This window comes from Actinophytocola sp. NPDC049390, from assembly GCF_044466355.1.
In the GTDB taxonomy this organism is placed as follows: Bacteria; Actinomycetota; Actinomycetes; order Mycobacteriales; family Pseudonocardiaceae; genus Actinophytocola.
In genome coordinates this window covers 576879-692221 of the sequence record NZ_JBITMQ010000002.1, presented here as the reverse complement: position 1 = coordinate 692221, position 115343 = coordinate 576879, and the positions used below count along the sequence as shown (strand labels likewise).

Genomic DNA, 115343 nt, shown 5'->3' with positions numbered 1-115343 from the left:
GATTTCGAGCTGGTGGACGGCGAGCCGCGGTTCGACCTGGCGTTCGCGGTCCGGGTCGGCGCGTTCGACGGCCGTCACCCACGGGAAGGAGTCCGCGCGCGGGAACGGATCCGGGCGGCCCTGGTACCGGGCGGGCGACTGTTCATCGACGGTGGCGCACCGCTGCTCGACGTCGACCTGACCTGAGCCCGACTCCCAAGACCAACGGAGGCGGTCCCGAGACCACATCGAGAGGCCCCTCCCGAGATCAGCCCGTCCGGCGAGGACCCCCGGAGGGAACAAGGGCGCATGTTCCCGACAGGCCTCACACGCGCCGCTGCGGAACACCCGGCAGGACGGCGTCCATCAGATCGCGGAGGTCGGTTTTCGCGCGGCGCCAGCGTTTTCCGGCGTTCTCCGGAGCCTCGTCGGACAGTCCCATGAGGAGGATGCCACGGATCGCGTCCATGGCCGTGTAGAGCACATGACGGAAGCGGGGGTTGCCCGCGTACTCACCGAACGCGGCCTCCGTGAACTCGATCAGCGACGCGCGAGCCGCGGGCTCGACCTTCGTCATCTGGTCCCGCAGCTCCGGATCGGTGCGGGCGGCGATCCACATCTCCATCGTGGCGTACTGGATCGGCCCCTGGTGCACCTCCCACATCAGGTCCAGCGCCGCGTCGAGCGGATCGGGAGCGGTGCGGACGGCGTCGATCTTCTCGAACGCGAGGTCCGCCCGTTTGGCCGCGAGGTGCCGCACAGCGGCGGCGACGAGATCCGCGCGGGTGGGGAAGTGGTGTACCTGCGCTCCGCGCGTCACACCGGCCAGCTCGGTGACTCTCGTGGTGGTCGTGCCCGCGTAGCCGTACTTGACCAGGCTCTCGACGGTCGCGTCGAGTAGCCTGCGCCGCATCGCCGCGCTGCGTTCCTGTTGGGTTCGTCCTGTTTTCGACTTCCGCACTGGCACCACGTCAGTCTATTGAGCGGATCTCACGTTCCGGCGTACTCGCGGACGGGCCAGCGCGCCGGACAACCCGAGCGCGCCGGCGGTCGCGAGAGCCGCCAGTCCGAGGCCGGAAAGCGCCATGGCCAGGGGCGGAGCGGCGAGCGGAGAGGTGTGCGTCGCCGACTCGACGATGACCACGATGCTCAGCAACGAGTACCCGGCGACACCGAGCCGGACGATGTTCAGTTGGTGATTCTCACTCCAACGAGTGAACGTCAGAAGCCAGGCGAGCGCGGGGATGACGAGAATCGCGTGCATCGTCACCGCGTGGGCGGGCTTCAGAAAGCCCGCGGTCGTGTACGCCGCCGACGGGTCCGGTCCGCGCGCGGTGGTCGAACCGGTCGCGATCATCGCCGCCCCGACCGCCAGCGCGACGAGCAACGTCGCGAACCCGAACCGCACGGCGAGGCGCATCGCGGGCGAGCCGATCCGCGCGGACCGGAACGCGGTGAGCGTCATGGCGATCGTCGTGATCACGATCGCGAACCCGCCCGCGGCGAGCGTCGTCGACACCACGGTGTCGACGGGGGTTTCGAAGTTGAAGTGCGACGGCACACCGCGCCACGCCTGCAGCGACACGAGCGCCGTCTCCACCACGCACGTCACCGTGAACGCGCCCAGCAACACCGTCCGGGTGCGGGCGGCCATCGGGACGAAGTGGGTGACCCACGTGACCGTGGCGAGCGTCAGTCCGAAGGAGAGCCCGAACGTCGTCGGCTTGCGCAGCGACAGCGGCCCGGTCCAGGTGCCACCCGACACGACCAGCACCACGAGGTGCGCGAGTCCGCTGAGGAACAGCAACCCGCCGACGGTGTAGGCGATCCGCTCGACGCGGCTCCCGTCGGTCCAGCTGCTCTGCAAGGAGCCCGCGAGACGGCTGATCGTGGTCATGGGACGAGTCTCCGCGCCACCGCGCCCGGTGTCGTCGGCTCCCGGACGGCTTTCCGCCTACGACAGGGGGAGTACTACGCGTACTTCTTCGCGCGGTGGCGGCGGACGGCGTCGCGGTTGGCGCAGCCGGGGGAGCAGTAGCGCTGGCGGCCGCCCCGGCTGAAGTCGGCGAACGGGGCGCGGCACTCCTCCAGCGCGCACCGGCGCAGCCGGGTCATGCCGCGGCCGGTGAGGTGCAGTGCGGTGCCGACGCTGATCAACGCGCGCAGCACCCCGGCGAGCGGGAGGTCGGCGTCGCGGTAGTGGATGTGCCAGCCGTCGCCGGCGTGGTCGGTCAGCCTCGGGTACGCCGAGGACTGTGCGAGCAGCACGTTGAGCCGCTCGGCCCGCTGCCCGGTCGTCGTCGCGTCGACCACCCCGAGCCAGCGGGCGAGGAACCGTTCGAGCTCGTGCAGGTCGTCGTCGACGGGCTTGGCGTCGACGACCACACCGGCCGCCGCGCACCGTCTGCCCAGCTCGGCGGCCGACCGCGGTGGCGCGAGGACCAGGTCGATCGCGAAGCGGACCGGATCCTCGCCGTAAGGGTTCAGATGCATAGGACCATTACAGCAGACTGGCGGCCATGACTCCATCGCACCGGTTCGAGACCACGTCCAGCCACGTCACGAGCCAGGGCTGGGTGATCTACCAGCGCTGTCCGTGCGGTGAGACGCGAGTCCTCCTCAACTCCGAGCCGGTCGGAATGATCCGCACGCCGGCGAGGTTGGGATGACCATCACGTGCCTGACTGTCAGGGGTGGCGGCTAGCTTGGGGGCTGAGTCGCCTGTGGAAGGGGAGCTTGTGGAGGGTTTCGTACCGAACGAGACGGCGATCCGGCGGGCGCTGCGCCGCGCACGGGACGGTGCCGCGCTCGACGCGACCGAGGCCGAGACCCTCCTGCACGCCAGGGGCGAGCAGCTCGAGGCGCTCTTCGACGCGGCGTCCAGGGTCCGCGACCAGGGCCTCGCCGCGGTCGGCCGGGAGCGCACGATCACCTACTCCCGCAGCGTGTTCGTGCCGCTGACCAGGCTGTGCGCCGACCGCTGCCACTACTGCACGTTCGCGACCGTGCCCGGCAGGCTGCCCGCCGCGTTCCTGTCCGAGGACGAGGTGCTCGACCTCGTCCGCAAGGGCGCCGCCGCCGGGTGCCGCGAGGTGCTGATCACGCTCGGCGACAAGCCGGAGGCCCGCTGGGAGGCGGCACGAACCTGGCTCGAGGAGGCCGGGTACCCGGACACGCTGTCCTACGTCCGCGCGATCTCCATCAAGATCCTGGAGGAGACCGGGGTGCTGCCGCACCTCAACCCGGGCGTGCTGACCTGGCAGGACTTCCAGCGGCTCAAGCCGGTGTCGGCGTCGATGGGCATGATGCTGGAGACCACCGCGACCCGCCTGTGGTCCGAGCCGGGCGGCCCGCACTACGGCTCGCCCGACAAGGAACCCGCCGTGCGGCTGCGGGTGCTGGAGGACGCGGGCCGCTCCGCCGTCCCGTTCACCACCGGGCTCCTGCTGGGCATCGGCGAGACCCTCGCCGAGCGCGTCGACACGCTGTTCGCCATCCGCAAGGTGGCACGGCAGTACGGCGGCATCCAGGAGGTGATCGTCCAGAACTTCCGTGCCAAGCCGGACACCGCCATGCGTGGGATGCCCGACGTGGAGGCGGCCGAGCTGGCCGCGACCGTGGCGGTCGCGCGGCTCGTGCTCGGGCCGAAGACGCGCATCCAGGCGCCGCCGAACCTGATCGCCGGCGAGTTCGAACTGCTGCTGCGGGCGGGCATCGACGACTGGGGCGGCGTGTCCCCGCTGACCATCGACCACGTCAACCCCGAACGGCCGTGGCCGCAGCTGGCGGAGCTGGAGAAGCACACGCGTGCCGCCGGGTTCGAGCTGGCCGAGCGGCTGCCGATCTACCCGGAGTACGTGACGCGCGGCGAGCCGTGGCTCGACCCGCGCGTGGCGCCGCACGTGGCCGCGCTCGCCGACGAACAGGGCCTCGCCGACCCGGCCGCGAAGATCGTGGGCAGGCCGTGGCAGGAGCCGGAGGTCGCGCTCGTCTCGTCCGGGCGCACCGACCTGCACGCCTCGATCGACACCGAGGGCCGCACCACCGACCGCCGCGACGACTTCGACTCCGTCTACGGCGACTGGGACGAGCTGCGGCAACAGGTGACCGCCATGCCGGGGGCGCGGGCACGGGGCGAGTTCTCGACCGCGCTGCGGCACGCCGAGGCCGACCCGGCGGGACTGTCCGACGAGGACGCGCTCACGTTGCTGTCCGCGCAACCCGGCCACGAGATCGAGGCGCTCGCCGCGCTGGCCGACGACCTCCGCCGCGACACCGTCGGCGACGACGTGACCTACGTCGTCACCAGGAACATCAACTTCACGAACGTCTGCTACACCGGCTGCCGGTTCTGCGCGTTCGCCCAGCGCCGCACCGACAGCGACGCCTACACGCTGTCGCTGGAACAGGTCGGGCAGCGCGCCGAGCAGGCGTGGGCCGTCGGCGCGACCGAGGTGTGCATGCAGGGCGGCATCCACCCCGACCTGCCCGGCACCGCGTACTTCGACATCGCGGCCGAGGTGAAGAAACGCGCGCCGGGCCTGCACGTCCACGCGTTCTCGCCGATGGAGGTCGTGAACGGCGCGTCCCGGACCGACATGTCCATCCGGGACTGGCTGACGGCCGCGCGTGAGGCCGGTGTGGACTCGCTGCCCGGCACGGCCGCGGAGATCCTCGACGACGACGTGCGGTGGGTGCTCACGAAGGGCAAGCTGCCCACCGCCTCGTGGGTCGAGGTCGTGACCACCGCGCACGAGCTGGGCATCAACACGACGTCGACGATGATGTACGGGCACGTCGACAACCCGGCGCACTGGGTCGCGCACATCAAGCTGATCCGGGACCTCCAGGAACGCACGGGCGGGTTCACCGAGTTCGTGCTGCTGCCGTTCGTCCACACGAACGCGCCGCTGTACCTGGCGGGCATCGCGCGCCCGGGCCCCACGCACCTGGAGAACCGCGCCGTGCACGCGCTCGCCAGGCTGTTGCTGCACGGGCGGATCGACAACATCCAGACGTCGTGGGTGAAACTCGGCGACGAGGGTGTCGTGGACGTGCTGCGCGGTGGCGTGAACGACCTCGGCGGCACGCTGATGGAGGAGACCATCAGCCGCATGGCCGGGTCGGAGAACGGCAGCTACAAGACGATCGCCGGGCTGGAGGCGCTGGCCGCGGCGGCGGGCCGCCCGGCACGCCAGCGGACGACGACGTACGGCGAGGTGCCCGCGGAGCGGCTGCGCACCGCGCGCGAGCACGACGGCGTGTGGCGGCCGAACCTGCTGCCGCTCGTCAGCGGCTGAGCCGGAGGTCTGAGAAACTGGGACATGGCTGACGTACCGCGTCCCGGATCGGCGGGTCTGCTGGGCTTCCTGTGGTTCGGCGCGCTCGCGCTCGGCCCGCTCGGCGGCCTGGGTGTGGTCGTGCTGGCGATGGTCCTCGCGATGCGCGGGTCCTGGTTCACGGCCGGGGTGGCCCTCGTCGGCGGCGTGGTGCTGGCGGGGTTGCTGCACGTCGCCGGGCTCGTCGCGATGTTCCTGGCAGGCAAGGGCAAACGGCCGGGACTGCCCGTCGTCATCGCCGCGCTCTGCGGTTGCGCCGGCGTGGTCGCGGCCGCGGGTGGCATCGCGTGGGCGGTGGTGGTGGCGATCAGCGGCGCCGAGTGGACGGCGGTGCACGTCGCCCTCGGAGGTCTCGCGATCGGCGCCGTGCTCGTCGCGGTGGGTTCCGGAACGGCGCACCGGAAACGGGCCGTGCCCGCCTGACTCGGCACACAGAAGGACCCCTTCGGAACGTTCGGGATGTTCCGCAGGGGTCCTTCAGTGCGCGCCGCGTGCTGGTCAGCCGCAGTGGTGCGCGGCGGACGTGCTGGACGCGAGCACCACGTCCACGCCGCCGAGCGCGGTCAGGTGCACCGCGTTGACGGTCAGCCCGTCCTCGGTCGTCACCTGCTCGTTGACCACCAGCTTCGCGCCCGCGACGCCGAGGTCGACCGTCGAGTTGGGCGCGTCGCCGACGTCGACCGGCCTGCCCGCGACGGTCAGCTCCAGGTCCACCGTGCCGGTCGAGCCGTCGCAGTCACTGGCCGACGTGGACGTCAGCCCCGACAGCGTCAGCACGGGCAGCCCCGGCAACCCGATGCGCACGTCCCCGACCGTCGACGTCGCGGTCACCCCGAACGGGTCGGCCGTGGCGGAGACGTCCGCGCACAGCGCCGCGGCCGACAGCACCACCGCGTTCACGTTCTGCACGCACACCGGTTCGCCCGCCCGTTCACCCGCCGCACGCACCGCACCGGTGTCCGGTGTGGCGGCCACCGGCAGCGGCACCCCCAGCACGTTGAGGCTCGCGGCGAGACCGTACGCACGGCCCGTGACGTACCGCAGCAGCAGTTCCTCGGTGATCTCCGACTCGAGGTACTCGCCTTCCTTCCCGGCGTACGACACGGTCAGCGGCACGGTCGCGTCGTCGGTCAGCGGCTGCGCGACCTCGTCGACCGTGCAGCTCGCGACCCCGTCGTCGTTCGTGGTGCCCGCGCAGGTCTGCGCACCCGCACCCGAACCGACCGCGAACTCCACCTCCTGGTCGGCCACCGGCTCGTCGTCGGTCGTGGTCAGCGTCGCCGACAACTCCGCCGCCGACCCGTTGCCGACCGACTCCGGCCCGGTGTACGCGAGCGCGGTCTCCTCCGGCTCGGGTTCCGGGTCGGGGCCAGGCCCACCGCCACAGTTGTTGCTGGTCAGGTAGATCTCCTGGTCGCTGGTCGCCGGGTCGTACTCGACGCCGTCGAAGACCTGGACCACCCGCTCGGAGTCGACCATGCCCCACTCGGCGTACCCGTCGCCGTTCTCGTCGTACCCCTGCTCGAAGTGCAGGTGCGGCACGCCGTTCGAGGTCTCGCCGGTGTGCCCGATGTGGCCGATCAGCTCACCCTGCGCCACCTGGTCGCCCACCTCGACGACCCGGTCGGCGAGGTGGATCGACGTGGTGAACCACCCGTTGCCGTGGTCGATCTGGATGATGTTGCCCGCGCCCGGCGGGTCGTCGTAGGACAGCGTCACGGTCCCGGCCGCGGCCGCCACGGCCGGGTTGCCCTCGGTCGCGTCGAACGGGTTGCGGAACATGTCCAGCGCGGGCGCGTGGTCGGACAGCGAGCCGTAACCCATGTACATCTTGTCCCCGCAGGGGAACGGCAGCTGGAACGCCGGACGTTCCGGCAGAGCCGCCGCCGTGCCCGCCGGTACGGCGGCGAACGCCACCGCCGCCACGCCGAGCACTCCCAGTGCAGAACGGATTCCCATCGAGTCTTCCTCCCCGAATAGCTCGATCGTTCGGGGCGGCACGCTAGGGACCGGTACTTCGCTGCCACTTTCACGCCGGTTTCATGCCTGGGCCGGGCCCGCCCGCCGCCACCGGGCGGGGCTGATGCCGTGGACCTTGCCGAAGGTGCGGGCGAAGTAGCCCGCGTCCGGGAAGCCCACCCGCCTGCCCACCTCGCCGACCGGCAGGTCGGTGGCCGCGAGCAGCCGTCTGGCCTGCACCATGCGCCGCTCGGTGATCCACTCCTGGACCGTGCGCCCGGTGCGCTTGCGGACCGTGGTGGTCAGGTGGCCGGGGGAGATGTTGACCGCGGTCGCCACGTCCCGCAGCGACAGCGGCTCGGGGTAGCGCTCCTCGATGACCGCGAACACCTCGGCGAGCAGCGGTTCGGAGTTCTCCCGCAGGTCGCCCACCACGTCCGCGGCCAGCCGGGAGACGGCGACGAGCAACAGCACCAGGTGGGCGAGCGCGGCCTCCCGGTACCCGTCCTCGCGCCGCGTGAGCTCGTCGTCCAGCGCCAGCACCCGCGCGAGCCACGTCGGCCGGTCCGCCGCGGGCACCCGCAGCCGGAGCGCGCCGATCGCCCCGCCCCGCACGAACGGGAACAGCAACGGGTGGGTGCGCCACGCGAGGTGGGCGCCGGGGACGTCCGGGCCGAGGGCGTCGGCGGTGAAGAACACGCCCCAGCCGTCGGCGTCGGCGAGATCCGCGGCGTGGACGTGGCCCATCACGTCACCGGGCGCGACCACGAACAGGTCACCGGCCGCGACCGGCCAGGCGCGCCTGCCGGTGCGCAGGGTGCCGCCGGAGGTGGGGAAGTACACGAGGCCGGGGAAGTCGTGCGCGTGCTCCTCGAACGGGCCCTGGGACTGCCAGTCGTGGGTCAGGCGCCACGCCATCACCGGCGGCTCGCCGGGGGCGGGCCGCATGGAGTAGGTCGCCGGCCGGTCCCGGTCCGGTGCGGCTCGCACGGTCCTCACCGTCAGATCGTCCCACTCGTGCCACGGATAGGCACACCCGCACAGCGTCCAGCCCACCCAGAATGGCGTCATGACCGAAAGAACGTCTCATTCACACGACGAGCGGGACTACCTCCCGGGTATGGGCAAGCACTGGCTGCTCCCGCTCTACGACGTGGTGCACCACGTGTTCGGGCTGCAACCCGTCCACGAGGAGATGATCAGGCTCGCCGGGCTGCGGGCGGGGCTGCGTGTCCTCGACGTCGGCTGCGGAACCGGGAACCTGCTGCGGACCACCGGCCGCACGCACCCGGAGGTCGAACTGGCCGGGCTGGACCCGGACCCGAAGGCGCTCGGTCGCGCCCGCCGCAAGGCCGCGCGCGCCGGGGTGGCGGTGCGGCTGGAGCGCGGGTTCGCGCAGGCACCGCCCTATCCGGACGGTTCGTTCGACCGCGTCTTCTCCAGCCTCATGCTCCACCACCTGGACACCGCGGTGAAGGACGAGCTGCTCGCCGAGGTGCGCCGGGTGCTGCGTCCCGACGGCGTGCTGGTCCTGGCGGACGCGGTGGTCGGCGAGCGCGGGCACGGCCACGGCATGGGGCGCCGGATGAACGAACGCATGCGGGACAACGTCGGCGACGCCGTGTCCCGCCGGATCGCGGCGGCGGGCTTCACCGTCGAGCCCACCCGCACGATGGCACTGCGGGTCGGCGGCGACGTCGGCATCGAGGTGGCGCGGCCGAACCGGTAGTCCTGCCCGATCGGTCCGCACCGGCCGCCTCTTTGGCCGCGTCTTGTCCAGGGCGGTGGCCCCCCGCCGTGCCTTATACCTGCCATGTACCGACATCGCGTGGGAACGAGGTGGAGTCATGGGGCAGAACGACGAGGGTGTGGCTTCCGGCGACGCGAGCATGATGGAAGCGAGCCTCATCGACATCCCCGGGGTCGGTCCCGCGCTGGACGAGGTGGGACGGCGGGTCGGCAAGTGGGTCGGCGACGAGATCTTCGGTGAGGAGGACCCGCCCGCCGGCTCGGGTTCCGGCGCGGGCAGCGGCTCCGGCGGCGCCGGTGGTGCGGGCGGGGCGGGCGGTGCCGGTGGCGCCGGTGGCGCGGGCGGCACCGGTCAGGGTGGCGACGGCGGCTCCGGGCACGGTGGGGCAGGCGGCTCCGCGCAGGGCGGTGCGGGCGGGTCGACAGGGCCCGTCGTCGTCAACGTCAACATCACCAACACCAACGAGGCGCAGGGCGGCCACAGCACCAACTCCAACACCGCGCACGGCGGTGGGGGCGGCAACGCCGGCGCGTCGGGCGGCAGCGCGACCGGCGGGAACGCCAACGCGGGTGCCGCCGCGGCGGCCGCGTCCGGCGGTGGTGGCAGCGGCGGTGGCAGGCGGTCGTCCGGCAGCGGGCGGTGCGACGACTACCTGCGGTTGGGCAGCCGCGGCCGGGAAGTGTCGGAGTGGCAGGAGAAGCTCAACGACGTGATGGGCGCGGGCCTCGACGTCGACGGCCACTTCGGGCAGGCGACCCACCGCGCGACGGTGGACTTCCAACGCGCCGAGGGCCTGCAGCCCGACGGCATCGTCGGCCCGCAGACCGCCGGTGCCATGCAGCGCCACTACCAGCCGGCCGACCAGCAGGGCCCGTACCACCCGTCGACGCACGGCGCCTACGACCCGGACCAGCACGGCGCGTACCACCCGGCGAGCCACGGCGACTACCACCCGGAGGTGCACGGCCAGTACCACCCGAACGTGCACGGGCAGTACCACCCGGACGCGCACGGCCAGTTCCACCCGGGCATGCACGGCCAGTTCCACCCGGAGTGGCACGGTGACTTCCACCCGCAGGTGCACGGCGAGTTCCACCCGCAGTGGCACGGCGACTACCACCCGGGCATCCACGGCCAGTTCCACCCCGGCGTGCACGGGCAGTACCAGCCGGACGTCCACGGCCAGTTCCACCCGGGCATGCACGGCCAGTTCCACCCGGAGTGGCACGGCGAGTTCCACCCGGGGCTGCACGGCGGGTTCCACCCGGACGTCCACGGCCAGTACCACCCGGACGTCCACGGCGAGTTCGACCCGGACGTGCACGGGCAGTACCACCCCGAGATCCACGGCCCCTTCGACCCGCGCCTGCACGGCGAGTTCGACGAGGACAGGCACGGTCGGTACCACCCGGAACTGCACGGTGAGATCGAAGGCCAGGCGAGCTACAACTGAACGGTGCCCGTCAGCGGTAGGCCGCCGCCTGCAGTGAGTACAGCTCGGCGTAGAGCCCACCGCGAGCCATCAGCTCCTCGTGCGTGCCGTCCTCGGTCACCCGGCCCTGTTCCAGAACGATGATGCGGTCGACGTGCCGCACGTTGGCCAGGCGGTGGGTGACGAGCACCGTCGTGCGTTCACCGCCCGCGTCGCGGCCTGCCTTGCGCAACGCGCTGAACACCTTCGCCTCGGCCCGGGCGTCGAGCGCGGCGGTCGGTTCGTCGGCCACGAGCACCGGTGCGTCGCGGTAGGCGCCGCGGGACACGGACAGCCGCTGCCACTGCCCGCCGGACAGGTCCTTGCCCTCCTCGTACAACCGCGACAGGATCGTGTTCTCCTTGCGCGGCAGGGTTTCGATCACCTCGTCGGCGCCGGACGTCGCCGCGTGCTCGGTCCACAGCGTGCCGTCGCGGCCGTCGCGGTCCAGACGCCCGACCCGGATGTTGTCGGCGGCGGTGACCGGCCAGCGCAGCGGTTCCTGGGTGACGACGGAGACCTGCGTGTGCACGGTGTGCGGGTGTGCGGTGGCGATGTCGACGCCGTCCCACCGCACCTGGCCCTCGGTCGGCCGGTACAGGCCGGTGATCAGCTTGCCCAGCGTCGACTTGCCCGACCCGTTCTCCCCGACGAGTGCCACGACCTCGCCCCGCCGCAGCGTCAGCGACACGTCGGCCACGGCGGGCGTGTCCTGGCCGGGGTAGGTGAACGTGACGTCCCGCAGCTCGATCGTGGCCGGGTTCACCGGGGCGTCGGTGACGGGCGCAGGCCCGCCGCGGGTCTTCGCGTCGGACAACAGCGTGCGGAACAGGTCGATGTGGAAGCTGTGCTCGTACAAGCGGTTGACCTGGTACATCGTGTTCCGCAGGGCGGTGGACCCCGTGCGCATGGCGACCACCGCGGCACCGGCGAGGGCGAGCGGCATCGACTCGGTGTAGAGCAGCCAGCCGAGCACCACGTAGGACAGTGCGGTGCCCGCCCCGGCCGCCGCCCGGCCGGAGAGCTGGATCCACGTCTGCCGTCGCTCCACCTGGATCGCCGCCTCCGCCAGGATGTTCGCGACCCTGCGGTTCTCCGCGAGCAGCGTCGGCTGCGCGGTGAACGCGCGCACCTCGAGCGCCGCGTCGCGGTCGGTGATCAGGTCCCCGATCACCCACCGCTGCCGGTCCCGGGTGACCATCTTCAGGAACGACTCGTAGTTCAGCTTCGCGGCACGCATCGCGGCCCACGCGTCGACGCCCGCCGTCACGAGCAGCGCGGGCAGCAGCCAGCCGCTGAAGATCGCCACCGTGGCCATGGCCGCGACCATCGACACCGCCGACGACAGGAGGTCGGCGACCCCCTGTGTCGAACTGCGGATGGCCTGTGCGCCCCGCTCGCCGCCCTGCCGCACCAGCTCCCGGAAGTCGGCGTCGTCGAACGCGGCGGCCTCGACCCCGAGCACGGCCCGGTACATCCGGTCGCGGGCCGCCAACTCGACGTACGGGGTCAGCATGCCCTGCACCAGGGCGACCGCCGCGTTCAGCAGCGCGCCGACCGAGAACGCCCCGGCCACGAGCGCGATCGACGGCAGCGACGCGACCACCCGCTCGGGCGTCGGGCCCCGTTCGAGCAGCTGGACGAGCACGTCCGCCGTGGCGAGCAGGCCGAATGCCGTGACGCAGCCGGACAGCACGTGCAGCACCGCGGCGAGGACCGTCAGCCCGCGGGAGGCCTGCCAGGAGTACCCGGCCACCGTGGCCACCGCCGCGGGCACCGAGCGGACCGTCTGCCACCAGCTCGCGTTGGCGGTCGCCCGGTCCGACGCCGCCCACTTCGGCGCCGCGAGGCCGTCCACGCCGATCAGGGGCCGGTCGGTCACCACGTTGTCGCTCATGGTGCGCATGGTCGCGCACGGCACCGACAATTTTCTGGATCCGTGCCACAGCGCCCGCTCGCTCCCTGCCCTCGGGCGTCCGGGCTGGTAGAAGTTACCCATACGTGACGACGCATGGGAAAGGGCGGCACATGGCTCAGGAGGTACGGGGCGTCATCGCCCGGTCGAAGGGTGCTCCGGTGGAGATCGCGACGGTCGTCGTGCCGGACCCGGGGCCGGGGGAGGCGGTGGTGAAGGTCCAGGCCTGCGGGGTCTGCCACACCGACCTGCACTACCGCGAGGGTGGCATCAACGACGAGTTCCCGTTCCTGCTCGGGCACGAGGCCGCCGGCGTCGTCGAGTCGGTCGGGGACGGGGTGACCGACCTCGAGCCCGGTGACTTCGTGATCCTCAACTGGCGTGCCGTGTGCGGCACCTGCCGTGCCTGCCTGCGTGGGCGGCCGTGGTACTGCTTCGCCACGTTCAACGCCGCGCAGCCGATGACGCTCACCGACGGGACCGCGCTGTCGCCCGCGCTGGGCATCGGCGCGTTCGCCGAGAAAACTCTCGTCCACAGTGGACAATGTACGAAGGTGGACCCGACCGCGTCGCCCGCCGCGGTGGGCCTCCTCGGCTGCGGGGTCATGGCGGGCATCGGCGCCGCCGTGAACACCGGCGGGGTGACCCGCGGGGACAGCGTCGCTGTCATCGGCTGCGGCGGCGTCGGCAACGCGGCCATCGCGGGCGCGAAGCTCGCCGGTGCCACGAAGATCATCGCCGTCGACCTCGACGACCGGAAACTGGCCTGGGCCAAGGGTTTCGGCGCCACGCACACCGTCAACGCGGGCCAGGGCGACGTGGTCGAGGCGGTGCGGGAGCTGACCGGCGGGTTCGGCGCGGACGTGGTGATCGAGGCGGTCGGGCGGCCGGAGACGTGGCGGCAGGCGTTCTACGCCCGCGACCTCGCCGGGACCGTGGTGCTCGTCGGCGTGCCCACCCCGGACATGCGCCTCGAGATGCCGATGATCGACTTCTTCTCCCGGGGCGGTTCGCTCAAGTCCAGCTGGTACGGCGACTGCCTGCCGTCCAGGGACTTCCCGTACCTCGTCGACCTGTACCAGCAGGGGCGGCTGGACCTGGACGCGTTCGTCACCGAGAAGATCGCGCTGGACCAGGTGGAGGACGCGTTCACCAAGATGCACCACGGCGACGTGCTGCGGTCCGTGGTGGTGTTCTGACATGCGGGTGCAGAAGGTCGTCACGTCCGGCACGTTTCACCTCGACGGCGGCGAGTGGGAGGTCGACAACAACGTCTGGCTCCTCGGCGACGACGAGCAGGTGCTGGTGATCGACGCCGCCCACGACGCCGCCGCGATCGCCGAGGCCGTCGGTGGCCGGGAGGTGCTCGCGATCGCGTGCACCCACGCGCACGACGACCACGTCAACGCCGCGCCAGAGCTGGCCGAGCTGACGGGCGCGCCGGTGCTGCTGCACCCGGCCGACGACGTGCTGTGGCGCCTCGCCCACGATGAGGATCGCCCGGCGGACACGTTGTCGGACGGGGACGTCCTGCGGGTCGGCGGCGCCGAGATCCGCGTGCTCCACACCCCCGGCCACGCGCCGGGCGCGGTGTGCTTCCACGTCCCCGACCTCGGTGTCGTCTTCACCGGCGACACCCTGTTCCAGGGCGGTCCCGGTGCAACCGGCCGGTCCTATTCGGACTTCCCGACGATCGTCGACTCGATCCGCGGGAAACTCCTGACCCTGCCGGCGGACACCGTCGTCCACACCGGCCACGGCGACGACACGACGATCGGCGCGGAGGCCCCGCACCTGGAGGAGTGGCTCGCCCGCGGTCACTGACCCGGAAATGGCTCGCGGGCGGGGCGGTGCTCTGGCACTGTCCCGCCCGTGGACTACCTGGCCATCAACAAGGCGAACTGGGACGAACGCGCACCGGCGCACGCCGCGTCGGCCATGTACGGGCTCGACCGGTTCGCCGACCCCGCCCACCTGAGCGACATCGTCCGGTTCGACCTGCCCCTGCTCGGGGACGTCACCGGTCTGCGCGGCGTGCACCTGCAGTGCCACATCGGCACCGACACCGTCTCGCTCGCCCGCCTCGGCGCCCGCATGACCGGCCTCGACCTGTCCCCGGCCTCGCTGAAGGAGGCGCGGCGGCTGGCGGAGGCGGCGGGCGCGGACGTCGACTTCCACGAGGCCGACGTCCACGACGCGGTCGACGTCCTCGGTGCGGGCCGGTTCGACCTCGTCTACACCGGCATCGGCGCGCTCTGCTGGTTGCCGGACGTCGCGCGGTGGGCGCGGGTCGTGGCCGGGCTGTTGCGGCCCGGCGGACGGTTGTTCGTCCGGGAGGGCCACCCGATGCTGATGACCCTCGGCGACGACCTGCGGCCGCACTACCCGTACTTCGAGACCGACGAGCCGATCGTCGAGGAGGACGCCGGGACCTACACCGGCGACGGCACGGAGTTCGCCAGCCGGACCACGCACTGCTGGGACCACGGTCTCGGCGAGACGATCACCGGGTTGCTCGCCGCCGGGATGCGCCTGACCGGGCTCGTCGAGCACGACAGCGTGCCGTGGAACGCGCTGCCGGGCCACATGACCGCCGACGACCAGGGCGAATGGCGGCTGACCGACCGGCCGGGCGCGCTGGCGGCGACGTTCACCCTCCAGGCCGTGAAGGAAGGGTAGCCACCGGCCCGACCCGTTCCGTAGGATTGTCGACAATCCGCGGGAAGGTGTGCTGATGGCTGAGTTGTCCCCCATCCTCAAGCAGGCGACGCCCGTGCTCGCCGAGCGCGGCGAGGGCGTGTACCTCTACGGCGAGGACGGGCGCCGGTATCTGGACTTCACCGCCGGTATCGGCGTGACCAGCACCGGGCACTGCCATCCGCGCGTCGTCGAGGCCGTGCGGGAGCAGGCCGGGAAGCTGATCCACGGCCAGTACACGACGGTGATGCACCGGCCGCTGCTGACGCTGTCGGAACGGCTCTCCGAGGTGCTGCCCACCGGGCTGGACTCGCTGTTCTTCGTGAACTCGGGCAGTGAGGCGGTCGAGTCGGCGCTGCGGCTGTCCCGGCACGCCACCGGGCGGCCGAACGTCGTGGTGTTCCACGGCTCGTTCCACGGCCGCACGATCGGCGCCGCCTCCATGACCACCTCGGCGACCAAGTTCCGGGCCGGGTTCGCGCCGCTCATGGGCGGCGTCGTGGTCTCGCCGTTCCCGACCGCCTACCGGTACGGCTGGAGCGAGGAGGAGGCCACGCGGTTCGCGCTGCGCGAGCTGGACTACACGCTGCAGACGCTGACCTCGCCCGCCGAGACCGCCGCGTTCTTCGTCGAGCCGGTGCTCGGCGAGGGCGGGTACGTGCCCGCGAACAGCGCGTTCCTGCGCGGCCTGCGCGAACGGGCCGACAAGCACGGCATCCTGCTGGTGGTCGACGAGGTCCAGACCGGGTTCGGGCGCACCGGCCGGTTCTGGGGCCACGACCACTTCGACGTCCGGCCCGACGTCCTGATCACCGCCAAGGGGCTGGCCAGCGGGTTCCCGCTGTCGGCGATCGCCGCGTCCAAGGACCTCATGGCCAAGGCGTGGCCGGGGTCGCAGGGCGGCACGTACGGCGGGAACGCCATCGCCTGCGCCGCCGCGATCGCCACGCTCGACGTCGTGCTGTCCGAGGGGCTCGTCGAGAACGCCGCCACCCAGGGCGCGCGGCTGCGGGAGGGGCTCGCGAAGGTCGCGGCGGACGTGCCCGCCATCGGCGACGTGCGTGGGCTGGGCCTGATGCTGGGCAACGAGTTCGTGGACCGGGGCGGGGAGCCCGACCCGGCGGCCGCCGCGCGGGTGCAGCAGGCGGCCGCCGCGTCCGGGTTGTTGCTGCTGACCTGCGGCGCGGCGGGCAACGTCGTGCGGATGATCCCGCCGCTCGTGGTGTCCGCCGACCAGATCGACGAGGGGCTCGCCCTGTGGCGGGAGGCTGTCGCGGCGGTCTGAGATCCTCTGCTGGTGATCACCGAGGACCTGGCGCCCACGGGCGTGCTGCGTGCGTCGATCAACCTGGGCAACCCCGTGCTCGCGCAGGGCACGCTCGACGCACCCAGTGGCGTGACCGTCGACATCGCCCGCGAGCTGGGCAGGCGGCTCGGCGTGCCCGTGGAGCTGGTGACCTTCGACGCGGCCCGCCGGTCGTTCGAGGCGGTGACGAGCGGGCGCGCCGACATCTGCTTCCTCGCGATCGAGCCGAAACGTGCCGAGGAGGTGGCGTTCACCGCGCCGTACGTGCTGATCGAGGGCGTGTACGCGGTGCGGGCGGCCTCGTCGATCACCGCACCGGACGAGGTGGACCGGCCGGGTGTGCGGGTCGGGGTGAACGAGGGGTCGGCCTACGACCTCTACCTCACCCGCACGCTCCGGCACGCCACCCCCGTGCGCGGCGAGGACGGGACCACGGTCTTCCGCGAGCAGGGCCTCGAGGTGGCGGCGGGCGTCCGGCAGCCCATGACCGCCTACGTCGCGGAGCATCCGGACCTGCGGCTGCTGGAGCCGCGGTTCATGGAGATCCGCCAGGCGCTCGGCACCACGAGGTCACGCGAGCCGGAGACGGTCGCCTTCCTGTCCGAGCTGATCGAGGAGCTGAAGGCGAGCGGGTTCGTCGCCGACGCGCTGCGGCGTGCCGGTCAGGACGACGGGCTGGTCGCGTCCGCGTAGTGCTTGACCATCTCGGCGATCCGCTCCTCCGGCCAGGCGCGGCGCACGTCACCCTGGGTGGCGGCGAAGAACAGCTCCAGCCGCAGGTGCCAGGCGGCCATCGCGTGCGGCACGACGTCGGCGAGACGCTCGGGCACGGTCTGCGTCAGCTCAACCCGCACGCCGAGCTTCGGGTCGGAGAACAGCTCCCACCGGACCGTGCCCGCGGGTTCGCCGTCGTGCAGCCACTCGTATGCCAGCACCGCCGGCGCCTCGGCCCTGGTCACGCGCCCGGGCGGCACGGTCTCGTTCGTGGCGCGCACCGGCGGCGTCGCACCGACCTGGGCGCCCTCGGTCAGCACCGCCCACACGTCCGCGGGCGGCTTCCACACCAGGTCGCGGACGAACCGGATCTCCCAGCCGTTGGCGGTGCGGGTGGCCGCGCCCTCGTCGAGGCCGAACTTCGCCAGGTAGTGCTCCGCGCGGGAGAGCCAGTCGGCGTCCTCGGGGACGGCGGCGCCGCCGAGCCGCGCGACCAGGGCGTCGAGACAGGCGTCCCAGCCCGCGGCCGTGCGCCCGGCGGCCAGGAACCCGGTCGCGCCGCCGCCGATCGTCTGGGTGAACACCAGCAGGCAGCCGTCGCCGTCCGGGATCAGCTCGACGCGGATGACGTCGGTGTTCCAGCGGAACATGAACACCTTCGGCTCGTCGACCTCCAGCACCTCGCCGTCCCACTCGCCGTCGACCGGTGCCTCGTCGGCGAAGGTGAACCGCATCGGCGCGCCGGGGCGCAGCTCGGCCTCGACCGCCGCCGGGAACCAGTGCACCAGCTCGGCCGGGTCGGTGACCGCGCGCCAGACCTTGGCGGGGGAGTGTCGCAACCGCCGCTCGAACCGCAGCGTGGGTTCCCCGTTGACCGTGTGCAGCGTCGCCTCGCTCATGACCCCTCCATCGTGTCCAGGTGACGTTCGAGGGCGTCCAGGCTGTCCGTCCACATGCGACGGTACGGTGCGAGCCACGCGTCGATCTCCGCGAGCGGCGCCGGGCGCAGCCGGTACCACCGGCGTTGCGCGTCCTGGCGGGCCTCGACCAGGCCCGCGCTCCTGAGCACCTTCAGGTGCTTCGACACCGTGGGCTGCGCCAGATCCAGGCGCTCGACCAGGTCGCCGACGAGCCGTTCGCCGTCACGCAGGAGGTCGAGGATCTCCCGGCGGCGCGGCTCGGCCAGCACCTCGAACGTTGATGCCATACGAGGAATATAGCCCTATGGGCATATAGCGTGTCAAGCGCCGAGGACCGCCAGCAGTCGTGCCACCTCGGCCGCCACCGCGTCCCGGCCCGCGCCGAGGTACTTCCGCGTGTCCACGACGGCCGGGTTCGCCTCCAGGTAGGCGCGGACCGCCGCCGTGAACGCCTTGTTCAGCTGCGTCGCGATATTGATCTTCGTCATGCCCGCCCGGACCGCGCGCCGCAGGTCGTCGTCGGGCACGCCGGACGAGCCGTGCAGCACCAGCGGCACCGGCACGGTCGCGCGCAGCCGCTCGATCAGTCCGACGTCGACGGTCGCGTCGCGGGTGAGCATCGCGTGCGACGTGCCGACCGCCACGGCCAGCGCGTCGACACCGGTGGCCGCGACGTACGCGGCCGCCTCGTCCGGGTCCGTCCGCGCGCCCGGCGCGTGCACGCCGTCCTTGCCGCCGACCTCGCCCAGCTCCGCCTCGACGTACACGCCGTGCTCGTGGCAGTGCCGCACGACGTCCGTCGTCGCCGCCACGTTGTCCACATAGGACATCACGGACGCGTCGTACATGACCGAGCCGAACCCGAGCCGCACCGCCTCGTGGACGAGCGCGACGTCGGTGGCGTGGTCGAGGTGCACGGCCACCGGCGCGGTGGACGAACCGGCCACGGCGAGCGTGGCCCGCGCGATCGGTTCGAGCGCGCCGTGGTACCGCACGGCGTTCTCGCTGATCTGCAGCACGACCGGCGCACCGGCCTTCTCCGCGCCAGCCACGAGTGCCTCGGCGTGCTCGACCTGGATCACGTTGAACGCGCCGACACCACGGCCGTCCGCGCGTGCGGCGGAGATGATGTCAGCGGTCGGCGCGAGCATCCAGTGCCTCCACGGTGATGGCCGGCCGCAGCCGGGTGTAGGTGTCGGGGTCGATGTCGCCCGCGAGCGGGCAGGGGACCGCGGCCGCGGAGATCGCGACCGCCTCCGCGAGCCGGTCGGGCCACTCGAGTGCGCGTCCGGCGGCGAGCGCGGCGACGCACGCGTCACCCGCCCCGGTCGGGTTGCCGCGCAACTCCTCCGGCACCCGCACCCGCCAGGAACCCTCGTGCGACACGGCGATCATGCCGTCCGGCCCGAGTGAGGCGACGACCGCGTGCGCGCCCCGGTGAAGCAGCGCGCGGGCACCCGCGACGGGGTCGTCGAGCCCGGTCGCCTCGATCAGCTCGTGGGCGTTCGGCTTCACCACCGACGGCCGCGCGGCGACGCCCGCGAGCAGCGGCGGCCCGGACGTGTCGAGGATGACCGGTGTCGGGGTGGCGCGGATCAGCTGCGCGTACGCGTCGTCGGGCAGGCCGGGCGGCAGGCTGCCGGACAGCACGACGACCGAGGCGCGCGCCGCGAGCGCGTGGTAGCCGCCGACGAAGTCCGCCCAGTCCGAAATGGACACCCGGGGGCCCGGTTCGTTCACCGCGGTCGCGGCCCCGTCCGACACGATCGTGACCGTGCGCCGCGACGGGCCCGCCATGTCGAACAGCGCCTCGCGCAGCCCGGAGACGAGCACGTCGGCGCGGATCGCGTTGCCGGTCTCACCGCCGACGAGCCCGGTGACCATGGTCTCGTGGCCGAGCGCGTGCAGGACACGCGCGACGTTGACGCCCTTGCCGCCCGCGCGCATGTCGGTCGCGGTGGGCCGGTGCGAGTGCCCGAGCCGCAGCGACGGCACCTGGTAGGTGACGTCGAGCGCGGCGTTCAGCGTGACCGTCAGGATGTGTTGATGGTTCGCTCCGCGAGCTCCGCTCAGCACGCCGCGGCCCGCCACGCGAGGATGCCCGCGCCGATGCAGCCCGCGTTGTCGCCGAGCTTCGCGCGCACGAGCGTCGGCCGTCGCTGGAACGCGAGGCGGCCTTCGAGCGCCTCCCGCAGCGGCGTCATCAACGTGTCGCCGGACTCGGACAGCCCGCCGCCGATCGCGATGGTCTCCGGCGCCAGCAACGTGATCGCGGTCGTGAGCGCCGTCGCGAGACCGTCGACCGCCCGCGCCCAGACGGCGAGCGCGTCCGGCTCACCGGCGACGACGGCGGCGGCCACGTCCGCGGCCCGGTCGACCGTCCTCCCGCTGCGCTCGCTGTAGTTGCGGGCGATGAACGCGGCCGACGCCACGGTCTCCAGGCAGCCGCGGGTGCCGCACCCGCACACCTTCCCGTCCGGGTCGACGACGATGTGCCCGATCTCGCCCGCGTACCCGTCGGCGTCCAGCCGGTGCCCGTCGACGAGCACCGCGGCGGCGATGCCGGTGCCGATCGGCATGAACATCGCGTTCCGCGCCCCGGTCGCGGCGCCGACGGTGAACTCGGCGAGCCCACCGGTCCGCACGTCGTGCCCGAGCGCGACGGGGATGCCCGCCGCGTCGGTGAGCCGGTCCCGCAGCGGCAGGTCGCGCCAGCCGAGGTTGACCGCGGCCCGCGCGATGCCGAGCCGCTCGTCGATGATCCCCGGCGCGGCGACCCCGACGCCGACGACGGTCGCGTCCCCGGCCTTGCCCCGGAGCTCGTCGATCAGCTCCACGATCTGGGCGACGTCAACGGAGCCGTCCACGCGGCGGGTCGGGGTGCGCAGCGTGTGCACCACGTGCAGGTCCTCGGCCACGAGGGCCGACTTGATCGACGTGCCTCCGATGTCGATGGCCGCGACGAGCCGGTCCATGCCACCGCCTTCCCAGGTCGTTGAGGGGATACCGACCCGAGTCTAGATATCGCCCACGGCGGTGGGTGCGTCAGTTCCCCGAGGCAGCGAGGTCGAGCGCGATGTCGGTGATCATGTCCTCCTGGCCGCCGACCATGCCGCGGCGGCCCGCTTCGACGAGGATCGCGCGGGTGTCCAGGCCGTAGCGCGCCGCCGCGGTCTCGGCGTGGCGCAGGAAGCTGGAGTAGACACCCGCGTAGCCGAGGCTCAGGGTTTCGCGGTCGACCCGGACCTCGCGGTCCTGCAGCGGCCGCACCAGCTCGTCGGCGGCGTCCATCAGCCGGAACAGGTCGCACCCGTGGTCCCAGCCGGTCAGGTCGGCGACGGCGACGAAGGCCTCGATCGGGCAGTTGCCCGCGCCCGCGCCCTGCCCGGCGAGGGAGGCGTCCACCCGGACCGCTCCGTGCTCGACCGCGACCACGCTGTTGGCGACGCCGAGGGCGAGGTTGTGGTGGGCGTGGATGCCGACCTGCGTCTCCGGTGCCAGTGCGTCCCGGTAGGCGCGGACACGGTCGCGGACGCCGTCCATCGTGAGGCGGCCGCCGGAGTCGGTGACGTAGACGCAGTGCGCGCCGTAGGACTCCATGAGCGTGGCCTGCCGCGCCAGCTCGGCCGGCTCGGCGAGATGGGCCATCATCAGGAACCCGGCCACGTCCATGCCCAGCTCACGCGCGGCGCCGATGTGCTGCGCGGAGATGTCGGCCTCGGTGCAGTGCGTGGCGACCCGCACCGACCGGACGCCGAGGCGGTGCGCCTGCCGCAGGTCGTGCAGGGTGCCGATGCCGGGCAGCAGCAACGTGGTCGGGACGGCCTGGCGCGTGACGTCGCAGACCGCCTCGAGCCACTCCCAGTCGGTGTGCGCGCCGACGCCGTAGTTGATGCTGGAGCCGGACAGCCCGTCCCCGTGCGCGATCTCGACGGCGGCGACGCCCGCCGCGTCCAGTGCCGCCGCGATCGCGCGCACCTGCTCGACCGTGTAGCGGTGCCGGATCGCGTGCATGCCGTCCCGCAGCGTCACGTCCTGGACGTACAGTTCCGTCATCGGACTGCCTCCTCGCGGTGTGCGGCGATGTGCTCGGCGGTCCGCAGCGCGGCCGAGGTCATGATGTCGAGGTTGCCCGCGTAGGCGGGCAGGTAGTGCGCGGCGCCCTCGACCTCGAGGAACACCGAGACCTTGACCGCGCCGGCGGGGGCGGCGGGCGGGACCAGCCGGTGCAGCGGGTCGTCGGTGGTCACGGACTCGAACTGGACCTTCTGCTTGAGCCGGTAGCCGGGCACGTAGGCCTGTACCCGTCCGACCATCTCCTCGATGGACGCGGTGACGGCCTCGGTGTCCACACCGGACACGAGGCAGTGCACGGTGTCGCGCATGATCAGCGGGGGCTCGGCGGGGTTGAGGACGATGATCGCCTTGCCGCGCGCGGCCCCGCCGACCCGCTCGATCGCCGACGCGGTGGTCTCGGTGAACTCGTCGATGTTGGCCCGCGTGCCCGGGCCCGCCGAGCGGGAGGCGATGGACGCGACGATCTCGCCGTAGTGCACCGGGGTCACCGCGCCGACGGCGGCCACGATGGGGATGGTGGCCTGCCCGCCACAGGTGACCATGTTGACGTTGGGGGCGTCGACGTGTTCGCCGAGGTTGACCGGCGGCACGACGTAGGGCCCGAGCGCCGCGGGCGTGAGGTCGACGACCGTCCGGCCCAGTGCCCGCAGGACCTCGTCGTGACGCCGGTGCGCGCCGGCCGACGTCGCGTCGAAGACGTACCGGACGTCGGCGAACTCGTCCAGCCGCACGAGCCCGTCGACGCCGTCGTGCGTGGTGGCGACCTTGAGGCGGCGGGCCCGGGCCAGCCCGTCGGAGCCCGGGTCGATCCCGGCCATGGCGGCGATGTCGAACCGCTCCGAGAGGCGCCGCACCTTGATCATGAGGTCCGTGCCGATGTTGCCCGAGCCGATGATCGCCACCTTCGTGCGGTCGCTCATGACGCGTTTTCCCTTCCGGGCGGTGGGACGGGGATCGCCCAGATATTGGCCCGGGGCGTTCGACTGCGCCAATATCTGTTCCGTGACACGGAACCGCGCGGCCGGAAACATGCTCGACAAGACGATGGCGATCCTGGACGTCTATCGGCCGGATGGCGGTGCGTTCCGTCTGACAGAACTCGCGACCGCGGCGGGCCTGAGCAAGACCACCACGTTCCGCCTCGTCGGCGACCTCGTCCGCCTCGGCCTGCTGGAGCGCGAGGGGGAGTGGTACCGGCTGGGCGGCACGCTGTTCGAGCTGGGCTCGCTCGTGCCGCGCAGGCACGACCTTCGCGAGACCGCGCTGCCGTTCCTGCAGGACCTGTTCGAGAGCACTCGCCAAACCGTCCACTTCGGTATCCGCGACGACCGCGACGTCGTGTACCTCGAACGCATCCACGGCCACGACGCCATCGCGCTGCCGTCCCGGATCGGTGGCAGGCTGCCGCTTTCCTGTACGGCGATCGGCAAGGCGCTGCTCGCGTTCTCGGGGCCCGAGCTGACGGACGCCGTCCTCGCGGACCCGCTGCCGCGGCTCACGTCCTTCTCGGTCACCGATCCGCTCCGCCTGCGCACGGCACTGGAACAGACCCAGGTGTCCGGGCTCGCGTACGAGGAACAGGAAGCGGTGCTCGGCATCAGCTGCATCGCGGCCCCGGTGTTCTCCGGCGCCTCGGCCGTCGCGGCCCTGTCGGTGGCCGTCCCGCGCGAGCAGTTCCGGCCCGCTCACCTCGCGCCGGCGGTGCGCACGGCCGCGCTGGGGTTGTCGCGGACGCTGCGCGAGCCGGGCGCTTCGCGCAGACGAGACTGACCGTTCTATCTGCTAGGCTCGGTCCGATGGCGGTCAACACTCGAGGTCAGGTCTCCGAAGCGCGAGCGAGGCTGCTCGCGACGGCCACGCGGATCTTCTACGCGGAGGGCCTGCACGCCGTGGGGATCGACCGGATCGTCGCGGAGGCGAAGGTCACCCGTGCCACGCTGTACCGGCACTTCGCCAGCAAGGACGAGCTCGTCGTCGCGTACCTGCAGGGCGTCTCCGACATGGAGCGCGCAGCGGTCGAGGCTCTCGCGGGCGATCTCCCGGCGGCCGACATCCTCCGCGCCATCGCCCGGTCGATCGCCGAGGGCATCCGGTCGGCCCACTTCCGCGGCTGCGCCTTCCTCAACGCGGTCGCGGAGTACCCGGACCCCGACCACCCCGTGCACCGAACCGTTCTGGCTCACCGCGAATGGTTCCTGCGCACCGTCACGGACCTGCTCGCCCAGGTCGGCGACGCGCCACCGGAGCTCGCGGGCCGGCACTTCGTGATGCTGCGAGACGGCGCGATGGCCTCGGGGTGCCTGTCCAACCCGGCGGAGGTCTGCGACACGTTCCTCCAGGGCGTCGAGGGGCTCCTGCGGCTCCGGATCGACTCCGCGTCGATCGACCGCGCAAGGTAGAACGTTCGGTCTTGACATCGAGTGGGTCCGCTCGCCATGCTGAAGGAGATAGAACGTTCGGTCTTGTTCGGGTCGCGTCCTCTCCGTTCCGCATCGAAGGGATCACCGTGACCACCGTTGACTCACCCGCCGCCGTAGCGATCGCGCCCGCGTTGCGCAGGCTGTACTTCGTGCGGTTCGCGTTCGCCATCGTCTGGGCGGCGCTCCTGTTCCTCACCGCGGCGCGGCTCGGGCCGCTCGGCGTCGCCCTGCTCGTCGTGTACCCGCTGTTCGACGTCGCGGCGGCGGTCGTGGACGCCCGTTCGTCCCACGCCACCCGTTCGGTTCGCGGCCTGTACGCGAACATCGCGATCAGCCTGCTGGCCGCCATCGGGCTGGCGGTCGCCGGCGCCTCCGGGGTGCCCGCGGTCCTGCGCGTGTGGGGTGCCTGGGCGATCGTCGCCGGGCTGGTCCAGCTGATCGTGGCGGTCGGCCGCCGCGCCATGGGCGGTCAGTGGCCGATGATCCTCAGTGGCGGCATCTCGGTGCTTGCCGGCGGGTCCTTCATCGTCGGGGCCGCCGCGGCGAACCCGACCCTGACCAACGTGGCGGGCTACGCCGTCGTCGGCGGCGTCTTCTTCCTCGTCTCGGCGATCCGCCTCGGCCGCGCCACCCAGGGGAACTGACGTGACCACCTACGACGTCGTCGTCATCGGCGCCGGCCCGGTCGGGGAGAACGTCGCGGACCGGGTCGTCCAGGGCGGCCTGACCGCTGCCGTCGTCGAGCGGGAGCTGGTCGGGGGCGAGTGCTCCTACTGGGCCTGCATGCCGACCAAGGCGTTGCTGCGCAGCGGGGCGGCACTGCGTGCGGCTCGGCAGGTGCCCGGTGCGCGCGAAGCGGTGACCGGTGACCTGGACGCCGCGGCCGTACTCCGCCGTCGTGACTCCTTCGCCTCGAACTGGCGTGACGACGGCCAGGTGGCGTGGCTCGCACAGGTGGGTGTGCCGCTGTACCGGGGACACGGCCGGATCAGCGGCGCCCGGGTCGTCGAGGTGACCGGCGAGGACGGCACCACGACGGCGCTGACCGCGCGGCACGCGGTCGTCGTCGCGACGGGGAGCGGCGCGCTGGTCCCGGACGTCGACGGTCTTCGTGAGGCGGCGCCGTGGACCAGCCGGGAAGCGGTCGCGGCGAGCGAGGTGCCCGGCCGGCTCGCCATCATCGGTGGTGGGGTGGTGGCGTCGGAGATGGCGACCGCGTTCGCCGGCCTGGGGTCGTCGGTGACGGTGCTGGCCCGCGACGGCGTGCTGCACCTCGCCGAGCCGTTCGCCGGCGAACGGGTCACGAAGTCCTTGCGGGACAAGGGGGTCTCGGTGCGCGTCGGGGCCGAGGCCGTGGCGGTGAAACGCGACGACGACGGCACGGTGGCCATCACGCTCGCCACCGGCGAACAGATCGACGCCGACGAACTCCTCGTCGCCGTCGGCCGCACCCCGAACACCCGCGACATCGGACTGGACACCGTCGGTCTGACGCCGGGCGCCTGGCTCGCGGTCGACGACACGATGCGGGTCGCCGGGATCGGTGCCGGGTGGCTCTACGCCGCCGGGGACGTGAACCGGCGCGTTCTGCTGACACACCAAGGGAAGTACCAGGCCCGTGCGGTCGGCGACGTCATCGTGGCGCGCGCGAAGGGCGAACCGGTCGACGACGGCCGGTGGGGCAGGCACGTGGCGACCGCCGACGAGCGTGCGGTGCCACAGGTGGTGTTCACCGATCCGGAGGTCGCGTCCGTGGGCCTGACCGCGGCCGCCGCCGAGGCGGCCGGGCTGCGAATCCGGGTCCTCGACCACGACCTGGCGGCCACCGCCGGGGCCGCACTGCACGCCGAGGGCTACCAGGGGCACGCCCGGATGGTGGTCGACGAGGACCGGAAGGTGATCGTCGGGTGCACCCTCGTCGGCCCGGACGTCGCGGAAATGCTGCACGCGGCGACGATCGCCGTGGTCGGCGAGGTGCCGCTGGACCGGCTCTGGCACGCGGTCCCGGCGTTCCCGACCGTCAGCGAGGCGTGGCTGCGGCTGCTGGAGGCCTACGGTCGCTGACGCTGTTAGCGCTAACAGTTCGAACGTGAAAATAGCCTGGTCAACAGGTCTCTGTAACGTTCTGTAGGAGATCATCACGTGGTGAGCGCTCACATTTTTCGCGTCGTGAGCGTTGACGTCGGGTCCGCGGGCTGGCTACATTCGGTTGGCCGGATCCGCTCGGCGGCGCGGACCCTCAACAACCAGTGGCAGTTCTTCACGGGCTACCGCTTCGACCTCACCCCGCCCCAGCCAGGAGCAGACGATGTCGTTGTCCTTCAGCCGTCGCCGGATGTTGCGGGCGACGGGGGTCGCCGCCGCCGCGACCACCATGCCCTCCCTGTTCAGCGGCGTGGCCGCCGCGGTCGTCCCACCGGTCCGGCAGGACATCGGGGTGGCCGCGCACCCCTTCGACCTCGGGCAGGTGCGCCTGTCCGCGGGCCGGTGGCTGGACAACCAGAACCGGACGTTGACGTACCTGCGGTTCGTCAACGTCGACCGGCTGCTGTACAACTTCCGCGCCAACCACCGGCTGTCCACGAACGGCGCGGCGCCGCTGGGTGGCTGGGAGGCGCCGGACTTCCCGTTCCGCACGCACAGCCAGGGGCATTTCCTGACCGCCTGGGCGCAGGCCTACGCGGTGCTGGGGGACACGACCTGCCGGGACCGGGCCAACCACGTGGTCGCCGAACTCGCCAGGTGCCAGGCGAACAACGCGGCAGCGGGATTCAACACCGGCTACCTGTCGGGCTTCCCGGAGTCCGACCTCGACGCCATGGAGGCGGGGTCACCCCGGTCGGTGTCCTGGTACTCGCTGCACAAGACCCTGGCCGGGCTCCTGGACGTGTGGCGGTACACCGGCAGCACGCAGGCCAGGGACGTGTTGCTGCGGTTCGCGGGCTGGGTCGACTGGCGCACCGGGCGACTGTCCTACGCCACGATGCAACGGGTGCTGGGCACCGAGTTCGGCGGGATGAACGCCGTGCTCACCGACCTGTACCAGCAGACCGGCGACACAAGGTGGCTCACCGCGGCGCAGCGGTTCGACCACGCGGCCGTGTTCGACCCCCTCGCGGCCAACCAGGACCGGCTGAGCGGACTGCACGCCAACACCCAGGTGCCGAAGTGGGTCGGCGCGGCACGCGAGTACAAGGCGACCGGCACCACCCGCTACCGCGACATCGCCCTCAACGCGTGGCACATCACGGTCGGCGCGCACACGTACGTCATCGGCGGCAACAGCCAGGCCGAGCACTTCCGCGCCCCGAACGCCATCGCCGCGTTCCTCGACACCGACACCGCGGAGGCGTGCAACACCTACAACATGCTCAAGCTCACCCGAGAACTGTGGCTGCTGGACCCGAACCGTGCCGCGTACTTCGACTACTACGAGTCCGCGCTGCTCAACCACCTCATCGGCCAGCAGAACCCGGCCGACCCGCACGGGCACATCTGCTACTTCACCGGACTCAACCCCGGCCACCGGCGCGGCAGCCAGGGACCGGCGTGGGGCGGCGGCACCTGGAGTACCGACTACACCACGTTCTGGTGCTGCCAGGGCACCGCGCTGGAGACGAACACCAAGCTCGCCGACTCGATCTACTTCCACGACGGCACGACACTCACCGTCAACCTGTACACCCCGTCGGTGCTGACGTGGACCGCGCGAGGGATCACGGTCACCCAGACCACCGGCTACCCGGCCTCGGACACCACCACCCTGACCGTCACCGGCGACGTCGGCGGCTCGTGGACCATGCGGCTGCGCATCCCCGCGTGGACCACCGGGGCGACCGTGAGCGTCAACGGCGTGAACCAGAACGTCACCACGACGCCCGGCACCTACGCCGCGCTCACCCGGTCGTGGACGTCCGGCGACACCGTCACGCTCCGGCTGCCGATGCGCGTGATCATGCGTGCCGCCAACGACAACGCCGGGGTGCGGGCCATCACCTACGGGCCCGCCGTCCTGTCGGGCGACTACGGCAACACCGCGCTGTCCGCGCTGCCGTCGCTCAACGTCGAGTCCATCACCCGGACCAGCACGTCCACGCTCGCGTTCACCGCGACCGCGAACGGGGCGACGGTCAACCTCGGCCCGTTCCACGACGCCCACGGCCACAACTACACCGTCTACTGGAACACGGGCGGTGCCGCGGACTCCGGCTACCGGCTGTTCAACGCGGCCAGTGGCCTCGTGCTCGGCGTCGAGAACATGTCGACGGCGGACGGCGGGCTCGCTGTGCAGTGGGGCGACACCGGCACCGCCGACCACAACTGGCAGGTCGTCGCCGACGGCGGCGCGGTGAAGCTCCGCAACCTCAACAGCGGCAAGGTCCTCGGTGTCGAGAACATGTCCACCGCGGACAACGCCCGCGTGCTGCAGTGGAGCGACAACGGCACCGCCGACCACCGCTGGACCGTCGTCGACAACGGCGACGGCACGCACGAACTCCGCAACGCCAACAGCGGCAAGCTGCTCGGCATCCTGGGCGGGTCCACCGCCGCGGGTGCGCGGGCCGTCCAGGACTCCGACAACGGCAGCCCGGACAACCGGTGGCGGTTCGTGCCGGTGGGTGCCCGCCGGATCCGGAACCTGGCGAGCGGCCTCGTCATCGGCGTGCGGGACATGTCCACAGCAGACGGTGGCCTCGCCATCACCTGGGACGACAACGGCACGGCCGACCACCTGTGGACCGCGTTGCCCGATCCCGACGGCTGGTTCCGGTTGCGCAACAGTCACAGCGGCAAGGTGCTCGGCGTCGAGAACGCCGCCGACCGCAACGGCGCCAAGCTGCTGCAGTGGGCGGACAACGGCACCAGCGACCACAGGTGGCGCCTGCGCCACGTCGCCGACGGCTGGTTCCGCATCCAGTGCGGCAACGGCGGCCGGGTGGTCGACGTCAACGGCGGCGCCACCACCCGAGACGCCCAACTCGTCCTCTGGGACGACAACGGCTCGGCCGGCCAACGATGGCGGTTCGTCTAGCGGCCCCAGGGGCGGAAGCACCAGCCGCTCTTGCCATTCCGCGGTGAAGGCGCAACCATGTTGAGAGCAATACTGGGAGCGCTCCCAGTCAGCCCCCCGCGGTCAACGAGGAGTTGCGATGAGGCGTCTCGTACGGGCCATTCTGTTCGTCAGCGTTCTGGTCGGCGGGATGACCGCCGTGGTCGCACCCCAGCCCGCCCAGGCGGTCGTGACGTGCGAGAAGTACGGCACGGTCGCCATTCAGGGTGGCCGGTACAACGTCCAGAACAACGTGTGGGGTGCGGACACCGCCCAGTGCGTGGACACCACCACGTCCGGGTTCCGAATCACCCAGGCCAACCACAACAACCCGACCAACGGGGCGCCCGCGGCGTACCCGTCGGTGTATTTCGGTTGTCACTACGGCAACTGCACCAGTGGCAGCGGCCTGCCGGTGCAGGCCAGTAGTGGCACGTTCGCCGGACTCCGCAGCAGCGTGGCCATGAGCTACCCGTCGTCCGGCACGTGGAACGCGTCCTACGACCTCTGGTTCGACCCCACACCGCGCACCGACGGCCAGAACACCGGTGCGGAGATCATGATCTGGCTCAACCGCCAGGGCTCGATCCAGCCCATCGGGTCGCGGGTCGGCTCGGCCACCCTGGCCGGCGCCACCTGGGACGTCTGGTTCGGCAACATCGGCTGGAACGTGGTGTCGTACGTCCGGACGTCGCCGGCCACGTCGCTCGACTTCACCGTCAACGACTTCTACAGCGACGCGGTCAACCGCGGCCACGCACAGCGGAACTGGTACCTGACCAGCATCCAGGCGGGCTTCGAGCCGTGGATCGGTGGCGCCGGACTCGCGGTCGACAACTTCTCGGTCACGGCGGGCAGCACACCGCCGCCGCCCACCGGGAGCTGCCGTGTCACGTACACACCGAACTCCTGGCAGAACGGGTTCACCGCCGACATCACCGTCACCAACACGAGCGCGAACCAGGTCGGTGGCTGGACACTGGGCTGGACCTTCCCGGGCGACCAGCGGATCACCAACGCCTGGAACGCCGACATCACCCAGAACGGATCCGCGGTCACGGCCCGCAGCGTGACGCACAACGCCGTGATCCCGCCGGGCGGTAGCCAGAGCTTCGGCGTGCAGGGGACCTACTCCGGCACCAACACCGCCCCCGGCGGCTTCACCCTCAACGGCACCGACTGCGCTGTCGGCTGAGGTCGTGCTCGGCATCGGTCTCGGCCGGGGCCGCGGGACACCTTCGTGCGGAACAACGGCCTTCACCGTCCCGAGTGGACAGACCAGTCGCCTCCGTGTTCCGTCCGGCGCCGGGCGTGACCGGCGCCGGCTGTCCAGAGTGCGACAGCGACGAAGAGAGCCTGTTCGGGAACGCGGAACCAGAGCGAAGTTGCTTCGTCGCCGTTGAGCGGCACGTCGGCGAGGTCGGCGTGGATGTTCGCCGGCAGCATGAGCACGAACAACGCGGTCAGGCACATGGCTGCCACGGCGCGGGTCCGGGACACGACGAGCCCCAGCGCGCCGAGCAGTTCGAGTACCCCGGTCAGGTACACCGCCGACGACGGGAACGGCACGAACGGCGGCACCATGGCCACGAGGTCGGCGTGGCTGGGCATCACGGTGACGCTGTCCGGCAGGAAGTGCGCGGTGCCGGTGAAGACGAGCATGACCGCCAGTCCGTGCGCCGCACTGACACGCCAGGAGGCGAACCGGCCGACGCCCAGCGCACCGAGCAACCGGAAGCCCAGGCTGGGGCCGGCCAGGAGAATGAGGGTGGTGAACACGGTGCTCCTCAGGGCGTGGTGAAGAACAGGCCGGCGCCGTAGGTGTCCTGTGCGGACACGAAGAACCCGGTGCCGGTCGACCGGGTGGCGGTGCCGGTGTCGTCGACGATCCGGCGGGCGTAGGCGACGTCGTCGACCAGGATGGTCATGGCCGCCAGGTACGACGGGGCGGGAGCCGGTTCGCCGGGCAGCACCTCGTCGGCGTCCGACGCGCGGATGATCCGCACTTCTCCGCCGGGCAGGTCCAGTACGGCGGTGGGTCCTCTGTGGTCGGGCACGGTCGCCAGGAGCCTGGCGTACCGGTCGACCATCGCGTCGAACCCGTCGTCCTCGGCCACGACCAGCACCGCGCCGAGGCCGCACGCCCCGTTGGGGTGGTCGAGGTGACGTCGCTGGTGCACGTACTGCCGGGTGAGGTGTTGCGCGATGCCCAGGTAGCCCTCCGGCGTCGAGTCCGGGTCGAGGTGTACCGCGCGGGCCCGCACGGTGCGGGTGCCCGCCTCGGTGTCGACGTCACGTTCCAGTTCGAGGACGCCCGAGTTCGGCAACCCCGTCGCGGTGAGCCGCGCCTGGGTCGTCTCCGCGTCGTGGGAGTCGAAGTTGAGCAGCCGGAACCCCTCGCCCATCTGCTTGGTGTGCCAGGGATCCGGAGCGGACTCGTCCACCACGCCCAGCAGTTCGACGTACGAGCCGCCGAACAGCGCGCACTGGTTGGCGGTGCAGCCGTACACGGGCGGCTCGCCGGGCCGCGCGCCGAGCAGGTGCCGCGAGCGCGGGCTCAACGAGAACCCGAACGAGGTGAAGCGGTCGGCCAGCCCGTCGAGGTCACGGGTCACGATCCCGGTGTGGTGGAAGCCGTGGATGTCGGTGGTCATGTGCCGATGGTGCGACGTCGGACCGGCACCCGGTCGCCGATCGCGCCGTGCCCGCCGGAATCCGGCACCGAACTATTCTGATCAGGTGGATTCGGTCATGTTGGACCCGCTCGACCAGCGCCTGCTGCACGCCCTCCAGCTCGACGGCCGCGCTCCCTTCAGCAGGATCGCCGCCGTCCTGGACGTCTCCGACCGCACGGTGGCCCGCCGCTTCGAGCGGCTCCGGGCCGCGGGCGCGATCCGCGTCAGTGCCGTCCCGAACAGCCACGTCGCCGGGCTCGCCGAGTGGCTCGTGCGGATCCGGGTTCGTCCACACGCGACCGCGGGCCTCGCCCGCGCGCTGGCCGAGCGCGCCGACACCGCGTGGGTGACCGTGTTGTCGAGCGGAGTGGAGGTCGCCTGCCTGTTCCGTGTCCCCGACGCCGGTCCGGCGCCGCTCGCGGAGCTGAGCCGGTATCCCCACGCGATCGTCGTGGACGCGCAGCGCGTGCTGCGCCATCTGATGGACCACCGCTGGCGTGGCCGGACGGTGGCGCTCACCGAGGACGAGGTCGCCGCGCTGCGGCCACCGCACCCCGCCGTGCCCGCCCCGGCGCGGCTGACCGACCTGGACCGGCGCCTGTTCCCGGCACTGGCGACTGACGGCCGCGCGACCTACGCGGAGCTCGCCAAGCACGTCGACTGGTCGGAATCCGTCGTGCGCCGACGCTTGGCGCAGCTGCGCGACGCCGCCCTGCTCCAGTTCCACGTGGAGGTCGAACCGGCCCTGTACGGGTTCTCCGCGCAGTGCCTGCTGTGGCTGACGGTCACCCCGTCGATGCTCACCACCGTCGCCGCGCGTCTCGCCGAGAACACCGAGACCGCCTACCTGGGCGCGATCACCGGCGACCACAACCTGCTCGCCGTCGTCATCTGCCGGGACACACGTGCCCTCTACACGCATCTCACCGAACGGATCGGGTCCCTGACGGGCATCGAACGCACCGCGACGGCCGACATCACCGCGTACACGAAACGCTTCGCGCCGAGGGCGCCCGCGATCGCCGGGTAGCCAGAAAATGGCGGTGCGGCCGGTGACCGTACTCCATACGATCCCGGCATGACTGAGGTATCCGACGAAATAATCGAGCACTATCGGTCGATCGACGAGGGATCACGGATCACCGACGGCCATGGCAGACTGGAGTTCGCACGAACCCAGGAGATCGTGCGACGGTACCTGCCCGAGGGCAATCTCCGGGTGCTCGACATCGGCGGGGCCACCGGGGTGCACGCCGCGTGGCTCGCAGCGGACGGTCATCAGGTCGCGTTGTTCGATGTCGTGCCGGAGCACGTGGCCACCGCACAGCGACTGGCCGCCAGTACGTCCGGGATCACCGCGTCCCTGGCCGACGCTCGCAGCCTGCCCGTCGCGGACGCCGACTTCGACGCCGCGCTGGTGCTCGGTCCCCTTTACCACCTCACCGAACGTGATGATCGTCTCGCCGCGCTGCGTGAGGCCCGGCGTGCCGTACGGCCCGGCGGATGGATCTTCGTCGCGGCGATCTCGCGCTTCGCGTCGCTGTTCGACGGTCTGGCCCGAGGTTTCCTGTACGACCCGGAGTTCCAGGGGATCGTGCGCACCGACCTCGCCACCGGCCGGCATCGCAATGACGACAACCACCCAGACTGGTTCACCACCAGCTACTTCCACCACCCCGACGAACTGCGCCAGGAATGCCTCGACGCGGGGCTGCGCGTGATCGACGTGGTGGGTGTCGAAGGGCTCGCGGGCTGGCTGCCCGACCTCGGTGAGCGTTGGAACAGCACAGCGGATCGTGACGTCATTCTCCAGTTCACGCAGGCCGTGGAAAGCGAACCCACATTGCGGGGGCTGAGCAGTCACCTGATCGCGGTCAACCAGACACCGTCATGAGCCGCCGCGTCGGCGGACGGGTGAATCCCTGACCAGGTGCGCCGGCAGCCGGGCGGGCAACTTCGCCTGCCCGTGCCAGCGGTCGTGCCAAGGTGCGTGACACTTTCGTCACCGCGTGCGCCGAACAGAGGAGAGCCTCTCAGGCTCCGGCTGTGCTACCGCAGGGGTGGCGCACCGGGAAGGAGTGGGTTCGGGCAGATCCTGAACCCCGACGTCCGAACCCGCTCCGCTTGTCGGACGTGAAGGAGGTGGCGGGCTGGTCAGGCATCGAGTTGAAGAGCAGTTCTCATCAGTCGGGGAGGACTTCGTGTCGGATTCACCAGCCGCGGTCACGCCGATCTTCGACGAGCTCGTCGCGGAGCTCGGTCAACCGGACCAGCCGGTCCGCGAACCACAGCCGGAGCGTGCCGCGCCGCGGGACGGGTCGTCGGACTGACGACCGCTGCGTCGCCCGGAGGGTCACCGGGCGGCCGATGATCACGATTCCTGGGCGGAGTTGGTGCGCTTGATCGCCGCCGAATCGCCGCTCTGCCATATTTCTCCTACACCACTCCGTCGCGTCGGATGTGATTCGGTGCCCTTCTGCGGGCCCGTGCTGTCGGCGAATTCCTTGCTGTCACCCAACGTGAGCCTGGGTGTGCGGAGCGGGCTGTAGAACGTTTCACGTGGACGTGGGAATCGTCCCGTGTTCTTTTGCTTACTACTCGTGGGTCAAGTGCTGGCATTCGGACGCATTTCTCCGGTTGCGGTTTTCGCGCTGATTGCCGTGGGTACCAGAGTCGACGGCGTCACCTGGTCGTCGAAGCCGGTGCGCAGAGAAGGCAATCAACCAGGAGGACTGGCATGAACTCCAGAACGCGCCTCGCCTGTGGGGTGGCGATCGGGTACCTGCTCGGCCGCACACGCAAGATGCGGCTGGCGCTGATGGTCGCGGGTGTGACGGGCGCGGCCGGCACACCGCGGCAACTGGTGCAACGCGGGCTGAAGCAACTCGGGTCGGTACCCGAGGTCGGCAAGCTCACCACGCTGGCCCGAGGACAGCTCGTCGACGCCGCCAAGACCGCGGCGGTGACGGCGGCCAGCAGCCGGATCGATGCCCTCAACGAGCGACTGCAGGGCGGTCCCGCGCCTGAGGACGACGAGGAGACGCCACGTCGCCCGACCCGCGAGGACCGGGAGGACACCGACGCGGAACCGAGCGCGGAATCGCACGAGGACGAGCGGGACGACGACGAGGAGCCCGCCGAGCCCGCCGAGGACGACGCGAACGAGCGGCCTCGGCCCCGCAGGCGCGCGAGCGGCACCGCCCGGCGGCGCGCGAGCGACTCCGATGACGAGCCGCGCCGGAACAGCGCACGTCGCAGCAGCCGGGCGCCGGTGCGCCGGGCCGGGAGGTGATCGCGATGGTCGCCGACTCCGCCGCGAAGACGGCCAGGAAAACCACCACGAAGGCCACGAGCAAGGCCACGGACAAGGCCACGGACAAGGCCACGGACACCGTGTCCGGTGCCGCGTCGCCGCTGACCGACGCGGTGGGCAGGCTCGCGCGCACGGTCACGACTCGCGCCGCCACCTCGTTGACCGACAAGGTCGGGTCGGCGGCCGGCCGGCTCGGTGAGTACGGCTCCGGCAGCGGGGGCCCGGGCCTGCTGAGCGCCGTCACCGGCACCGAACCCGGCGCGGGCAGGAAAGCCGCGACCGGCGCGGTGAAGGGGGCGCTTTCCGGCGCGGTGGACGGGATCAAGGACAAGATCAGCGGCATGTTCGGCGGCGGTGGCCAGGACAAGATCAAGGTCACCAACATCGTCGAGCACGTCGACGTCGGGGTGCCGGTCGACGTGGCGTACGGCCAGTGGACCCGCTTCACCGACTTCCCCGGTTTCATGAAGAAGGTCGAGCACGTCGAGCAGGTCAGTGACGAGAAGCTGCGCTGGAAGGCGCAGATCTTCTGGTCGCACCGCTCGTGGGAGTCGACCATCGTCGAGCAGGTGCCCGACGAGCGGATCGTGTGGCGGTCCGAGGCGCCCAAGGGCCACGTCGACGGCGCGGTCACCTTCCACGAACTGGCGCCCGACCTGACCCGTGTGCTGCTGGTGCTCGAGTACCACCCCCAGGGACTGTTCGAGCGGACCGGCAACCTGTGGCGGGCTCAGGGACGCAGGGCGCGCCTCGAACTCAAGCACTTCCAACGCCACGTGATGACCAGCACGTTGCTGCACCCCGACGACGTCGAGGGCTGGCGCGGCGAGATCCACGACGGCCAGGTGGTCGACCAGGAAGAGCCGGGCGAGGACGAACCGGCGGACGACACCGAGGCGGGAAGCGAGGAACGCACCGAATGACCACAGCTGTGCAACCGGCCGGTGGCGGCGGCGGTGGGGTCGAGCGCCCCACCTCGTCGAGCCTCGCCGACGTGATCGACACCATTCTGGACAAGGGCCTCGTCATCGACGCCTACGTGCGGGTCTCCCTCGTCGGCATCGAGTTGCTGACGATCGACGCACGCGTCGTCGTGGCCAGTGTGGACACCTACCTGCGGTTCGCGGAAGCGGTGAACCGCCTCGACATCTCGGACAACGACAAGAAGGGCCTGCCCGACCTCGTCGAGGGCATGCAGGAGGGCGGTGCCAAGTCCAAGACCAAGGGTGCGCTCGAGGCCGCGGGGGACAAGCTGCGCGACTTCGTCGGCGACGAGAAGGGCGAGCGGGCCGGGAACCGGGAGAGGAAGTGACCAGGATGGCCGAGGCTGAGCAGGGTTTCTACGTCTACGGGATCGTGCCCGCCGACGTCGAGACGGAACCGCACGCCCGAGGTGTCGGCGACCCGCCCGGCGAGGTGACCACGATCCGGCACGGTGACGTCGCCGCGCTCGTCAGCGCCGTCGCCACGGACGCGTCGCTCGGCAGGCCGGAGGACCTGGCCGCGCACGCCGCGCTGCTCGACGGTGCGGCGGCCGCGGCACCCGTGCTGCCGATCAAGTTCGGTGCCGTCCTGACCAGCGCGGACCACGTGACCGACGACCTGCTCGCCACCCACCACGACGAGTTCGCCGCCGCGCTGCGGGAACTGGAGGGCAAGGCGGAGTACATCGTGCGGGGCCGCTACCGCCACGAGGCGATCCTGAAGGAGATCCTCGCCGAGAACGCCGAGCTCGACGGGCTGCGCGACGACATCCGGGACAAGCCAGAGGACGCCACCCGCAACGAACGCATCGCGCTCGGCGAGGGGATCACGAACGCGATCGCCGCGAAGCGCGACGCCGACACCGAGACCGTGCGGCGGGTGCTCGACGGACTCGGGTACATGACGGTCGTGCGGGAACCGACGCACGACGAGGACGCCGTGCACGTGGCGTGCCTCGCCGAGACCGAGCAGGAGGCCGAGCTCGAGGAGGCGCTGGGCCGGCTCGTCTCCGAGTGGGAGGGCCGGGTCGAGCTGCGGCTGCTCGGTCCGCTCGCGGCCTACGACTTCGTGGTCAGCAAGGCGGTGGAGTAGGCCATGGGCCTCGTGTCCACTCTCCTCGGCCTGCCGCTGGCTCCGGTGCGCGGCGTCATCAAGCTCGGCGAGCTGGTGCAGCGCCAGGTCGAGGAGGAGCTGCGCCACCCGGCCTCCGCCCGGCGCGAGCTCGAGGAGGTGGAGCGGTTGCGCGTCGAGGGCGAGCTGTCCGAAGAGGAGGAAGCCCAGGCGCAGCAACGGGTGCTGGGCCGCATGACCACCCAAGAGGGAACGAAGGGGAGGTGACTCCCGAATGGCCACCGACGCGAGGAACGCGAAGGACGACACCGAGGACGTTTCCGAGGACGTTTCCGAGGACAGGAGCGATCCCGGGCCGAAGCCGTCCGCGTCGCGGATCGCCGCGCACGCGGGGGACCACATCAGCGCCCTCACCGGGAAGAGCGTCGCGAGTGTGACGTCGGTCGAACCTGCCGAGCAGGGCTGGCTGGTCGAGGTCGAGGTGCTGGAGGAGGCGCGGATCCCGTCGTCGTCGGACATGCTCGCGCTCTACGAGGCCGAGCTGAGCGACGACGGTGACCTGCTGGCCTACCGCAGGACCAGGCGTTACGCACGTGGCAGGGCCGACGGGGGGAGGGACTGACATGACGACGCCCGCGCAGGGCGGCGCTCTGACTCCGCAGAGCGGCAACGGCAACCACCAGACCAGCAACCTCGGCGACATCCTCGAGCGGGTGCTGGACAAGGGACTGGTCATCGCCGGTGACATCCGGGTCAACCTGCTCGACATCGAGCTGCTCACGATCAAGCTCCGGCTGGTCGTCGCGTCGCTGGAGACCGCGAAGCAGGTCGGGATCGACTGGTGGGAACGCGACCCCTGGCTGACCGGCGACCGGGGCGACCGGGGTGACCGCCGCCTCGAGCGCGAGAACGAGGAACTCCGCGCACGCATCGCCGAGCTCGAAGGCCGCCGCGAACCCGAGACGATCGAGGGCGGCGGCGACCATGCCTGAGCACGGCACGTGGGTCTACGCCGTCGTGAACGGCGCCGACGGCGCCGATGGCGTGGACCCGAACCTGCTCGCGGGCATGACCGGCGTGGCCGGGGAACCGCCCAGGACCACCAGCGCGAACGGGCTGACGGCCGTGGTCGGCACGGTGCCGCTGGCGACGTTCGGCGAGGACGCGCTGCGCCGCAACCTCGAGGACATCGACTGGCTCGCCCGTGTCGCACAGGCACACGACGCCGTGGTCGCGACCGTCGCGCGCGCGGTGCCCGCGGTGCCGTTCCGGATGGCCACCGTCTACTTCGACGACAGCGGGGTGGGGTCCCTCCTGGACGGCCGGGGCGACGGGTTCCGCGCGACGCTGGCGCGTGTCGCGGGCCGTGCGGAGTGGGGTGTGAAGGCCCTCCTCGACGTCAGCGGGCTGAGCGGAGCCGAGCCCGCCGCGGCGGGTGGGCAGCGGGGGAGTGGCGCGGGCGCGGCGTACCTGCGGCGCAGGCGCGAGCACCACCTCGTCCGCGAGCAGATCGACCAGCTCGCCGTCGACCACGCCGACGCGATCCACGCGGCGCTGACCGCCCTCGCCGTGGACGCGTGTCTCCACCGCCCGCAGAGTCCCGCCCTGGCCCAGCAGAAGCTGCCGATGATCCTCAACGCGGCCTACCTCGTCGAGGACGACGCGGCCGGGGACTTCGCGCACGCCGTCGGCCGCCTGGCCGAGCAGCGCACGGGGGTCGAACTCGAGCTCACCGGCCCGTGGCCCGCGTACTCGTTCGCCTCGATCGGACTCGAACCATGACCGAACCGACGCCGGTGCCCACCCCCGAACGGCGCATCGCCCTGGTCGACCTGCTCGACCGGGTACTGGCGGGCGGCGTGGTCATCCACGGCGAGGTGACCCTGTCCATCGCCGACGTGGAACTCGTCCACATCTCGCTGCGCGCACTGTTGACCTCGATCAGCGCCCTGGAGCAGAACCGATGACCGAGCGCCGCCACCGCATCGACGCCGACCCCGAGACCGCCCAGCAGAGCCTGGCCGGGCTCGTGCTCACCGTCGTCGAACTCCTCCGGCAGCTGATGGAACGACAGGCCATCCGCCGCGTCGACGCCGACGCCCTCGACGACGAGCAGATCGAGAAGATCGGCCTCACGCTGATGCGGCTCGACGAGGGCATGGACGAGCTGTGCGCCCACTTCGGCCTGCGGCGCGAGGACCTCAACCTCGACCTCGGTCCACTCGGGACACTGCTCCCGCCGGACGGGTAGCGGCACACCCGCCGGTCAGTTCAGTGCGCCCCGGCTGACGGGGAAGTCGAAGTACGTGTCGGGGAACGGCTCGTCGTTGAGGGTGAAGTGCCACCACTCCTCGGGGAGGTTGCGGAACCCGACGTCCGCCAGGGTGCCGCGGAGCAGGTCGCGGTGGTGGCGGGCGGCGCCGGTGATCGCCGGGTTGTCGGTGTGGGACAACGGGTCGAAGCAGTCGTAGCCGGTGCCCATGTCCACGCCGTTGTCGGGGAAGCGCTCCTCGACCGGGGCGAAGCACGGGACCAGCGGCTCGCCGGGGTGGTAGGGCCGCTGGGGCCGTACCGGCAGCTCCACCAGCGTGAGGTCGACGGTGCTGCCGCGGCTGTGCCCGGACTTCTCCGCGATGTAGCCGTCCGCGAACAGCCGTGACTTGTCGACGTTGGGGTAGAACTCGGCCTTCATCCGTTCGTCGTCGAGGTCCTGCGCCCAGCGGACGAAGTGGTCGACCGCGCGCTGCGGGCGGTAGCAGTCGTAGACCTTGAGCGTGTAGCCCTGCCGCAGCAGCGTGCGTTGTGCGTTGCGCAGGGCCGTCGCGGCCGCCCGGGTGAGCACGCACTGCGGCTGCCGGTAGCCGTCGATGCGGTCACCGACGAAGTTGTGCCGCCCGAAGTAGCGGATGTCGTACCGGATCGTCGGGTCGACGTCGTTCAGCACGACGAACTCGGGTGGCGCGCCCTTCTCACCGCCCGAGTCGCCGCCCGCGGCGGCGGGCGCGGCGAACGCCACGCACGAGAGGAGGGCCAGCACAGCCGCGCTCAGGCGGGAGGTTCGGGACACGGGGACTGTTATACACAAGCCGAGGCCGGCTGGGCAGGGGAGTGCGGTGACGGGTGTGGTCGTGATTTCCTATGTTGGTTCGTAGGAAGGACGCGACTGTGGCCGACAGTGAGCTCGTGCGGCGTGCTGCCCGCGGCGAGGCCGACGCGGTGGCGGAGCTGCTCGCGTGCGTCAGGCCCGGTGTCGTCCGGTACTGCTGGGCGCACCTGGGGTCGCTCCGGCACTCGCCGGTCTCCCCGGACGACGTGGCGCAGGAGGTGTGCCTCGCGGTGTTCGAGGCGCTGCCCCGCTACCGGGACCGGGGGCTGCCGTTCACCGGGTTCGTGTTCCGCATCGCCGCCAACAAGGTGGCCGACGCCTTCCGCGCGGCGCGTGTCACCGCCACCCAGCCGATCGAGACGCTGCCGGAACCCGTGGACGACCACTGGGACCCGGAGCGTCGCGCCGTGCACGCCGAACTGTCCCGCCGCGTGCTCCGGCTCCTGTCCGACCTGCCCGGCACCCAGCGGGAGATCGTCGTGCTCCGCGTGGCCGCGGGGCTCTCGGCGGAGGAGGTCGGTTCGGTGCTCGGCATGACGCCCGCCGCGGTGCGGATGGCGCAGTCGCGGGCCCTCGCCAGGTTGCGGGAACAGGCGCGGGACCAGGAACGATCCGACGAGGTGGTCGCATGACCGTGCGCATGCCGGGCGGCCCGTCCGAGGGCCGCGTGCCGGATCTCGTCGAGCTGGCCGAGGACGACCTGCTGCTGGACCGGCTCGGCCGCGGGGAACAGCCCGCCGAGCAGGACGAGCTCGTGGCCACGCTGTCCGAGTGGCGCGCGGCGCTGCCGTCCGCGGACCCGCCCGGCGACGAGCTCGTCGCGGCCGCGGTGTCGGCAGGCAGGCGTGCACGACGCACCCGGAGGTGGGCGCGCGGGTCACTGGTCGTGGCGACCGCCGGGCTGCTCACCTTCGGCGGCCTCACCGCGGCCGCGCACAGCGCGGGCCCCGGGAGCCCGCTCTGGCCGTTCACCACGTGGCTGTACCCGGACCTGGCCCAGTCGCGTGCCGCCGTCGACGCCGCGGGCCGGGCGGTCGCCGACGCGCGGGCCGCGATCGACGCCGGCCGCGACGAGTCCGCGTCCCGGCTGCTCGCGCAGGCCTCGACCCTGGCCGGGCAGGTCGACGACCCCGTCGCCCGTGACCGGCTGCGGGACGAGATCGCGGCCCTGCGCGCCGAACTCGCGCCGCCCCCGGACACGCGGCTCCCGGACGGTCCCGGGCCCGGTGTGGCGGAAAGCGTGCCGGACGTGCCGCGCCCGGCGCCCTCGGTGCCGGCCGCGCCCGCGCCGAACCCGTCCGAACCGGGCGCGCCCACGAGCACCACGGCCAGGACCAGCGTGCCCGACGCGCCGCCGCTGCCCGCGCCCGTGCCCACGTCGTCCCTGCTGCCCGGGCCGGGGACCCCCACCGTGCCGAACCTGGTGCCGGGGCGTTAGCCCGTCCGGAGCAGTGGGCTTGCGCCGGTTGTCGTGACTTCACGCGGCCGCCGGAAAAACTCGCCCTTCTCGTGTTGCACGGGGCGCACGCCGCCGATCCACAGCGGACCGAGAACGATCTCGCTGAGTCCGAGGAGCGTCGATGCGCGCACGTCGATCAGTTCTGACCACGCTGGCCGTGTCCGCCATGGTCGCCGTGGTCGTCACTGTGCCGGGTGCCGCGGCGGTCGTCGCGCCGGGGCGGGCCCCGGCCACGGACGACGCGGTGATCGACGTGCGGGACGCGGCCGCGGTGTCGCCCACCGCCGACCAGCTGGCCGCCGCGCGGGCGCTGTCGAGCAGCGCGGGCAGCGGCACCAGAGTCACCTGGGACCCGAGGTTCGGCACACCACGCACCATCCGCCGGGACGGTGGCTGGCTCACGACTCCGCGCGACGGCGCCCTCGCCGCTGTCGCGCGGTCCTTCCTCGACGCCAACCGGGCCGCGTTCGGCCTCGGCGGCGCGGACGTGGCCGCGTTGCGCGTCGTCCGCGACCACGAACTGGTCGGCACCGGCACCCGGGTGGTGACCTTCCGGCAGACGTTCGACGGCGTGCCCGCCGTGCGCGGCGGCCACCTCACCGTCGCGGTCGCCGCCGACGGGCGGGTGCTGTCCTACGCCGGTGACCCGGCACGGGGCGGCGGGCTGGCGGCCGAGCACGAGCTGTCCTCCGCGCAGGCGCTCGCCCAGGTCGCCGCCCGGCTCGCGCCCGGCGTCTCCTTCACCCCGGACCAGGTGGGCACCCAGGCCGGTTTCGAGAAGTTCGCCAGGGGCGCGTTCGCCGCCGAGTCCTATGTGGAGAAAGCCGCGTTCCCGACCGCGGAGGGGGCCCGCCCGGCCTATCGCGTGCTGTTCGTCAAGGCGCTCGACCAGGCGTGGGACACGGTCGTCGACGCGGTCACCGGCGCGATCCTCTACCGCGCGAGCCTCGTCGAGCACCAGGTCGATGGTGCCGAGGGCACGGTCTACGAGAACCACCCGGGCGCCGCCCGCGGCGGCCGGCCGGTGATCAGGTCGTTCGGCCCGAACGCGCAGTCCCCGTCCGGCTACGTCGACCCGACCGGGATCGCCGGGCTGCCCGGCCCGACCACGTTCGGCAACAACGCGAACAGCTACGCCAACCACTCGAACTTCCTGGTGCCCGCAGATCAGGGACCGCGGCCGGTCAGCCCGACCGCCCAGTTCAACTACGCCTACACCGACAACTGGGGCCGCGGCGACGGCGAGACCGTGCCGCCGAGCTACGCACTGGACGTCGACCCGGCGGCCACGAACCTGTTCTGGCACCACAACCGCGTCCACGACGAGTTCTACGCGCTCGGCTTCACCGAGACCGCGGGCAACTTCCAGGTCAACAACAACAGCAAGGGCGGCCAGGGCGGCGACCCCATCCTCGGTCTCGTCCAGGCCGGCGCCGCCACCGGCGGCGCACCGACCTACACCGGCCGCGACAACGCCTACATGCTCACCCTGCCCGACGGCATTCCGCCGTGGAGCGGCATGTTCCTGTGGGAGCCGATCAACGACACCTTCGAGGGCCCGTACCGCGACGGTGACTTCGACGCGACGGTCATCGAGCACGAGTACGCCCACGGCCTGTCCAACCGCTACGTCAGCGGCGAGGACAACGCGCTGAACGCCCACCAGTCCGGCTCGATGGGCGAGGGCTGGGGCGACTGGTACGGCCTGAACTACCTGTACGCCAACGGGTTGAGCGACAAGGCGGTCGTCGGCGAGTACGCCACCGGCAACGGGAGCCGCGGCATCCGCAACTGGGACTACGACGACAACCCGACGACCTACGGCGACATCGGCTACGACCTCGGCGGCGCGGAGGTGCACTCCGACGGCGAGATCTGGACCGCAACCCTGTGGGAGATGCGCACGGCGCTCGTCGCGAGGTTCGGCGAGGCGGCCGGTGGCGAGATCGCCGCGCGCGTCGTCACCGACGCGATGCCGTTGTCCCCGCCCGATCCGTCCTTTGTGGACATGCGGGACGCGATGCGGACCGCGCTGGACAACCGCTACCACGCCCGTGCCGACTACTCGACCGTCGTCGACGTCGTCTTCGGCGCGTTCGCCCACCGCGGTCTCGGCGTCGGCGCCACGACCGCGGGCGGTGCGGACACCGACCCGGTGCCGTCGTTCACCCACGTCGACCCGGCCCGCAACGGCACGCTGACCGGCACCGTGGTCAATGCGGCGACGGGCAGGCCCGTCGCCGGTGCGAAGGTCGTGCTCGGCGTGTTCGAGGCCCGGGTGACCCCGCTGCGGATCTCGTCGGCCAGCGGCGCCTTCTCGGCCTCCGTCGCCGACGGCACCTACCCGGTGACGATCACCGCGCCGGGCTTCGGTTCCCGCACGTTCCCCGGGATCTCCGTCCGGGCGGGCAAAACCACCGCCCGCCAGTTCTCGCTGAGCCCGAACCTGGCCTCGACCGCCAACGGCGCCACGGTGGTCGCCGCGACCGCGGCCAACGCGGAGCGGTTGCTCGACGACACCGAAGCCAGCAGCTGGTCGGCCGCGCCGGGCACCGGCAACGTCACCGTCGAACTGGCCGCGCAGGCGCCGATCTCCGGCATCCAGGTCAGCGCGTACACGACCGCGCGCTTCGAGGGGCTGCGCGGGTTCACCCTGCAGACGTCCACCGACGGGGTCAACTGGCGGACCGTGCGGTCGGTGCCCGACGCGTTCGGCTACCAGGCGCCGCGCCCGGTCGCGCCCGACCTGCACTACCGGACGTTCCGCCTCGACCGGCCCGTCGACGCCCGGTACGTGCGGTTCTGGACCGACTCGGCGCTGGGCGAGACCAGGACGCAGGTGCAGGCGGCGGAGTTGCAGGTGTTCTCCACGACCGCGTCGGGTGTCGAACCGCTGCCGCCGACGCCGCCCGACGAGCCCGTCACCGACACCGGCACCATCGCCGCGGGCAACCCGGGCACCGGGACGGCGCCTGCGGGGGTCACCGCCGCCGCGTTCACCGCGGCGTGTGCCGTGCCGTCGGCCCCCGCGCAGGGCGCGGACGGCTGGGTGACCCGGCTGCCGGACAGCTTCGGCGACGGCGCGCACAAGGTCGTGGTCACCGGAAGCGGCCCGGTGTACGACCTGGACCTGTACTTCTACGACGCGGCGTGCGAGGAGATCGGCTCGTCCGCGACGTCCGCGCCGGACGAGTCCACGACGTTGCCGAGCGGCACCCGCTACGTCCTGAGCCAGCTCTGGCTCGGCGCGGAAGTGCCGATCACCGTGACCGCGACCGACACCCAGTGATGTCGCGCCACACCTGAGCGCGCACCTCCCGACACCGCCGGCACCGGCCAATCCCCACCCGGTGCCGGCGGGAACCGGGTGTCCTTCCCGGCTTTGTCCCTGCCGGGAAGGACACTGCGGCCGCCGCGCCGGCTGTTAGTCGTCGGGCCGTGTCTTCACCGGATGGTGTGCACCTCCGCGTTCCGGCGCGTTCCCCGGGCCGTGGTTGCTGAAACATGTCCCCATGAACTTCGGCAGGATCGCCATCGCGCTCGTGTGCGCGCTCGTCATGTCGCTGGGTGGCGTCGCGCCCGTGACGCACGCGGACGCGTCCGCGAGGTCGATCGTCGAGAAACTCCGTACCCCGTGGGCGATCGCGTTCCTCCCCGGCGGGGACGCGCTGGTCACCGAACGCGACACCGCCCGGCTGCTGCGGGTGACACCGGCCGGCCGGATGACCGTGGTCGGCGTGGTGCCCGGCGTGGTGCCCCGCTCACAAGGCGGGTTGCTCGGGGTGGCGGTGTCGCCGCGGTTCTCCGCCGACCACTACGTCTACGTGTACTACTCCGCCAGGCAGGACAACCGGATCGGCCGTTTCCGCTACACCGGCGGCACCGGTGTCACGGGCGTCGAGACCGTGCTGACGGGCATTCCCGTCGCCGACGACGCCAACGGGGGCCGCCTGAAGTTCGGTCCGGACGGGATGTTGTACGCCACCACCGGCTACAACTTCCGGTCCGAGTACCCGCAGGACCCTGGCTCGCTGGGCGGCAAGATCCTGCGGATGACCCCGGAGGGCCGCCCCGCACCGGGCAACCCGATCCGGGGTTCGGTGGTGTGGACACTGGGCCACCGCAACGTCCAGGGCATCACCTGGGACAACGCGGGCCGGGCCTACGCGACCGAGTTCGGCGACGCCAGGCTCGACGAGCTGAACCGGATCAGGCGCGGCCACAACTACGGGTGGCCGCACGCCGAGGGACCGTCGTCCGACCCCCGGTTCACCGACCCAGAGCTGACCTGGCGCACCGGCGACGCGTCACCGTCGGGCATCGCGTTCGCCGGTGGTTCGTTGTGGGTGGCCGCGTTGGGCGGCGAACGCCTCTGGCAGGTACCGCTCAACGCGGTCGGCCGTCCCGGCAAGCCCGTCGCACACTTCACCGGGACGCACGGGCGGCTGCGTGAGGTCGCGGTCGCACCCGACGGCGCCCTGTGGCTGCTCACGAGCAACACCGACGGTGTCAGCACGGCACGCGCCGGGGACGACCGGCTGCTCGTCCTGCCGCCGGACTTCGCCCGGCAGGCGTGACGTGGGAGTCAGAGTGAGCGTTCGCGCGATCGCCAAGCCCGAACTGATCTTCGCCGGACCGGATGACGACCCGGACAACGGACCGGACCGCGACGACATGGTGACGCTCGTGTGCGGCACCCGGCCCGAGCTGATCAAGCTCGCGCCGCTGATCCGGCACTTCGGCCGAAGAGCGGCGGTCGTCTACACCGGACAGCACTACGACACGTCGATGTACTCCCTGATCCGGCAGGACATCGCCGAGCCGGGCCGGTTCCACGAGCTCGCCTGCGGCGGCGTCAGCCGCGGCAGGCAGTTGGGCCGGTCGGTGGCGGCCGTCGACGACATCCTGTCGAACCACCCGACGTCGGCGGTGTTCGTGCAGGGCGACACCACCTCCGCGCTCGCCGGCGCGCTCGCGGCCAACGCGAACGACGTCCCGCTGGTGCACGTCGAGGCGGGCCTGCGCAGCTACGACCGGCTGATGCCGGAGGAACACAACCGCGTCGCCATCGACCACCTCGCGGACCTCTGCTGCGCGCCGACCGAGCTGAACCGCGACAACCTGCTCGCGGAAGGGATTCCCGCGGAGCGGGTCGCGGTGACCGGCAACACGGTCGTCGAGGCGCTGCGGTCCGCCGTCCCCACCGCCGAGGCCCAGCGCGCGGCACTGTGCGCCCTGGGGCTGGAGCGGGACGGCTACGTGGTGGCCACCATCCACCGGCCGGAGAACGTGGACGAACCCGGCAGGCTCGCGTGCATCCTGCGGGAGCTGGCCCGGCTGCCGCTGCCGGTGGTCCTTCCCCTGCATCCGCGGACGGGCAAGCGGATCGAGCGGTTCGGCCTGCGGTCACTGCTCGACAGGCTCCGGGTGGTCGAACCGCAGGCGTACCCGGCCTTCCTCGGCCTGGTGTGCGGTGCGGCGGTCGTCGTGTCCGACTCGGGCGGCATCCAGGAGGAGGTGAGCGTGCTCAAGCGTCCGGTCGTGGTGGTGCGGCGCAGCACCGAACGGCCCGAGATCGAGGGGACGTTCGGCACCTTGGTCGCGCCAGGGCCGCGGATCCACAGCGAGGTCGTCAGGTGGCTCGACGACGTGGCCGGCCACCGCGCACGGCTGGCCGGCATCCCGTCGCCCTACGGGGAGGGCTCGCCGTCGGCGCGCATCGCCGACCGGTTCCGCCGGCTGGTCGCGGCCCGGTCGATGGTGGCGGCGACCTGATTCGCGAGCCGTACGCTGGAGTTCCAGCTGGTGACCTCGGGGTAGACGTGCGCGGTCGTCGCCAGCAGCACCGGGAGGCCGGGCAGCTCGACGGGTGGCCGCAGCCGCAGGTAGCCGAGGGGGTACACCGGTTCCACGAACGGCGCCTTGAAGACGTGGACCTCGTCGATGTCGTCGGCGGTGAGCGGGAGTCCTGAGTAGAGGGTGCGCAGCTGCTCCGACCACCGCGCCGCGATGCCGGCGCCGTCCTCCTGGTAGAGCGCGGACTCCCGGTCGGTGTAACGCATGACGTAGGCCAGGTGCCTGCCGCCGTAGGGCGCCGTCCCGGCGAGCGCCGACATCTCCACGACGCCGTCGAACTCGGTCCCCGACCGCACCACCGGTGTCCAGTAGTGCCCGGCGAGTGGCCTGCGGAGGAAGAACAGCGCGTTCACCACACCCTGGTACGGCAGCCGCACGGTGGGCAGGCCGGCCGCCAGGTCGTCGTCGGCGAGCGCGCGCAGCTGTGGCAGCGGCAGCGTGGACACCACCTGGTCGGCCACGACGACCTCGTCGCCCGGCAGGGTGACGCGTGCCGCTCCGTCCACAACGGACAGCCGAAGCACCGGGGTGGACGTGCGCACCGTCGCGCCGCCCGCCTCCAGCGCCGCCCGCAGCCCGTCGATGACGGACCTGTAGCCGCGGGCCGGGTAGCCGCGCGTGCCCACGTTGCGTTCGCGACCGAGCCGTTGCCACAGGTACAGGGCGGGCACGTCCCCGAACGAGCGGCCGAACTTCGAGCCGAACATGGGGGCGAGCAGTGTCTCCCACACCGTGTTCCCGTAGAGGCCGCGCAGCCAGTCCTCGGTGCGGGTGTTGTCGAGGTCCCGGCCGCGGCCGAGCCTGCGCAACAGCAGCGAGATCACGCCGAACCGCAGCCGGTCGGGCAGCCCGAGCGGGGTGAACCGCAGAAGGTCCCGCGCCGTGTTGAACCCGTGGTGGGCACCGTCGACGATCATGCCCATCTCGGTGCGGCGCCAGCGCACCTCGTCGGCGAGGTCCAGTTCCGCCAACAGGTCCAGCAGCTCGTCGTCGGACGGCATCACGCAGTGGTAGAACCGTTCGACCCAGCTGTCCCGCCACGCGAAGAAGGTGCCGAGACCGCCGAGCTGGTCGCTGCCCTCGAGAACCGTCACCTGGTGCCCGCTCCTGGTGAGGCGGTACGCGGTCGTCAGGCCGCAGATCCCGCCACCGAGCACCGCGATGTGCCGGGCCATCACAGCGCCCGGTAGGGCGCGGGCGCGAGCCGGTCGCGCAGCAGCAACCGCAGGTACTGCAGCACCGTCCGGCCCAGCCTGAGCTTGCTGGCCCCCGGTTTGCGGTCGTACCGCAGGCGCAGCGGCACCTCGCTGATCACCGGATCGCAGTGGCGCAGCTTGAGCAACAGCTCCACCATGCACGCGAAGCCCTGCTCCTCGATGAGGCGTTCACCCCAGTGGCGCGCGGCCCGGTCGAGCAGGCTGACCCGGTAGGCGCGGAAACCGCTGGTGAAGTCCCGCACCCCGGCGACCCGCAGTGTGCGCCGGAACAGCACCGCGGCGCCGCGTGACAGCAGCCGCCTGCCGTACGGGGCGCTGGTGTCGTCCCCGCCCGACACGAACCGCGAGCAGATGGCCACGTCCGCGCCCGCCGAGATCTCGGCCCGCAGCAAGGGGATCAGCGCCGGGTCGTGGGTGTCGTCGGCGTCCATGACGACCACCGTGTCGTCCTTGTCGGCCGCCGCGAGTACCGCGTGCAGACCGGACCGCACGGCCTGACCGAGACCCAGGTTGACGTGGTGGCGCACCAGCCGCACGTCGAGACCGGGCGCTCCGGCGCCCGCGGTGTCGGCGGTGGCGTCCGTCGAGCCGTCGTCCACCACCCAGACCGTCAGGTTCTCGGTGTGGGCCAGTTCGGCGAGCCTGCCGAACAGCGGCGGCAGCGCGGCCGCCTCGTTGTACGCGGGCAGCACAACGTGCGCCCTGCCGTTGTTCCGCGCCTGCGCCGTGTACACGGCGGGCTGGGTGGCCGGTTTCTGCTCGTCGAGCACCTCGACCTTTTCGAGCGCCACGGGACCCCTCATTGTCGATCTGTTCGGGTGGCAGCAAAATAGCAATCACGGCCCGGCTGTTCTCGTGTCACCTCGACGTTTTCGCGGCGGTTCCGCCAAAATCGGTCAGGGGCGGCGTCGAAAGGCTGACCAGAACCCCAACGAATTCGCCCTAGGGAGTTATAACATGGCCTCGGAGAGATTGTTCGGCATCCGATTTCTCGGAGAAGTTCAGGAACGGCTACCGAAGTTCTCTTTCGGGTGTACTCGATCGGGTGTCTCCGGTGTCAGGTGCGTGGCCGCGCCGAGCGCGACCCGAAAGGGTGAACCGTGCTGAGTGAGTTGTGGGTGGCCGGCGCCGCGACGGCGAAGCGCCGGCCGGACCGGCACGGGTTGGCGCGCCGGGCGCTGGTCGCCGAGGTGCTGAGCCGGGTGAACGCCGTCGCGGTGCTGCTGGTCGCCGTGGACCTGCTGGCGCTGGCCGCCGCCGCCACGACCGTCGCGCCGCACATGGGCGCGACCCTGGTCCTCGGGGCCACGCTGCTCGGCGTCCGGGCGGGCAGCAGGCTCTACCGCAAGCGGCTGTGGTTGTCGTGGCTGCACGACCTGCCGCGCTCGGTCGTCTCCACGATGACGGGGTTCGCGCTGCTCACGTGCCTCGCGCTGGCCACCGGGCAGGACCCGGCGACCACCAGGGCCGTGCAGTACGCGGTGCTCGTGTTCGCCGTCGTCGGCGAACCGGCCCGGCTCGGTGTCTTCGCGTTCGGGCGCTGTTGCCGGCGCAGGCTGGGTCGCTGCGACCGGACGATCGTGGTGGGCGCGGGCAAGGTCGGCGTCGATCTCGTCGGGACCATGCTGCGCCACCCCGAGTTCGGGCTGTGGCCGGTGGGCTTCGTCGACTCGGAACCACAGCCCGACCCCGCCTCCCTGCCGGTCGAACTGCTCGACGAGGACCTGACGGCGGCGATCACCCGGCTGCGGGTCGGCACCGTCGTGCTCGCCTTCTCCCACGCACGGGACTCGCCGGTGGTCGACGCCGCGATCGCCGCGCACCGGCTCGGCTGCACCACCCTCGTCGTCCCCAGGATGTTCGAGCTGCACGACGACGGGCCCGACATCGAACGGCTCCGCAGCTACCCGCTGGTGCGGCTGAAGTCCGCGCCGACGAGCAGGCCGAGCTGGTGGGTGAAGCGCGTGCTCGACGTGGTGCTCGCCGCGGCGGCGCTCGTCGTGTTGCTCCCGGTGATCGCGCTGTGCGCGCTCGCGGTGCTGCTGGAGAGCGGCCGCCCGGTCATCTTCCGGCAGGTGCGGGTGGGCATGGACGACCGCACCTTCCTGCTCTACAAGATCCGCAGCGTCCGCATCGGCGAGGTCGACGACTCGCAGCGCCGGTGGTCGGTCGCCGGCGACCCGAGGGTCGGCCCGGTCGGCCGGTTCCTGCGGCGCACATCATTGGACGAACTGCCGCAGTTGTGGAACATTCTTCGCGGTGACATGTCCATTGTGGGTCCACGACCCGAGCGGCCCGTTTTCGTGCGTGAGTTCTCCGCGATTCACGACCTGTACTGGGCGCGGCACCGGGTGCCGACCGGATTGACCGGCCTCGCGCAGGTGCACGGGCTCCGCGGCGACACGTCGATCGCCGAACGCGCCCGGTACGACAATTACTACATCGCGAACTGGTCCCTGTGGTTGGATATGAAGATCGTGCTGTTGACGGTGGGTGAACTGGTGTGCCGACGAAACCGTTGAACCGGCGGTCGCGGGGTTTTCGCCTCGGCATCGCCGCGCTGGTTCTCGTGGCGTCGTGCGCGCCGGGCTGGGCGACGAACCCCAACGCGCCGCCGCCGAAACCGCTCGCGCCGTGTGCGTGGTGGTACGGCATCGGTGAGCCGCCGACGACCGCCGAGCTGGAGCTCGCGGCCAAGCGCTACGACGTGGTGGTGCTCAACGCCACCGAGACCGCCGCCATGCGCAAGCTGCACGAGCTGAACCCGAAGATCAAGGTACTGGTGTACAAGGACCTGTCCAGCACCCGCAACTACCCCGGCGCCGTCGACGGCGACATCGACGCCACGTGGTTGCCGAGCGGGATCGGGTACTTCGCCGCGCAGAACGGGCATCCGGACTGGTTCGCGCTCGACACCGCGGGCAAGCGCATCGAGTGGCGCGGCTACCCGAAGCACTGGCAGATGACGGTGTGGGACAACGCCTACCAGAAGGCGTGGACCGCCGCGGTGACGGCGGAGGTCACCAGGGAGGGATGGGACGGGGTCCTCGCGGACAACGACTTCAACTCGCTCAGCCACTACTCGGCCGCGGTCCTGGCCGGCACCGCGAACGCCCACGAGACCGACCGGCGGTTGCGTGACGGTCTCGACGCGTTCCTGACGATGGCCGGCGACTCGCTGGCGAAGGCCGGGAAGATGTTCGTGCCCAACGTGTCGGAGACGCGCCTGATCCCCGGCCGGTGGACGGCGCACTCCCGGTTCAGCGGGGCGATGGAGGAGAACTTCGGCTTCCGTGACGACGGCGGCACGGGTGAGCTGCTGACGTTCCAGGGCAACGAGTGGAAGGAACTGCGGGCACAGGCGGCGCTCGGCGAGTCCTGGCTGCTGCTGCTCACCCGCACGCGGGGCGCTCGCGAGGAGCGTGCGGGTTACGCGAGCGCGGCCATGCTGGCGGGCCCGTACACCTGCTGGACCCAGGCCACCACGTCGACCTACCTGGACCCCGAGTGGTCGAAGCTGCAGGACTCGGGACTCGGGCAGGCCGTCGAGACGGCGAACCGGCACCCGTCCGGTGTCTGGACCCGCCGCTTCACCGGCGGCTGGGTCGCGGTCAACCCGACCGCCGCCGCGGTGACGGTGACCCCGCCCGCCGGTCTGGTCGACCCCGACGGCAACCCGGTGTCCACACTGGACCTCGCCGCCGCGGACGGCGCGGTGCTGGTCAAGCCTGCCGGCTGAGCAGCTCCCGGTACAGCCGGAGGTGGTGGCGCGCGGCCGTCTCCGGCGCGAACCGTTCCCGCGCGCGGGCGGCGAGCAGGCCGCCGGTGCGGGCGGGGTCCGGGTCGGCGAACAGCTCACGCAGCCGTGCCGCGAGCCCGGCCACGTCGCCGGGCCGGGCGAGCCTGCTGACCGTGCCCGGCACGTGCAGCATGTCGGCCACGCCGCCGGTGTCGGTGGCCACCACCGGTTTGCCCGCGGCCATGGCCTGGGCCACGACGAGCGGTTGTTGCTCCATTGTGGACGGCAGCACGAGGGCGTCGTGTTCGCGCAGCAGAGCGGGTACGTCGGTGCGGAACCCGAGGAACCGCACCCGGCCGGCCAGCTCCGGACGGCGCGCCGACCGTTCCGCCTCGTCCCGCTGCGGGCCGTCGCCGGCCACGGTGAGCATCGCGTCCGGTGGCATGACACCGGGCACGGCCAGCGCGTCGAGCAGGTGCAGCAATCCCTTGCGCGCCACCAGAAGACCGGCGAACAGCAGCCTGCGCACCGACCCGGCGGGCGGCCGCACGTCGGGCAGGTGGACGGCGTTGTCGATGTGCGCCAGCCGGTCCGCGGGCACCCGGAGGCGCCGGGACAGGAACTCGCCCATCGCCTGGCTGGGCACGACGGTCCGCGTGACGGTCCTGGCCAGCAGCGCGTCCGCGGCGAGGACGGCCCTGGAGTACGTGGACGGCCCCGGTGCGTCAGGGGAACCGCGGAACCACGGCTCGGTCAGGTCGTCCGGCACGCCGTGATACGTGTGCACCACCGGGCAGCCCCCGCGGAGCCGCGCGCTCACCAGCCCCGCCCGCCGGTCCTGGGCGTGCACCACGTCCGGCCGCCACGTGCGCACCGCGGCGCGCGCCGCCCGTGCCGCGCGGAGGTCTCCCTTGCGTGCCACCAGAACCGGCGTGTGGTGCGCCGCGATCGGTGCGGCGCCCCGGCTCGGCAACGGGCCGAACACCCGCACGTCGACGTCGCCGGTCGCGAGCACCGCCGCGGCGAGCGTGACCGTGGCGTCGACCGGGCCGCCGCGGTCCTGTGTCAGCACGTACGCGACGCGCATGCGGTGGGTCATCGTGCCACCTCCGGGTCGGCGAGTTTCTCGACGAGCGTGGCGATCCGCTCGTGCACGCGGTCGCTGCCGAACAGGTCCTCGACACGGCGGCGGCCCAGCAGCCCCTCGCGGGCGGCGAGCGCGGGGTCGGCCAGCCGGGCGGCGATCGCGCGGGCGAGCGCCGCCCCGTCGCCTGCGGGCACGACGGCGCCCGCGCCGCCGACGCTCTGCCGCACACCGCCGACGTCGAAGGCCACCACCGGGCGGGCACACGCCATCGCTTCGAGCGGCACCAGGGCCATCCCCTCCGCCCGGGACGGCAGCACCACCACGTCCGCGGCCGCGTAGTGCTCGGCGACGGCGTCGCTGTGCCCCCACCACCGCACGGACGCGAGCGCGGCGACCGGGTGCGTGGTCCGCCAGCGGTCGGCGAGCGGACCGTCGCCGACCAGCACGAGCCGGGCCGCCGGCACCTCGGCCAGGACGGCGGGCCACGCGGACAACAGCTGGTCCTGCCCCTTCTGAGCGGCCAGCCTGCCGACGCACACCGCGGTGGGCGCGTGCTCGGCGAGGCCGAGCCCGCGACGGGCGGCCGACCGGTCCACCGGTCGCAGGCGGTCGGTGTCCACGCCGTTGCAGACCACCTCGGCGGCCGTGGTGACGCCGACGGCCCGGCCCGCGGCCAGTTCGTCGTCGCTGACGCACACGAGCTGGTGGGTCCACCGCGCCGCGAACCGTTCCCACGCCGCGGCCGCGTCCCGCAGCGGGCCGGGCGCCGACTGGAACGACCACAGGTGTGGCTGGAAGATCGTCGGCCGGTCGCCGCGCAGGGCGAGCCGGCCCGCGAGGCCAGCCTTGGAGCTGTGCAGGTGCACGACGTCGGGCGCGAGCCGGGCGAGGAGCCCGCGCAGCCGGGTCACCTCGCCCATCGAGGCCGGTCCCGGACCGCGCGTCGCCTGCCACGGGTTGACGTCGATCCCGGACTCGCGGGCCTGGTCGGCGAGCCAGCCCGCCGGGCACACGACGCTGACCGACCAGCCGCGGTCGCGCTGCCCGGTGGCGAGTTGGAGCACCACCTTCGCCACCCCGGCGGTCACTGGCTGGGTCACGTGCACGACCTTCACCGGGCACCGCCTCGGAGTTCGCGGACCGCGGCGCGGTGGGTGCACAGCGAGCCGCCCGCGTAGGCCGCCGCCAGCACCAGCGCCTCGGTCAGCACCCCCGCCACCGTGTCCGGTGGCCGGAACAGCAGGCGGGCGAGGACCGCGACCGCCACGCACGGCACCGCGGCCACGAGCACCGCGGTGGTCATCCCGGCCAGCTCGGCGATCGGGAAGGTGAGCGTGAGCCGGGTCAGCACCCACCAGGCGACCACGACCAGCACCCATGCCACGGCGACCTGCGCGACGGCGACGGACACCATGCCGTGCCGCGTGACGAGCACGAGCGACGCACCCAGCAGGGCCAGGTGCGTGACCTCCAGCAGCAGGTAGCGCCGCGCGTGCCCCGCGGCCTTGACCACCTGGTACCAGGTCTGCAGCAGGCTGATGGCGAGTCCGTAGGCGCACAACAGGACCAGGACCGGCGCGGCGGGCGCCCACCGTGCGCCGAGCAGCACCACCCGGTCGGCCAGCAGCGCGACGACCAGGTACAGACCGCCGGTGACGGCCAGTGTCGCGCGGGTGAACCGGGCGGTGGCCGCGGGCAGCGCCGCACGGTCCCCGGCCCGCAGCAGCTTGGCGTACACGGGGAACGCGACCCCGGCGAGCACGACCGCCACCAGGATGTAGGGCACCCAGGCGATCCGGAACGCCAGCGAGTACACGCCGACCGCGGCGGGCCCGAGCACGTGCCCGATCGCGAGGTAGTCCACGTTGATCAGCAGGACCGCGACCAGCGCGGCCGGGCCGACGACGGCGATCCAGCCCAGGGCCTCACGGGCGGCGCCCGCGTCCCAGACCAGGCGGGGCGGCACGCCGACCACCGTGCCGAGGAGCGGCTGCGCGACCGCCGTGCACAGCAGACCGACCACCAGCGCGACGGGCCCGGTACCGGCCGCGGCGAGCACGATCGTGACGGCCGCGCCGAGCACCGCGCTCCCCGCGTCGGGCAGCAGCCTGCGGCGGAAGTCGAGTCGACGGTGCAGCACGGCCATCTGCACACCGCCCGCCGCGGTGAACGGCAGGCTGAGCGCCGCGAGCCGCACGAGCGGCGCCGCGTCCGGAGCGCCGAGCAGGGCCGCGACCGGCGTGGCCGCCGCCACGAGCACCGCGGCGAGCACGACCCCGGTGGCCACGCTCACCGTCAGCACGGTGCCCGCCAGCCGGTCCGGGTCGCGCGTGGTGCGGCCGATGACGTCGTACACGCCCATCGCCTGGATGACCTGGCCGATGTTGACGACCGCGACGGCGAGGGCCACGGCGCCGAGCCCGCCCTCGGTGAGGGTGGCCGCCAGCACCAGGGTGACGACCACCTGGCTGCCCTTGCTCACCACGTTGACCAGTCCGAGCCACAGCGTGCCGCGGACCGCGCGGCTGCCGATGCCGGTGCTCACCCGGCCCGTCCGACGGCCTCGGGCCGGGCCACCCTGGTGGTGGCGGCGGCGAACACGACCAGGACGAGCCACGCCGCCACGACGGCCACCCCGTCGAGGGTGACCGACGCCCGCGCGGAGAACACCGAGCGCACCGCCGAGTCGACGACGTGCAGGTGCGCGAACGGAACGGCGAGCGCCGCGACCGCGACGCCGACCAACGGCCAGCGGTGGTCGCGCCGGCGCCGCCACCACACCGCCGCCGCCAGCGTCGCGGCGGGCACGGCGAACAGCACGTCACCCGGCTGGTGCACCACGGCGACGACCACGGCGAGGCAGGTCAGCAGGTCGGCGACCGCGGTGGCGTCCGGGTCCCCGAGCCGGTCGAGCCGCCGCACCAGCAGCACGCTCACCGCCAGCACCCCCACCAGGGCAAGGGATTCCGCGCCGGGCGCGAGCCAGTCGGTGAGCCGGTAGAGCACGGCGGCGAGGTCGACGCGCTGCCCGGTGGGGGAGTCGACCGCGCCGTAGTCGGTCCCGGTGGCGTGCGCGATGTTCGCGGCGATCGCGTCGAGGAACGGGCCGATGCCGCCGCCCCGCACGACCAGCAGCCCGACGACCGGCAGGCTCGCGACCCCCGCGACGGCCGTGCCGGTCAACGCGACCCCGCGGGAACCGCGGGCGAACAACAGGATCGCGAGTGGCAGACCGAACTGCGGTTTGAGCCAGGCCACCGCGAGCGCCACCGCCGCGAGGCGCGGATGGCTTGCCCTGGTCAGCAGCGCGCCCGCCGCGCCGACCGCGATCAGCGGGTTCACCTGGCCGAGGTAGAGCTGCGCCTTGCCCACCTGGCTCAGGACCAGCAGGGCGGCCAGCGCCGCGGTGCCGAGTGCCAGTGGCACCGCCGACCGGAACCGGCTCGCCGCCATCCCGGCGAGCACCACCAGCAGCAGCAACGAGACCACGGCGAAGGCGACCGCCCCGACGCGGTAGCCCGGCAGCGCGAACGGCAGGTGCAGCGCGAGGTGGTAGGGCTGGTAGAGGTTGAAGCTCTGCCGCACCGGCCAGTGCACGAACATGGCGGCCGGGTCGTAGGGGTTGCCACCGGCCAGGAACTCGCGGAGCGGGTAGTAGAGCGCGTCGCGGAAGTCCTGCATCCGCACCTCGGGCCGGTTCGCCGTCGTGGGCAGCGGCACCTGCCAGGACGGCCGCAGCGCCCACCACGCGCCGAACACGCCGACCACGACGGCGAGCGCGGTGACGACCCGGAACCTGGCGGTCATGCCAGGACCACCGCGACCACGGCGACGTCACCGGGCAGCACACCGGCCACGGCCGCCAGGTCGTCCTGGCGGCGACCCGCGCGAGCCACGATGACAACGGCGGTGACGACCGCGCCTCCAGCCGCCGGTTCGGCGGCGCCGGGCAGCTGTTCGGCCAGCGCGTCGGCACGCGCCGCGAGGTCCGGTGCCACCGGTACCACCCGGACGGGTCGGCCGGCCGCCTCGCAGAGCGTGCGCAACCGCCCGGCCAGATCCGGATCGTCCGCGTTCAGTGTGGCGACGGGTTGCCGGATCCCGGCACCGGCCAGCGCCGTGCGCACCGCGGCCCTGCCAGGGCGTCCGCCGTACAGTCCGCGCAGCGCACCGGTCGACACGCCCGCCACCGCGGCGGCGGCCAGCGCCAGCCCGATGCCCAGCGGCCGGTCCGGGGCGACCTGGACGACGTCGGGTCGCGCGTCGAGCAGCCGGAGCGCACCGGCCGGGGCCAGCAGGTCGGCGTCGATCATGGCGCGGGCGATCGCGATGACCGCGGCGCCCGACTGCTCGGCGGACGGCGCGACGACCGCCAGCCGCGCCAGCCCCGAGGCGGGCACCAGCTCCACCGACACGCCGTCGGCGAGGTCGGTGGGCGCGAGACCGGTGGTCGTGGCGGCGGCCTGGACCACCGACGGGCTGCGTGCCAGTTCGACGAGTGCGGGCAGGGTGAGGGAGACGACCTCGCCGTACTGCGGCACGGTCGCGGTGTCCGGCACGGCCGCCTCGGCGAGGAGCCCGATCCTGGCCTCGTACCGGTCACCGCGCAGCAGGGTCACGAGCAGGACGAGCAGGCCGACGAGCACCGCCGCCAGCAACCCGGCCACGACGGGCCGCCGCGCGTGCGACAGGACACTGTGGACGGTGCGGCGCATGGCCGGGGTGGGCGCTGGTTTCGGGGTGGTGGTGGGGGTCTTCTTCACGGCCACCCGCGCGGGTGCGCGCACGGCGGTCCGGTTCGCCGGGCGCTTCTTCCTGGTGGTGGTCTTCACCGTCGGCTTCCTCCGATCGAGGCCCGCAGCAACTCGTCGTAGGACCTCATGAACGTGTGCGGGTCGTGTCGCAGGCGGATCGCCGCGAGTCCCGCCGCGGCGGCGGTGGTGCGGGCGGGCGGGTCGAACAGCAGCGCCCCGAGCGCGTCCGCGGTCGCCGCGGGATCGCGGGGTGGGACGACGAGTCCGCCATCGGCCAGGACCGCGCGGACTCCGGACACGTCGGTGGCGACCACCGGGCGGCCCGCCGCCATCGACTCCAGCACGGCGATCGGCATGCCCTCCCAGTCACTGGTGAGCACGGTGACGTCGGCGGCGGCCAGCAGGTCGGGCACGTCGGCGCGGGTGCCGAGGAAGCGGACCCGGTCGGTGAGGCCCAACTCCGCACAGCGGTGTGTCAGCCCGGTACGGAGGCTGCCGTCGCCGGCCAGCAGCAGGACCGCGTCGCCGGGGAGTTTCGCCCAGGCGTCGAGCAGCACGTCGTGCCGCTTCTGCGGTTCCATGCGGGCCACGCACAACGCCACCGGCACGTGCGGGGCCACACCGAGGGCGGAGCGGACCACGACACGGGGGATCGTCGGCGGCTGGGGGAAGACCGCATTGGGGATCACCACGGGGTCTTCGAACCCGGCGTCGCGCAACCGGTCCGCCGTCGCGTCGGCGACCGCGACCACGGTCCGCGCGGTGTGCCGGAGGATCCGCGCGGCGCCGCGGTAGTCCGCGTCGGCGAGCCCGTGGCACACCGTCACCACCGGCAGCGCGCGGCCCGGCGCGACCGCCAGCCGGGCCACGAGGGTCGCGGAGACGTTGTGCGCCAGCACGACGTCCGGCTCGAACCGCCGGACCGCGGCCCGTGTCGCCGCGGCGGCACGCAAAACGCCGGTGGCCGTGCGCCGCGCCACCGGCACGGTGAACGTGGGCACCCCGCGTGCCCGCAGCGCGTCGGCGCGGTGCCCGCCACCGCTTGCCACCCCCGACTCCCACCCGACGGCGCCGCTCGCCAGGACCATGCCCGCGACGAGCGTCTCGGCGCCGCCGCTGCCCATCTCACTGATCACGTGGAGCACCCGCATCGCCGCTCCTCCTTTCTCGACGAGTACGCAGCGCGGCCGCGACCGCGACGGCGACCAGCAGCCACAACGGCAGGTAGTACTGCTCGGACAGGAAAACCGCCCCGACCACGACGGCGACCATGCTCGCCTGCACCGCCACCATCGGCCCGCGGTCCCGTGTGGACCGCAGCACGCGTTCGCTCGCCACCATCGCCGTGGCGATCAGCGCCAGGAACAGGCAGAACGCGGGCAGGCCCAGTTCGGCCGCCACCTCGAGGAACATGTTGTGCGCCACGGGAGTCTGCTCGGCGATCTCCGCGTTGTGCGACGCCGCGGCGTACTCGGCGCGGAACCCGCCCGGGCCGACCCCCAGCACCGGGTTCTCCGCGAACATGCGCGCCGCGGCCCGCCACCGCAGCTCCCGGGTGTCCACATTGGATTCGGCGATGAAGCTCTTCTCCCGCAACGAACGCGCCAGGTGTGGGCCGGCGAACGTCGCGACGGCACCCGCCGCGGCCAGCGTCGCGACGGCCGCGCCCACGACCACCTTCGGGGACAGCACGCGGCGCGCCGCCAGCCAGCCGACCCCCGCGGCGAGCGCGAGCGCGCCGCCGCGGGAGAACGTGGCCGCCGCTCCGGCGACGAGCACGGTGGCCGCGGCCGTGACCGCGAGGACGTGGCGCGGTGCCGGATCGGCGGGCAGCACGGCGGCCAGCAGCGGCACCGCGGTCACCAGGACGAAAGCGAGGTCGTTCGGGTCGGCGAGCGGCCCGGTCGCGCGTGCCGCGTCGGCCACGACCAGGCTGTACAGCGCCCCCGCGCCCGCCACGGTGGCACCGGTGACCGCGGCGGCGAGGAGCGTCCTGACCGGCACGTCCGTGGCCGCCACGTCGATCAGGACCACCGCCACCGCGAGGAAGGGCAGCCACCGCACCGTGTACTCGGCGGTGAACGGCCCGCCCGCGTGTACCGCGGCGGAGGCCAGCACCAGCACCGTGAACGCGGCGAGCACCGCGTGGACCGGATGTGGCCGCGGCATCTCCCGCCGCCGCAGGCGCACCGCCGCCCAGACCACGATCAACGCCGCGGGCGGCAGTTTCGCGAGCTGACCGTGCACCGCGGACACATAGCCCTCGACGGGCGCGAGGGCGACGGTCGCGCAGGCGAGCACGCGCAGGACCCGGGTCTCCCAGCCGGTCATCTGCCGCGGTCCAGGGCGCGGACGTGGCGCGCACGGCGCGGGTGGCCGCGCCTGACGTGCTCTCCGGTGCCCACGACGGTGAAGTCCGCGCGCACGGTGGTCAGCATCCAGCTCAGCAGCGCGACCTTCCGCGCCGCCGGCACGCCCATGCCGGGGAAGAACTCCATGCCCGGCGCCTCGGCGGCACCCAGCACGTCGGTCGGGTGCACCAGCAGCGACGGGGACACGCCCAGCGCCCGGCACATCCGCAGGGCGGTGGCGAAGTAGCGGCGCGCCAGCCAGGGCGAGACCTGGTGCAGCAGCAACACGTACGCCCCGTGGATCGGGACGCGGAGCAGCGGCATCGTGGTCACCGGCAGCTCGACCAGCCCCGCACGGGACGCGGTCCGCCAGCGGTAGCCGGAGTTGGGGGCGAACACCCGGGAGAACCCGCCGAACAGTTCGTCGCGACGCGCGTCCCCCGGCGGCGCGGTGCGGTTGTGGACGGCCCGCGCGAGGGGGCCGGTCCAGGTGGGCAGCGTGCTCGCGTCGTAGGCGTAGCCGCGTTCGGCGAGCACCTCGACCAGCACGGGGGAGACGCTGAACCCGGGCCCTCGGAACCCGACCGGTCGTGGCGCGCCCGCGGCGACGATCGCGTCCTCGGTCCGCGTGAGCTCCTCCTCGAGCCGGGTGCGGGAGTACCGGTGCAGCCACGGCTCGTGGCGGTAGGAATGGTTCGCGACCTCGTGGCCGCTCGCGGCGAACGCGGCGACCGCCTTCGCGCCGTCCTCGCGTTCGACGTCCGCACCGACGGCGAACACCGTGCCGGTGATGCCGTGCTCTCCGAAGAGGTCGAGCAGCCGGGGCACGGCGGTGGGCAGGAAGCTCGGCATCCGCTCCCATTCCGCGTCACCGTGGGTCTTGAGGTAGGCCCAGAGGTTGTCGAGGTCGAGCGACACGCTGGCGATCGGCGGGGCGGTCACACGGACTCCCGAGCCGGACGCGGCGCCGCGGCCGGGACGACGCGTGTGGTCGAGCCGAGCACCAGCACCCCCACGACGACGAGCGCGAGACCGAGCACGACCGACCACTGCCTGCCGGGCGCGATCCGGTCACCCAGCGCGGCGATGCCGACCACCGAGGTGAGCACCATCGTGGCGGCGTCCATCGCCGCCACCGTCGAGGTGGCCGACCCCCGCGACAGCGCCACGGACATGCACGCCTGGCCGAGCAGCGCGGCGAGCAACATCAGCCAGGTCAACGGGTTCAGGGGCAGGTGGTGCAGCGGTTCGTCGGCCAGCGACCGGCCGCTGATCGCGACCACCGCGAACGCCGAACCGGCCAGCAGCGCCACGAAGAGGACCGAGTCGGTCCGGCAGGCCCGGACCGCCGCCAGCCCGACCAGCAGCGGCGACCCGAGCAGGACCCATCCGACACCCGCGGGGATGTCGTGTGCGACCGACGGCACCGACGCGGTGGCCAGCAGGACCAGCCCGGCGGCGAGCACCCCGAGCATCGCGACCTCCACGGGCCGGACCCGCCAGCCCAGCGCCAGCACCCCGAACGCGGTGGCGATGCCGACCGCGCACGAGGAGCCGGCCTGCACGAGGTACAGCGGCAGTTCCGCGCGGGCGAGGAAGGCGAGCACGAACCCGCCGACCTGACCGGCGAACCCCAGTTGGTACAACCGGTCCGTGGCCAGCCGGGCGAGGAGCCCGAGCCCCGCGCCCCGCCGGTCGGCCCGCCGGGCGGCGACGCTCTGCGCGACGATCCCCATCCCGTACATCACGGTCGACACCGCGAGTTCGATGTGTCCCAGCACGCAACAACCCCTCGGGAATACCGTCGTCGCCCGAGTTTTCCGAGCGATCGCCGCTTCGACGGAGGGGGATCGTACGGTCCGGATTTCCGAAACCCGTCAGAAGGACATGCTGACAGGAATTGTGACCGTCTGTTGTGAACGGGGCCCGTCAAAATAATCCGAAATGGACCGGTGATCACACTTTCGAGAAATAACAAGCGCCATGCTGTCGCAGGTCTTGAACCAGACGCCGCCGAAGCGCCGTGACGGGCGGGTCGCTCACTCACCAGTGGGACGGGACCTCGTCCGGGGTTTCCGGAGTCCGCCCGCGGGTATCTGCCCGGACGAACCGCCGAAGGCCCGCGCCGAAGGGACAGCCATGACCACCAGCTTCACCGATCGCCGCTGACGCCAGGAGCGTGCCGCGGTGAGAATCCGTCCTCTCGGTGGCCGTGTCGGATGCCTGCTCGTGCTCTGAGTGGAGACGAGGTGACCGTCGTGTCGACGCCGGACGAGCGATCCGAGGGAACACGGGAACCGCTGCGCGGATCGGTGGTGGTCTACCAGCGCAGCCTGGACGACGACCAGGAGCGGTTCCGCATCGGCGTGGTGGTCGGGCCGGTCGTGCCCGAACCCAGGACCGGGAACCTGTGGGTCGGTGTCCGCCTGTCCCAGCACGCCCCCGGGGGCCCGGGACTCGACTTCATCGAGGTCGACTCCATCGTCGACACGAGCCCACCCGAGGACGACACCACGGCCTGACATGCCCCCGCGAGCCCCCGGCACGGTGGACCCGCGGGGGCCTCGCTCACCGGGGAGCCGTCTCGACGTGGTGGCCGCTGTCCGTGACGCCGTGGCGGCGCGCATAGCCGGGCATGGCAGGTCCTTCCCCTCGATGTGCGGTCGAACGGCGTCACTCCACCACCGGGCCGCCGCCCACGGCGGGGATCCTGGACGAACCTGGACATTCCTGGACAACGATCGTGCTGTTGGCGGCCCCTTTCGCCGACCTGGGACAATCCTGCGGCCGGCATGTCCGTGGCCTGGCCGAGGTGGGAACAGGGGGTGCACGTGCCGAGCACATTCGAACCGGATCCGGAGGCGGTCGCCGACCTCGCGGGGCTCGCGGGCGCGCTCGACGCGCTGCGCCGCCGTGCCGCACGCGGGACCGGGAAGAACCGCGTCAGTCTGCACGACCTCGCCCGCATGACCGGGCTGCCGCGCTCGACCGTGCACACCTACGTCTCCGGCAAGGCGCTGCCCGCGGTCGACGTGCTGGACCGCGTGGTCATGGCGCTGGGCGTGCCGCCCGAGGAGCTCGCCGCGTGGAGCGAGGCCTGGTACCGGGTCTCCGCGGGCCGGGAGCGGCGGCGGGACGCGGCACCCTCGTACGTGCCGAGGCAGCTGCCGCCGGACGTGCCGGGGTTTGTCGGGCGGCACGACAAGCTCGTCGCCCTCGACGGCCTCCTGCCAGGACCGTCCGGCACCACGTCCACGTCGGTGATCGTGTCGGCCATCGCCGGTACCGCGGGGGTCGGGAAGACGGCACTGGCCGTGCACTGGGCCCGACGTGTGGCGGACGGGTTCCCCGACGGGCAGCTGCACCTGAACCTGCGTGGCTACGACGTCGAGGCGCCGATGCGGCCGGAGGAGGCGCTCGGCCGCCTGCTGCGTGCGCTGGGCGTCGCCGTCGCCGACCTGCCCGCGGCGCGCGACGAACGGGCCGCGCTCTTCCGGTCCGTCGTCGCGGGCAAGCGGTACCTGGTCCTGCTGGACAACGCCCGCTCGTCCGAGCAGGTCCGGGACCTGCTGCCCGGCGAACCCGGCTGCCTGACCGTGATCACCAGCCGCGACGCCCTCACCGGGCTGGTCGCGCGGGACGGCGCCCGGCGCGTCGACCTCGACCTGCTGCCGCTCGCGGACGCGGTCGCGCTCGTCCGGCTGATGATCGGCGAGCGCGTCGGGGACGAACCCGCGGCTGCCGCCGAACTGGCCCAGGCCTGCGCCCGGCTGCCGCTGGCACTGCGCGTCGCGGGCGAGTACGTGCGCAGCCGCCCCGGCGTGACGCTCGCCGACGCCGTCGCCGAGCTGCGCGACGAACGCAGGCGACTGTCGGTCCTCGACGCGGACGGCGACGACCGGACCGCGATCCGGGCGGTCTTCTCCTGGTCCTATCGGGCGCTCGCCGACGGCCCCGCCCGTCTGTTCCGGCTGCTCGGCGCGCATCCGGGGACCGACGTCGACCTGTACGCGGCGGCGGCGCTGGTCGGCTCCGACCTCGCCACCACGACCGCGCTGCTCGACGAGCTGGTGCGGGCCAACCTCGTCACCTCCGCCGGGGTCGGCCGCCACACCATGCACGACCTGCTCACCGGGTACGCCCTCGACCTGACCGGGCACGAACGCCCCGCCGAGCCGCTGCAGCGCCTGCTCCGGTACTACTCGTACGCCGCGATGGTCGCGATGGACACGCTGTACCCGGCGGAGACCGACCGGCGGCCGAGAATCGAGCCGCCGGAGGGCACGGCGGTGCCGGACCTCGGCACGTCGGGCCAGGCGCGGGTCTGGCTGGAAACCGAGCGGGCGAACCTGCTCGCGATGGTGCGGCTGGCCGGGGAACGCGGGTGGACCCGGTGGATCGGCGAGCTGGCGGGCACGCTGTGGCGGGAGCTGGACGCCCAGTCCCACACCGAGGACGCGCTCGCCATGCACCACCTCGCGCTGTCGGTGGCCGAGGCGAGCGGCGACGTGGCGGCGCAGGCCGACGCGCTGCGCAACCTCAGCACGGTGTACCGGGCAGCGGGCCACTACACGGAGTCCCTGGACTACGCGGAGCGGTGTGTGGCGCTGCGTCACCGGCTCGGCGACGAGAAGGGCGAGGCGGCGGCGCACAACAGCGTCGGGATCGTGGCGGGCCTCCTCGGCCGGATGGACGACGCGGTCGCGGCGTACCAGCGGTCGTTGGCGCTGCGGCGCGCGACCGGTGACGTGCGTGGCGAGGCGGCGGTGTTGCTGAACCTGGCCGTCACGACCATGCGCACCGACGTGCTCGACGGCACCGAGGAGCACCTGACACGCGCGCAGGCGCTGTTCCGCGAGATCGGCGACCGGCTCGGCGAGGGGCACGCGCTCAACAACCTCGGCGGCCTGTACCGCGCCCTGGGCCGGTACGACACCGCCCGCGAACACCACGAGCAGGCCCTCGCCGTCTACCGCGAGATCGGTGCCCGCGACGGGCACGTCGACGCCATGAACGGGATCGCGCAGGACCTCGCGGGCGCCGGCCGGTTCGCCGAGGCACTGGGGTACTTCGAACAGGCCCTGGAACTGGGCGACAACGGCCACCACGGCATTCTCAACGACATCCACAACAGCATGGGCGAGACGCTGATCGGCCTCGGTCGCCTGCGCGAGGCCCGCCACCACCACGAGACGGCCCGCACCCTGGCCACGAACGCGGGGGACCGGCTCGAACAGGCGAGGGCGCTGGCCGGCATCGCCCAGACACTGGCCGACGAGGACCCCGCCGGCGCGCGCCAGCTGTGGACGAGCGCCCTCGCCCTGTACGAGGATCTGCGGCTGCCGCAGGCCGAACACGTCCGGGCCCGGCTGGCAGCGAACGAGCACCGCGTCCCGTGCTGACGGTGCACAGCGGGTTACATTGCTTCCTGTGGATCGCTACGAACGGCTGAGCGCACTGCTGGACCTGCTCGGGCAGCGGGGGAAGGTCGATGTGGACGACCTCGCCGAGGAGCTGACGGTCTCGGCCGCGACGATCCGCCGCGACCTCGACCACCTCGCCGACCAGCAGCTGCTCACCCGCACCCGCGGCGGCGCGGTCGCCAACAACGTCGCCTACGACCTGCCGCTGCGCTACAAGACGGCTCGGCACGCGTCCGAGAAGGAACGCATCGGCCGGGGCGCCGCCGCGCTCGTGGTGCGGGGGAGCGTGGTCGGTCTGAACGGCGGGACGACGACGACCGAGGTCGCGCGTGCGTTGGCGGTGCTGCCGGAGCTCAACGGCGCCGACGAGCCGGGCGTGACCGTGGTGACGAACGCGCTGAACATCGCGAGCGAGCTGGCGGTGCGCCCGCACGTCAAGATCGTCGTGACGGGCGGGGTGGCGCGGACGGCGTCGTTCGAGCTGTCCGGTCCGCTGGCGGGCCGGATCCTCGACGAGATCACGATGGACGTCGTGTTCCTCGGCGTGGACGCGGTCGACCCGGCGCGCGGCGCGTACGCCCACCACGAGGGCGAGGCGAGCATCAACCGGCTGATGGCGTCCCGCGCGCGCCGGATCGTCGTCGTGGCGGACAGCTCCAAGCTGGGGGCGCACGCGTTCGCCCGCATCTGCCCGGTGACCGAGATCGACACGTTGATCACGGACGACGCGGCGCCCGCCGAGGTGGTGGCCGCGTTCGAGGCCGAGGGTGTGACCGTCCAGCTCGTCTAGCGCCCAGCGCGGTACTCGGTGAACACCGTTTCGTCTGCTTCTAACAGCTATTAACTATATAGATGTCCGATTTTATCGCCGAAGACCGAGCGGGGCGCGTCGGCGCCGTGGTCCGGAGAGCCTGGAAGGGAAGGGACGCTAGTGGCCGAGCATGCTCAGCACCAGTTCCCCGTACTGCTTCCCGAGCACCGTCGGCGACGGCTTGCTCGACGGCGAGTACCAGCGCGCCACGTCGATCCCCAGTGACAGCACGGCCCGGGCGGCGGTCCGCACGTCGGGCACCCTGAACACCCCGGCTTCCACCCCACGGGTGATCACGTCCCGGACGAGGCCTTCCGTGCGCCGCCGCAGATCGAGCACCACCTGGTACTCCTCCTGCGGCAGCGCGTCCAGTTCGTGCTGCACCACCCGCGCGACCAGGTGCCGCTGCGCGTGCCACGCCACGAACCGCTCGACGAGCGTGCGCATCCCGTCGACCGGGTCGCGGTGTTCGGCGACGGTGGTCTCGACCAGCGCCAGTGTGCGTTCGTGGCCGCTGCGGCTGATCGCGAACAGCACCGCCGACTTGGCGGGGAAGTGCACGTACAGCGCGGCGGGGGACATGCCGGCCGCCGTCGCGATGTCACGGGTCGTCGTGGCGTGGTAGCCACGGGACGCGAACGACTCGACGGCGGCCGCCATCAGCCGGCGTGCGGCGTCCGGCCGCACGTCCGGCCACAGGTCCTCGGGGAGGGGTTGGGTCACGGGAGGATGTTCGCGTGTGGTGCCAGCAGCCGCCGGTGCCGTCCGGCGGTGCCGAGCGCGATCGAGTCGGCCTTGGCGCGCTTCAGGTAGAGGTGGGCCGGGTGCTCCCACGTCATGCCGATGCCGCCGTGCAGCTGCACGCACTCCTCCGCCGCGTGCACGGCCACCGTCGAGCACAGCGACTGCGCCACACCGGCCGACAGCTGACCGGGGTCGTCCGCCGCGTTGCGGGCGGCGGCTCGTGCCAGGACGAGGTCGCCCCACAGGTCGGCCAGCCGGTGCTTCAACGCCTGGAACGAGCCGACCGGGCGGCCGAACTGGTGGCGGTCCTTGAGGTACGCGACCGTCGTGGCCAGGCACCACTCGGCCACGCCGAGCTGCTCGGACGCCAGCAGCCCCGCGGCCGTCCACAGTGCGCTGTCCACGGCCGACTCCGCGGACTCCGGGCCCGCCAGCAGGGTGCCGGTCGCGCCGTCGAGCGTGACGTCGGCGATCGGGCGGGTCAGGTCGAGCGACGTGACCGCGGTGACCTCGACCCCTTGCTGCGCGACGGGAACCGCGTAGAGCTCCAGTCCGTTCGTGCCCTGCGCGGGGACGAGCAGCACGTCCGCGGGCAGCGCGTCGGCCACCGAGCGGACCCGGCCGGTGAGGCCGGAGTCGGAGCGGATCGCGTCCGGCACCGTGGTGCCCGGTGCGGTCGCGAGGGACACCGCGAGGGTGGCGATCCTCTCGCCGGAACCGATCGCGTCGAGCAGTGCACGGACGTCGTCGCTCGGCTTGCAGCCCAGCAGCGCGGTGGTGGCGAGTACCGCGCTGCCGAGGAACGGCACCGGCGCGCACGTCCGGCCGAGTTCCTCCATGACCACGGCGACCTCGCGGGTCGACGCGCCCTGCCCGCCCAGGTCCTCCGGCACGTGCAGCGACGCGACCCCCAGTTCGGTCAGCCTGCGCCACAGGTCCAGGTCGTAGGGCTCGTCCGTCTCGCAGCGCGCCAGTACGTCGGCGGCCGCGGCGCGGTCGGTCAGCAGGTCCTTGACGCTCGCCCGCAGGTCGTCCTCGATGTCGGTGTAGAGGAGGTTCATCGGGGCAGGTCCTTCCAGGCGACCTTGGTGTCGGTGCGTGGCTCGGCGGGGAGGCCGAGGACCCGCTCCGCGATGATGTTGCGCAGCACCTCGGACGTGCCGCCCTCGATCGAGTTGCCCTTGGCGCGCAGGTAGCGGTAGCCGGCGTCGCGGCCGGTGAAGTCGACCTTGTCGGGGCGGCGGAGCGTCCAGTCGTCGTAGCGCAGGCCGTCGTCGCCGAGCAGTTCCACCTCGAGGCCGGTGAGTTGCTGGGCGAGCCGGGCGAACGCGAGTTTCATCGCCGAGCCCTCCGGGCCGGGGGCGCCGGCGGCGAGTTGCTGCCGAAGCCGGATGCCCGCCAGCCGCAACGCTTCCGACTGGGTCCACAGGTCCAGCAGCCGGTCGTGCAGTTCGGGGGTGTGGTTCTCGGGGTGGTTCCGCCACGTCTGCGCGACCACGCCGGACATGCCGCCGTCGCGGGGCGCGGGGCGGCTGCCGATCGCGACGCGCTCGTTCATGAGCGTGGTCTGGGCGACCTTCCAGCCCTCGCCGACCGCGCCGAGCCGGTTGGCGTCCGGCACGCGCGCGTTCGTCATGAAGACCTCGTTGAACTCGGCCTCGCCGGTGATCTGGCGCAGTGGCCGGACCTCGACGCCGGGGTCGGTCATGTCGAGGATGAAGTACGTGAGGCCCGCGTGCTTGGGCAGGTCCGGGTCGTGGCGCGCGACCAGGATCGCGAACCGGGCCGTGTGGGCGCTGGACGTCCACACCTTCTGGCCGGTCATGAGCCAGTCCCCGCCCACCTCCCCATCCCCCTTCACGCGAACGGCACGGGTGCCCAGCGCGGCGAGGTCGGACCCGGCGCCGGGTTCGGAGAACAGCTGGCACCACACCTCCTCGCCGGTCCATAGTGGACGGAGGTAGCGCCGCTTCTGCTCGTCCGTGCCGAACGCGAGGATCGTCGGGGCGGCCATGCCGAGCCCGATGCCGATGCGGCGCGGGTCGTTGTCCGGCGTGCCGGCCAGTTCCTCGTCCACGACGGACTGCAGTTCGCGTGGCAGGTCGAGGCCGCCGAGCCCGGTGGGGAAGTGCACCCACGCGAGACCGGCGTCGAACCGGGCGCGCAGGAACGCGAGCCGGTCCATGGTGGTGTGGTCGTTCTTGCCGAGGAACTCGCGGGTCAGCTCCCGCAACTGTGCTTGGTTCACGGCACGTACACCACGATCGTCTCGGCGACGCAGGCCGGTTTGTCGCCGCCCTCGATCTCGACGGTCCAGCGCAGGGTGGCCTGCTTGCCCTGCGCCCGGTCGGTCAGGTCGACGAGCTCCGCGCCCGCGCGGATGCGGGACCCGACCGGCACCACGGACGGGAAGCGGACCTTGCCGAGCCCGTAGTTGATGCCCATGGTGATCCCGTCGACGCGGTAGATCTCCTTGCCGAGGAAGGGGATCAGCGACAGCGTGAGGTAGCCGTGCACGATGGTGGCGCCGAACGGGCCTGCCGCCGCCTTCTCGGTGTCGACGTGGATCCACTGGTGGTCGCCGGTGGCGTCGGCGAACTGGTTGATCTGCTCCTGCGTGACCGTGTGCCACGTGCCGTGGCCGAGCTGCTCGCCCTTGGCGGCGGCGAACTCGTCGAGGTTCGCGAATACGCGCATGGGTTGTCGCCTCAGTCCTGTGGCCCGCCGGCCACGTAGATCACCTGGCCGGACACGAACCCGGACTCCTCGCGGGCGAAGAACGACGCCATGGCGGCGATGTCCTCGGGCTGCCCGACGCGCTGCACCGGGATGGCGGCGGCCGCGCCCTGCTTGAACTGCTCGAAGTCCACGCCGACGCGCTCGGCGGTGGCCGCGGTCATGTCGGTCTCGATGAAGCCGGGTGCGATCGCGTTGACCGTGATCCCGAACTTGCCGAGCTCAATGGCGAGGGTCTTGGTGAAGCCCTGCATGCCCGCCTTGGCGGCGGAGTAGTTGGCCTGGCCCCGGTTGCCGAGCGCGGAGGTGCTGGAGAGGTTGACGATCCGGCCCCAGCCCGCTTCGGTCTGGTACTTCTGCACCTCGCGGGACATCAGGAACGCGCCGCGCAGGTGCACGTTCAGGACCAGGTCCCAGTCGTCCTCGGACATCTTGAACAGCAGGTTGTCGCGCAGGATGCCCGCGTTGTTGACCAGCACGGCGGGTGGTCCGAGCTCCTCGGCGACCTTGCTCACGGCCGCGGTGACCTGGTCGGCGTTCGACACGTCGGCGCCGACGGCCAGCGCGGTGCCCCCGGCCTGCTGGATGGCGGCGACGGTGTCCTTGCAGTGGTCCTCGGTGAGGTCCAGGACGCCGACGGCGTAGCCGTCCTCGGCGAGGCGCTTGGCGACGGCCGCGCCAATCCCTCGAGCAGCACCGGTGACGATCGCGACACGGGACTGAGCCACGGGTTCTCCTTCGAACGCAGTCGGCAACGAGCTAAGCAAGCGCTTAGTAAGCTACCTGGTGCGTGCGGAGCGGGCAACAGCGCCGCGGGCCGCCTGGGACTGCCGTGGTCAGAACTCGAAGCCGCCCGGTTTGCCGTTGCGGTCGGCGATGAGGCCCGCGAGCGTGGCGATCGCGATCTCCGGTGGGGTGCGGGACCCGATGTTGAGACCGATCGGCCGGTGGACGCGGGCGATCTCCTCCTCGGCGACGCCCAGGTCGCGCAGCGCGGCCACGTGCGGGCCGGGGTGGCGCGGGTTGCCCATCACGCCGATCCAGCGGGCCGGGAGCTTGAGCGCCTCGGCGAGCACCTGACCGAGTTCGGCGCGGTGGTGGTCGGTCACGACGATGTCGGTGTCGCCGTCGAGCCGGGGGACGTGCGTGAGGACCGTGGCCGTCTCGTCGTCGGAGACGCGGCCGCGTTCCGGTTCCACGAGGACCGTGCGGTAACCGAGGTCGCGGGCGTAGCGCAACAGCACGTCCGCGACCGGTGACGCGAACACGGCAACCAGCGTGCGGGACGTGGGCGGCGCCTGCGCGTCGCCGTGTGCCACCGCACAGTTCGGATCATCTGTCGCCATGCGTTCTAGGGTGGCACGCGTGCCGACGAACGTCACTCTGCCGTACAACGGGCTGGCCCTCGACCGCGGTCGCCGCGGGGACCGGGACTGGCTGGCCGCGGCCCGTGCGCGCGGCCGGGTGCTGGCGTTCTGGCGGGACCGGTGCCTGGTGGCGGGCGGGGTGCCCGTGAGCCTGACCGACCCGGGGCGGGAGACGGTGTTCCTCGGTCACGGCGATGCCGCGGTGTTCGCCGTCGACCTGTCGGACCTGGCGGAGGAGGCGGCGGCGCGCGAGGCAGGCGCGGAGGCCGCGGTCGACATCCGGAGCCTGTTCACGGGGCTCGACGCGCAGGAGGCCGCCACCCTCGCCTACGCGCGCGGCATGCTGCACTGGGCACGCAACCAGCGGTTCTGCGGCGCGTGCGGTGCGGCGACCGCGGCCGAGCAGGCCGGGCACGTGCGGCGGTGCGGGGGTTGCGGGAAGCTGCACTTCCCGCGCATCGAGCCCGCGGTGATCATGCTGGTGGAGGCCCCGGACCGGCAGCGCTGCCTGCTCGCGCGGCACCGGGGCGCGGCGGCGTTCTCGACGCTCGCCGGGTTCCTGGAGATCGGGGAGAGCCTGGAGGACGCGGTCCGCCGCGAGCTGGCCGAGGAGGCCGGGGTGCGGGTGGGGGAGGTCGTGTACCAGGCGTCGCAGGCGTGGCCGTTCCCGTCGGGGCTGATGGTCGGCTTCCGCGCGCTGGCCGAGACCGAGGCGTTCGCCGTGGACCACGACGAGCTGGACGAGGCCCGCTGGTTCACCCGCGCGGAGGTCCGCGCCCTCGGCGACGGCCGCCCCGACTCGATCGAGTCGTACCTGGTGGGAACGTGGCTGGGCGAGGGCTGATGTCCTTCGAGCACCTGATCGCCGAGGCCGAGGCGGTCTCCGTGGACGGCTGGGACTTCTCCTGGCTCGACGGCCGCGCGACCGAGGAACGGCCGCCGTGGGGTTACCAGCGCCTGATGGGCGAACGCATGGCGGGCGCGTCGGCGGCCCTGGACATCCAGACCGGCGGCGGTGAGGTTCTCGCCGGGGTGCCGCGGCTGGCGCCGGTGACGGTGGCGCTGGAGTCGTGGCCACCGAACCGCACACGCGCGGCGCGGAACCTGCACGGCCATGGTGTTCTGGTGGTCGCGGACGCCGACCGGCCACCGTTTCCGTTGCGGGACAACGCTTTCGATCTCGTGGTGAGTCGTCATCCGGTGCGGGCGTGGTGGCCGGAGATCGCGCGGGTCCTCGCGCCCGGCGGGACGTACCTGTCGCAGGAGGTGGGGCAGCGCAGCGTCGCCGAGCTGGTCGAGTTCTTCCTGGGGCCGCAGCCGTGGGCCGACCGTGACCCCGAGGACGCTCGCGCCATGGCCGAGGACGCGGGGCTCGAGGTAGTGGACCTGCGGACCGCCCGCCTGCGCACGGAGTTCTACGACATCGGCGCGGTGGTCTACTTCCTCCGCAAGGTGATCTGGATGGTGCCCGGCTTCACCGTGGCCGCCCACCGCACCCGTCTGCGGGACCTGCACGAGAAGATCACGGACGAGGGCCCGTTCGTCGCCCACACGACCCGCTTCCTGATCGAGGCCCGCAAACCCGCCTGAGCGCTCAGCTGTTCTGTAGCGCGCGCACGACCGACGACGGGCTTTCGCGGCCGAGGTGGGTTGCCAGCCACGTGCTTGTCTCGACCAGTTTGGTCAGGTTCACGCCCGTGTGGATGCCGAGGCCTTCCAGGTGCCACAGGAGGTCCTCGGTGGCGAGGTTGCCGGTCGCGCTGCCGGCGAACGGGCAGCCGCCGAGGCCGCCCGCCGAAGTGTCCACTGTGGTCACGCCGTGCTGGAGCGCGGCGAGGGTGTTCGCGAGGCCCTGGCCGTAGGTGTCGTGGAAGTGCACCGCGACCGCTTCGATCGGAACACCGGCCGCAGTCAGGGCCCTGAGCAGCGCCACCACGCGGCCCGGTGTCGCGACTCCGATCGTGTCGCCCAGGCTGAGTTCCGTGCAGCCCAACGACATCAGCCTCGTCGCGACCTCGACGACCCGCTCCGCCGGGACCGCACCTTCCCACGGGTCGCCCCAGCACATCGACAGGTAGCCGCGTACCCCGAGGTCCGCCTCGCGGGCCGATGCGATCACCGGGGCGAACATCTCCAGTGACTCGGCGACCGTGCGGTTCAGGTTGGCCTTCGCGAAGCTCTCCGTGACCGACGCGAACACCGCGATGTCGGTGACGCCCAGGTCCAGCGCCCTCCGCAAGCCCCGCTCGTTCGGCACCAGCACGGGGTAGCGCACCCCGGGGCGGCGGTCCAGGCGACACAGCACCTGCTCGGCGTCCGCGAGCTGTGGGACCCACTCCGGGCGGACCATGCTCGTCGTCTCGACGACCGTGTGGCCCGCGTCCGCGAGACGTTCGACGAACTCGACCTTCACCGACACGGGCACCAGCGCGGACTCGTTCTGCAGGCCGTCGCGGGGGCCCACCTCCCAGATCGTGACCGCTTTCGGGAGGCCGGGAAGGGGCTCGGTGCCGTAGTTCATCGGGCGGCTCGGAGCTCGGCCAGGACCCGCTCGGCGTGGTCGGCCCGCACCTTCTTGTCCGCGACCAGCCGGGCGACCACCGCCGGGACCTCCTCGGCCGTCGCGCCGACCGTTGACGCGATGTTGCGTGCGTGCAGCGACATGTGGCCCCGCTGGATGCCCTCCGTGGCCAGCGCTCGCACCGCGGCGAAGTTCTGCGCCAGGCCGACCGCCGTGATGATCTCCGCCAGCTCCGCCGCCGTTCCGACGCCGAGCAGGGTGATCGCCGCCTGTGCGGTCGGGTGGACCTTGGTGGCGCCGCCGACGAGGCCGACCGGCATGGGCAGCTCCAGCGTGGCCGCCACGTTGCCGTCCGCGTCCTTCTCGAAGCGGGACAACGACGTGTAGAGGCCGGCCGGGGACACGGCGTGGGAGTGGGCCCCCGCTTCGACGGCCCGGGTGTCGTTGCCGGTGGCGAGGACGACGGCCGTGATCCCGTTCATGATCCCCTTGTTGTGGGTCGCGGCCCGGTACGGGTCGGCCTCGGCCAGCGCGGCCGCGTGGATGATGTTGTCGACCACCTCGGCGCCACCGAGCGCGTCCGCGTCGAACACCGCCCTCGCGCGGGACAGGCGGAGGTCGGCCTTGTTGGTGAGGATCCGCAGCAGGCTCGTGCCGCGGGCGATCTCCGCCGCCCGCGCCGCGACCGCCTCGGCCATCGTGTTGACGGCGTTCGCGCCCATCGCGTCGCGGACGTCGACCCGCAGGTGCGCCACCACGTACGTGCCCGCGCGGGAGGGCACCAGCCGGACCGCGATGTCGCGGACCCCGCCGCCGAACTCGACCAGCTTCGGGTCCTGGGCGTTCGCCAGCGCCATCAGCTCATCGCGTGCCTCCAGCAGCCGCACCCGCCCGGCCTCGGGGTCGGCGACGCCCACGATCTGGACCTGGGCCTGCATCACGGGCGCGGTCGAGGACGTGGTGAACCCGCCGTGCACGCGCGCGACCTTCGCCGCGTTGGACGCCGCCGCGACGACCGACGCCTCCTCGGTCGCCATCGGTACCAGCACGTCGACGCCGTTGACCACGAAGTTCGTCGCGACACCGAGCGGGACCCCCAGGATCCCGGTCACGTTCTCGATCATGTGGTCGGCCAGCCCGAGGTCGAGCCCGTGCGCGGGGTCGAAGGCGGCGACCGACGCCGGGTCCACGCCCGCGGCCTCGGCGACGGACTTGCGCCGGGCCTCGACGGTGAGGTCCCGGAGACCCTGGATACGACTCGTGCGCGGCATCGCGCCCCTCCCACCTCGCTGTGGCTGCGGTACGTCGCAGGACGCTAGTTCGCACACCACCCACCGGGAACGGACCGATCGTCCACTTTTGACGCGGCGGCTATGGGCTGTTGGTCAGATCCGCGAGGCGGACCGCGACCGTGATCCGGAAGAGCCGGTCGGGTTCCTGCCAGTCCTCGCCGAGCAGCTCGCCCGCCCGTTCCAGGCGTTGGAGCACGGTGTTCTTGTGCACGTGCAGTGCGCGGGCGGTCGCGACCGGGCTCATCCGGTTGGCGAGGTAGGCGGCCAGGGTGGGCAGCAGCTTGCCCGCGTGCTCGGCGTCCCACGCCAGCACGGGGCCGAGCACCCGCCGCAGGTAGGCGGTCACCCGCGTCTCGCCCGGGCCGAACAGGGCCGTGTACGGCAGGTACTCGTCCGCGGTCACCGCGGCGTCGGTCAGCCCCAGCGACGGCAGGATCCGCACGCACGCCGACGCCGCGTCGACCTGGGCGCGCAGGTCGACCGCGTCGGCGAACTCGGCGCCGACGGCCAGCACCGGTGCCCGGACCGCGCGGCTCACCGTGGCGTGGACGAACGCGCTCGCCGCGGACGGGTCGGTGTCCGCGGTCAACGCGACCACCCGGTCGGTGTGCTCGCCGACCAGCCCCGCGGTCCGGCGCAGCGCACGGACCGCCTCACGCCGCAGTTCCACGGGCACCGACACGACCACCACCGACCGCATCTCGTGCAGCTGGATGCCCCGCGCGCGGGCCCGGGTGGTGATGTCGATGCGGCGGTCCTCCTCCTCGGACAGCAGGTCGGCCACCAGGTCGCCGCGCACCCGCTGCTCTGCCTCGATCAGCGAGTCCTGCTTGAGGTTCAGCAGCGCGGTGATCTGCGCGGCGCGTTCCGCCGTCCGCCGCTCCACCGGGCCGAAGGAGACCTCGCCCTCCTCCAGCAGCAACGCCCCCAGCAGGGTCGGCCCGGCGACCACGGCCACGGCGTACGTGCCCTCGTCCGCGAGCGCGCACTGGCCGCTGCGCCTGCTGCGGTCGACCGCGTCGGCGACCGGACCGTCGAGCTGCTCGGGGCCCAGCAGCGTCACCCGGCAGCGCAGCGCCCGGCCGAGCGCCGTCGCCACGTCGTGTTCCTCCCCGCCTTCCAGCACCAGCGTGGTGAGGTCGCTGTGCACCTCGCTGGCCCGTTCCATCGCCTCCACGTGCCGGGCCAGCTCCCCGTACGCGCGCTGCGTCTCGTCGGCCAGGTCCTGGGTGCGGGCCAGCAGGCGCGCGGTCTGCAGGACGATCGCCGCGTGGTCGGCGAACGCCGACAGCAGCGAGATCTCCTCCGGGGAGAACGCGTGCTCGACGCGGTTCGCCGCGAACAGCACACCGATGACCTCGTCCCCGGCGAGCAGCGGGACACCGAGCAGCGACACGAGACCTTCCGTCGCGACAGCCTCGTCGATCGCCGAGTCGTGCGGCGCCTCGGTCATCGCCGCGTACTTGGACGTCCAATGAGGACGGCGCTCCGCCACCACCTGGCTCGCCAGCCCGATCCCGGGCGGCACCCGCAGGCCGAGGAACGACGGCGCGATGGTGCCGAGCGTGGTGCGCACCCGCAGCTCGCGGCTGGTCGCGTCGAACTCCGACAGGTACGTGACATCGGTGCCCACCAGGTCGTGCGCCCGTTCCACCAGCCTGCCCAGCAGTTCGTCCACGTCGCGCAGCTGCGCCAGCTCACGTGCGGACGAGAACAGCGCGGCCAGTTCCTGTCCCCGTCGCCGCCAGCGCTCGGAGACGGCCCGCAGTCGCCGCACCTCGTAGCCGAGACGCGCGGTGTGCCGCTCGGGCACGCTCCGCAACAGACTGTCCACATCGGTGTCCTGCTCCGCGGACGCCGTCTGTAGCAGGCCGATCACGACGTCGACGGGAATGGTGTCCGTCACGGCGTCCACCTCACCTTCATGGGCCGATCGTCCAGAACCACGCGGTCCATTCTGGACGAACGATACATAGGTGGAACGCGTCGGCGCTCGTACCGTCCACACCGCGGATGAGACGATCCGCACCGACGCAGTCAAAGGAGACAGCGAGCATGACGCTTCACGTGGGCATCGACGTCGGTGGCACGTTCACCGACGCCGTGGCGATCGTCGACGGGCGCGCTCTCCGGGGCAAGGCGTTCTCGACCAAGGACGTGACCACCGGCATCCTCGACGCGCTCGCCGTGCTGCGGGAGCGCGCGGAGATGACCGAGCGCGAGTTCTTCGCCGCGGTCGACCGGTTCGTCCTCGGCAACACCATCGTCACGAACGCCGTGGACGAACAGAAGTACGCCGCTGTCGGGCTGCTGACCACACAGGGTTTCCGCGACACGCTGCGCATCGCGCGGTCGGCCCGCACCGACGAACGCGACCCGCACCGCATGGCGGCGCCGCCGGACATCGTGGCCCGTCAGCGCATCGTCGAGGTCGCCGAGCGGGTCGACGCGCACGGCACGGTGCTCGTGCCGCTCACCGAGGCCGCGATCGCGGACGCCGTCGACGCGGTGCTCGCGGCGGGTGCCGAGGCGATCGCCGTCTGTCTGCTGTGGTCGTTCCGCAACTCCGCCCACGAGAAGGCCATCGGCGACTACCTCGACAAGCACCACCCGGACGTCCCGTACACCCTCTCCAGCGAGCTGACGCCGGTTTACCGCGAGTACGAGCGCACGGTGACCACCGCGCTGGACGCCGCGGTCAAACCGATCGTCGCGTCCCACTTCGACCACCTCGCCGACGAGCTGCGCGGCCGGGGACTGGGTGCCCGGGTGCAGATCATGCAGGTGCACGGCGGGTTCCTGTCGGTGGAGGAGACCGGCAAGGCGCCGATCTCGATGTTCAACTCCGGTCCCGTCGGCGGCGTCACCGGCGCGCGGCTGCTGGGCAAGCAGCTCGGCCGCAGCCGCGTGCTGACCGCCGACATGGGCGGCACCAGCCTCGACGCGGCCGCGATCATCGACGACGAGTTCCGCCTGCTGCCCCGCGCCGAGATCGGCGGGCTGCCCACGAGCCTGACCGCGGTCGACATCGAGACCATCGGCGCGGGCGGCGGCAGCATCGCCTGGGTCGACGGCCGCAACCTGCTGCGCGTCGGACCGCACAGCGCTGGCTCCACACCCGGCCCCGCCTGCTACGGCAAGGGCGGCACCCGGCCCGCGGTGACCGACGCCGCGCTCGTGCTCGGGCTGATCAACCCGGACTACTACCTCGGCGGCACCGTCCCGCTCTACGAGGACCAGGCCCGCGCCGCGCTGCGCAAGCACGTCGCCGAGCCGCTCGGCATCACCGAGGAGGCCGCGGCCGAAGGCGTGTACCGGCTGGCGACCTCGCAGATGTCCAACGCGCTGCGCAAGATCACCGTGAACCGCGGCCACGACCCGCGCGAGTTCACGCTCGTCGGCTTCGGCGGCGCGTGTGGCCTGTTCGCGGCCGGGATCGCCGCCGAAGCCGGGGTCGGTGAGGTGGTGATCCCGCGCAACGCCGCGGTGTTCTCCGCGCACGGCCTCATGCACGCCGACTCCGTGTTCTCCGCGGTCCAGACGAGCCCGTGGACGCTCGCCCAGCCCGCCGCCGCGCTCGACGCGGAGTACACCGCGCTGGAGGAACGCGCACGCGCCTGGTTCGAGGCCGAGGGGATTCCCGCCGACCGGCGCGAGCTGTACCGCGAGGCGGACATGAAGTTCGTCGGCCAGATCTTCGAGGTGACCACCCGGCTGCCCGCCGGCACGTTCACCGAGGCGGACAAGGACGCGCTGCGTGCCCGGTTCATCGCCGACTACGAGGAGGAGTTCGGCGACGGCACCGCGTGGACGGAAGCCGAGATCCTCCTGGTGAACTCGCGGGTGCGGGCCATCGGGCGCAGCGACGTGCAGGAGGTCGCACACGTCGCCGGCGCCGACGAGGAGCGCCACGAGCTGTTCCGCCGCGCGGTCATCGAACCGCTCACCGGGCAACGCGCCGAGGTCGACGTGCACCGCGGGTTCGCCGCGCTCGGCCACGCGACCGGACCGTGCCTGCTGGAGGAACCCGACACCACCGTGTACGTGCCGAGCGGCGCCACCGTCGAACTGACCGCCGCCGGCGACTTCCTGCTGCGCCTCGCCGCCCGCTGACCCCACCCGTCAAAGGAGACGACCATGACCCAGCGCACCCTTCCCGACGGGTTCGACCCGGTCACGCTCGAAGTGATCCGCATGCGCCTGGACTCCATCGTGGAGGAAATGGGCATCGCGATGATCCGGTCCTCCGGGTCCCCGGTGATCACCGAGGCGGGCGACTTCAACACCGCCCTGTTCGACCCGGCGGGCCGCATCTACGCCTACTCCGACTACGTCCAGTTCCACATCGGGTCCGGCAGCGTCGCCGTGCGGAACCTGGTGGAGGTCATCAAGGACGAGCCGCTGCACCCCGGCGACGCGTTCATCTGCAACGACCCGCACACCTCCGGCGCGAGCCACCCGCCGGACACCAACGTGATCTCGCCGATCTTCCACGGCGACGAGCTGATCGGCTGGGCGCAGTCACAGGCGCACCTGGTGGACGTCGGCGGCATGACACCCGGCGGGTTCGCCCCCGGTGCCCACGACTGCTACGCCGAGGCGCTGCGGCTGCCGCCGGGCGTGAAGATCTTCGAGAAGGGCGAGCCCGTCGAGTGGGTGCGCAGGCTCCTGCTCAACAACGTCCGCGTGCCCGTGCTGTTCTGGAACGACGTCCGCAGCCTCGTCGCCAGCAACAACACCGGCATCCGCCGGCTGCTGAGCACCGTCGAGGAGTTCGGGCTCGACCAGTTCCGCGACTACACGAAGCTGTCGTTCGAGCTGGCCGAGCAGGTCGTGCGCGACCGCATCGCCGCCATCCCCGACGGCGTCTACGCCGCGGAGGAGTGGACCGAGCACAACGGACACGTCGACGAGCTGTACCGCGTCGCCTGCACCATGACCAAACGCGAGGACCAGATCACCTTCGACTTCACCGGCTCGGCCGAGCAGACCGACGGCTTCGTCAACTGCAGCTACGGCGCGCTCGTCGGCAGCGTCGCGACCGCGGTCGTGCCGATCCTCGCCTGGGACGTGCCGTTCAACGAGGGCGTCATGACCGCGTTCGACATCGTCGCCGAACCCGGCTCCATCGTGAACCCGCGACCGCCCGCGCCGATCAGCAACGGGCACCTCACCACCGGCGCACGCGTGAGCCGCGTGGTCACCAAACTGATGAACGAGGCGTGCCGCGGCAGCGCAGACGACACCGTCCGCGACCGCACCCAGGGCGTGTGGGGCGACTCGTGGACCGGCGGGATCTCCGCGGGCACCACCGACGACGGCGACTACTTCGTGCTGTTCAACATGGACGGTGGCGGCATGGGCGCCGGCGCGCAGCCCGAGCTCGACGGCCTCGACTGCGCGGGAATGATGACGCAGGTCAACAACATGCTGCCGGACGTCGAGATGAACGAGATGCTCTACCCGATGCTGTACCTGTGGAAGCAGCTCAACGTCGAAAGCGCCGGGCACGGCGCCCACCGCGGCGGGCTCGGCCTGCGGTTCGCGTGGACACTGCACGGCGCGCGGGAGGTGACGCAGACGGTGTTCGCCCCGAGCGCCCAGGTGGTCGCCGACGGGTTCGGCGGTGGCCTGCCCGGCGGCGGCAGCGGCCACGAGGTGTGGCGCGAGACCGACGTCGCCCGGCTGCTCGCCGACGGCCGCGTGCCCGGCCCGGACACGCTGGGCGCCGGGAACAAGGAGCTGCTCGCGATCAACCAGCAGTCCGTCACGATCCGCGCCGGGGACGTGCTGGTGCAGTGGATCGCCGGAGGCGGCGGGTACGGTGACCCGCTGCTGCGCGACCCGAACCTCGTCGCCGCCGACGTCCGCGACGGCTACGTGACCGCCGAGACCGCCCGCTGCACCTACGGCGTGGTCGTCACCGACGGCACGGTCGACGAGGACGCCACCGCACGGGCGAGGGCAGCGCTGCGTGCGGAACGCCTCGGCCGCACACCCACCGAGCACGTGCCGTCCGTGTCCCCGGCCGGGTCGTCCGCGCCGCGCCGGGACGCCGACGGCTGGTACGTGCCCGCCAGCGGCGCCCGCCTCGGCACCGGCGACGACTGGCGAGCGGCGGCGCGGAAGGTCACCCACGTCGCCGCCGACCGGCTCGCCGAACACGGCGTGCGGCTGCGCCCGCGTGACCGGGTACTGATCGACGAGTACTACAGCCCCGCCTGCGGCACGCTCCTGGAGGCGGGCGTCCGGGTGGAGCGGGCATGAACCCGTTGCGGGACATGCTGCCCGGCGGCCCGTCCGAGGGTGCGCTGCGCGGCGTCGTCGTCCTCGACATCACCCGCGTCGTGGCCGGGCCGTTCTGCTCGATGCTGCTGGCCGACCTCGGCGCGACCGTGATCAAGATCGAGAACCCGAAGGACCCGGACTACGCGCGCGGCTTCCCGCCGCAGCTGACCTCAGGCGACGGCGAGGAGTTCAGCGCGTTCTTCGCCCAGTACAACCGGAACAAGTTCGGCCTCACCCTCGATCTGTCCACCGAGGACGGCAAGGAGCTGCTGCGGTCCCTCGCGCGGCGCGCCGACGTGCTCGTCGAGAACTTCCGCCCCGGCACGATGGACAAGCTCGGCGTCGGCTACGACGTGCTGCGCGCCGAGAACCCGCGCCTCGTCTACACCGCGATCTCCGGCTACGGGCAGACCGGCCCGTACCGGCGCAAACCCGCCTACGACAACAGCGCGCAGGCCACCGGCGGGCTGTGGTCCATGAACGGGTTCCCCGACCGGCCGCCCGCGCGGGTCGGCACGATCATCGGTGACCTGTCCGCGACCCTGTACGCCGTCATCGGCACCCTCGCCGCGCTGCGGCACGTCGAGAGGACGGGGGAGGGGCAGCTGGTCGACGTGTCCCAGCAGGACTCCGTGCTCAGCCTGACCGAGAACGCCGTGGTGTCCTACACCGTCGACGGGAAGGTCCCCGGCCCGCTCGGCAACGAACACCCCTTCGTCAAGCCCTACGAGCTGTACCCGTGCAAGGACGGGTTCGTGTTCTTCGGCGGCTACACCGACAAGTTCTGGCGGCTGTCGTGCCACCTGTTCGGGCAGCCGGAACTCGCCGACGACCCCGAGATCGACACGATGGCCAAACGGTTCACACCCGAGGTCTACGAACGCCGGGTCCGGCCGTTGCTGCACCGGTGGTTCGAGGACAGGACGAAGGCCGAGCTGGAGGAGATCGTCGGCGACGCCGTGCCGCTGAGCGCGGTCAAGAACATCGGCGAGGTCGTCGAGGACCCGCAGATCGCCGCCCGCGACATGGTCGTCGACGTCCGGTACCCCGACTTCGGGGAGCTGCGGATGGCCGGCTCACCGATCAAGCTCGGCGCCACGCCGACACAACCGCGCGGGCTCGCGCCCAAGGTCGGCGAGCACACCGGCACGGTCCTGCGCGCACTCGCCGACCTCGACGAACAGCGCATCGCCGAGCTGCGCGACAAAGGGGTGGTCTGATGGGCATCACCCTGGAGCGGGACGGCGCGGTCGCGATCATCCGGTTCGACCGGCCGGACAAGCTCAACGCGCTCACCCTCGCGATGTACGACGAACTCGGCGCCGCCTTCGCGCGGGTCCGCGACGACGACACGCTCGCCGTCGCGATCCTCACCGGTAGCGGGGACCGCGCGTTCTGCGTCGGAGCCGACCTCACCGAGTCCATCCCCGCGCTCGCCGAGGGCCGGTTCGACATCTCGGAGTGGGACGCCGCGCACCAGAAGCACACCACGCTGTTCAAACCGGTGATCGCCGCGGTCAACGGCCTGTGCCTCGGCGGCGGGTTCGAGATCATGCTGTCCACCGACATCAGGATCGCGGCCGACACCGCCGAGTTCGGCCTCCCCGAGAGCGGCGTCGGTGTGGTGCCCGCCGGCGGCACGCTCACCCGGCTCACGCGGCAGATCCCGTACGCCTGGGCCATGGAGCTGATGCTGCTCGGCGACCGGATCCCCGCGGCGCAGGCACTGCGGTACGGCCTGCTCAACGACGTCGTCCCGGCGGCACGGCTGCTGGAGACCGCCCTCGACCGCGCCCATCGGCTCGTCGCGAAGAGCGGCACCGCGCTCGCGACGATCAAGGAAGCCGTCCTCCGCCTCGGCGACCTGCCCCAGCACCAGGCGTTCCACCACGAGGCCCGGTACGGCCAGCAGGCCTTCACCGCACCCGACGCCCACGAAGGCCTCCGCGCGTTCGCGCAGCGCCGCCCGCCGCGGTTCCCGTCCCGGCTCCGCGGCACTCGACCGCCGGAACAGGTTTAACGACACGCCCACGATGCAACTCTTGGGACGGGGTGGCACCCGGTGAGAGTGAGGTCGTCGTGGCAACTCAGGACGCGCGGTGGTGACGGGCGAGGGACACCTCCTCGCCGGGCGTTACCGGCTGGTGCGCCCGATCGGGACGGGTGCCATGGGGGTGGTCTGGCAGGGGCACGACGAACTCCTGGCCCGTCCCGTCGCGATCAAGAAACTCCTGGCGACCGACCCCCAGACCCCCGAGAAGGTGGCCCGCTGCCTGCGTGAGGGCCGGATCGCCGCGCGCCTGCAGCACCCCAACGCGATCACGGTCTTCGACGTGGTCGACGAGGACGGCGTGCCCAACCTCGTCATGGAGTACCTGCCGGCCCGCAGCCTCGCGACCACCGTCGCCGAGGACGGGCCCCTGACACCGGAGGCGGCGGCCGCCGTCGGCGCCCAGGTGGCCGCCGCACTCGCCGCCGCCCACGCGGCGGGCATCGTGCACCGCGACATCACCCCGGCCAACATCCTGCTCGGCGAAGACGGCACGGCGAAACTCACCGACTTCGGCATCTCCCGCATCGCCGACGACGCCGCGACCACCAGGACCGGCCTCGTCGCGGGCACCCCCGCCTACCTCGCACCGGAGGTGGCGCTCGGCGGCGAGCCCACCCCCGCGTCCGACGTGTTCTCGCTGGGCTCGACCCTGTACGCCGCGGTGGAGGGCGAGCCGCCGTTCGGTCTCGGACCCAACGTCCTCGGCCTGCTGCACGCGGTGGCCTCCGGCGAGATCACCCCGCCCACGCGGTCCGGGCCCCTCACCGACGCGCTGCTCGCCCTGCTCACGACCGACCCGGACACCCGCCCCACCGCGGATCGGGCACACGACCTGCTCACCGCCGTCGACACCGCGCCGGCACCGGCCGGCACCGCCACCCCCGCCGACGGGCCGGACACCGCGCTGATGGACCCGCCGACCGAACTGGTCGCACCCGTGCCTGCCGCGTCCAGCCGCCCACGCGGGCCGCTTGCCGTCACCGGGGTCTTCGTGGTCGCGCTGGTCGTGGTCGGGCTGTGGCTGCTGGGTGGCCAGGCAAGCATGCGGCAGACCCCGGACCGCGCCCCGGCCGAGCACGGCGAGAAGACCCAGACCCCCGGGACCTCGGTGCCGGTGCCCGTCGCCCCGGCGGTCGGCAAGCCGGTCGAGGTCGACGACGAACCGGCGACGCGCACCACGACCACGCCGCCCGCGCCGACCACCTCGACCGGCCGCGCCGACCCGACGACCACCACCACGACCACACCGCCCGCGCCGACCACGACCGACGAGGGACCGGAGCAGACGACCGACGTCACGACGACCACACCGCCGCCCACCAGCGAGGAAACGACCACGCCACCGGACGGCGAGACCGACGAGCGGTGACGTCACGCGGGTCCTCGCCGCCTGTCAGTGCGTGGGAGCGGAGAGGGAGGCCCGATGCGCGTGGTGCTCGTCGAGGATCACCGGTTGATGCGTGAGTGCCTCGTGCGCGTGCTGTCCGAGACCGACGACATCACGGTGGTGGAGGCCTGCCGCGACGGGGAGACCGCGGTCGACGTCGTGCTGCGGGAACGGCCCGACGTCGTCCTGATGGACGTGCGGCTCCCCGGCGTGGACGGGATCGAGGCCACCCGGCGGATCCTCCGTGCGTGGCCGCAGGCGCGGGTGCTCGTGCACACGTCCGACCCGCATCCCGAGCAGGCCAGGGCCGCCATCCGCACCGGCGCGGCCGGCGTGCTGGGCAAGAGCGGCGACGGTGACCGGCTCGTGCACGCCCTGCGCCGTGTGGTCACCGCCTGACGCCCGGTCAGGTGCCGCCAGGCAACGTGGTGGTGGCGAGAACCTCGTCGGAGTCGATCAGCACGGTGCCACCGTCGGTCACCAGGGTGTGGCGGTGGGTCTCGCGGACACGGCCCCCGGCGGTGTACTCGATCTCCGCGACGACCGTGTTCCCCGAGACGGTCGGTGTGCCGCGCACGCGAAGGTCCGCGACGTCCCGCCACCGCGCCTCGAACCGGTCGCGGCCCTGGTCACGCAGGGCGGGACCGAGCAGCGACCACGCGCGGTCCGGATCGTCGGTGACCACGGCGTAGAAGCTGGTGACGGCCCGGCGGAACCGGTCCGGGTCCGCCGGCGGCGAGGACGTGGCCGTCGGCTCCGCCGACCCGTCGCGATCGGCCCGCCCGACGGGCCACGTGGTGAGCAGCAGCAGCGTGAGCAGCCCGGACACGAGCGTCGCGACCACCACTAACGCGATGTTCCGGCGCGAGGGCGGAGACCCGGCGCCGGTCAGGGTGTCCGCGATCTGCCCCATGGTGGGCCGGGCGGCGGGATCGTCGTGCAGCATCGCCATGAGCGGCTCGGCCAGCGCCCCGCGCGCGGCGACCGGGCGGTCCGCGGTGCCGGCGGGCGGGTTCCCCTCGAGCGCGGTGTACAGCGTGGCGCCCAGCGAGAACACGTCCGCCGCCGGTGTGGGCGGCTCACCCCGCGCCGTCTCCGGTGCGAGGTACGCGGGCGCGCCTGTCATGTCGTCGCCGCTCCCGGCAGGCCCGAAACCGGTGATCGTCGCCGTGCCGTCCCCGGCGAGCAGGATGTTCGCCGGTGTGACGTCCCGGTGCACGATCCCGGCGGCGTGCGCGGCGGCCAGGGCCGCGGCGACCTGCCTGCCGACGCGGGCCACCCGGGCGGCGGGGAGGACGCCGCGGTCGGCGAGCACGTCCGCGAGAGTGCGCGCCGGCACGTACTCCATGACCAGGACCGGGTCACCCGAGTCGTCGATGGCGATGTCGTGGACGGCGACCACGTTCGGGTGCCGCAGGCGCGCCACCGCGCTCGCCGCACGGACGGCCCGCCGTCGCGCCAGGGGCGCCTCGTCCCCGGTGGGCACACGCACCCGCTTGACGGCCACCACGTGACCCAGCCGCAGGTCCACGGCCCGCCACACGGTCGCATCCTCGCCGGCCGGCGCCACCAGCCGGTACCGGCGTGCGACGACCCGTTCCGGGCGCCAGCTGGTGTCCATGCCCGGCTCCCGTCCGCTCGCGGACCCGGCCCCGTGCGCCAGGTACCCGATGAGTACGGCGCTGCCCCCGCCACCGGCATCACAGGCTCGTGCGGACCGACGACTCTGATCAGCCGGGACCGTTCATGATCCCCTGACCGGGTGCCCCGGCCGGTATGGTGCGGCGCGGTTGTCTCTCGATGTGTCCCCGGAAGCGGTGGAGGGTGCGGCGGTGGGACGGCACTCATCGGCCCGGCCGCGCGGTCGTCGGCGGACGCCGGTCGCGGTACTGGCCGGGTTGCTCGTGGTCGCGCTGGTCGGCTGGTTCGCCGTCGACTTCCTCGGCGACCGGCTGCGTGCCGCGGACTGTGCCGCGCGACCGTCGATCACCGTGACCGCCGCGCAGGAGATCGCGCCCGTCGTCGCGCAGCTCGCACGGCGCGCCGCCGAGGACGAACGCACCTGCTACCGGGTCCGCGTGATCGAGCGGGAGTCCGCCGCGGTGGTCGAGTCGCTCGTCGTGCCCGACGGCCGGCGTCCGGACGTGTGGATCCCCGAGTCCGGCATGTGGTTGTGGCGCGCCCAGGACGCGGGCGCGTGGACGGTGCCCGCCACCGGCACCTCCATCGCCAGCTCTCCGGTGGTGCTGGGCGTGACGGAGACCGTGGCGGCCGACCTGGGGTGGCCGGACGAACAGCCGACCTGGGCACAGGTCGTCGGTCCCGCGGCGGGCGGGCCCGCGGTCGGGTTCCCCGACCCCACGCGCGACCCGGTCGGGATCTCCACACTGCTCGAGCTGAGCGACCTGGTCGCGGACGCCCCGGACCCCGCCACGGCGCGCGTCGCGGCGATGCGTGCGCTCTCCCGCAACACCGTGCCCCGGCAGGAAGACCTGTTCCGCAGGCTGCCCGGCGGCCAGGCGGAACCGCTCGAGGCGTTCCCCACCTCGGAGAACGCGTTGCTCCGGCACAACGCGAAGCCGGGGCGGATCCCGCTCGTCGCCGTCTACCCGGACGATGGCGTGCCCGCGCTCGACTTCCCGTTCGTCGTGCTGCCGGACACCCCGGTGGCCCAACGCGGTGCCGCCGAACGGTTCCTGGACCGGCTGCTCACCCAGGAGAGCGCCGACCTGCTCGCCGACGCCGGCTTCCGCACCCCGGACGGCGCGGCGCTGCGTGACCGTTCCGGCGACCGGCGCACCTCGGGGGAACGGATGACCCCGGCGCCACCGCGCGGCCCGGCCGACGTGCGGCAGGTGCTGGCCGCGTGGGCGGGGGTGAACCGCAGCGGCCGGCTGCAGGTGCTGCTGGACGTGTCCGGGTCGATGGCCGAGCAGGTGCCCGGCACGGGACAGACCCGGATGGCGGTCACGGTGGCGGCCGCCGCGACCGGGCTCGGGTTGTTCAAGCCGACGACGAAGCTCGGCATGTGGCTGTTCGCGACCGATCTGGACGGCGCCAAGGACTACCGGGTGCTGCTGCCGGTGCGCCCGATGAGCGAGCACCTGGCCGGCGGCGCGCTCGACGCGGTGCGCGCCGTCCACGCCCTGCCGAACCGCGACACCGCGCTGTACGACGCGGTGCTGGCCGCCTACCGCGACGGCGTGCGGGCCTGGGAACCGGGCCGGATCAACACGGTCGTCGTCCTGACCGACGGCAAGGACGACAACGCCAGCGACATCACCCTCGACCAGCTGCTCACCGAGCTGGGCAGGCTGCGCAACCTCGGCAGGCCGTTGACGCTCGTCGGGATCGGCATCGGGCCGGGGGTGGACCGCGCCGAGCTGACCGCGATCGCCGAGGCGACGGGCGGCTCCGCGTTCGTCGCGCGGAACGCGGCCCGCATCGGCGACGTGTTCCACGAGGCCCTGTCGCTGATGCTGTGCCAACCGCCCGACTGCCTCCCGGGCGTCGGCTGACACGGTTCGTCGGCACCGGCTGTCCCCGTGCGCGATGTCTACTGTGGACGAGCGGAGTCACGCCCCGCGCCGCTCCAGTACTCGTCACCTCTTCGTTGGGTGAAAGACCTGTCATCGGGCCCTGTTGATCAGTAACCTGCCTGCCGGGTCCCGAGACGGACGTCCGGACTGTTCACTGTAGCCAGTGGCTTTGCGAGGGAGAGCTCTTGTCTGGTCGTACATTCACGCGCCGACTACTGGTGCCGATCGCCGGCGCCGTGGTGCTGGCGGGCGTGATCACCGTGCCGAACGCGTTCAGCGACGACGGCGCCGCCGGTCCGCCGCAGGTCGTGTGCGAGGTGGCCGCGTCCGCCGCGGACAACACCGGCACCACCAGGTCACTGCCGCCCGACGAGGCGGCCGCGCTGGTCGAGAACACCCGGTCCTACCGGGGCGCCTGCGTCGAGTACGGCCCACCGGTGGCGCTCGGCGACGGCGAACTGCGCGTCCTCGGCGGGGTCACACGCGGACGGCCGACCGTGATCGGGCTCAGCCTCACCTCCGCGACGTTGCGGAACCTGCCCGGCACCATGTCCGACGGACAGCGGTGCTTCGACGTGAACGGCGACGGCACGATCGGCGACATGGAGTGCGCCGGCGGACACCAGCGGGACCTCCAACTGCCCAGGAACCTGACCGGGCTGTCCACTTCGGCGTTCCGGTACGTCATGGTCAACTGGAACGTGATGGGCCACGGCCCGCCCGCGGTCTACACCGAGCCGCACTTCGACATCCACTTCTACCTGCGGTCACCGGCCGAGGTCGACGCCATCCGGCTCGGGCCGTGCGGCAACGTCGTGCACTGCGACGACTTCGCGACCGGCCGGGTCCCGGTGCCCGCCGAGTACAACCCCGCCGACTACGGGGACTACGGCTTCGTCCAGGGCAAGATGGGCAACCACCTGGTCGACAAGACCTCCGACGAGTGGAACGGCGGCGTGTTCGACCGCACCTTCGTCTACGGCTCCTACAACGGTGAGATCACCTACATGGAGCCGATGGTCAGCAAGGCGTGGATCGAGGGCCTGGCCACCGGCGCGACCGAGCCGGGCTGCCACCCCATCAAGCAGCCCCAGCAGTGGCAGGTCGCAGGCTGGTACCCGACCGAGTACTGCGGCTTCTACCGGCCCAACCGCGACGAGTACGTGATCAGCCTCGCGGAGTTCCGCGAAGCCACCGCGTGACACCACTGGCCGGGCCGGGGCACCCCGGCCCGGCCAGTGGCGCCGGGGTCACGAGCGGGCGAGCACCGCTTCGACCACCTCGATGACCCGCACCGAGTCCATCGGGTCGACGGGCAACGGGCCGCCGGCCCGCAGTGCCTCCGCCAGCAGCGTGTAGAACTCCGCGTACCGGCCCGGTTCCGTCGGGACGGCCCGGGTGGCGCCGTCGAGCCCCACCCTGCCCCAGGCGGTCTCCGGCTCGTGCCCGAAGGCCGGGTCGGTCGGCCGGGCCCCGTCGCGCAGCGCCGCCTCCTGCGGGTCGAGACCGTGCTTGGTGAACCCGCCCTCGGACCCGAGCACCCGGAAGCGGGGGCCGACCTGACCGGCCAACCCGTTCATCCACAGGTGCGACACGACACCCGAGCGGTGCCGCAGCACCACGAACGCGTCGTCCGGGGCGGCGCCGCCAGGCCGGCGCGTGAACAGTTCGCGGTGGACGGGGACCGCGTCGCCGAACAGCTGCACGGCCTGGTCGATCACGTGCGTGCCGAGGTCGTACAGGATGCCGCCGCCCGCGTCGGCGGGCGTCGCGGTCTTCCACGACGAACCCCGGTCGGGTTTCCACCACTCGAACCGCGACTCGAACCGCCACACCTCACCCAGCGCGCCGTCGGCCAGCAACCGCCGCACCGTGCGGAAATCGCCGTCCCAGCGGCGGTTCTGGAACACCGTCAGCGGCACCCCGAGCCTGCCCGCCTTCTCGACGAGCGCCCGCCCGTCGGCCGAGGTGACGGTGAACGGCTTGTCGACCACCACCGCGATCCCCGCGTCGAGGAACGTGTGTGCCAGCTCCGCGTGCGTCGCGGGCGGCGAGCCGATGACCACGAGGTCCAGCTCGCGGTCGAGCAGCGCGGCGGCGCGGTCGACGACCTCGGTGCCCGGATACCGGGCCAGCACCTCGGCGCGGCGCTGCTCGTTCCCCGTCACCACCGCAGCCAGCACGTAGCCCGGGTCCGCGTCCAGGAACGGCGCGTGGAACACCCGCCCCGCGGTGCCGAACCCGACGACGCCCGTCCTGAGTGGTCTCATACCGGCAACCTAAGCGGAGTGGGCCGTCCACGCGCACAAGGGGCCGGTCGGCGGCTTGTGCGTGCCTCCCCGCCACGCTGATACTACGGAGCGTGTCGACGTCGACCGGCCGGGTCACCAGCGGACGCCCGAACAAGATCGCCGACGACGACGGTCGCTTCGACAGTCGCACCCGGATCGCGTGGCTGCTGCGGATGAACCGGCTGTACGGGCGCGATCCCGACCTGGCCGTCGCGCGGCGCTGCGTGACCGCCTTCGCGGGCAGGCTCGGCCCGGTGACGCCCAGCCAGATCTCGCGGTGGGAGAACGGGGTGCTGCCCGTCCCGTACCGGGTGATCCGCGCCTACGAGGACATGCTCGGCCTGCCCACCGGGCACCTCACCGCCGCGGTCGACACCGTCCACCAGGTGCGGTCGGTGCGGCCCGGCGCACCCCGGCTCGACCGCGGGTTCACCGCCGACGCCGTCCTCGCCCGCGAACTCGACGACCTGCTCGACCGGTGCCTCGCCGACGTGCCGATGCGGGCCGTGGACTGGGACGGGATGAGCGCGCGGGTCCTCGCGATCCCGCACGTCTACCTGCCGCGGCCGATGTGGCACACGCTCGTCACCCGCCTGCTCGCCGAGATGTCGGTCGCCCGAGGCTGGGACTACCACCACCGGTGGGAGGCGCTGCGCAGACTGCAGGGACATCCCGTCGCCCGCGAGGCGATCGCGGTGGCCGTCGCCGAGATGATCGCCGACCCCGCGAGCCAGATCGTCGTCGACCCGCTCATGCTGCTCGTGCACGACCGCCACGCCACCCAGTTGCTGGTGGACGAGGTCACCGCGCCGACGAGCGAGCGGACCCTGCGTGCCGCGCTCGACGTGTGCGAACTGGCCGCCGGCGCGGGCCGGTTCGGCGGCGCGGAGGCCAGGACCCTCGAGATGCTCGCCCGTTCCCACGCCGCGGACGAGGGGCTGCCCGCGGACGTCCGCCGCGCGGCCGTGGACCTGCTGTCCGGCCTGGCGAGGAAGCGCCCCACCACCCGCAAGACCGCACCCGACCGGGCCGAGACCGTCGCCGGGCTGGTGCGGTCCGCGGAGGGGGCGATCGACGTGGCCACGCGCGGGACGTCGGTGACCGAGAACCGCATGCTGTCCCGGCTGGTCGACGAACTGCTCTTCACCCCGCAGGTCGACGTCCGGCTCGGCGCCGCGGCCGTGCTGGCGGCCAGCCCCTTCGGCGCACCGCTCGCCGACGCGCTCGCCCGCGACCCGTCGCCCCGCCGGGAACGGACCGCCGCGCTCGGCATGATCGGCGGCGCACAGCACCGGCCCGCGCTCGAAGCGCTGCTCGTCGGACGAACACCGCACGCGGTGTCCGCGCAGGCCGCGTTCGGCCTCGGCAACCTGCCCGGCCACACCGGGCACGCCGTGCTCGTGGCCGCCGTGCACCACCACCGCGGCAACGAGGAGGTGCTGCGCGCGCTGGTCTACGCGGCGGGGATGCAGCGCGCGACCCCCGTGCTGGCGGAGGTGCGCGGCAGGCCGGACCTGCCGCCGGAGATCCGCGCGGCGGCCCGGTGGTGGCTCGCGCGACCAGGACCCGAGTAATTGCGATCTCCGCCGGCTCCGGCAACAACACCCCGTCGCCGCGGGAAGTCCTGGTGGAATCGACTCGCCGTCGCCCCGAAACCCGGAGGAAACGACATGAGAGCACGAATCCTGACCGGACTGCTGGCCGCCGGTCTCTTCGCCACACCGGCGGTGCCGGTCGCCGCCGCGCCACCAACCGGTCTCGTCGCCGAGGTGACCGCCAGGATGCACGCCACGGCACCCGCCGCCGCGGCCGAGGCGGCGACACCGAGGGTGAACGTCGACAGACAGGACAACCACTGGGCGTTCGGCACCGCCGTGTTGGCGACCGCGCCGAACTCCGACGCCATGCCGGAGGGCTGGCTGTTCGTCGCACACCGCGAAGGCGCCCGCTGGGTGGTCGCGCTGGAAGGCGAGCAGGCCTTCGCCGACCTGTCCGCGAAGGCACCGGTGGTGAACGAGTCGGAACGCGCCCTGTTCGCCGAGCAGAACGGCAGCCAGCCGGAAGCGCAGGCGGGCAGCGACTGGCGCACCGGCATGGCGCTGCCGTACTCGGTCGGGCACACGTGGACGATGTGGGGCGGCCCCCACGGCTGGAGTGGCACCGCGGCGCCGTGGAGCTCGCTCGACCTCGCGGGCGGCGACCAGGTGGTGCGTGCCGCGCGGGCGGGCACCGCGTACACGATGTGCAAGGGCTGGATCCGTGTCATCCACGACCGCGGCTACTCCACCGACTACTACCACCTGTGGAGCAACATCAACGTCAACGGCGCCGCGGTCGGCCAGGGCAGTTACCTCGGCTACACGGGCACCGACGTCACCTGCGGCGGGTCCGCGTCCGGCAGGCACGTGCACTTCGGGCTGCGGCAGAACAGCGCCTACGTCGGCATCGCCAACCACAACCTCGGCAAGTGGGTGCCCCAGAACGGCGGCGCCGCCTACCAGGGTTCCGCACTGCACGGCAGCGCCCGGGTCTACGCGGGCGGCTCGCTGTACAACTACGGCGCGCTCGGGTTCACGCAGGGCATCGTGGACGCCAACGGCGGTAGCGCGCTGAACAAGCGGACCGGCCCGGGCACCGGTTACGCGATCGCCGGCTCGGTGGCCGACGGCGCGACCGTCTCCGTGTCCTGCTCCGCCAACGGCACCACACACACCGGCAGGTGGGGAAGCAGCAGCCTGTGGAACCGCCTCACCGACGGCACGTGGGTGAGCGACGCGTTCATGTGGACCGGCCTCAACGGCCCGGTGAACGGCTACTGCTGACCGCCGACTGACGGCATTGCCCCTGAAAGACGCTTTCGGGACATTCAAACGTCCCGAAAGCGTCTTTCAGGGCAAGGCAACGGGGCGGAGGCACATCCCCTAGGGTGCCCGCATGTCATCGACGACCGTCGACAGCGGCGCGACCCCGGACACGACCGAACAGGACTGGGCGTCGCCGTTCGCGGTGCGGCCCCGGCTGGTGCTGGCCAGTGCGCTCATGCTCTTCCTCGAGCTGGCGCTGATCCGCTGGACCGGGTCGAACGTGGTCCACCTGAGCTACTTCTCGAACTTCGTGCTGCTCGGGTCGTTCCTCGGCATCGGCATCGGGTTCCTGCGGTCCGGGCGGGCCCGTCGGCTGCCGTTCTACTCGCCGGTGGCGCTCGCCGCGCTCGTCGGGTTCGTGGCGTGGCGGCCGGTCACCGTGGACCAGAGCGGCTCGGACATCGTCCACTTCACCAGCCTCGCCACCACCGGACCGTCCGCGATCGTGATCCTGCCGGTGGTGTTCCTGGCGAGCGCGGTCGTGCTGGCCGGACCGGCGGAACTCGTCGGCCGCTGCTTCCGTGAACTGCCCCGGCTGACCGCGTACCGCTACGACCTGGTCGGCAGCGTCGCCGGCATCGTCGCGTTCACCGGGCTCTCGTTCCTCGGCGCCCCGCCGATCTGGTGGGGTCTCGTGGTGACGGTGCTGTTCTGCGTGCTGCTGGTGCCGGGCCGTCGCCTCGTCGCCACCGTCGTCGCCGCGGCCGTCGTCGGGGTGCCGCTGCTCGTGCTCCTCGGCGTGCTGTTCACCGAGTCCACAGAGGACAACCTGCGCTGGTCGCCGTACTACAAGATCGAGACCGCGGAGCAGGAGTGGCAGGACACCCCGATCACCACGATCTCGGCCAACGGCGTGCCGCACCAGAACGTCATCCCGGCCGAAACCCGGCTGAAGTGGTCACCGCAGTACGGCCTGCCCTACGAGCGGGCCGCCAACGAGCCGAAGGAAGTCCTGATCGTCGGCGCGGGCAGCGGCACCGACGTCGCGATCGCGCTGCGCAACGGCGCCGAGCACGTCGACGCCGTCGAGATCGACCCCGGGCTGCTGGAGATCGGCCGCGAACGGCACCCGGACCGGCCCTACGCGGACCCACGCGTCACCACGCACGTCGACGACGGCCGCGCGTTCCTGTCCCGCACGGACAAGAAGTACGACCTCATCCTGTTCGCGCTGCCCGACTCGCTCACCCTCGTGCAGGGCGCCAGCTCGCTGCGGCTGGAGAGCTACCTGTTCACCGAGGAGGCGTTCAGCAGCGCACGCGAGCACCTCACCGACGGCGGCGCGTTCGCGATGTACAACTTCTACCGCGAGGACTGGCTGATCGACCGGCTCGCCCTCACCGCGGAGGCGGCGTTCGGCCACAAGCCGTGCGTGGACGCGCTCGACGACGAACTCCGCCAGGCCGTGATCACCGTCGGCCTGCAACCGTCCGGGCAGACGTGCGCGGCGGACTGGCAGGGCGCCGCGGCCGACACACCACCGCCGGCGACCGACGACCGCCCGTTCCTGTACCTGTTCACCGACCGGATCCCCACGATGTACCTGGTCACGGTCGGCCTGATCGTCGCCGCCGGGGTGCTGGCGGTCGGCCTGTTCGGCGGCGGCGGTTCGTACCGCAGAATGCGGCCCTACACCGACCTGTTCCTGCTCGGCGCCGGTTTCATGTTGCTGGAGACCAAGAGCGTCACCGGGTTCGCGCTGCTGTTCGGCACCACCTGGCTCGTGAACGCGATCGTGTTCGCCGGTGTGCTGGTCGCCGTGCTCGCCGCGGTGGAGGTGACACGCCGGTTCCGCACACCGCCCCTGCGGGTGATGTACGTCGTGCTGTTCGCCGGGCTGCTGCTCGCCTGGTTGTTCCCGGACAGCTGGCTGCTGTCGATGCCGGTGCCGCTGCGCGCGGTCGTCGCCGTCACCATCGCGTTCCTGCCGATCTTCGCGGCGAACGTGGTGTTCGCGAAACGGTTCACCGACACCGAGGACGGCACCGCGAGCTTCGGCGCGAACCTGCTCGGCGCACTCGTCGGCGGCTGCCTCGAGTACGTGGGCATGCTCGTCGGCTTCGACGGCCTGCTGGTGGTGGCGGCACTGCTGTACGTGGGCGCGTTCCTGCTCCGCCCACGCACCGCCGCCGTGCCCGCTTAGTGTCATGTCAGCTGGACATGGGTCGGGTCACCTGGAGGGAAACGAGGTCGTTGGACACCACTGTCGATGAGCTTTGCGCGCTGGTCGGTCTTGCAGATTTCGCGCAACCCGAATATCAGTGGGATGAGATCGAGCGCTCTCTAGGACTCCGACTGCCGGATGACTACAAGGAGATTGTCGGAAAATTTCCGGTAGGTCACTTCCAAGGATTTTTGCGCGTTCTCCGACCGGGAGATCGAGGAGGGGAACCGTCAGAATATCTCGGCTACTACAGTCATCGACTCGACGACATGAGGAGTTGGCAAGCGGACGAGTCTGAACGTTTCCCTTATCCAGTATTTCCGGAGTCGGGCGGCCTTATTCCGTGGGGTGAGACGACCCGAGGAGATCTGTTCTTCTGGTTGACGGATCTAATCGACCCGAATTCATGGCCAGTGATCGTAACCGACTACGAATTTTCTAGCTGGCAGAAAGTGTCTAAGGGTCTGGCCGGTTTTCTTTGTGATGTAGTGACTGGGCGATTTGATGGTCAATCTTACGGGGCTGACTCGGCATCCAATGCGCCGTGGTACAGACTCAGTGCCCCCCAACCTACAGTGACACGCGCCAGTGTCGAGGGAATCTGGCAGGATCTGTCTGACTCCGGGGAGCGTCCGGTCAACGCAATGCAAGACATCTATACAATTCTTCCAGAGTCACGCACAATAAATCAGTCGATCGAATGGGGCTCTATCGAGGATAGGTTAGGTATAACGCTTCCCCTTGATTATAAATCGTTTGTCAACACATTTGGGCCCGGTACTATTGGTGATGTAACCATTATGGCGCCTGGTGCTCGGCCTGACAGCGATCTCCTTCAGTTGATTGAAACTGTGCAGACCACGCACGGTAGCGACCGGCAACGAAAGGAGAAAGGGCCACCCATATATCCTGAATCGCAAGGATTGATTCCCTGGGGGCGTGTAACGGGAGACGGCATCTGTTGGTGGGCGCCCGTGTCCGCAGATTCTCTGTCATGGGGGATCGTCGAGTCCAACGCGCGAATGTCTGTCAAGTATTCACCGACCTTGTCCTTCAGTTCATTCCTCTTGGCGTACATGTCCGGACGTGTGCGACTATTTGCGACGGGTGAGCTGATTCGAGACCCTATATCCTTTGTTCCTGCAGTCGATTGATGTCATGCGGCTCCTGATTCTTCGTGACTGATACAGAAGCACGGACAGACCACCAGTCTACGGAGCGTCGTGGCTTGCGGGCCGTAAACAACTGAGACGCCGCGATTGGTTGGAGACTCTGATCTCTGTAGTCGGCGGTTGGGTTGGCTGGTGGCCGAGGCCGCAGAGCCCTACCGAGAAACAGTAGGGGCATCGTTCGGTCTCGGCAGAGTCGTGTGGTGGCGGCACTGCGGTACGTGGGCGCGTTCCTGCTCCGCCCACGTACCGCCGCCGTGCCCGCCTAGGCGTCGCCGCCGAGGTCCGCGAAGAAGTCCGGCGGTGCCTGCAGGTCCCAGGCGCGGAACAGCACCGCGTGCTCGACACCCATGGCCTTGCCGCCCATCGCGGCGAACATGGGGATGAACTCCGCGGGCGCGGGGTGGCCGGGAAGCGCGGCCAGGTACTGGGCGTGCGCCTCCAGGGAGGCGACACCGCGTCGCAACGGCTCGCCGGTGACGTCGACGCCGTGGGTGGCCGCGAACGCGCCGGGCATCCCGGGCACGAGGGTCCAGCGCACGTCGTGCGGTTCGAGGCCCTCGTCGTCGATCTGCTCCGGGAACACCCACCGGTTGCCCGCGTCGCGGATCGCGTCGGCCGTCGCGAGCCCGGCCACGCGGTGGTCGGCGTGGTCGTAGCCCATCGGCGTCTCGACCTCGTGCCCGCCGTGCACCACGACGTCGGGCCTGAACCGCCGGATCTCCCGGCAGATGTCGCGACGCAGGTCGACGCTGTAGGCGAGCACGCCGTCGGGGTGCTCGAGCACGGTGAGGCGCCGGACGCCGACGGCGGCACAGGCGGCCTGCTGCTCGGCGAGCCGGATCCGCGCGGTCTCCTCCGGTGGCGTCGGCATGCCGGCCTCACCTCGGGTGAGCAGCAGGTAGCCGACCTCGACACCGCGCGCCGTCCACCGGGCGACGGCCGCGGACGTGCCGTACTCGTTGTCGTCCGGATGCGCGGCGACGCACAGCACGCGTGTGAAGGACTCCTCGGGCAGGGCTGGCAACAGTGGTGACGACATGACCACCATCCTTCCCGAACCGAGCGGCGCCCTGGCTATTGTCGGAGGGGTGCGTGTCGCAGCGGGTGTTGTGCTTGCGGGTGGCCGGTCCACCCGGATGGGGACGGCGAAGGCCGGGCTCGAGTGGCACGGTTCGACGTTGCTCTACCGTGCCGCCGCGGTGACGGCGCGGTCCGTCGACGGGCCCGTGGTCGTCGTGGCCGCGCCCGGGCAGGAGCTGCCCGAGCTGCCCGCCGGGGTCGCGGTCGTCGAGGACCCGGTCGAAGGGCTCGGGCCCATGCAGGGGCTCGCCGCCGGGCTGGCCGCGCTCGAGGACCGGGCCGACGCCGCGTTCGTCTGCTCCACCGACCTGCCGTTCCTGCACCCCGCGTACGTCCGGCGGGTGCTGCGGGCCCTCACCGACGACGTCGACGTCGTGCTGCCGGTCGCACGCGGGTTCCGGCAGCCGCTCGCCGCCGCCTACCAGACGAGGATCGCCGGGCTGGTCGCGAAGCTCCTCGCGGAGGGCAACCAGCGGCCGGGGATGATCTTCAAGCACTGCGCGGTGACCCAGCTCGACGACGACGCCCTGCGCGCCGACGCGGCCGTGGCGAAGCTGGACCCGGAGCTGGAGTCGGTGGTCAACGTCAACACCCCCGAGGACTACCGGGCCGCCCGCGACCGCGAGCCACCCGAGGTCGTGGTCGAGCGGTTCGGGGCGCTGGCCAAGGGCGGCGGGCACCGTCCGAGGACCATCCGGGCCGCGACCATCGGCGCCGCCGCCGAGGCGGTCGGCCTGACGCTGGACCGGCACGTCGTGGCCGCGCTGAACGGCGACCAGGTCACCAAGGACGGCCGGTTGCCGCTGGTCGCGGGGGACAGCCTGGCGTTCCTGTCAGCCGACGCGGGCGGCTAGGGCATACAGTCGACATATGTCAGGTGGTTTCTTCGGGCGGGCGCTCGTCGTGGACGTGCGCGGCGGGGACGCGACCGGCAGCCCGCTCACGCTGGACCAACACGTCCTGCGCGCGTACCTGGGCGGGGTCGGGCTCGGCACGTGGCTCATGCACCGGCTCGCCCCGCCGCGCGTGGACCCGCTCGCCCCCGAGGCACCGCTCGCGTTCGTGTTCTCCTCCCTCGTCGGCACACCGCTGACCACCAGCGCCAAGTTCGCCGTGGTCGCGAAGTCACCGCTGACGGGCCTGCTCACCGACGCGCTCGCGTCCAGCCAGTTCGCCATCTCCGGCAAGCTCACCGGCCACGACGCCATCGTCATCCGCGGCCGCGCCGACGAGCTGTCCGTCCTGCTGGTCGACGGCGACGGCCCCCGGCTCGAACCGGCGCCCGAACTCGCCGGGCTGTCCGCCGCCGACGCGGAGACCAAGGCCAGGGAGCGGTTCGGCCGCGGCTGGCGCACCGCGGCCATCGGGCCCGCGGGGGAGCGGGGCGTGCGTTACGCGACCATCAGCCACGACGGCAGGCACGCCGGCCGCGGTGGTCTCGGCGCCGTGCTGGGCGCCAAGAACATCAAGGCCGTGCTGGTCAGGGCCGCTACCAAGGTGGGTGTCGCCGACCAGGCCGGGGTGCTCGCCGCCGCGAAGGACCTGCGGAGCCGCAGCTTCGGGCCCGCCACCGCCAAGTACCGCGAGCTGGGCACGCTCGCGAACCTGCTCGCGTTCAACGCGGTCAGCACGCTCCCGACCCGCAACTTCACCGCCGCCACCTTCGACGAGGCGCCGCGCCTGGCCGCCGAGGAACTGCACGAGCTGCGCGGCGTGGCACGCAACAGCTGCGCCTCCTGCTCGATCGGCTGCGAGCACATCTACGCCCGCAGAGGTGGCGGCAGCCAGCGCATGGAGTACGAGAACGTGTTCGCGCTCGGCCCGCTGTGCGGGGTGTCCGACCCGGACGACGTGTTCGCCGCCAGCGCTCGCTGCGACGAGCTCGGCATCGACACGATCTCCGCGGGCGGCACCGTCGCGTGGGCGATGGAGTGCGCCGAACGCAACCTGATCGACGCGCCGTGGCTCCGGTTCGGCGACGGCGCCGCCCTGCTGCGGGCACTGGACGAGATCGGGGCCCGCGCACCCGGCCTGGGCGAGCTGCTCGCCGAGGGCTCCCGGCGCGCGGCCGAGCGCGTGGGACAGGGGTCGATCGACTTCGCCGCGCAGGTCAAGGGCCTGGAGATGCCCGGCTACGAACCACGCAGCCTCCAGTCCATGGCGCTCGGCCTCGCCGTCAACGCCCGCGGTGCCGACCACAACCGCTCCGGCGCGTACGAGGCCGACCTGTCCGGCGACGTCGACCGCTTCCGCGGCGGAGAGGCACACGTGGCGGCCGCCGTGGCGACCGAGGACAAGGCCGCGGTCATGGACTCGATGATCCTGTGCAAGTTCCTGCGCGGGGTGTTCGACGACCCGTTCACCGAGTGGGCGCGGCTGCTGGCGCTCGTCACCGGCTGGGACCTGGACGCGGCCGAGCTGCGTGCCGCCGCGCGCCGGATCGTGCGCGCGAAAAGGGCCTTCAACCTGCGTGAAGGCGCCACCGCGGCCGACGACACGCTGCCCGCCCGCATGCTGGAGACACCGCTCGAACTGGGCTCCGGCCGCACCGCCACGCTGACCGCCGAGCGCCTCCGTGCGATGGTCGCGGGCTACTACGAAGCACGGGGTTTGGACCCTGACGGCAAGGTGGCCCACACCGATCTGGCGGATCTTCACCTCTAGGCCTAGCGTCGGGCTCAACAGCCGAGAGCCGTAACGGTATGCTGTATGCAATACCGGAGGAGCGGAGCGACGATGACTGTGGACTTGTCAGTGCAAGCCTCATCCAATAGGGCGAAGGTGCGTGCTGTGGGTGAGTGCTCGTCCAGCTCTGTCGGAGCCGCCGGATATGGTGATCAACGTGCAGGCCAGGTACCGCTACCGGCTCGAGCCGACCGATGTCCAACGCAGGATGTTGGCTCGCACGTTCGGGTGCGCTCGGGTGGTGTTCAACGACGCGATTCGGTGCCGGGACGAGGCATATCGGTCGGGGGAGGTGCTCTCGTCGACCGAGGTGCAACGGCGGGTGATCACCGCAGCCAAGGCGGACTCGGCGCGTGCGTGGTTGTCCGAGGTCGCGTCGGTGGCGTTGGTGCAGTCGGTGCGGGACGCGCATCGGGCGTTCTCAAACTTCTTCGGGTCGATGGCGGGCAAGCGTCGGGGTCGGAAGGTCGGTCGTCCGCGGTTCAAATCCCGCAAGGACGCACGGCAGTCCATCCGGCTCACTCGAAACGGTTTCCGTCTCCGCCTCAACGGACGGCTCTACATAGCGAAGGTGGGGGATGTGCGGGTCCGCTGGTCGCGCGATCTTCCATCCGCACCGACGTCGGTGACGATCATCCGAGAGCCGGATGGCCACTACTACGCCTCGTTCGTGGTGGAGGTCGACCCGACACCGCTTCCGTCTGTCGACCGGGAGGCTGGAGTCGATCTCGGGATCTCTCGCCTGATGACAGTGGCCGACACCGTCGGACGACGGATGGACGTAGCGAACCCGGGACACCTGCAACGCAAACAGCGCAAGCTGGCCCGGTTGGAACGCGAGAAGCACCGCCGTGCCAAGGGCAGCGCCAATCGGGAGAAGGCGCGCCGGAAGGTCGCGGCACAGCATGGCAAGGTGGCTCGTGCCCGGCGGGACTATCACCACAAGCAGGCCCTCATCCTGGTCCGCGAGAACCAAGCGGTCCATGTGGAGGATCTGAACATCCAGGGAATGGTCGGCAATCGCCGGTTGGCGCGAGCGATCTCGGATGCCGGGTGGGCCCAGCTTGTTCGGCTCTTGGAGGAGAAGGCGAAGCGATTCGGCCGCGCGGTGCACAAGGTGTCCCGTTGGCTGCCGAGCTCCAAGACATGCTCGGGCTGTGGGCACGTCATGGACGCCATGTCGCTGAAGACCCGTATGTGGACTTGCCCCGAATGCGGAGCACTGCACGACCGGGACTACAACGCAGCCGTGAACATCCTCGCCGCCGGGCGGGCGGAGAGGCGAAACGCTTGTGGAGCCTCGGTGAGTCCATCCTTCTGGGAGGCACAGGGCAATGAAGCAGGAAGCGACCCAGACGCAGCGTAGCCGCGTTGGAACCTCCAGCTTGAGGGCAGGAGGGCACGTCAAGACTCTCGAAGAGCGTGGGACGTCCGTGCGGACGGTCACGGCCGAGATCGACGGCCGGTCGGTGACCGTGCCCGAGGGCACGACGATCTACGACGCCGCCGCACAGGCCGGGGTGGACATCCCCGTGCTGTGCCACAACGAGCGCTACGACCCGGTCGGCGTGTGCCGCATGTGCGTGGTCGACACCGGTGGCCGGACGTTGGCCGCCGCGTGTGTGCGGCCGTGCGAGGACGGCATGACCGTCAAGACCGACACCGAGGAGGTCCAGCGCCAGCGCGCCACGCTGACCGAGCTGCTGATCTCCGACCAGCCACCCCGCGCCGAGGACCCCAAGGCGAACAAGACCGGCGACAACCTGCTGCTGGAGCTGGCCGACCGGTTCGACGTGGCCAGGGAGACCACCGAGCTGCCCTGCGGCTCCGGCCGCGGCGTGGACCTGTCGAACCCGGTCATCGAGGTCAACCACGACGCGTGCATCCTGTGCGACCGCTGCGTCCGCGCCTGCGACGACGTGCAGGGCAACGACGTCATCGGCCGGTCCGGCAAGGGCTACGAGACCCTCATCGCGTTCGACTTCAACGACCCGATGGGCCAGAGCTCGTGCGTGACCTGCGGCGAGTGCGTGCAGGCGTGCCCGACCGGCGCGCTGACCAACAAGGCCATCAACAACATCCCGATCCAGCCGCGCGAGCAGCTCGACGCCGTCGACAGCGTCTGCCCGTACTGCGGCGTGGGCTGCGCGCTCACCTACTACGTGGACCGCGAGCGCGGCGCGATCGCCTTCGCCGAGGGCCGTGACCAGCCGGGTTCGCAGAGCCGCCTGTGCGTGAAGGGCCGCTACGGCTGGGACTACGCCGCGTCCCCGCAGCGCCTGACCAAGCCGCTGATCCGCATCGACTCCGCCTACCCGAAGGGCCCGCTGTCGGCGGACGTCCGCGGGGAGAACGACCGGGGCCGGGTCAACGGCGGCGAGCGCAGCGGCGGCGGCCGCGGTGACAAGAAAACGGGCCGCGACGGTCGCCGCAAGCCGGGCGGGCTCGTCGACTACGACGAGGTCATGCCGTACTTCCGGGAGGCGACCTGGGAGGAGGCGCTCGACCTGATCGCCCGGCGGCTCAAGGAGATCCACGCCAAGGGCGGTCCCGGGGCGATCGCGGGCTTCGGCTCGGCGAAGTGCTCCAACGAGGAGGCGTACCTCTTCCAGAAGCTGATCCGCACCGGGTTCGGCACCAACAACGTCGACCACTGCACCCGCCTGTGCCACGCGTCGTCGGTGGCGGCGCTGTTCGAGGGAGTCGGCTCGGGCGCGGTGTCCACGACCTACGGTGACGTCGCGAACGCCGACGTCGTGATCATCACCGGCTCGAACCCGACCGCCAACCACCCGGTGGCCAGCTCGTTCTTCAAGCAGGCCCGCCGCAACGGCACGAAGATCGTCTACGTGGACCCGCGCGCGAGCACGGTGTCCGAGCACGCCGACTACCACTGCCAGGTCAAGCCGGGCACGGACGTCGCGTTCTACAACTCGATCATGCACGAGGTGATCCGGCTCGGGCTGATCGACCGCGACTTCATCCGCGAGCGCACGTCGAACTACGACGAGCTGGCGCGCACGGTCGCGGACTACCCGCCGGAGCGGGCCGCGCAGATCACCGGTGTGGACGCCGACATGATCCGCGAGGTCGCGAAGGTGTGGGGCGAGGCGAACGCCGGTGTCATCTACTGGGGCATGGGCATCTCCCAGCACACCACCGGCACCGACAACGCCCGCTGCCTGATCGCGCTGTGCTCGATCACGGGCAACGTCGGCAAGCCCGGGTCCGGCCTGCACCCGTTGCGCGGCCAGAACAACGTGCAGGGTGCGTCCGACGCGGGTCTGATCCCGATGTTCTACCCGGACTACCAGGGCGTCGACCAGGAGCGGACGCGGCTGCGGTTCGAGGAGGCGTGGGGCACCAAGCTCGACCCCAAGCGCGGCCTCACGGTCACCGAGATCATCGGGTCGGTGCTCAAGCCGGACGGCGTGCGCGGCATGTACATGCTGGGCGAGAACCCGTTCCTGTCCGACCCGAACATCAACAAGGTCCGCAAGGCGCTGTCGCAGCTGGACTTCCTGGTGGTGCAGGACATCTTCCTCACCGAGACCGCGGAGTTCGCCGACGTGATCCTGCCCGCCTCCTCCTACCTGGAGAAGGAGGGCAGCTACACCAACACCGACCGGCGCGTGCAGCTCGGCCGCAAGGTGATGGACCCGCCCGGTGAGGCGCGGGTGGACTGGGAGATCGTGCAGGACATCGCGCGGCGCGTCGGGCTGGACTGGCACTACGGGTCGCCGAGCGAGATCTTCGACGAGATGGTCGCGCTCATGCCGTCCTACGCCAACCTGAAGCACGAGAACCTGGGTCTGTCCGGGAAGCTGTACCCCAACGAGGACCCGGACCACTCCGACGGCACGATCGTGCTGTTCGACGAGCGGTTCAACACCGACGACGGGCTCGCGCACCTCGTGCCCGCGCAGTGGTTGCCCGCCAAGGAGTTGCCCGACGCGGAGTACCCGCTGGTGCTCAACACCGGCCGGTTGCTGGAGCACTGGCACACCGGCTCGATGACCCGCCGCTCGTTCGCGCTCGACACGATCTCGCCGATCGCCGAGGTGTACATGCACCCGAAGGACGCGGCCGACCGCGGCCTCGCGCACGGTGAGCTGGTGCGGGTGCGGTCCCGCCGCGGCGTGATCGAGCTGCGGGTGCGGATCTCGCACCGCGAGCAGATCGGCAACTGCTTCATCCCGTTCCACTTCCGGGAGGCGGCGGCGAACCTGCTGACCATCGACGAGATCGACCCGTACGGCAAGATCCCCGAGTTCAAGTTCTGCGCGATCCAGGTGGAGGCACTGGGCGCGGACCACGTCACCGAAGCAGCGGCGCTGGGAGCGGCGGAATGACACTCAGTCCCGAGAGGGCGGCGGAGACCAGGGCTCGGCGGGTTCCCGGGGTGGAGGCGCGGGCGGGCAAGTTTCCCGGTCCGTCGCTGATCCCCGCGCTCAACGCGATCCAGGCGCGGCTGGGCTGGCTGCCCCGCGAGGAGCTGGAGGAGCTGGCCCGGGAGGTCAAGCGGCCGAGGTACGAGATCGAGGGGATCGTCTCGTTCTACCCGCACTTCCGCACCACGCCACCGCCGAAGGTCGCGCTGCATGTCTGCCACGACCTGTCGTGCTGGCTGCGCGGCGGCGAGGACCGGATCGCCGAGGTGAAGGCGCGCTACGGCGAGGACACCGACGTCGAGCTGGTCGAGGTCTCGTGCCTCGGCCGCTGCGACGTGGCGCCCGCGGCCGACGTGAACGAGCACCCCGCGCCGGTGTCCGATGTGGACACCCTGGTCGCGGCCGCGCGCGGGGAGGGTGTGTCGGAGGCGGTGGCCTCGACGCGGACCGAGCCGTGGCCCAACGACCCGTACCCGCGTGGCTCGGGTGTCGGGGAGCGGTACGCGTCGCTGCGGGCGTTGCTCGCCGGTGAGCTGTCCGCCGACGAGGTCGTCGCCACGCTGTCCGCGTCCGGGCTGCGCGGAATGGGCGGCGCCGGGTTCCCCACCGGCAAGAAGTGGGAGCTGGTCGCCGCGACCGACGACCCGGTGAAGTACGCGATCTGCAACGCCGACGAGTCCGAGCCCGGCACGTTCAAGGACCGTCAGATCCTCGCCGACCAGCCGCACCTGGTGCTGGAAGGGCTGCTGCTGGGCATGGCCGTGGTCGGCGCGCAGCAGGGTTACGTGTTCATCCGGCACGAGTACGGTCCCGAGGAACGCGTGCTGCGCGCGGAGATCGACGCGCTGCGTGCCGCCGGGGTCGTCGGCCCGGACGCGTGCGGCAGCGGTCGGCGGCTGGAGCTGGAGATCTTCGTGTCACCGGGCGGCTACATCCTCGGTGAGGAGACCGCGCTGCTCGAGTGCATGGAGGGCCACCGCGGCGAGCCGCGCAACAAGCCGCCGTTCCCCGGCAACTACGGCCTGCACGGGCGCCCGACGCTGATCAACTCGGTGGAGACGTTCGCGGACGTGCCGGTGATCCTGCAGCGCGGCGCGCGGTGGTGGGGCGCGCAGGGGCTCGGTGACTCGGTCGGATGGAAGTTCTTCGCCGTGTCCGGGCACGTCGCGAGCCCCGGGGTGTACTGCGTGCCGATGGGTACCACGGTCCGCGCGCTCATCGACCTCGCCGGCGGTGTGCAGGGCGGCAGGGCGGTCGGCGCGGTGCAGCCCGGTGGGGCGTCGTCGAACTTCATCGGCCCGGACCAGCTCGACCTCGCGCTCGACTTCGGCACCCTCGCCCAGGCGGGCACGATGCTCGGTTCCGGTGCGCTGGTCGTGATGGCCGAAGGCACCGACCTGCTGGCCGCGGCCACCAACGTGCTCCGCTTCTTCCGCAACGAGTCCTGCGGCAAGTGCGTGCCGTGCCGGGTGGGGTCCACGAAGGCGCACACGCTGCTCGACGGCAGGTCCACACTGGACGACGAGCAGCGGTCGCACGTCCTGCGGTTGGAGGAGGCCATGCGGAAGACGTCGATCTGCGGGCTCGGGCAGGTCGCGCTCGGACCCGTGGTGTCGGTGCTGGGACTGGACAAGGGTGGGGCCGCGGCCCGGCCGCAACCCCGTCCGGAAGGCGCGAAGGAGCAGCCGGATCGTTGACCGGTAGAGAGTTCTTCACCGCGCGCACGGTCGCCGAGGCGCTCGCGGGGTTCCGGCCAGGGCACCGGACGCCGGTCGAGGACGTGCCGCTCGCGGACGCCCTGCACCGGGTGCCCGCCGCGGACATCCCGTCGCCCCACGCGTTGCCGGGCTTCGTGAAGTCCACTGTGGATGGCTACGCGGTGCGCGCGGCGGACACCTACGGCGCGTCCGACGGTCTGCCGTCGTACCTGGACCTGCTGGGCGCGGTGCGGATGGGCGCGGCACCCGAGGTCGCGGTGCGGCCGGGCGGCGCGGTCGCGATGCCGACCGGGGGAGTGCTGCCCGACGGCGCGGACGCCGTGGTGATGGTCGAGTACACCGCCGAGACCATGCCCGGCACCATCGAGGTCACCCGTCCCGTCGCGCCCGGCGGCGGGCTGGTGCGCGCCGACGAGGACGTGGCGCCCGGCGCACCGCTCGTGCCCGCGGGCCGCCCGCTGCGCGCACCGGACCTCGGGTTGCTGGCGGCGGCCGGGGTAACGGCGGTCGCCGTGCACGCCCGGCCCCGCGTCGCGATCATCTCCACCGGCGACGAGGTCGTCCCCCCGTCCACAGCGGAGCTGACGGCCGGGCAGGTGCGGGACGCGACCGCCTCCGCGCTGGCCGGGCTCGTCACCGACGCGGGCGGCGCACCGGTGCTCGCCGGGATCGTCAGTGACGAGCCGGGCGCGTTGAAGGACAAGCTGACCGAGGTGCTGGAAGACGCCGACCTGGTGGTCGTCTCGGCCGGGTCGTCGGTCGGGGCGCGGGACGAGACCGCGGGTGCGGTCGCCGCCGTGGGTGACGTCTGGTGCCACGGGCTCGCGATCAAGCCGGGCAAGCCGACGCTGCTCGCCGACTGCGGCGGCATCCCGTTGATCGGGCTGCCCGGCAACCCGCTCTCGGCGCTGGTCGTGTTCGGCCAGGTCGGTACCCCGTTGCTGTGGCGGCTGTCCGGCTGCGAGACCCCGCCACCCGTGCCGAGCACCCGGGCCCGGCTGTCCCGGGACCTCGCGTCGGCGGCGGGACGGCTCGACGTCGTCCAGATCCGGTTGCGGGACGGGATCGCCGAACCGGTGTTCGGCCCGTCCGCGCTGCTGTCCGTGCTCACCCGCGCCGACGGGTACCTGGTCGTGCCCGAACCGGCCACCGGGCTCGACGCGGGCACCGAGGTGGAGGTCGTGCTGTACCGATGAACAGCCCGTTCGTGTCCGACGTGCCCGCGGCGGCGGCCCACACCGCGTGGCGGGAGGCCCGTGCCGCCGCCGGGTGCCCGGCCAGGGTCGCGGCCGCGCGGGTGCCGGTCGGCGACGCCGTCGGCCGCGTGACCGCCGCACCCGTGTGGGCGACGCGGTCCTCGCCCGCGTTCGACTCGTCCGGCATGGACGGGATCGCGGTCCGTGCGGCGGACACGGTCGGCGCCGCCGAGACCACCCCGGTGCTGCTCACCGACTTCGAGGTCGTAGACACCGGCGACCCGCTGCCCGCCGGCTACGACGCCGTGATCATGCGCGAGCACGTGCACCGGGTCGGCGACCAGGCCGAGATCCGGGCCGCGGTCCCGCCGTACCAGCACGTCCGCTCGATCGGCGAGGACATCAGCGCCGCCGAACTGCTGCTGCCGGAAGGGCACCGGCTGCGCCCGGTCGACGTGGCCGCGTGCGCGGCGGCGGGCGTGACCGAACTGGCCGTGCGCCGCCCGCCGGTCGTGGCGGTCATCCCGACCGGCGACGAGATCCGGCCCATCGGCGCGTCACTCGAACCCGGCGACATCCTCGACACCAACTCGCTGATGCTCGCCGCCCAGGCACGCGAGGCCGGCTGCGAGGCGCGGGTCGCCGAGATCGTCCGGGACGACCCGGCCGCGATCACCGACGTGCTCCGGTCGGCCGCCGCGACCGCGGACCTGGTCCTGCTGATCGCCGGGTCCAGCGCGGGACGTGACGACTACACGTCCCGCGTGGTCGCCGACGCGGGCACGCTCGCGGTCCACGGCGTCGCCGTCCGCCCCGGGCACCCGGTCGTGCTCGGCGCCGTCGACGCGACACCGGTGGTCGGGGTGCCCGGCTACCCGGTGTCCGCGGCGCTCACGTTCGACATCTTCGCCGCCCCGGTGCTCGCCGAACTCGAAGGCGCCGCGCCGCGCGAACGCCCGTCCACGACGGCGCACCTCGCGCGGAAGCTCCCGTCGGCGATCGGCATGGACGACTGGGTGCGGGTCCGGCTCGGCCGGGTGCGGGACCGGGTCGTCGCGACACCGCTGCCCCGCGGCGCCGGTGTGCTCACCTCACTGGTGCGCGCCGACGGGCTGCTGGTCGTGCCGTCCGGGGTGGAGGGTCACCACGCGGGGGAGGAGGTGCGGGTCGAGCTGCTGCGCGGGCTGGCGGAGATCGACCGGACCGTCGTCGCGATCGGTTCGCACGACCTCGTGCTCGACCTCGCCGCGTCGGCGCTGCGGGCCGACGATCCGCTCATCACGCTCGCCTCGTCGAACGTCGGGTCGCTCGGCGGGCTCGTCGCGCTGCGGGACGGCCTGTGCCACCTCGCGGGCTCGCACCTGCTCGACCCGGCGACCGGCGAGTACACACTGCCCTATGTGGACAAGCTGCTCGGCGACGACATCGCGGTGATCCGGCTCGTGCACCGCGACCAGGGCCTGATCGTCGCGCCCGGGAACCCGCTCGAACTGGCCAAGGTCGACGACCTCACCCGGCCAGGGCTGCGGTACGTCAACCGCCAGCGCGGCGCGGGCACCAGGGCGCTGCTCGACCACGAGCTGGCGCGGCGTGGCATCGACCCCGCCGACATCCCCGGGTACGCGCGGGAGGAGCACACGCACCTGGCCGTGGCCGCCGCGGTGGCGGCGGGCCGCGCGGACGCGGGGCTCGGGATCCTGGCCGCGGCCCGCGCGTTCGGCCTCGACTTCGTCCCGGTGGCGCAGGAACCGTACGACCTGGTACTGCGCGCCGAGAGCCTCACCGACGACCGGCTCGCCCCGCTGTGGCACCTGCTGGACCGCACCGACTTCCGCGACAGGGTGGAGGCACTCGGCGGCTACTCGTGCACGGAAACCGGCCGCCGAATCCGCTGACGATCACTCGTTCAGCCGCGTCAGCGTGCCCGTGTTCGTCAGGTCGTAGCCGTCCAGGTGTGCCAGAGCGGCCCGAGTTTCCGGGGGCCGCAGGGCGGACAGGAGCGGGCGTGCCGCGGCCAGGACCGCGCCGCTGAGCACGATGTCGTAGGACTCCCATGTCAGCGGCACGAAGTCCAGACCGAGATCGGACGCGGTGGCCCGGAGGCCCAGCGCCGCGTCGGCGATCCCGGCCGCGACGGCGAGACCGGTCTCCAGGTGGGAGTCGAGCTCCGGGCCGTGCACGGTGTGCGGGGCGATGCCCGCGTCGATGAGGAGCTGCTCCAGCAGCACGCGAGTGCCCGCGCCCGGCTCACGTCTGGCGACCAGCGCGCCGGGCAGGTCGCCGACCGACCGGATGTCCTTCCGTACCAACAGGCCCTGCTCGCGGCGCCACAGGTGGAGCAGGTGCGGGTCCTTGCCGCGCAGCAACGCCGCGGCGAACGGACCGTTGTAGACACCCGTGTGGTGGCGCAGGTGAATCGCCGCGCCGTCCGCGTCCCCGCGTGCGAGCGCACGCAGCGCGTGGAAACTGCCCCGGCTGCCGACCGGAACCACGGCGGGCGTCGTGCGGTCGAGCAGGATCTGCAGTGCCGGGTCGTCGCTCGCGGCGAGCCGGAACACCCGGTCCGCTTCGAGCAGACGAGCCGCCGCGAGCACGCCGTCCGTGGCGACCCGCGCACGACGCCGGTCCGCCACCGTGATCACGTCCGCGTCGGCGAGGTGCCGGTAGGCGCGGACGACCGTCGACGACGTCGTACCCAGCTCGGTCGCGTACGCGCGCACGGCGGGCAGTTCGGCGCCCACGGCGAGGTCGCCCGCCCGGATCCGGTGGGCCAGTTCGGTGGCGATCTCCAGGTAACGCGTCATGTACTCCGCCTCGGTATCGTTGTACCGTTCTGTGATCCTACAGAAGGAGTCAGTCGATGCGACGACTGTGTGTGACGACCGCCGTCATGGCCGTTCTGCTGTCGCTCACGGCCTGCGGGGGATCGGGGCAGGCAGCGGGTCCTTCGGCGGAGAAGTCGCTGATCCTCGCCACCACCACGAGCACGCAGGACTCCGGCCTGCTGGACGAGTTGCTGCCCGCCTTCACCGCCGACACCGGCTGGCACGTCAAACCCGTCGCCGTGGGCAGCGGGCAGGCCATCGAACTCGGCCGCCGCGGTGAGGCCGACGTCCTGCTCGTGCACTCGCCGCGGGCCGAGGAGGAGTTCGTCGCCGAGGGCACCGCCGGGGAGCGCCGTCTGGTGATGCACAACGACTTCGTGCTCGTCGGACCGGCCGACGACCCGGCCGGGATCCGCGGCGTCCCGGCCGCCGACGCGATGGGGAGGATCGCCGCCGCGCGGGCCGGGTTCGTCTCGCGCGGCGACGAGTCCGGTACGCACGCCAGGGAGAAGCAGCTGTGGGAGGCGAACGGGATCGTCCCTTCCGGACAGTGGTACCGCTCGACGGGGCAGGGCATGGGCGCCACGCTGCGCGTCGCGAGCGAGACCTCGGCCTACACGTTGACCGACCGCGCGACCTACCTTTCCCAGAAGGGAAACCTCGCGCTCGAGGTGCTGAACGAGGGCGACACGGCGCTGCTGAACATCTACCACGTCATCGAGATGACGAAACGGGCGGGCGACCGGGTGCGGCCGGACGGGGCGAAGGCGTTCGCCGACTGGATCACCGGACCGCGCGCACAGAAGATGATCGGCGAGTTCGGCGCCGACGAGCCCCTGTTCGTGCCGGACGCGGGCAAGGACGAGTCGGCGCTGGGGAACTGACGTCGTGGACGTGCTCGGCGACGGTCTCATCGAGGCGCTGCGGCTGCTGTTGACCGGCGACGAGGACACCTGGGCGATCACCGCCCTCACGCTCCAGGTCTCCCTCAGCGCCACGGCGATCGCGTTCCTCGTCGGTGCCCCGGTCGGCACCGCGCTCGCGCTGGGCCGGTTCCGCGGGCGGCGGGTGCTGCTGGCGATCGCGAACACGGGCATGGGGCTGCCGCCGGTCGTCGTCGGGCTGTTCGTCACCGTGCTGCTGTGGCGGTCCGGCCCGCTCGGCGCGCTCGGACTGCTCTACACCCCGGCCGCGATGGTCGTCGCGCAGGCCGCGATCGCCGCGCCGATCGTGACCGCGCTGACCGCGACCGCGCTCCAACAGGTCGACCCGGACTTCCTGCTGCAGATGCGCGGACTCGGCGCCACCCGCGTCCGGGCACTCGGCGCGCTCCTGGCCGAGGCGAGACTGCCGCTGCTGGCGGCCGCCATGGCCGGGTTCGGTGCCGTGGTCAGCGAGGTCGGGGCCGCCCAGATGGTCGGCGGCAACCTGGCGGGGGAGACCAGGGTGCTCACCACCGCCGCCGTGCTCGCCACCAGCCGTGGCCAGTTCGCGCTGGCCATCGCGTTCGGGCTCGTCCTGCTCGTCCTCGCGTTCGCCGTCAACCTCGTCGTCACGCTCGCGCAGCACCGGCAGCGGGTGACCCGATGAGCATCGGCTGCCGGGAGCTGCGGGTCACCGCCCACGGGCGCGACCTGGTGTCCGTGCCCGCGCTGGACATCCCGGCAGGGGAGACGCTCGCCGTGCTCGGCCCCAACGGCGCGGGCAAGTCGACGCTGCTCCGCGCACTGGCGCACCTGTCGCCCGCGACCGGTTCGGTCCTGCTCGACGGCGAGGTCGCGACCACCGCCCAGCTCCGCCAGGCCGTCGCGGCGGTGCTGCAACGCCCGGTCCTGCAACGCGCCTCCGTGCTCGACAACGCGGCGGCGGGCCTGCGGCTGCGCGGCGTGCGACGCCGCGAGGCCCGCCGCCGCGCCGAACCCTGGCTGGCCGCGCTCGGCGTCGCACACCTCGCCGACCGCCACGCCCACACGCTCTCCGGCGGCGAGGCGCAGCGCGTGGCCATCGCGCGCGCCCTCGCGGTCGCGCCACGCGTGCTGCTGCTCGACGAGCCGTTCACCGGTCTCGACGCCACCACGCGTACGGACCTGCTCGCCGACCTCCGCGCCGCGCTGGACGACCAGGACGCCGCGGTACTTCTCGTCACACACGACCGGGAGGAGGCGCGCGCGCTCGCACAGCGGACGGCGCTGCTCGTGCACGGGGAGATCCGGCAGACCGGCGCCACCTCGGAGGTCCTCGACGCACCCGCCGACCTCGAATGCGCGACCCTGCTGGGTTTCACCACCCACCTGCCGCCCGCTCTCACCGGTCACCACGCGACGCTGGTCGCCCGGCCGGAGCGCTGTCACCCACTCGGCGACGACGAGCCAACCCCACCGGACGCGGTCGTCGTCGACGGCGTCCTGCGCAGGGTGGTGCCCCTCGGCGGGGCGCTCCGCCTCGACGTCACGACACCGTCGGGCACCGTGACCGCGGTGACCACCGCGGAGGTGACGACGTCAGCGGGCGGTCCGATCCGCGTCGCCACGGCCTGGGAGCACCTGCGCGAGTGCTCGGCGCACGCGCGGGACGGTACGGTCAACTCGGCGCCGTGACGCGGTCGCACCCGTAGCGGTCAGCAGGGCGACCGGGACACGCAGCGTGGATGTCACCTCGTGGACACCCGCGACCGAGATGTTCACGCCGTGCCGTCCATGGTTCGGACGCGTGCCGAGGTTCGGGGGGAGCGGTTCGCCGCGGTCATGGCCGCGGTGGTTCGCCGGCTTCCGTGGGGACTCGCGAGGATCGTCCCACCGAGTCTGCTCGGGTTCGCCGTCATCAACGGGTTCACGTTCGGAGTCGACCTCGCGCTGCTCGGCGTGCTGCGGTCGGTGGCGCAGCTGCCGCTGTGGCTGTCGATCACGATCGCCTACGTCTGCGCGTTCGGGATCGGCTACGTGCTCAACCGGTCCCTCAACTTCCGTTCCCACGCCGCGGTGGGTCCGCAGGTCGCCACGTACGCGGTGGTGGTCGCGGTCAACTACCTCGTCTGGATCCTCGGGGTCGGTACCGGGCTGGCCGCCCTCGGCGTCGACTACCGCCTCGCCCGGCTGGCGGTGACGGCGCGACCGTCACCGCCCGACTCTGCGTCCTCAGGCGGGTACCGTCCACTTCTGGTTGGCGCCGCCGGTGCACGTCCAGATCTGGAGCTTCGCACCGTTGGCGGTGTTGTGGTCCCGCACGTCGAGGCACCTGCCACTGCCCACGTTGACGAGGTCACCACCCGACGTGTATGTCCACCGCTGGTTCCCGCCCGCGAAGCAGTCCCACAGCTGAACGGCCGTGCCGTCCGCGGTGCCGTTGCCGGTCACGTCCAGGCACTTGCCCAGGCCGCGGACCGTGCCGTCCGTGGCGAGGGTCCACTGCTGGTTCGGGCCGCCCGTGCACGTCCACATCTGCGGCTGGTTGCCGTTCGCGGTCGAACCGTCGGTGACGTCCAGGCACTTCCCGCCGAGGCCGGTGATCGGACCGGTCCTGGCGGGCGGGTTCGTGCCACCCGAACCCGGCCACGTGAACGTCGCCATCGCGCCGGCGGCCAGCTGGTA

104 protein-coding genes and 1 pseudogene (2 of these 105 cut by a window edge) are annotated in these 115343 nt (G+C 72.2%); 64 read left to right on the top strand and 41 right to left on the bottom strand.

Annotated features, from left to right (window positions below; all coding sequences use genetic code 11):
- A protein-coding gene (locus ACIBVP_RS09385; protein WP_396105558.1) for an SAM-dependent methyltransferase crosses the window boundary here: on the top strand, positions 1-186 show its 3' portion. The gene continues 243 nt to the left of window position 1, outside the view; only the last 186 of its 429 coding nucleotides appear in the window; its start codon lies off the left edge, out of view; its stop codon occupies positions 184-186.
- 118 nt (positions 187-304) lie between these two features.
- Here the strand turns inward: ACIBVP_RS09385 and ACIBVP_RS09380 are convergent, their stop codons facing one another.
- The 3 genes from ACIBVP_RS09380 to ACIBVP_RS09370 all read right to left on the bottom strand — a co-directional run bounded on the left by ACIBVP_RS09380 (position 305) and on the right by ACIBVP_RS09370 (position 2472).
- A complete protein-coding gene (locus tag ACIBVP_RS09380) occupies positions 305-892 on the bottom strand; it encodes a TetR/AcrR family transcriptional regulator (RefSeq protein ID WP_396105557.1) in 588 nt (195 codons plus the stop codon).
- A gap of 63 nt (positions 893-955) precedes the next feature.
- A complete protein-coding gene (locus tag ACIBVP_RS09375; protein WP_396105556.1) occupies positions 956-1876 on the bottom strand; it encodes a hypothetical protein in 921 nt (306 codons plus the stop codon).
- Positions 1877-1950: 74 nt separating this feature from the next.
- Positions 1951-2472, bottom strand: a complete 522-nt coding sequence (locus ACIBVP_RS09370; protein WP_396105555.1) for a CGNR zinc finger domain-containing protein — start codon at positions 2470-2472, stop codon at positions 1951-1953.
- Positions 2473-2717: 245 nt separating this feature from the next.
- On the opposite strand from ACIBVP_RS09370, the gene ACIBVP_RS09365 reads away from it, so the two are divergent.
- Both ACIBVP_RS09365 and ACIBVP_RS09360 read left to right on the top strand, forming a co-directional pair.
- Entirely contained in the window at positions 2718-5279 is a 2562-nt protein-coding gene (locus tag ACIBVP_RS09365) for a bifunctional FO biosynthesis protein CofGH (protein WP_396105554.1), read from the top strand.
- A 24-nt stretch (positions 5280-5303) separates the two neighbouring features.
- Positions 5304-5741, top strand: coding sequence for a hypothetical protein (locus ACIBVP_RS09360; protein ID WP_396105553.1), 438 nt, complete (start codon positions 5304-5306; stop codon positions 5739-5741).
- Between the two features lie 75 nt (positions 5742-5816).
- On the opposite strand, the gene ACIBVP_RS09355 is transcribed toward ACIBVP_RS09360, so the two are convergent.
- Together ACIBVP_RS09355 and ACIBVP_RS09350 are read right to left on the bottom strand one after the other, a co-directional pair.
- Positions 5817-7277: a choice-of-anchor P family protein gene (locus ACIBVP_RS09355; RefSeq protein WP_396105552.1), complete on the bottom strand. Its 1461-nt coding sequence runs from the start codon at positions 7275-7277 to the stop codon at positions 5817-5819.
- Positions 7278-7358: 81 nt separating this feature from the next.
- Positions 7359-8276 (bottom strand): AraC family transcriptional regulator, encoded by a 918-nt coding sequence (locus tag ACIBVP_RS09350; protein ID WP_396105551.1) that lies wholly within the window; start codon positions 8274-8276, stop codon positions 7359-7361.
- Between the two features lie 70 nt (positions 8277-8346).
- On the opposite strand from ACIBVP_RS09350, the gene ACIBVP_RS09345 reads away from it, so the two are divergent.
- Entirely contained in the window at positions 8347-9006 is a 660-nt protein-coding gene (locus ACIBVP_RS09345) for a class I SAM-dependent methyltransferase (protein WP_396105550.1), read from the top strand.
- Between the two features lie 118 nt (positions 9007-9124).
- A complete protein-coding gene (locus tag ACIBVP_RS09340) occupies positions 9125-10480 on the top strand; it encodes a peptidoglycan-binding protein (RefSeq protein ID WP_396105549.1) in 1356 nt (451 codons plus the stop codon).
- 10 nt (positions 10481-10490) lie between these two features.
- Here ACIBVP_RS09340 and ACIBVP_RS09335 read toward each other — a convergent pair whose 3' ends face one another.
- On the bottom strand, positions 10491-12395 hold the full coding sequence (locus ACIBVP_RS09335; protein ID WP_396105548.1) for an ABC transporter ATP-binding protein: 1905 nt from the start codon (positions 12393-12395) through the stop codon (positions 10491-10493).
- A 131-nt stretch (positions 12396-12526) separates the two neighbouring features.
- On the opposite strand from ACIBVP_RS09335, the gene ACIBVP_RS09330 reads away from it, so the two are divergent.
- From ACIBVP_RS09330 to ACIBVP_RS09310, 5 genes are read left to right on the top strand one after another with little or no spacing between them, the layout of a single operon-like run.
- Positions 12527-13612, top strand: coding sequence for an S-(hydroxymethyl)mycothiol dehydrogenase (locus ACIBVP_RS09330; protein ID WP_396105547.1), 1086 nt, complete (start codon positions 12527-12529; stop codon positions 13610-13612).
- Between the two features lies 1 nt (position 13613).
- The gene (locus tag ACIBVP_RS09325) at positions 13614-14237 is read left to right on the top strand and encodes an MBL fold metallo-hydrolase (RefSeq protein ID WP_396105546.1); all 624 of its coding nucleotides are present in this window, start codon (positions 13614-13616) and stop codon (positions 14235-14237) included.
- A gap of 48 nt (positions 14238-14285) precedes the next feature.
- Positions 14286-15092 (top strand): class I SAM-dependent methyltransferase, encoded by an 807-nt coding sequence (locus ACIBVP_RS09320; RefSeq protein WP_396105545.1) that lies wholly within the window; start codon positions 14286-14288, stop codon positions 15090-15092.
- 55 nt (positions 15093-15147) lie between these two features.
- Entirely contained in the window at positions 15148-16395 is a 1248-nt protein-coding gene (locus ACIBVP_RS09315) for an aspartate aminotransferase family protein (protein WP_396105544.1), read from the top strand.
- Positions 16396-16407: 12 nt separating this feature from the next.
- Complete coding sequence (locus tag ACIBVP_RS09310; RefSeq protein ID WP_396105543.1) at positions 16408-17109, top strand: transporter substrate-binding domain-containing protein; 702 nt, start codon at positions 16408-16410, stop codon at positions 17107-17109.
- Here the strand turns inward: ACIBVP_RS09310 and ACIBVP_RS09305 are convergent.
- The 7 genes from ACIBVP_RS09305 to ACIBVP_RS09275 all read right to left on the bottom strand — a co-directional run bounded on the left by ACIBVP_RS09305 (position 17079) and on the right by ACIBVP_RS09275 (position 23047).
- Positions 17079-18029 carry an SRPBCC family protein gene (locus ACIBVP_RS09305; protein ID WP_396105542.1) on the bottom strand — a complete coding sequence of 317 codons (951 nt, stop codon included), beginning with the start codon at positions 18027-18029 and terminating at the stop codon, positions 17079-17081. The two genes, ACIBVP_RS09310 and ACIBVP_RS09305, sit on opposite strands and share 31 nt — an antisense overlap.
- A complete protein-coding gene (locus ACIBVP_RS09300) occupies positions 18026-18337 on the bottom strand; it encodes an ArsR/SmtB family transcription factor (RefSeq protein WP_396105541.1) in 312 nt (103 codons plus the stop codon). The genes ACIBVP_RS09305 and ACIBVP_RS09300 overlap by 4 nt, the downstream gene beginning before the upstream one ends.
- 33 nt (positions 18338-18370) lie before the next feature.
- A complete protein-coding gene (locus ACIBVP_RS09295; RefSeq protein WP_396105540.1) occupies positions 18371-19201 on the bottom strand; it encodes a ketose-bisphosphate aldolase in 831 nt (276 codons plus the stop codon).
- Complete coding sequence (locus ACIBVP_RS09290) at positions 19182-20126, bottom strand: 1-phosphofructokinase family hexose kinase (RefSeq protein ID WP_396105539.1); 945 nt, start codon at positions 20124-20126, stop codon at positions 19182-19184. The genes ACIBVP_RS09295 and ACIBVP_RS09290 overlap by 20 nt, the downstream gene beginning before the upstream one ends.
- A complete protein-coding gene (locus tag ACIBVP_RS09285; RefSeq protein WP_396105538.1) occupies positions 20120-21025 on the bottom strand; it encodes an ROK family protein in 906 nt (301 codons plus the stop codon). The genes ACIBVP_RS09290 and ACIBVP_RS09285 overlap by 7 nt, the downstream gene beginning before the upstream one ends.
- 70 nt (positions 21026-21095) lie before the next feature.
- Complete coding sequence (gene dmpG, locus ACIBVP_RS09280; RefSeq protein WP_396105537.1) at positions 21096-22106, bottom strand: 4-hydroxy-2-oxovalerate aldolase; 1011 nt, start codon at positions 22104-22106, stop codon at positions 21096-21098.
- On the bottom strand, positions 22103-23047 hold the full coding sequence (locus tag ACIBVP_RS09275; RefSeq protein ID WP_396105536.1) for an acetaldehyde dehydrogenase (acetylating): 945 nt from the start codon (positions 23045-23047) through the stop codon (positions 22103-22105). The genes dmpG and ACIBVP_RS09275 overlap by 4 nt, the downstream gene beginning before the upstream one ends.
- 82 nt (positions 23048-23129) lie before the next feature.
- Here ACIBVP_RS09275 and ACIBVP_RS09270 point away from each other — a divergent pair, with 82 nt between their 5' ends.
- From ACIBVP_RS09270 to ACIBVP_RS09245, 6 genes are all read left to right on the top strand, one after another.
- Complete coding sequence (locus ACIBVP_RS09270) at positions 23130-23897, top strand: IclR family transcriptional regulator (protein ID WP_396105535.1); 768 nt, start codon at positions 23130-23132, stop codon at positions 23895-23897.
- A gap of 26 nt (positions 23898-23923) precedes the next feature.
- Complete coding sequence (locus ACIBVP_RS09265) at positions 23924-24526, top strand: TetR/AcrR family transcriptional regulator (RefSeq protein WP_396105534.1); 603 nt, start codon at positions 23924-23926, stop codon at positions 24524-24526.
- Positions 24527-24633: 107 nt separating this feature from the next.
- Positions 24634-25191 carry a hypothetical protein gene (locus tag ACIBVP_RS09260; RefSeq protein ID WP_396105533.1) on the top strand — a complete coding sequence of 186 codons (558 nt, stop codon included), beginning with the start codon at positions 24634-24636 and terminating at the stop codon, positions 25189-25191.
- A gap of 1 nt (position 25192) precedes the next feature.
- On the top strand, positions 25193-26611 hold the full coding sequence (locus tag ACIBVP_RS09255; RefSeq protein ID WP_396105532.1) for a dihydrolipoyl dehydrogenase family protein: 1419 nt from the start codon (positions 25193-25195) through the stop codon (positions 26609-26611).
- A gap of 244 nt (positions 26612-26855) precedes the next feature.
- On the top strand, positions 26856-29579 hold the full coding sequence (locus ACIBVP_RS09250; protein WP_396105531.1) for a beta-L-arabinofuranosidase domain-containing protein: 2724 nt from the start codon (positions 26856-26858) through the stop codon (positions 29577-29579).
- 118 nt (positions 29580-29697) lie between these two features.
- The gene (locus ACIBVP_RS09245; RefSeq protein ID WP_396105530.1) at positions 29698-30792 is read left to right on the top strand and encodes a cellulose binding domain-containing protein; all 1095 of its coding nucleotides are present in this window, start codon (positions 29698-29700) and stop codon (positions 30790-30792) included.
- A gap of 62 nt (positions 30793-30854) precedes the next feature.
- On the opposite strand, the gene ACIBVP_RS09240 is transcribed toward ACIBVP_RS09245, so the two are convergent.
- Positions 30855-31376, bottom strand: coding sequence for a hypothetical protein (locus ACIBVP_RS09240; RefSeq protein ID WP_396105529.1), 522 nt, complete (start codon positions 31374-31376; stop codon positions 30855-30857).
- Positions 31377-31384: 8 nt separating this feature from the next.
- On the bottom strand, positions 31385-32251 hold the full coding sequence (locus tag ACIBVP_RS09235; protein WP_396105528.1) for a VOC family protein: 867 nt from the start codon (positions 32249-32251) through the stop codon (positions 31385-31387).
- Between the two features lie 97 nt (positions 32252-32348).
- Between ACIBVP_RS09235 and ACIBVP_RS09230 the strand changes: the two genes are divergently transcribed.
- From ACIBVP_RS09230 to ACIBVP_RS09170, 13 genes are all read left to right on the top strand, one after another.
- Positions 32349-33302 carry an Lrp/AsnC family transcriptional regulator gene (locus ACIBVP_RS09230; protein WP_396105527.1) on the top strand — a complete coding sequence of 318 codons (954 nt, stop codon included), beginning with the start codon at positions 32349-32351 and terminating at the stop codon, positions 33300-33302.
- Between the two features lie 48 nt (positions 33303-33350).
- Positions 33351-34166 (top strand): class I SAM-dependent methyltransferase, encoded by an 816-nt coding sequence (locus tag ACIBVP_RS09225; RefSeq protein ID WP_396105526.1) that lies wholly within the window; start codon positions 33351-33353, stop codon positions 34164-34166.
- 307 nt (positions 34167-34473) lie between these two features.
- Positions 34474-34602: a hypothetical protein gene (locus ACIBVP_RS09220; RefSeq protein WP_396105525.1), complete on the top strand. Its 129-nt coding sequence runs from the start codon at positions 34474-34476 to the stop codon at positions 34600-34602.
- A 407-nt stretch (positions 34603-35009) separates the two neighbouring features.
- Positions 35010-35564, top strand: a complete 555-nt coding sequence (locus tag ACIBVP_RS09215) for a hypothetical protein (RefSeq protein WP_396105524.1) — start codon at positions 35010-35012, stop codon at positions 35562-35564.
- A gap of 5 nt (positions 35565-35569) precedes the next feature.
- Positions 35570-36508 carry an SRPBCC family protein gene (locus tag ACIBVP_RS09210; RefSeq protein WP_396105523.1) on the top strand — a complete coding sequence of 313 codons (939 nt, stop codon included), beginning with the start codon at positions 35570-35572 and terminating at the stop codon, positions 36506-36508.
- Complete coding sequence (gene gvpJ / locus ACIBVP_RS09205; RefSeq protein WP_396105522.1) at positions 36505-36897, top strand: gas vesicle protein GvpJ; 393 nt, start codon at positions 36505-36507, stop codon at positions 36895-36897. Before ACIBVP_RS09210 ends, gvpJ (ACIBVP_RS09205) begins: the two co-directional genes overlap by 4 nt.
- A gap of 5 nt (positions 36898-36902) precedes the next feature.
- On the top strand, positions 36903-37661 hold the full coding sequence (locus tag ACIBVP_RS09200; protein WP_396105521.1) for a GvpL/GvpF family gas vesicle protein: 759 nt from the start codon (positions 36903-36905) through the stop codon (positions 37659-37661).
- Positions 37662-37664: 3 nt separating this feature from the next.
- Entirely contained in the window at positions 37665-37907 is a 243-nt protein-coding gene (locus tag ACIBVP_RS09195) for a gas vesicle protein GvpG (RefSeq protein WP_396105520.1), read from the top strand.
- A gap of 7 nt (positions 37908-37914) precedes the next feature.
- The gene (gene gvpO, locus ACIBVP_RS09190) at positions 37915-38262 is read left to right on the top strand and encodes a gas vesicle protein GvpO (protein WP_396105519.1); all 348 of its coding nucleotides are present in this window, start codon (positions 37915-37917) and stop codon (positions 38260-38262) included.
- 1 nt (position 38263) lies between these two features.
- On the top strand, positions 38264-38632 hold the full coding sequence (gvpJ, locus tag ACIBVP_RS09185) for a gas vesicle protein GvpJ (RefSeq protein WP_396105518.1): 369 nt from the start codon (positions 38264-38266) through the stop codon (positions 38630-38632).
- Positions 38625-39422 carry a GvpL/GvpF family gas vesicle protein gene (locus ACIBVP_RS09180; RefSeq protein WP_396105516.1) on the top strand — a complete coding sequence of 266 codons (798 nt, stop codon included), beginning with the start codon at positions 38625-38627 and terminating at the stop codon, positions 39420-39422. The genes gvpJ (ACIBVP_RS09185) and ACIBVP_RS09180 overlap by 8 nt, the downstream gene beginning before the upstream one ends.
- Complete coding sequence (locus tag ACIBVP_RS09175) at positions 39419-39607, top strand: gas vesicle protein (protein ID WP_396105515.1); 189 nt, start codon at positions 39419-39421, stop codon at positions 39605-39607. The genes ACIBVP_RS09180 and ACIBVP_RS09175 overlap by 4 nt, the downstream gene beginning before the upstream one ends.
- The gene (locus ACIBVP_RS09170) at positions 39604-39891 is read left to right on the top strand and encodes a gas vesicle protein K (RefSeq protein ID WP_396105514.1); all 288 of its coding nucleotides are present in this window, start codon (positions 39604-39606) and stop codon (positions 39889-39891) included. The genes ACIBVP_RS09175 and ACIBVP_RS09170 overlap by 4 nt, the downstream gene beginning before the upstream one ends.
- Before the next feature lie 15 nt (positions 39892-39906).
- Here ACIBVP_RS09170 and ACIBVP_RS09165 read toward each other — a convergent pair whose 3' ends face one another.
- On the bottom strand, positions 39907-40707 hold the full coding sequence (locus tag ACIBVP_RS09165; RefSeq protein ID WP_396105513.1) for a M15 family metallopeptidase: 801 nt from the start codon (positions 40705-40707) through the stop codon (positions 39907-39909).
- Positions 40708-40805: 98 nt separating this feature from the next.
- Between ACIBVP_RS09165 and shbA the strand changes: the two genes are divergently transcribed.
- From shbA to wecB, 5 genes are all read left to right on the top strand, one after another.
- Positions 40806-41378 (top strand): RNA polymerase sigma factor ShbA, encoded by a 573-nt coding sequence (gene shbA, locus ACIBVP_RS09160; RefSeq protein WP_396105512.1) that lies wholly within the window; start codon positions 40806-40808, stop codon positions 41376-41378.
- Positions 41375-42184: a hypothetical protein gene (locus tag ACIBVP_RS09155; protein ID WP_396105511.1), complete on the top strand. Its 810-nt coding sequence runs from the start codon at positions 41375-41377 to the stop codon at positions 42182-42184. Before shbA ends, ACIBVP_RS09155 begins: the two co-directional genes overlap by 4 nt.
- A gap of 142 nt (positions 42185-42326) precedes the next feature.
- Positions 42327-45494 carry a M36 family metallopeptidase gene (locus ACIBVP_RS09150; RefSeq protein WP_396105510.1) on the top strand — a complete coding sequence of 1056 codons (3168 nt, stop codon included), beginning with the start codon at positions 42327-42329 and terminating at the stop codon, positions 45492-45494.
- 223 nt (positions 45495-45717) lie between these two features.
- Complete coding sequence (locus ACIBVP_RS09145) at positions 45718-46782, top strand: PQQ-dependent sugar dehydrogenase (RefSeq protein WP_396105509.1); 1065 nt, start codon at positions 45718-45720, stop codon at positions 46780-46782.
- A gap of 13 nt (positions 46783-46795) precedes the next feature.
- A complete protein-coding gene (gene wecB / locus ACIBVP_RS09140; RefSeq protein WP_396105508.1) occupies positions 46796-47980 on the top strand; it encodes a non-hydrolyzing UDP-N-acetylglucosamine 2-epimerase in 1185 nt (394 codons plus the stop codon).
- On the opposite strand, the gene ACIBVP_RS09135 is transcribed toward wecB, so the two are convergent.
- Together ACIBVP_RS09135 and ACIBVP_RS09130 are read right to left on the bottom strand one after the other, a co-directional pair.
- On the bottom strand, positions 47896-49236 hold the full coding sequence (locus ACIBVP_RS09135; RefSeq protein ID WP_396105507.1) for an FAD-dependent oxidoreductase: 1341 nt from the start codon (positions 49234-49236) through the stop codon (positions 47896-47898). The genes wecB and ACIBVP_RS09135 overlap by 85 nt on opposite strands.
- Positions 49236-50069, bottom strand: coding sequence for a glycosyltransferase (locus ACIBVP_RS09130; protein WP_396105506.1), 834 nt, complete (start codon positions 50067-50069; stop codon positions 49236-49238). The genes ACIBVP_RS09135 and ACIBVP_RS09130 overlap by 1 nt, the downstream gene beginning before the upstream one ends.
- 309 nt (positions 50070-50378) lie before the next feature.
- Between ACIBVP_RS09130 and ACIBVP_RS09125 the strand changes: the two genes are divergently transcribed.
- Both ACIBVP_RS09125 and ACIBVP_RS09120 read left to right on the top strand, forming a co-directional pair.
- Positions 50379-51800 carry a sugar transferase gene (locus tag ACIBVP_RS09125; RefSeq protein ID WP_396105505.1) on the top strand — a complete coding sequence of 474 codons (1422 nt, stop codon included), beginning with the start codon at positions 50379-50381 and terminating at the stop codon, positions 51798-51800.
- On the top strand, positions 51782-53017 hold the full coding sequence (locus tag ACIBVP_RS09120; protein WP_396105504.1) for a putative glycoside hydrolase family 15 protein: 1236 nt from the start codon (positions 51782-51784) through the stop codon (positions 53015-53017). Before ACIBVP_RS09125 ends, ACIBVP_RS09120 begins: the two co-directional genes overlap by 19 nt.
- Here ACIBVP_RS09120 and ACIBVP_RS09115 read toward each other — a convergent pair.
- Genes ACIBVP_RS09115 through ACIBVP_RS09075 form a run of 9 tightly spaced genes read right to left on the bottom strand, consistent with a single transcriptional unit; the run spans position 53001 to position 62990 of the window.
- On the bottom strand, positions 53001-54116 hold the full coding sequence (locus tag ACIBVP_RS09115; RefSeq protein WP_396105503.1) for a glycosyltransferase family 4 protein: 1116 nt from the start codon (positions 54114-54116) through the stop codon (positions 53001-53003). The genes ACIBVP_RS09120 and ACIBVP_RS09115 overlap by 17 nt on opposite strands.
- Positions 54113-55204 (bottom strand): glycosyltransferase, encoded by a 1092-nt coding sequence (locus tag ACIBVP_RS09110; RefSeq protein WP_396105502.1) that lies wholly within the window; start codon positions 55202-55204, stop codon positions 54113-54115. The genes ACIBVP_RS09115 and ACIBVP_RS09110 overlap by 4 nt, the downstream gene beginning before the upstream one ends.
- Before the next feature lie 11 nt (positions 55205-55215).
- Entirely contained in the window at positions 55216-56649 is a 1434-nt protein-coding gene (locus ACIBVP_RS09105) for an oligosaccharide flippase family protein (protein WP_396105501.1), read from the bottom strand.
- The gene (locus ACIBVP_RS09100) at positions 56646-57911 is read right to left on the bottom strand and encodes a glycosyltransferase family 87 protein (RefSeq protein WP_396105500.1); all 1266 of its coding nucleotides are present in this window, start codon (positions 57909-57911) and stop codon (positions 56646-56648) included. Before ACIBVP_RS09100 ends, ACIBVP_RS09105 begins: the two co-directional genes overlap by 4 nt.
- The gene (locus tag ACIBVP_RS09095; protein ID WP_396105499.1) at positions 57908-58936 is read right to left on the bottom strand and encodes a hypothetical protein; all 1029 of its coding nucleotides are present in this window, start codon (positions 58934-58936) and stop codon (positions 57908-57910) included. Before ACIBVP_RS09095 ends, ACIBVP_RS09100 begins: the two co-directional genes overlap by 4 nt.
- Positions 58933-60009: a glycosyltransferase gene (locus ACIBVP_RS09090; protein ID WP_396105498.1), complete on the bottom strand. Its 1077-nt coding sequence runs from the start codon at positions 60007-60009 to the stop codon at positions 58933-58935. The genes ACIBVP_RS09095 and ACIBVP_RS09090 overlap by 4 nt, the downstream gene beginning before the upstream one ends.
- Positions 59984-61189: an O-antigen ligase family protein gene (locus tag ACIBVP_RS09085; protein WP_396105497.1), complete on the bottom strand. Its 1206-nt coding sequence runs from the start codon at positions 61187-61189 to the stop codon at positions 59984-59986. Before ACIBVP_RS09085 ends, ACIBVP_RS09090 begins: the two co-directional genes overlap by 26 nt.
- Positions 61186-62151: a polysaccharide deacetylase family protein gene (locus tag ACIBVP_RS09080; protein WP_396105496.1), complete on the bottom strand. Its 966-nt coding sequence runs from the start codon at positions 62149-62151 to the stop codon at positions 61186-61188. Before ACIBVP_RS09080 ends, ACIBVP_RS09085 begins: the two co-directional genes overlap by 4 nt.
- On the bottom strand, positions 62148-62990 hold the full coding sequence (locus ACIBVP_RS09075; protein WP_396105495.1) for a hypothetical protein: 843 nt from the start codon (positions 62988-62990) through the stop codon (positions 62148-62150). Before ACIBVP_RS09075 ends, ACIBVP_RS09080 begins: the two co-directional genes overlap by 4 nt.
- 468 nt (positions 62991-63458) lie before the next feature.
- Here ACIBVP_RS09075 and ACIBVP_RS09070 point away from each other — a divergent pair, with 468 nt between their 5' ends.
- The 3 genes from ACIBVP_RS09070 (at position 63459) to ACIBVP_RS09060 (ending at position 67422) form a co-directional block, all read left to right on the top strand.
- Entirely contained in the window at positions 63459-63731 is a 273-nt protein-coding gene (locus ACIBVP_RS09070; RefSeq protein ID WP_396105494.1) for a hypothetical protein, read from the top strand.
- Positions 63732-64040: 309 nt separating this feature from the next.
- The gene (locus tag ACIBVP_RS09065; RefSeq protein ID WP_396105493.1) at positions 64041-66611 is read left to right on the top strand and encodes an ATP-binding protein; all 2571 of its coding nucleotides are present in this window, start codon (positions 64041-64043) and stop codon (positions 66609-66611) included.
- 28 nt (positions 66612-66639) lie between these two features.
- Entirely contained in the window at positions 66640-67422 is a 783-nt protein-coding gene (locus ACIBVP_RS09060; protein WP_396105492.1) for a DeoR/GlpR family DNA-binding transcription regulator, read from the top strand.
- A 138-nt stretch (positions 67423-67560) separates the two neighbouring features.
- Here the strand turns inward: ACIBVP_RS09060 and ACIBVP_RS09055 are convergent, their stop codons facing one another.
- The 6 genes from ACIBVP_RS09055 to ACIBVP_RS09030 form a co-directional block, all read right to left on the bottom strand.
- Positions 67561-68166 (bottom strand): TetR/AcrR family transcriptional regulator, encoded by a 606-nt coding sequence (locus ACIBVP_RS09055; protein ID WP_396105491.1) that lies wholly within the window; start codon positions 68164-68166, stop codon positions 67561-67563.
- Entirely contained in the window at positions 68163-69248 is a 1086-nt protein-coding gene (locus ACIBVP_RS09050) for an acyl-CoA dehydrogenase family protein (RefSeq protein ID WP_396105490.1), read from the bottom strand. Before ACIBVP_RS09050 ends, ACIBVP_RS09055 begins: the two co-directional genes overlap by 4 nt.
- Entirely contained in the window at positions 69245-70435 is a 1191-nt protein-coding gene (locus ACIBVP_RS09045) for an acyl-CoA dehydrogenase family protein (protein WP_396105489.1), read from the bottom strand. Before ACIBVP_RS09045 ends, ACIBVP_RS09050 begins: the two co-directional genes overlap by 4 nt.
- Positions 70432-70884 (bottom strand): MaoC family dehydratase, encoded by a 453-nt coding sequence (locus ACIBVP_RS09040; protein WP_396105488.1) that lies wholly within the window; start codon positions 70882-70884, stop codon positions 70432-70434. The genes ACIBVP_RS09045 and ACIBVP_RS09040 overlap by 4 nt, the downstream gene beginning before the upstream one ends.
- 11 nt (positions 70885-70895) lie before the next feature.
- Positions 70896-71651: a 3-oxoacyl-ACP reductase FabG gene (gene fabG / locus ACIBVP_RS09035; RefSeq protein WP_396105487.1), complete on the bottom strand. Its 756-nt coding sequence runs from the start codon at positions 71649-71651 to the stop codon at positions 70896-70898.
- 108 nt (positions 71652-71759) lie between these two features.
- The gene (locus ACIBVP_RS09030; RefSeq protein WP_396105486.1) at positions 71760-72269 is read right to left on the bottom strand and encodes an XdhC family protein; all 510 of its coding nucleotides are present in this window, start codon (positions 72267-72269) and stop codon (positions 71760-71762) included.
- On the opposite strand from ACIBVP_RS09030, the gene nudC reads away from it, so the two are divergent.
- Positions 72268-73134 carry an NAD(+) diphosphatase gene (gene nudC / locus ACIBVP_RS09025; RefSeq protein ID WP_396105485.1) on the top strand — a complete coding sequence of 289 codons (867 nt, stop codon included), beginning with the start codon at positions 72268-72270 and terminating at the stop codon, positions 73132-73134. The genes ACIBVP_RS09030 and nudC overlap by 2 nt on opposite strands.
- Positions 73134-73880: a class I SAM-dependent methyltransferase gene (locus ACIBVP_RS09020; protein ID WP_396105484.1), complete on the top strand. Its 747-nt coding sequence runs from the start codon at positions 73134-73136 to the stop codon at positions 73878-73880. The genes nudC and ACIBVP_RS09020 overlap by 1 nt, the downstream gene beginning before the upstream one ends.
- 4 nt (positions 73881-73884) lie before the next feature.
- Here the strand turns inward: ACIBVP_RS09020 and ACIBVP_RS09015 are convergent, their stop codons facing one another.
- From ACIBVP_RS09015 to ACIBVP_RS09005, 3 genes are all read right to left on the bottom strand, one after another.
- Entirely contained in the window at positions 73885-74811 is a 927-nt protein-coding gene (locus tag ACIBVP_RS09015) for a hydroxymethylglutaryl-CoA lyase (protein ID WP_396105483.1), read from the bottom strand.
- Positions 74808-76082 (bottom strand): hydroxymethylglutaryl-CoA reductase, degradative, encoded by a 1275-nt coding sequence (locus tag ACIBVP_RS09010; RefSeq protein ID WP_396105482.1) that lies wholly within the window; start codon positions 76080-76082, stop codon positions 74808-74810. The genes ACIBVP_RS09015 and ACIBVP_RS09010 overlap by 4 nt, the downstream gene beginning before the upstream one ends.
- A gap of 100 nt (positions 76083-76182) precedes the next feature.
- The gene (locus ACIBVP_RS09005; RefSeq protein WP_396105481.1) at positions 76183-78009 is read right to left on the bottom strand and encodes a helix-turn-helix domain-containing protein; all 1827 of its coding nucleotides are present in this window, start codon (positions 78007-78009) and stop codon (positions 76183-76185) included.
- A gap of 149 nt (positions 78010-78158) precedes the next feature.
- Here ACIBVP_RS09005 and ACIBVP_RS09000 point away from each other — a divergent pair, with 149 nt between their 5' ends.
- The 6 genes from ACIBVP_RS09000 (at position 78159) to ACIBVP_RS08975 (ending at position 86230) form a co-directional block, all read left to right on the top strand.
- Positions 78159-80216, top strand: coding sequence for a hydantoinase/oxoprolinase family protein (locus ACIBVP_RS09000; protein ID WP_396105480.1), 2058 nt, complete (start codon positions 78159-78161; stop codon positions 80214-80216).
- A gap of 24 nt (positions 80217-80240) precedes the next feature.
- A complete protein-coding gene (locus tag ACIBVP_RS08995; protein ID WP_396105479.1) occupies positions 80241-82370 on the top strand; it encodes a hydantoinase B/oxoprolinase family protein in 2130 nt (709 codons plus the stop codon).
- The gene (locus ACIBVP_RS08990) at positions 82367-83611 is read left to right on the top strand and encodes a CaiB/BaiF CoA transferase family protein (RefSeq protein WP_396105478.1); all 1245 of its coding nucleotides are present in this window, start codon (positions 82367-82369) and stop codon (positions 83609-83611) included. The genes ACIBVP_RS08995 and ACIBVP_RS08990 overlap by 4 nt, the downstream gene beginning before the upstream one ends.
- The gene (locus ACIBVP_RS08985) at positions 83611-84411 is read left to right on the top strand and encodes an enoyl-CoA hydratase/isomerase family protein (RefSeq protein ID WP_396105477.1); all 801 of its coding nucleotides are present in this window, start codon (positions 83611-83613) and stop codon (positions 84409-84411) included. Before ACIBVP_RS08990 ends, ACIBVP_RS08985 begins: the two co-directional genes overlap by 1 nt.
- A gap of 82 nt (positions 84412-84493) precedes the next feature.
- The gene (locus ACIBVP_RS08980) at positions 84494-85813 is read left to right on the top strand and encodes a serine/threonine-protein kinase (protein WP_396105476.1); all 1320 of its coding nucleotides are present in this window, start codon (positions 84494-84496) and stop codon (positions 85811-85813) included.
- 54 nt (positions 85814-85867) lie between these two features.
- On the top strand, positions 85868-86230 hold the full coding sequence (locus tag ACIBVP_RS08975; RefSeq protein WP_396105475.1) for a response regulator transcription factor: 363 nt from the start codon (positions 85868-85870) through the stop codon (positions 86228-86230).
- Positions 86231-86237: 7 nt separating this feature from the next.
- On the opposite strand, the gene ACIBVP_RS08970 is transcribed toward ACIBVP_RS08975, so the two are convergent.
- On the bottom strand, positions 86238-87452 hold the full coding sequence (locus ACIBVP_RS08970) for a serine/threonine-protein kinase (RefSeq protein WP_396105474.1): 1215 nt from the start codon (positions 87450-87452) through the stop codon (positions 86238-86240).
- Positions 87453-87663: 211 nt separating this feature from the next.
- Between ACIBVP_RS08970 and ACIBVP_RS08965 the strand changes: the two genes are divergently transcribed.
- Together ACIBVP_RS08965 and ACIBVP_RS08960 are read left to right on the top strand one after the other, a co-directional pair.
- Positions 87664-89349, top strand: coding sequence for a substrate-binding and VWA domain-containing protein (locus ACIBVP_RS08965; RefSeq protein ID WP_396105473.1), 1686 nt, complete (start codon positions 87664-87666; stop codon positions 89347-89349).
- A 206-nt stretch (positions 89350-89555) separates the two neighbouring features.
- Complete coding sequence (locus ACIBVP_RS08960) at positions 89556-90572, top strand: hypothetical protein (protein WP_396105472.1); 1017 nt, start codon at positions 89556-89558, stop codon at positions 90570-90572.
- A gap of 48 nt (positions 90573-90620) precedes the next feature.
- Here the strand turns inward: ACIBVP_RS08960 and ACIBVP_RS08955 are convergent, their stop codons facing one another.
- Positions 90621-91640, bottom strand: a complete 1020-nt coding sequence (locus ACIBVP_RS08955; RefSeq protein WP_396105471.1) for a Gfo/Idh/MocA family oxidoreductase — start codon at positions 91638-91640, stop codon at positions 90621-90623.
- A gap of 92 nt (positions 91641-91732) precedes the next feature.
- Here ACIBVP_RS08955 and ACIBVP_RS08950 point away from each other — a divergent pair, with 92 nt between their 5' ends.
- The 4 genes from ACIBVP_RS08950 to ACIBVP_RS08935 all read left to right on the top strand — a co-directional run bounded on the left by ACIBVP_RS08950 (position 91733) and on the right by ACIBVP_RS08935 (position 97843).
- Positions 91733-93235, top strand: coding sequence for a hypothetical protein (locus ACIBVP_RS08950; protein ID WP_396105470.1), 1503 nt, complete (start codon positions 91733-91735; stop codon positions 93233-93235).
- A 96-nt stretch (positions 93236-93331) separates the two neighbouring features.
- Positions 93332-94483: a peptidoglycan DD-metalloendopeptidase family protein gene (locus ACIBVP_RS08945; RefSeq protein WP_396105469.1), complete on the top strand. Its 1152-nt coding sequence runs from the start codon at positions 93332-93334 to the stop codon at positions 94481-94483.
- A 112-nt stretch (positions 94484-94595) separates the two neighbouring features.
- Positions 94596-96668: a spermidine synthase gene (locus tag ACIBVP_RS08940; RefSeq protein WP_396105468.1), complete on the top strand. Its 2073-nt coding sequence runs from the start codon at positions 94596-94598 to the stop codon at positions 96666-96668.
- Positions 96669-96718: 50 nt separating this feature from the next.
- Positions 96719-97843, top strand: a complete 1125-nt coding sequence (locus ACIBVP_RS08935; RefSeq protein WP_396105467.1) for an SMI1/KNR4 family protein — start codon at positions 96719-96721, stop codon at positions 97841-97843.
- Positions 97844-98123: 280 nt separating this feature from the next.
- On the opposite strand, the gene ACIBVP_RS08930 is transcribed toward ACIBVP_RS08935, so the two are convergent.
- Entirely contained in the window at positions 98124-98900 is a 777-nt protein-coding gene (locus tag ACIBVP_RS08930; protein ID WP_396105466.1) for a PIG-L deacetylase family protein, read from the bottom strand.
- Between the two features lie 49 nt (positions 98901-98949).
- Between ACIBVP_RS08930 and ACIBVP_RS08925 the strand changes: the two genes are divergently transcribed.
- The 7 genes from ACIBVP_RS08925 (at position 98950) to ACIBVP_RS08895 (ending at position 110826) form a co-directional block, all read left to right on the top strand.
- Positions 98950-99795 carry a molybdenum cofactor guanylyltransferase gene (locus ACIBVP_RS08925; protein WP_396105465.1) on the top strand — a complete coding sequence of 282 codons (846 nt, stop codon included), beginning with the start codon at positions 98950-98952 and terminating at the stop codon, positions 99793-99795.
- 16 nt (positions 99796-99811) lie between these two features.
- Positions 99812-101605 (top strand): aldehyde ferredoxin oxidoreductase family protein, encoded by a 1794-nt coding sequence (locus tag ACIBVP_RS08920; protein WP_396105464.1) that lies wholly within the window; start codon positions 99812-99814, stop codon positions 101603-101605.
- A gap of 166 nt (positions 101606-101771) precedes the next feature.
- Complete coding sequence (locus tag ACIBVP_RS08915; RefSeq protein WP_396105463.1) at positions 101772-102992, top strand: RNA-guided endonuclease InsQ/TnpB family protein; 1221 nt, start codon at positions 101772-101774, stop codon at positions 102990-102992.
- Between the two features lie 67 nt (positions 102993-103059).
- The gene (gene fdhF, locus ACIBVP_RS08910) at positions 103060-105978 is read left to right on the top strand and encodes a formate dehydrogenase subunit alpha (protein WP_396105462.1); all 2919 of its coding nucleotides are present in this window, start codon (positions 103060-103062) and stop codon (positions 105976-105978) included.
- The gene (locus tag ACIBVP_RS08905; protein WP_396105461.1) at positions 105975-107714 is read left to right on the top strand and encodes an NAD(P)H-dependent oxidoreductase subunit E; all 1740 of its coding nucleotides are present in this window, start codon (positions 105975-105977) and stop codon (positions 107712-107714) included. Before fdhF ends, ACIBVP_RS08905 begins: the two co-directional genes overlap by 4 nt.
- A complete protein-coding gene (gene glp / locus ACIBVP_RS08900) occupies positions 107711-108931 on the top strand; it encodes a gephyrin-like molybdotransferase Glp (RefSeq protein WP_396105460.1) in 1221 nt (406 codons plus the stop codon). Before ACIBVP_RS08905 ends, glp begins: the two co-directional genes overlap by 4 nt.
- Positions 108928-110826, top strand: coding sequence for a molybdopterin biosynthesis protein (locus ACIBVP_RS08895; protein ID WP_396105459.1), 1899 nt, complete (start codon positions 108928-108930; stop codon positions 110824-110826). Before glp ends, ACIBVP_RS08895 begins: the two co-directional genes overlap by 4 nt.
- Positions 110827-110829: 3 nt before the next feature.
- Here the strand turns inward: ACIBVP_RS08895 and ACIBVP_RS08890 are convergent, their stop codons facing one another.
- Positions 110830-111735: a substrate-binding domain-containing protein gene (locus ACIBVP_RS08890; protein ID WP_396105458.1), complete on the bottom strand. Its 906-nt coding sequence runs from the start codon at positions 111733-111735 to the stop codon at positions 110830-110832.
- A 56-nt stretch (positions 111736-111791) separates the two neighbouring features.
- Between ACIBVP_RS08890 and ACIBVP_RS08885 the strand changes: the two genes are divergently transcribed.
- From ACIBVP_RS08885 to ACIBVP_RS08870, 4 genes and pseudogenes are all read left to right on the top strand, one after another.
- Positions 111792-112640: a substrate-binding domain-containing protein gene (locus ACIBVP_RS08885; RefSeq protein ID WP_396105457.1), complete on the top strand. Its 849-nt coding sequence runs from the start codon at positions 111792-111794 to the stop codon at positions 112638-112640.
- Between the two features lie 4 nt (positions 112641-112644).
- A complete protein-coding gene (locus ACIBVP_RS08880; RefSeq protein WP_396105456.1) occupies positions 112645-113346 on the top strand; it encodes an ABC transporter permease in 702 nt (233 codons plus the stop codon).
- Positions 113343-114353: an ATP-binding cassette domain-containing protein gene (locus ACIBVP_RS08875; protein WP_396105455.1), complete on the top strand. Its 1011-nt coding sequence runs from the start codon at positions 113343-113345 to the stop codon at positions 114351-114353. Before ACIBVP_RS08880 ends, ACIBVP_RS08875 begins: the two co-directional genes overlap by 4 nt.
- Positions 114354-114452: 99 nt before the next feature.
- A pseudogene (locus ACIBVP_RS08870) lies at positions 114453-114848 on the top strand (GtrA family protein); the annotation flags it as partial.
- Between the two features lie 42 nt (positions 114849-114890).
- Here the strand turns inward: ACIBVP_RS08870 and ACIBVP_RS08865 are convergent.
- Positions 114891-115343 carry the final stretch of a ricin-type beta-trefoil lectin domain protein gene (locus ACIBVP_RS08865; RefSeq protein WP_396105454.1) on the bottom strand. It continues 1368 nt past the right edge of the window, so only the last 453 of its 1821 coding nucleotides appear in the window; its start codon lies beyond the right edge, outside the window; it ends in the stop codon at positions 114891-114893.

Coding starts and splice junctions, on each gene's coding strand:
- ACIBVP_RS09380 (WP_396105557.1), bottom strand. CDS start 892: ATGCGGCGCAGGCTACTCGACGCGACCGTCGAGAGCCTGGTCAAGTAC.
- ACIBVP_RS09375 (WP_396105556.1), bottom strand. CDS start 1,876: ATGACCACGATCAGCCGTCTCGCGGGCTCCTTGCAGAGCAGCTGGACC.
- ACIBVP_RS09370 (WP_396105555.1), bottom strand. CDS start 2,472: ATGCATCTGAACCCTTACGGCGAGGATCCGGTCCGCTTCGCGATCGAC.
- ACIBVP_RS09360 (WP_396105553.1), top strand. CDS start 5,304: ATGGCTGACGTACCGCGTCCCGGATCGGCGGGTCTGCTGGGCTTCCTG.
- ACIBVP_RS09355 (WP_396105552.1), bottom strand. CDS start 7,277: ATGGGAATCCGTTCTGCACTGGGAGTGCTCGGCGTGGCGGCGGTGGCG.
- ACIBVP_RS09345 (WP_396105550.1), top strand. CDS start 8,347: ATGACCGAAAGAACGTCTCATTCACACGACGAGCGGGACTACCTCCCG.
- ACIBVP_RS09340 (WP_396105549.1), top strand. CDS start 9,125: ATGGGGCAGAACGACGAGGGTGTGGCTTCCGGCGACGCGAGCATGATG.
- ACIBVP_RS09335 (WP_396105548.1), bottom strand. CDS start 12,395: ATGAGCGACAACGTGGTGACCGACCGGCCCCTGATCGGCGTGGACGGC.
- ACIBVP_RS09330 (WP_396105547.1), top strand. CDS start 12,527: ATGGCTCAGGAGGTACGGGGCGTCATCGCCCGGTCGAAGGGTGCTCCG.
- ACIBVP_RS09325 (WP_396105546.1), top strand. CDS start 13,614: ATGCGGGTGCAGAAGGTCGTCACGTCCGGCACGTTTCACCTCGACGGC.
- ACIBVP_RS09315 (WP_396105544.1), top strand. CDS start 15,148: ATGGCTGAGTTGTCCCCCATCCTCAAGCAGGCGACGCCCGTGCTCGCC.
- ACIBVP_RS09305 (WP_396105542.1), bottom strand. CDS start 18,029: ATGAGCGAGGCGACGCTGCACACGGTCAACGGGGAACCCACGCTGCGG.
- ACIBVP_RS09300 (WP_396105541.1), bottom strand. CDS start 18,337: ATGGCATCAACGTTCGAGGTGCTGGCCGAGCCGCGCCGCCGGGAGATC.
- ACIBVP_RS09295 (WP_396105540.1), bottom strand. CDS start 19,201: ATGCTCGCGCCGACCGCTGACATCATCTCCGCCGCACGCGCGGACGGC.
- ACIBVP_RS09285 (WP_396105538.1), bottom strand. CDS start 21,025: ATGGACCGGCTCGTCGCGGCCATCGACATCGGAGGCACGTCGATCAAG.
- dmpG (WP_396105537.1), bottom strand. CDS start 22,106: ATGACGGAACTGTACGTCCAGGACGTGACGCTGCGGGACGGCATGCAC.
- ACIBVP_RS09275 (WP_396105536.1), bottom strand. CDS start 23,047: ATGAGCGACCGCACGAAGGTGGCGATCATCGGCTCGGGCAACATCGGC.
- ACIBVP_RS09265 (WP_396105534.1), top strand. CDS start 23,924: ATGGCGGTCAACACTCGAGGTCAGGTCTCCGAAGCGCGAGCGAGGCTG.
- ACIBVP_RS09250 (WP_396105531.1), top strand. CDS start 26,856: ATGTCGTTGTCCTTCAGCCGTCGCCGGATGTTGCGGGCGACGGGGGTC.
- ACIBVP_RS09245 (WP_396105530.1), top strand. CDS start 29,698: ATGAGGCGTCTCGTACGGGCCATTCTGTTCGTCAGCGTTCTGGTCGGC.
- ACIBVP_RS09235 (WP_396105528.1), bottom strand. CDS start 32,251: ATGACCACCGACATCCACGGCTTCCACCACACCGGGATCGTGACCCGT.
- ACIBVP_RS09230 (WP_396105527.1), top strand. CDS start 32,349: ATGTTGGACCCGCTCGACCAGCGCCTGCTGCACGCCCTCCAGCTCGAC.
- ACIBVP_RS09225 (WP_396105526.1), top strand. CDS start 33,351: ATGACTGAGGTATCCGACGAAATAATCGAGCACTATCGGTCGATCGAC.
- ACIBVP_RS09215 (WP_396105524.1), top strand. CDS start 35,010: ATGAACTCCAGAACGCGCCTCGCCTGTGGGGTGGCGATCGGGTACCTG.
- ACIBVP_RS09210 (WP_396105523.1), top strand. CDS start 35,570: ATGGTCGCCGACTCCGCCGCGAAGACGGCCAGGAAAACCACCACGAAG.
- gvpJ (WP_396105522.1), top strand. CDS start 36,505: ATGACCACAGCTGTGCAACCGGCCGGTGGCGGCGGCGGTGGGGTCGAG.
- ACIBVP_RS09200 (WP_396105521.1), top strand. CDS start 36,903: ATGGCCGAGGCTGAGCAGGGTTTCTACGTCTACGGGATCGTGCCCGCC.
- ACIBVP_RS09195 (WP_396105520.1), top strand. CDS start 37,665: ATGGGCCTCGTGTCCACTCTCCTCGGCCTGCCGCTGGCTCCGGTGCGC.
- gvpO (WP_396105519.1), top strand. CDS start 37,915: ATGGCCACCGACGCGAGGAACGCGAAGGACGACACCGAGGACGTTTCC.
- gvpJ (WP_396105518.1), top strand. CDS start 38,264: ATGACGACGCCCGCGCAGGGCGGCGCTCTGACTCCGCAGAGCGGCAAC.
- ACIBVP_RS09180 (WP_396105516.1), top strand. CDS start 38,625: ATGCCTGAGCACGGCACGTGGGTCTACGCCGTCGTGAACGGCGCCGAC.
- ACIBVP_RS09175 (WP_396105515.1), top strand. CDS start 39,419: ATGACCGAACCGACGCCGGTGCCCACCCCCGAACGGCGCATCGCCCTG.
- ACIBVP_RS09170 (WP_396105514.1), top strand. CDS start 39,604: ATGACCGAGCGCCGCCACCGCATCGACGCCGACCCCGAGACCGCCCAG.
- ACIBVP_RS09155 (WP_396105511.1), top strand. CDS start 41,375: ATGACCGTGCGCATGCCGGGCGGCCCGTCCGAGGGCCGCGTGCCGGAT.
- ACIBVP_RS09150 (WP_396105510.1), top strand. CDS start 42,327: ATGCGCGCACGTCGATCAGTTCTGACCACGCTGGCCGTGTCCGCCATG.
- ACIBVP_RS09145 (WP_396105509.1), top strand. CDS start 45,718: ATGAACTTCGGCAGGATCGCCATCGCGCTCGTGTGCGCGCTCGTCATG.
- ACIBVP_RS09135 (WP_396105507.1), bottom strand. CDS start 49,236: ATGGCCCGGCACATCGCGGTGCTCGGTGGCGGGATCTGCGGCCTGACG.
- ACIBVP_RS09115 (WP_396105503.1), bottom strand. CDS start 54,116: ATGACCCACCGCATGCGCGTCGCGTACGTGCTGACACAGGACCGCGGC.
- ACIBVP_RS09100 (WP_396105500.1), bottom strand. CDS start 57,911: ATGACCGCCAGGTTCCGGGTCGTCACCGCGCTCGCCGTCGTGGTCGGC.
- ACIBVP_RS09090 (WP_396105498.1), bottom strand. CDS start 60,009: ATGCGGGTGCTCCACGTGATCAGTGAGATGGGCAGCGGCGGCGCCGAG.
- ACIBVP_RS09085 (WP_396105497.1), bottom strand. CDS start 61,189: ATGACCGGCTGGGAGACCCGGGTCCTGCGCGTGCTCGCCTGCGCGACC.
- ACIBVP_RS09050 (WP_396105490.1), bottom strand. CDS start 69,248: ATGAACCTCCTCTACACCGACATCGAGGACGACCTGCGGGCGAGCGTC.
- ACIBVP_RS09040 (WP_396105488.1), bottom strand. CDS start 70,884: ATGCGCGTATTCGCGAACCTCGACGAGTTCGCCGCCGCCAAGGGCGAG.
- nudC (WP_396105485.1), top strand. CDS start 72,268: ATGCGTTCTAGGGTGGCACGCGTGCCGACGAACGTCACTCTGCCGTAC.
- ACIBVP_RS09030 (WP_396105486.1), bottom strand. CDS start 72,269: ATGGCGACAGATGATCCGAACTGTGCGGTGGCACACGGCGACGCGCAG.
- ACIBVP_RS09020 (WP_396105484.1), top strand. CDS start 73,134: ATGTCCTTCGAGCACCTGATCGCCGAGGCCGAGGCGGTCTCCGTGGAC.
- ACIBVP_RS09015 (WP_396105483.1), bottom strand. CDS start 74,811: ATGAACTACGGCACCGAGCCCCTTCCCGGCCTCCCGAAAGCGGTCACG.
- ACIBVP_RS09010 (WP_396105482.1), bottom strand. CDS start 76,082: ATGCCGCGCACGAGTCGTATCCAGGGTCTCCGGGACCTCACCGTCGAG.
- ACIBVP_RS09000 (WP_396105480.1), top strand. CDS start 78,159: ATGACGCTTCACGTGGGCATCGACGTCGGTGGCACGTTCACCGACGCC.
- ACIBVP_RS08995 (WP_396105479.1), top strand. CDS start 80,241: ATGACCCAGCGCACCCTTCCCGACGGGTTCGACCCGGTCACGCTCGAA.
- ACIBVP_RS08990 (WP_396105478.1), top strand. CDS start 82,367: ATGAACCCGTTGCGGGACATGCTGCCCGGCGGCCCGTCCGAGGGTGCG.
- ACIBVP_RS08985 (WP_396105477.1), top strand. CDS start 83,611: ATGGGCATCACCCTGGAGCGGGACGGCGCGGTCGCGATCATCCGGTTC.
- ACIBVP_RS08975 (WP_396105475.1), top strand. CDS start 85,868: ATGCGCGTGGTGCTCGTCGAGGATCACCGGTTGATGCGTGAGTGCCTC.
- ACIBVP_RS08970 (WP_396105474.1), bottom strand. CDS start 87,452: ATGGACACCAGCTGGCGCCCGGAACGGGTCGTCGCACGCCGGTACCGG.
- ACIBVP_RS08955 (WP_396105471.1), bottom strand. CDS start 91,640: ATGAGACCACTCAGGACGGGCGTCGTCGGGTTCGGCACCGCGGGGCGG.
- ACIBVP_RS08945 (WP_396105469.1), top strand. CDS start 93,332: ATGAGAGCACGAATCCTGACCGGACTGCTGGCCGCCGGTCTCTTCGCC.
- ACIBVP_RS08940 (WP_396105468.1), top strand. CDS start 94,596: ATGTCATCGACGACCGTCGACAGCGGCGCGACCCCGGACACGACCGAA.
- ACIBVP_RS08930 (WP_396105466.1), bottom strand. CDS start 98,900: ATGTCGTCACCACTGTTGCCAGCCCTGCCCGAGGAGTCCTTCACACGC.
- ACIBVP_RS08920 (WP_396105464.1), top strand. CDS start 99,812: ATGTCAGGTGGTTTCTTCGGGCGGGCGCTCGTCGTGGACGTGCGCGGC.
- ACIBVP_RS08915 (WP_396105463.1), top strand. CDS start 101,772: ATGGTGATCAACGTGCAGGCCAGGTACCGCTACCGGCTCGAGCCGACC.
- ACIBVP_RS08905 (WP_396105461.1), top strand. CDS start 105,975: ATGACACTCAGTCCCGAGAGGGCGGCGGAGACCAGGGCTCGGCGGGTT.
- ACIBVP_RS08895 (WP_396105459.1), top strand. CDS start 108,928: ATGAACAGCCCGTTCGTGTCCGACGTGCCCGCGGCGGCGGCCCACACC.
- ACIBVP_RS08890 (WP_396105458.1), bottom strand. CDS start 111,735: ATGACGCGTTACCTGGAGATCGCCACCGAACTGGCCCACCGGATCCGG.
- ACIBVP_RS08885 (WP_396105457.1), top strand. CDS start 111,792: ATGCGACGACTGTGTGTGACGACCGCCGTCATGGCCGTTCTGCTGTCG.
- ACIBVP_RS08875 (WP_396105455.1), top strand. CDS start 113,343: ATGAGCATCGGCTGCCGGGAGCTGCGGGTCACCGCCCACGGGCGCGAC.